The sequence below is a fragment of the Alteromonas sp. S015 genome (assembly GCF_036864485.1).
In the GTDB taxonomy this organism is placed as follows: Bacteria; Pseudomonadota; Gammaproteobacteria; order Enterobacterales; family Alteromonadaceae; genus Alteromonas.
This window is the reverse complement of sequence record NZ_JAZETO010000009.1, coordinates 1-114,769: the sequence shown is the minus strand read 5'-3', so window position 1 is coordinate 114,769 and position 114,769 is coordinate 1. Positions and strand designations below refer to the sequence as shown.

At 44.1% G+C, this 114,769-nt stretch carries 117 protein-coding genes, 3 tRNA genes and 1 pseudogene (1 of these 121 cut by a window edge); 77 read left to right on the top strand and 44 right to left on the bottom strand.

Annotated elements, in window-relative coordinates; genetic code table 11:
• The 3 genes from secB to V7R42_RS16845 all read right to left on the bottom strand — a co-directional run.
• A protein-coding gene (secB, locus tag V7R42_RS16855) for a protein-export chaperone SecB (RefSeq protein ID WP_334021461.1) crosses the window boundary here: on the bottom strand, positions 1-338 show its 5' portion. Its footprint begins 172 nt before the window's first position; only the first 338 of its 510 coding nucleotides appear in the window; its start codon is at positions 336-338; its stop codon lies beyond the left edge, outside the window.
• Positions 339-401: 63 nt separating this feature from the next.
• Positions 402-662: a glutaredoxin 3 gene (gene grxC / locus V7R42_RS16850; protein ID WP_334021458.1), complete on the bottom strand. Its 261-nt coding sequence runs from the start codon at positions 660-662 to the stop codon at positions 402-404.
• Positions 663-674: 12 nt separating this feature from the next.
• A complete protein-coding gene (locus tag V7R42_RS16845; RefSeq protein WP_334021455.1) occupies positions 675-1,100 on the bottom strand; it encodes a rhodanese-like domain-containing protein in 426 nt (141 codons plus the stop codon).
• 266 nt (positions 1,101-1,366) lie between these two features.
• Between V7R42_RS16845 and V7R42_RS16840 the strand changes: the two genes are divergently transcribed.
• Positions 1,367-2,530: a murein hydrolase activator EnvC family protein gene (locus tag V7R42_RS16840; protein ID WP_334021454.1), complete on the top strand. Its 1,164-nt coding sequence runs from the start codon at positions 1,367-1,369 to the stop codon at positions 2,528-2,530.
• Positions 2,531-2,552: 22 nt separating this feature from the next.
• On the opposite strand, the gene V7R42_RS16835 is transcribed toward V7R42_RS16840, so the two are convergent.
• Complete coding sequence (locus V7R42_RS16835; protein WP_334021452.1) at positions 2,553-2,891, bottom strand: hypothetical protein; 339 nt, start codon at positions 2,889-2,891, stop codon at positions 2,553-2,555.
• Between the two features lie 254 nt (positions 2,892-3,145).
• On the opposite strand from V7R42_RS16835, the gene V7R42_RS16830 reads away from it, so the two are divergent.
• The gene (locus tag V7R42_RS16830) at positions 3,146-4,054 is read left to right on the top strand and encodes a divergent polysaccharide deacetylase family protein (protein ID WP_334021450.1); all 909 of its coding nucleotides are present in this window, start codon (positions 3,146-3,148) and stop codon (positions 4,052-4,054) included.
• Between the two features lie 155 nt (positions 4,055-4,209).
• Positions 4,210-4,638, top strand: coding sequence for a MerC domain-containing protein (locus V7R42_RS16825; RefSeq protein WP_014948073.1), 429 nt, complete (start codon positions 4,210-4,212; stop codon positions 4,636-4,638).
• Positions 4,639-4,761: 123 nt separating this feature from the next.
• Here V7R42_RS16825 and V7R42_RS16820 read toward each other — a convergent pair whose 3' ends face one another.
• From V7R42_RS16820 to rsgA, 4 genes are all read right to left on the bottom strand, one after another.
• The gene (locus tag V7R42_RS16820; protein WP_334021446.1) at positions 4,762-5,454 is read right to left on the bottom strand and encodes a glycerophosphodiester phosphodiesterase; all 693 of its coding nucleotides are present in this window, start codon (positions 5,452-5,454) and stop codon (positions 4,762-4,764) included.
• Between the two features lie 32 nt (positions 5,455-5,486).
• Positions 5,487-6,362: a DMT family transporter gene (locus tag V7R42_RS16815; protein WP_334021444.1), complete on the bottom strand. Its 876-nt coding sequence runs from the start codon at positions 6,360-6,362 to the stop codon at positions 5,487-5,489.
• Positions 6,363-6,365: 3 nt separating this feature from the next.
• A complete protein-coding gene (gene asd / locus V7R42_RS16810; RefSeq protein ID WP_334021441.1) occupies positions 6,366-7,313 on the bottom strand; it encodes an archaetidylserine decarboxylase in 948 nt (315 codons plus the stop codon).
• A gap of 249 nt (positions 7,314-7,562) precedes the next feature.
• Complete coding sequence (rsgA, locus tag V7R42_RS16805) at positions 7,563-8,606, bottom strand: small ribosomal subunit biogenesis GTPase RsgA (RefSeq protein WP_014975509.1); 1,044 nt, start codon at positions 8,604-8,606, stop codon at positions 7,563-7,565.
• 86 nt (positions 8,607-8,692) lie between these two features.
• Between rsgA and orn the strand changes: the two genes are divergently transcribed.
• The 9 genes from orn (at position 8,693) to ilvN (ending at position 18,095) form a co-directional block, all read left to right on the top strand.
• Positions 8,693-9,238, top strand: a complete 546-nt coding sequence (orn, locus tag V7R42_RS16800; RefSeq protein ID WP_334021439.1) for an oligoribonuclease — start codon at positions 8,693-8,695, stop codon at positions 9,236-9,238.
• 101 nt (positions 9,239-9,339) lie between these two features.
• Positions 9,340-9,415 (top strand) — tRNA-Gly (locus V7R42_RS16795).
• 162 nt (positions 9,416-9,577) lie between these two features.
• Positions 9,578-9,653 (top strand) — tRNA-Gly (locus tag V7R42_RS16790).
• Positions 9,654-10,255: 602 nt separating this feature from the next.
• Positions 10,256-12,727 (top strand): TonB-dependent receptor, encoded by a 2,472-nt coding sequence (locus V7R42_RS16785; protein WP_334021437.1) that lies wholly within the window; start codon positions 10,256-10,258, stop codon positions 12,725-12,727.
• A gap of 93 nt (positions 12,728-12,820) precedes the next feature.
• Positions 12,821-14,389 (top strand): tetratricopeptide repeat-containing sulfotransferase family protein, encoded by a 1,569-nt coding sequence (locus V7R42_RS16780; protein ID WP_334021436.1) that lies wholly within the window; start codon positions 12,821-12,823, stop codon positions 14,387-14,389.
• A gap of 144 nt (positions 14,390-14,533) precedes the next feature.
• Positions 14,534-14,995: a hotdog fold domain-containing protein gene (locus tag V7R42_RS16775; RefSeq protein ID WP_334021434.1), complete on the top strand. Its 462-nt coding sequence runs from the start codon at positions 14,534-14,536 to the stop codon at positions 14,993-14,995.
• 233 nt (positions 14,996-15,228) lie between these two features.
• The gene (gene maoP, locus V7R42_RS16770; protein WP_334021432.1) at positions 15,229-15,606 is read left to right on the top strand and encodes a DUF413 domain-containing protein; all 378 of its coding nucleotides are present in this window, start codon (positions 15,229-15,231) and stop codon (positions 15,604-15,606) included.
• A gap of 273 nt (positions 15,607-15,879) precedes the next feature.
• On the top strand, positions 15,880-17,598 hold the full coding sequence (locus tag V7R42_RS16765) for an acetolactate synthase 3 large subunit (protein ID WP_334021430.1): 1,719 nt from the start codon (positions 15,880-15,882) through the stop codon (positions 17,596-17,598).
• Positions 17,598-18,095: an acetolactate synthase small subunit gene (gene ilvN, locus V7R42_RS16760; RefSeq protein WP_334021427.1), complete on the top strand. Its 498-nt coding sequence runs from the start codon at positions 17,598-17,600 to the stop codon at positions 18,093-18,095. Before V7R42_RS16765 ends, ilvN begins: the two co-directional genes overlap by 1 nt.
• A gap of 156 nt (positions 18,096-18,251) precedes the next feature.
• Here the strand turns inward: ilvN and V7R42_RS16755 are convergent, their stop codons facing one another.
• From V7R42_RS16755 to flgA, 11 genes are all read right to left on the bottom strand, one after another.
• Positions 18,252-18,671, bottom strand: coding sequence for a hypothetical protein (locus V7R42_RS16755; RefSeq protein ID WP_334021425.1), 420 nt, complete (start codon positions 18,669-18,671; stop codon positions 18,252-18,254).
• The gene (locus V7R42_RS16750; RefSeq protein ID WP_334021422.1) at positions 18,671-19,999 is read right to left on the bottom strand and encodes a FliI/YscN family ATPase; all 1,329 of its coding nucleotides are present in this window, start codon (positions 19,997-19,999) and stop codon (positions 18,671-18,673) included. The genes V7R42_RS16755 and V7R42_RS16750 overlap by 1 nt, the downstream gene beginning before the upstream one ends.
• Positions 19,989-20,627 (bottom strand): hypothetical protein, encoded by a 639-nt coding sequence (locus tag V7R42_RS16745; RefSeq protein WP_334021421.1) that lies wholly within the window; start codon positions 20,625-20,627, stop codon positions 19,989-19,991. Before V7R42_RS16745 ends, V7R42_RS16750 begins: the two co-directional genes overlap by 11 nt.
• Positions 20,627-21,640: a FliG C-terminal domain-containing protein gene (locus V7R42_RS16740; RefSeq protein WP_334021419.1), complete on the bottom strand. Its 1,014-nt coding sequence runs from the start codon at positions 21,638-21,640 to the stop codon at positions 20,627-20,629. Before V7R42_RS16740 ends, V7R42_RS16745 begins: the two co-directional genes overlap by 1 nt.
• Complete coding sequence (gene fliF, locus V7R42_RS16735) at positions 21,633-23,408, bottom strand: flagellar basal-body MS-ring/collar protein FliF (protein WP_334021418.1); 1,776 nt, start codon at positions 23,406-23,408, stop codon at positions 21,633-21,635. The genes V7R42_RS16740 and fliF overlap by 8 nt, the downstream gene beginning before the upstream one ends.
• Before the next feature lie 11 nt (positions 23,409-23,419).
• Positions 23,420-23,740: a flagellar hook-basal body complex protein FliE gene (gene fliE / locus V7R42_RS16730; RefSeq protein ID WP_334021416.1), complete on the bottom strand. Its 321-nt coding sequence runs from the start codon at positions 23,738-23,740 to the stop codon at positions 23,420-23,422.
• A 30-nt stretch (positions 23,741-23,770) separates the two neighbouring features.
• On the bottom strand, positions 23,771-25,087 hold the full coding sequence (locus V7R42_RS16725) for a sigma-54 interaction domain-containing protein (protein ID WP_334021414.1): 1,317 nt from the start codon (positions 25,085-25,087) through the stop codon (positions 23,771-23,773).
• 9 nt (positions 25,088-25,096) lie between these two features.
• Positions 25,097-25,945, bottom strand: coding sequence for a MotY family protein (locus tag V7R42_RS16720; RefSeq protein ID WP_334021412.1), 849 nt, complete (start codon positions 25,943-25,945; stop codon positions 25,097-25,099).
• 526 nt (positions 25,946-26,471) lie between these two features.
• Positions 26,472-26,909 carry a flagellar export chaperone FlgN gene (flgN, locus tag V7R42_RS16715; RefSeq protein ID WP_334021410.1) on the bottom strand — a complete coding sequence of 146 codons (438 nt, stop codon included), beginning with the start codon at positions 26,907-26,909 and terminating at the stop codon, positions 26,472-26,474.
• A complete protein-coding gene (gene flgM / locus V7R42_RS16710) occupies positions 26,906-27,208 on the bottom strand; it encodes a flagellar biosynthesis anti-sigma factor FlgM (protein WP_334021408.1) in 303 nt (100 codons plus the stop codon). The genes flgN and flgM overlap by 4 nt, the downstream gene beginning before the upstream one ends.
• 73 nt (positions 27,209-27,281) lie before the next feature.
• A complete protein-coding gene (gene flgA / locus V7R42_RS16705; RefSeq protein ID WP_334021405.1) occupies positions 27,282-28,013 on the bottom strand; it encodes a flagellar basal body P-ring formation chaperone FlgA in 732 nt (243 codons plus the stop codon).
• Positions 28,014-28,105: 92 nt separating this feature from the next.
• Between flgA and flgB the strand changes: the two genes are divergently transcribed.
• From flgB to V7R42_RS16645, 12 genes are read left to right on the top strand one after another with little or no spacing between them, the layout of a single operon-like run.
• Positions 28,106-28,477 (top strand): flagellar basal body rod protein FlgB, encoded by a 372-nt coding sequence (gene flgB / locus V7R42_RS16700; RefSeq protein ID WP_334021404.1) that lies wholly within the window; start codon positions 28,106-28,108, stop codon positions 28,475-28,477.
• A 2-nt stretch (positions 28,478-28,479) separates the two neighbouring features.
• Positions 28,480-28,893 carry a flagellar basal body rod protein FlgC gene (gene flgC / locus V7R42_RS16695; protein ID WP_334021403.1) on the top strand — a complete coding sequence of 138 codons (414 nt, stop codon included), beginning with the start codon at positions 28,480-28,482 and terminating at the stop codon, positions 28,891-28,893.
• Between the two features lie 5 nt (positions 28,894-28,898).
• Entirely contained in the window at positions 28,899-29,567 is a 669-nt protein-coding gene (locus tag V7R42_RS16690; RefSeq protein ID WP_334021402.1) for a flagellar hook assembly protein FlgD, read from the top strand.
• Between the two features lie 5 nt (positions 29,568-29,572).
• Entirely contained in the window at positions 29,573-30,784 is a 1,212-nt protein-coding gene (locus V7R42_RS16685; protein WP_334021400.1) for a flagellar hook protein FlgE, read from the top strand.
• A gap of 7 nt (positions 30,785-30,791) precedes the next feature.
• Entirely contained in the window at positions 30,792-31,526 is a 735-nt protein-coding gene (locus tag V7R42_RS16680) for a flagellar basal body rod protein FlgF (RefSeq protein WP_334021399.1), read from the top strand.
• A 14-nt stretch (positions 31,527-31,540) separates the two neighbouring features.
• The gene (gene flgG, locus V7R42_RS16675) at positions 31,541-32,326 is read left to right on the top strand and encodes a flagellar basal-body rod protein FlgG (protein WP_334021398.1); all 786 of its coding nucleotides are present in this window, start codon (positions 31,541-31,543) and stop codon (positions 32,324-32,326) included.
• Between the two features lie 3 nt (positions 32,327-32,329).
• On the top strand, positions 32,330-32,989 hold the full coding sequence (locus V7R42_RS16670; RefSeq protein WP_334021396.1) for a flagellar basal body L-ring protein FlgH: 660 nt from the start codon (positions 32,330-32,332) through the stop codon (positions 32,987-32,989).
• 8 nt (positions 32,990-32,997) lie between these two features.
• Positions 32,998-34,095, top strand: a complete 1,098-nt coding sequence (locus tag V7R42_RS16665; protein ID WP_334021394.1) for a flagellar basal body P-ring protein FlgI — start codon at positions 32,998-33,000, stop codon at positions 34,093-34,095.
• A 1-nt stretch (position 34,096) separates the two neighbouring features.
• Positions 34,097-34,528, top strand: a complete 432-nt coding sequence (locus tag V7R42_RS16660) for a rod-binding protein (protein ID WP_334021392.1) — start codon at positions 34,097-34,099, stop codon at positions 34,526-34,528.
• 18 nt (positions 34,529-34,546) lie between these two features.
• Positions 34,547-35,872 (top strand): flagellar hook-associated protein FlgK, encoded by a 1,326-nt coding sequence (gene flgK, locus V7R42_RS16655; protein ID WP_334021390.1) that lies wholly within the window; start codon positions 34,547-34,549, stop codon positions 35,870-35,872.
• A gap of 8 nt (positions 35,873-35,880) precedes the next feature.
• Entirely contained in the window at positions 35,881-36,780 is a 900-nt protein-coding gene (gene flgL, locus V7R42_RS16650; protein ID WP_334021388.1) for a flagellar hook-associated protein FlgL, read from the top strand.
• 16 nt (positions 36,781-36,796) lie between these two features.
• Positions 36,797-37,810, top strand: a complete 1,014-nt coding sequence (locus V7R42_RS16645; protein WP_334021386.1) for a hypothetical protein — start codon at positions 36,797-36,799, stop codon at positions 37,808-37,810.
• Positions 37,811-37,897: 87 nt separating this feature from the next.
• On the opposite strand, the gene fliB is transcribed toward V7R42_RS16645, so the two are convergent.
• The gene (fliB, locus tag V7R42_RS16640; RefSeq protein WP_334021384.1) at positions 37,898-39,103 is read right to left on the bottom strand and encodes a flagellin lysine-N-methylase; all 1,206 of its coding nucleotides are present in this window, start codon (positions 39,101-39,103) and stop codon (positions 37,898-37,900) included.
• Between the two features lie 423 nt (positions 39,104-39,526).
• Here fliB and V7R42_RS16635 point away from each other — a divergent pair, with 423 nt between their 5' ends.
• The 18 genes from V7R42_RS16635 (at position 39,527) to V7R42_RS16550 (ending at position 54,814) form a co-directional block, all read left to right on the top strand.
• Positions 39,527-40,360, top strand: coding sequence for a flagellin N-terminal helical domain-containing protein (locus tag V7R42_RS16635; RefSeq protein WP_334021383.1), 834 nt, complete (start codon positions 39,527-39,529; stop codon positions 40,358-40,360).
• A 161-nt stretch (positions 40,361-40,521) separates the two neighbouring features.
• Positions 40,522-41,376: a flagellin N-terminal helical domain-containing protein gene (locus tag V7R42_RS16630; RefSeq protein WP_334021382.1), complete on the top strand. Its 855-nt coding sequence runs from the start codon at positions 40,522-40,524 to the stop codon at positions 41,374-41,376.
• Positions 41,377-41,478: 102 nt separating this feature from the next.
• The gene (gene fliD, locus V7R42_RS16625; RefSeq protein WP_334021381.1) at positions 41,479-42,771 is read left to right on the top strand and encodes a flagellar filament capping protein FliD; all 1,293 of its coding nucleotides are present in this window, start codon (positions 41,479-41,481) and stop codon (positions 42,769-42,771) included.
• Positions 42,772-42,810: 39 nt separating this feature from the next.
• The gene (gene fliS, locus V7R42_RS16620) at positions 42,811-43,197 is read left to right on the top strand and encodes a flagellar export chaperone FliS (protein ID WP_334021380.1); all 387 of its coding nucleotides are present in this window, start codon (positions 42,811-42,813) and stop codon (positions 43,195-43,197) included.
• Positions 43,198-43,427: 230 nt separating this feature from the next.
• Positions 43,428-43,730, top strand: a complete 303-nt coding sequence (locus tag V7R42_RS16615; protein ID WP_334021379.1) for a hypothetical protein — start codon at positions 43,428-43,430, stop codon at positions 43,728-43,730.
• On the top strand, positions 43,727-45,094 hold the full coding sequence (locus V7R42_RS16610; RefSeq protein ID WP_334021377.1) for a flagellar hook-length control protein FliK: 1,368 nt from the start codon (positions 43,727-43,729) through the stop codon (positions 45,092-45,094). The genes V7R42_RS16615 and V7R42_RS16610 overlap by 4 nt, the downstream gene beginning before the upstream one ends.
• Positions 45,095-45,111: 17 nt before the next feature.
• Positions 45,112-45,552, top strand: coding sequence for a flagellar basal body-associated FliL family protein (locus V7R42_RS16605; RefSeq protein WP_334021374.1), 441 nt, complete (start codon positions 45,112-45,114; stop codon positions 45,550-45,552).
• Between the two features lie 11 nt (positions 45,553-45,563).
• Positions 45,564-46,265: a FliA/WhiG family RNA polymerase sigma factor gene (locus tag V7R42_RS16600; protein ID WP_334021372.1), complete on the top strand. Its 702-nt coding sequence runs from the start codon at positions 45,564-45,566 to the stop codon at positions 46,263-46,265.
• A 19-nt stretch (positions 46,266-46,284) separates the two neighbouring features.
• The gene (motA, locus tag V7R42_RS16595; RefSeq protein WP_334021370.1) at positions 46,285-47,145 is read left to right on the top strand and encodes a flagellar motor stator protein MotA; all 861 of its coding nucleotides are present in this window, start codon (positions 46,285-46,287) and stop codon (positions 47,143-47,145) included.
• On the top strand, positions 47,145-48,146 hold the full coding sequence (locus V7R42_RS16590; RefSeq protein WP_334021368.1) for a flagellar motor protein MotB: 1,002 nt from the start codon (positions 47,145-47,147) through the stop codon (positions 48,144-48,146). The genes motA and V7R42_RS16590 overlap by 1 nt, the downstream gene beginning before the upstream one ends.
• Positions 48,143-48,541, top strand: coding sequence for a PilZ domain-containing protein (locus V7R42_RS16585; RefSeq protein WP_334021365.1), 399 nt, complete (start codon positions 48,143-48,145; stop codon positions 48,539-48,541). The genes V7R42_RS16590 and V7R42_RS16585 overlap by 4 nt, the downstream gene beginning before the upstream one ends.
• 15 nt (positions 48,542-48,556) lie before the next feature.
• Positions 48,557-49,438 (top strand): FliM/FliN family flagellar motor switch protein, encoded by an 882-nt coding sequence (locus V7R42_RS16580; RefSeq protein ID WP_334021362.1) that lies wholly within the window; start codon positions 48,557-48,559, stop codon positions 49,436-49,438.
• A gap of 9 nt (positions 49,439-49,447) precedes the next feature.
• Positions 49,448-49,792: a FliM/FliN family flagellar motor switch protein gene (locus V7R42_RS16575; protein ID WP_334021360.1), complete on the top strand. Its 345-nt coding sequence runs from the start codon at positions 49,448-49,450 to the stop codon at positions 49,790-49,792.
• A complete protein-coding gene (fliP, locus tag V7R42_RS16570; protein WP_334021358.1) occupies positions 49,792-50,541 on the top strand; it encodes a flagellar type III secretion system pore protein FliP in 750 nt (249 codons plus the stop codon). Before V7R42_RS16575 ends, fliP begins: the two co-directional genes overlap by 1 nt.
• The gene (locus tag V7R42_RS16565) at positions 50,541-50,810 is read left to right on the top strand and encodes a flagellar biosynthetic protein FliQ (RefSeq protein ID WP_334021356.1); all 270 of its coding nucleotides are present in this window, start codon (positions 50,541-50,543) and stop codon (positions 50,808-50,810) included. Before fliP ends, V7R42_RS16565 begins: the two co-directional genes overlap by 1 nt.
• Positions 50,810-51,586 (top strand): flagellar biosynthetic protein FliR, encoded by a 777-nt coding sequence (gene fliR, locus V7R42_RS16560; RefSeq protein WP_334021354.1) that lies wholly within the window; start codon positions 50,810-50,812, stop codon positions 51,584-51,586. The genes V7R42_RS16565 and fliR overlap by 1 nt, the downstream gene beginning before the upstream one ends.
• Positions 51,587-52,738 (top strand): flagellar biosynthesis protein FlhB, encoded by a 1,152-nt coding sequence (flhB, locus tag V7R42_RS16555; protein WP_334021353.1) that lies wholly within the window; start codon positions 51,587-51,589, stop codon positions 52,736-52,738.
• Between the two features lie 3 nt (positions 52,739-52,741).
• Positions 52,742-54,814, top strand: coding sequence for a flagellar biosynthesis protein FlhA (locus tag V7R42_RS16550; RefSeq protein WP_334021351.1), 2,073 nt, complete (start codon positions 52,742-52,744; stop codon positions 54,812-54,814).
• 3 nt (positions 54,815-54,817) lie between these two features.
• Here the strand turns inward: V7R42_RS16550 and V7R42_RS16545 are convergent, their stop codons facing one another.
• Entirely contained in the window at positions 54,818-55,876 is a 1,059-nt protein-coding gene (locus tag V7R42_RS16545) for a hypothetical protein (RefSeq protein ID WP_334021349.1), read from the bottom strand.
• A 182-nt stretch (positions 55,877-56,058) separates the two neighbouring features.
• On the opposite strand from V7R42_RS16545, the gene tatA reads away from it, so the two are divergent.
• Genes tatA through hemB form a run of 7 tightly spaced genes read left to right on the top strand, consistent with a single transcriptional unit; the run spans position 56,059 to position 61,615 of the window.
• Entirely contained in the window at positions 56,059-56,298 is a 240-nt protein-coding gene (gene tatA / locus V7R42_RS16540) for a Sec-independent protein translocase subunit TatA (RefSeq protein ID WP_438823664.1), read from the top strand.
• Entirely contained in the window at positions 56,298-56,594 is a 297-nt protein-coding gene (tatB, locus tag V7R42_RS16535; protein ID WP_334021348.1) for a Sec-independent protein translocase protein TatB, read from the top strand. The genes tatA and tatB overlap by 1 nt, the downstream gene beginning before the upstream one ends.
• Before the next feature lie 3 nt (positions 56,595-56,597).
• Positions 56,598-57,353 (top strand): twin-arginine translocase subunit TatC, encoded by a 756-nt coding sequence (tatC, locus tag V7R42_RS16530; RefSeq protein ID WP_334021347.1) that lies wholly within the window; start codon positions 56,598-56,600, stop codon positions 57,351-57,353.
• A 24-nt stretch (positions 57,354-57,377) separates the two neighbouring features.
• Positions 57,378-57,920, top strand: a complete 543-nt coding sequence (locus tag V7R42_RS16525; protein ID WP_334021346.1) for a hypothetical protein — start codon at positions 57,378-57,380, stop codon at positions 57,918-57,920.
• A complete protein-coding gene (locus tag V7R42_RS16520) occupies positions 57,921-58,697 on the top strand; it encodes a TatD family hydrolase (RefSeq protein WP_334021344.1) in 777 nt (258 codons plus the stop codon).
• Positions 58,698-58,709: 12 nt separating this feature from the next.
• Positions 58,710-60,608 carry a sensor domain-containing diguanylate cyclase gene (locus V7R42_RS16515; RefSeq protein WP_334021342.1) on the top strand — a complete coding sequence of 633 codons (1,899 nt, stop codon included), beginning with the start codon at positions 58,710-58,712 and terminating at the stop codon, positions 60,606-60,608.
• Positions 60,605-61,615 (top strand): porphobilinogen synthase, encoded by a 1,011-nt coding sequence (hemB, locus tag V7R42_RS16510; RefSeq protein ID WP_334021340.1) that lies wholly within the window; start codon positions 60,605-60,607, stop codon positions 61,613-61,615. The genes V7R42_RS16515 and hemB overlap by 4 nt, the downstream gene beginning before the upstream one ends.
• 129 nt (positions 61,616-61,744) lie before the next feature.
• On the opposite strand, the gene V7R42_RS16505 is transcribed toward hemB, so the two are convergent.
• Positions 61,745-63,256: a Ppx/GppA phosphatase family protein gene (locus V7R42_RS16505; RefSeq protein ID WP_334021338.1), complete on the bottom strand. Its 1,512-nt coding sequence runs from the start codon at positions 63,254-63,256 to the stop codon at positions 61,745-61,747.
• Positions 63,257-63,289: 33 nt separating this feature from the next.
• The gene (gene rhlB, locus V7R42_RS16500) at positions 63,290-64,582 is read right to left on the bottom strand and encodes an ATP-dependent RNA helicase RhlB (protein ID WP_334021335.1); all 1,293 of its coding nucleotides are present in this window, start codon (positions 64,580-64,582) and stop codon (positions 63,290-63,292) included.
• Positions 64,583-64,682: 100 nt separating this feature from the next.
• Here rhlB and trxA (V7R42_RS16495) point away from each other — a divergent pair, with 100 nt between their 5' ends.
• The 4 genes from trxA (V7R42_RS16495) (at position 64,683) to V7R42_RS16480 (ending at position 70,911) form a co-directional block, all read left to right on the top strand.
• Positions 64,683-65,009, top strand: coding sequence for a thioredoxin TrxA (gene trxA / locus V7R42_RS16495; protein WP_012517074.1), 327 nt, complete (start codon positions 64,683-64,685; stop codon positions 65,007-65,009).
• Positions 65,010-65,280: 271 nt separating this feature from the next.
• The gene (rho, locus tag V7R42_RS16490) at positions 65,281-66,546 is read left to right on the top strand and encodes a transcription termination factor Rho (protein ID WP_014948094.1); all 1,266 of its coding nucleotides are present in this window, start codon (positions 65,281-65,283) and stop codon (positions 66,544-66,546) included.
• Between the two features lie 227 nt (positions 66,547-66,773).
• Positions 66,774-68,072: an amidohydrolase gene (locus tag V7R42_RS16485; RefSeq protein WP_334021332.1), complete on the top strand. Its 1,299-nt coding sequence runs from the start codon at positions 66,774-66,776 to the stop codon at positions 68,070-68,072.
• Positions 68,073-68,094: 22 nt separating this feature from the next.
• The gene (locus V7R42_RS16480; protein ID WP_334021331.1) at positions 68,095-70,911 is read left to right on the top strand and encodes an ATP-binding protein; all 2,817 of its coding nucleotides are present in this window, start codon (positions 68,095-68,097) and stop codon (positions 70,909-70,911) included.
• On the opposite strand, the gene nhaA is transcribed toward V7R42_RS16480, so the two are convergent.
• The gene (nhaA, locus tag V7R42_RS16475; protein ID WP_334021328.1) at positions 70,873-72,147 is read right to left on the bottom strand and encodes a Na+/H+ antiporter NhaA; all 1,275 of its coding nucleotides are present in this window, start codon (positions 72,145-72,147) and stop codon (positions 70,873-70,875) included. The two genes, V7R42_RS16480 and nhaA, sit on opposite strands and share 39 nt — an antisense overlap.
• 274 nt (positions 72,148-72,421) lie before the next feature.
• On the opposite strand from nhaA, the gene purE reads away from it, so the two are divergent.
• The 6 genes from purE to V7R42_RS16445 all read left to right on the top strand — a co-directional run bounded on the left by purE (position 72,422) and on the right by V7R42_RS16445 (position 76,824).
• Entirely contained in the window at positions 72,422-72,916 is a 495-nt protein-coding gene (gene purE / locus V7R42_RS16470; protein ID WP_334021327.1) for a 5-(carboxyamino)imidazole ribonucleotide mutase, read from the top strand.
• Positions 72,913-74,049: a 5-(carboxyamino)imidazole ribonucleotide synthase gene (locus V7R42_RS16465; RefSeq protein ID WP_334021325.1), complete on the top strand. Its 1,137-nt coding sequence runs from the start codon at positions 72,913-72,915 to the stop codon at positions 74,047-74,049. Before purE ends, V7R42_RS16465 begins: the two co-directional genes overlap by 4 nt.
• A gap of 61 nt (positions 74,050-74,110) precedes the next feature.
• Positions 74,111-74,186: transfer RNA gene (locus V7R42_RS16460), tRNA-Thr, on the top strand.
• A gap of 65 nt (positions 74,187-74,251) precedes the next feature.
• Complete coding sequence (locus V7R42_RS16455; protein WP_334021323.1) at positions 74,252-74,797, top strand: copper chaperone PCu(A)C; 546 nt, start codon at positions 74,252-74,254, stop codon at positions 74,795-74,797.
• A gap of 177 nt (positions 74,798-74,974) precedes the next feature.
• Complete coding sequence (locus V7R42_RS16450; protein ID WP_334021322.1) at positions 74,975-75,448, top strand: Dps family protein; 474 nt, start codon at positions 74,975-74,977, stop codon at positions 75,446-75,448.
• 194 nt (positions 75,449-75,642) lie between these two features.
• Complete coding sequence (locus V7R42_RS16445) at positions 75,643-76,824, top strand: PQQ-dependent sugar dehydrogenase (RefSeq protein ID WP_334021321.1); 1,182 nt, start codon at positions 75,643-75,645, stop codon at positions 76,822-76,824.
• A 105-nt stretch (positions 76,825-76,929) separates the two neighbouring features.
• Here the strand turns inward: V7R42_RS16445 and V7R42_RS16440 are convergent, their stop codons facing one another.
• A complete protein-coding gene (locus V7R42_RS16440; RefSeq protein ID WP_334021318.1) occupies positions 76,930-79,038 on the bottom strand; it encodes a S9 family peptidase in 2,109 nt (702 codons plus the stop codon).
• 274 nt (positions 79,039-79,312) lie between these two features.
• Positions 79,313-79,645, bottom strand: a complete 333-nt coding sequence (locus V7R42_RS16435) for a DUF962 domain-containing protein (protein WP_334021317.1) — start codon at positions 79,643-79,645, stop codon at positions 79,313-79,315.
• Between the two features lie 257 nt (positions 79,646-79,902).
• Between V7R42_RS16435 and trxA (V7R42_RS16430) the strand changes: the two genes are divergently transcribed.
• Complete coding sequence (trxA, locus tag V7R42_RS16430; protein ID WP_334021316.1) at positions 79,903-80,772, top strand: thioredoxin; 870 nt, start codon at positions 79,903-79,905, stop codon at positions 80,770-80,772.
• Between the two features lie 143 nt (positions 80,773-80,915).
• Here the strand turns inward: trxA (V7R42_RS16430) and V7R42_RS16425 are convergent, their stop codons facing one another.
• Positions 80,916-81,341, bottom strand: coding sequence for a hypothetical protein (locus V7R42_RS16425; RefSeq protein ID WP_334021314.1), 426 nt, complete (start codon positions 81,339-81,341; stop codon positions 80,916-80,918).
• Positions 81,342-81,605: 264 nt separating this feature from the next.
• On the opposite strand from V7R42_RS16425, the gene V7R42_RS16420 reads away from it, so the two are divergent.
• The 6 genes from V7R42_RS16420 (at position 81,606) to V7R42_RS16395 (ending at position 87,564) form a co-directional block, all read left to right on the top strand.
• Positions 81,606-82,790, top strand: coding sequence for an aminotransferase class V-fold PLP-dependent enzyme (locus V7R42_RS16420; RefSeq protein ID WP_334021313.1), 1,185 nt, complete (start codon positions 81,606-81,608; stop codon positions 82,788-82,790).
• A gap of 44 nt (positions 82,791-82,834) precedes the next feature.
• Positions 82,835-83,017 (top strand): DUF2065 domain-containing protein, encoded by a 183-nt coding sequence (locus V7R42_RS16415; protein WP_334021311.1) that lies wholly within the window; start codon positions 82,835-82,837, stop codon positions 83,015-83,017.
• A 514-nt stretch (positions 83,018-83,531) separates the two neighbouring features.
• Positions 83,532-84,830 carry an adenylosuccinate synthase gene (locus tag V7R42_RS16410; protein ID WP_334021309.1) on the top strand — a complete coding sequence of 433 codons (1,299 nt, stop codon included), beginning with the start codon at positions 83,532-83,534 and terminating at the stop codon, positions 84,828-84,830.
• Between the two features lie 312 nt (positions 84,831-85,142).
• Entirely contained in the window at positions 85,143-86,549 is a 1,407-nt protein-coding gene (locus V7R42_RS16405; RefSeq protein ID WP_334021307.1) for an aldehyde dehydrogenase family protein, read from the top strand.
• 11 nt (positions 86,550-86,560) lie between these two features.
• A complete protein-coding gene (locus V7R42_RS16400; RefSeq protein ID WP_334021305.1) occupies positions 86,561-86,977 on the top strand; it encodes a VOC family protein in 417 nt (138 codons plus the stop codon).
• A gap of 116 nt (positions 86,978-87,093) precedes the next feature.
• Positions 87,094-87,564, top strand: coding sequence for a LabA-like NYN domain-containing protein (locus V7R42_RS16395; RefSeq protein WP_334021304.1), 471 nt, complete (start codon positions 87,094-87,096; stop codon positions 87,562-87,564).
• 128 nt (positions 87,565-87,692) lie between these two features.
• Here the strand turns inward: V7R42_RS16395 and ggt are convergent, their stop codons facing one another.
• Both ggt and V7R42_RS16385 read right to left on the bottom strand, forming a co-directional pair.
• Positions 87,693-89,411: a gamma-glutamyltransferase gene (ggt, locus tag V7R42_RS16390; RefSeq protein ID WP_334021303.1), complete on the bottom strand. Its 1,719-nt coding sequence runs from the start codon at positions 89,409-89,411 to the stop codon at positions 87,693-87,695.
• A gap of 76 nt (positions 89,412-89,487) precedes the next feature.
• Positions 89,488-90,864 (bottom strand): Na+/H+ antiporter NhaC family protein, encoded by a 1,377-nt coding sequence (locus tag V7R42_RS16385; RefSeq protein WP_334021302.1) that lies wholly within the window; start codon positions 90,862-90,864, stop codon positions 89,488-89,490.
• 196 nt (positions 90,865-91,060) lie between these two features.
• Here V7R42_RS16385 and V7R42_RS16380 point away from each other — a divergent pair, with 196 nt between their 5' ends.
• The gene (locus tag V7R42_RS16380) at positions 91,061-93,034 is read left to right on the top strand and encodes a glycoside hydrolase family 3 N-terminal domain-containing protein (RefSeq protein WP_334021300.1); all 1,974 of its coding nucleotides are present in this window, start codon (positions 91,061-91,063) and stop codon (positions 93,032-93,034) included.
• A gap of 99 nt (positions 93,035-93,133) precedes the next feature.
• On the top strand, positions 93,134-94,204 hold the full coding sequence (locus V7R42_RS16375) for a mechanosensitive ion channel family protein (protein ID WP_334021299.1): 1,071 nt from the start codon (positions 93,134-93,136) through the stop codon (positions 94,202-94,204).
• Between the two features lie 157 nt (positions 94,205-94,361).
• Here the strand turns inward: V7R42_RS16375 and V7R42_RS16370 are convergent, their stop codons facing one another.
• Both V7R42_RS16370 and murQ read right to left on the bottom strand, forming a co-directional pair.
• Complete coding sequence (locus V7R42_RS16370) at positions 94,362-95,855, bottom strand: exo-beta-N-acetylmuramidase NamZ family protein (protein WP_334021297.1); 1,494 nt, start codon at positions 95,853-95,855, stop codon at positions 94,362-94,364.
• A gap of 18 nt (positions 95,856-95,873) precedes the next feature.
• A complete protein-coding gene (gene murQ / locus V7R42_RS16365) occupies positions 95,874-96,887 on the bottom strand; it encodes an N-acetylmuramic acid 6-phosphate etherase (protein ID WP_334021295.1) in 1,014 nt (337 codons plus the stop codon).
• Positions 96,888-97,076: 189 nt separating this feature from the next.
• Here murQ and alr point away from each other — a divergent pair, with 189 nt between their 5' ends.
• A complete protein-coding gene (alr, locus tag V7R42_RS16360; protein ID WP_334021293.1) occupies positions 97,077-98,153 on the top strand; it encodes an alanine racemase in 1,077 nt (358 codons plus the stop codon).
• A gap of 415 nt (positions 98,154-98,568) precedes the next feature.
• Here alr and V7R42_RS16355 read toward each other — a convergent pair whose 3' ends face one another.
• The 4 genes from V7R42_RS16355 to V7R42_RS16340 all read right to left on the bottom strand — a co-directional run bounded on the left by V7R42_RS16355 (position 98,569) and on the right by V7R42_RS16340 (position 100,606).
• Positions 98,569-99,294 carry a YitT family protein gene (locus tag V7R42_RS16355; RefSeq protein WP_334021291.1) on the bottom strand — a complete coding sequence of 242 codons (726 nt, stop codon included), beginning with the start codon at positions 99,292-99,294 and terminating at the stop codon, positions 98,569-98,571.
• 222 nt (positions 99,295-99,516) lie between these two features.
• Positions 99,517-99,828, bottom strand: a complete 312-nt coding sequence (locus V7R42_RS16350; RefSeq protein ID WP_334021290.1) for a hypothetical protein — start codon at positions 99,826-99,828, stop codon at positions 99,517-99,519.
• An 85-nt stretch (positions 99,829-99,913) separates the two neighbouring features.
• Positions 99,914-100,303, bottom strand: a complete 390-nt coding sequence (locus tag V7R42_RS16345; protein WP_334021289.1) for a VOC family protein — start codon at positions 100,301-100,303, stop codon at positions 99,914-99,916.
• Positions 100,304-100,351: 48 nt separating this feature from the next.
• Positions 100,352-100,606: a Rho-binding antiterminator gene (locus V7R42_RS16340; RefSeq protein WP_334021288.1), complete on the bottom strand. Its 255-nt coding sequence runs from the start codon at positions 100,604-100,606 to the stop codon at positions 100,352-100,354.
• A gap of 349 nt (positions 100,607-100,955) precedes the next feature.
• Between V7R42_RS16340 and V7R42_RS16335 the strand changes: the two genes are divergently transcribed.
• The 4 genes from V7R42_RS16335 to V7R42_RS16320 all read left to right on the top strand — a co-directional run bounded on the left by V7R42_RS16335 (position 100,956) and on the right by V7R42_RS16320 (position 104,955).
• Positions 100,956-102,074: a porin gene (locus V7R42_RS16335; protein WP_334021287.1), complete on the top strand. Its 1,119-nt coding sequence runs from the start codon at positions 100,956-100,958 to the stop codon at positions 102,072-102,074.
• A 19-nt stretch (positions 102,075-102,093) separates the two neighbouring features.
• Positions 102,094-102,891 carry a substrate-binding periplasmic protein gene (locus V7R42_RS16330; protein WP_334021285.1) on the top strand — a complete coding sequence of 266 codons (798 nt, stop codon included), beginning with the start codon at positions 102,094-102,096 and terminating at the stop codon, positions 102,889-102,891.
• Positions 102,892-103,065: 174 nt separating this feature from the next.
• Positions 103,066-104,337, top strand: coding sequence for an NRAMP family divalent metal transporter (locus V7R42_RS16325; RefSeq protein ID WP_334021283.1), 1,272 nt, complete (start codon positions 103,066-103,068; stop codon positions 104,335-104,337).
• A 147-nt stretch (positions 104,338-104,484) separates the two neighbouring features.
• Positions 104,485-104,955, top strand: a complete 471-nt coding sequence (locus V7R42_RS16320) for a hypothetical protein (protein WP_334021282.1) — start codon at positions 104,485-104,487, stop codon at positions 104,953-104,955.
• Between the two features lie 9 nt (positions 104,956-104,964).
• On the opposite strand, the gene glyA is transcribed toward V7R42_RS16320, so the two are convergent.
• Positions 104,965-106,221 carry a serine hydroxymethyltransferase gene (gene glyA, locus V7R42_RS16315; RefSeq protein ID WP_334021280.1) on the bottom strand — a complete coding sequence of 419 codons (1,257 nt, stop codon included), beginning with the start codon at positions 106,219-106,221 and terminating at the stop codon, positions 104,965-104,967.
• Positions 106,222-106,561: 340 nt separating this feature from the next.
• Here glyA and V7R42_RS16310 point away from each other — a divergent pair, with 340 nt between their 5' ends.
• Positions 106,562-107,419 carry a LysR family transcriptional regulator gene (locus V7R42_RS16310; RefSeq protein ID WP_334021279.1) on the top strand — a complete coding sequence of 286 codons (858 nt, stop codon included), beginning with the start codon at positions 106,562-106,564 and terminating at the stop codon, positions 107,417-107,419.
• Positions 107,420-107,512: 93 nt separating this feature from the next.
• On the opposite strand, the gene V7R42_RS16305 is transcribed toward V7R42_RS16310, so the two are convergent.
• The 5 genes from V7R42_RS16305 to V7R42_RS16285 all read right to left on the bottom strand — a co-directional run bounded on the left by V7R42_RS16305 (position 107,513) and on the right by V7R42_RS16285 (position 110,313).
• On the bottom strand, positions 107,513-107,842 hold the full coding sequence (locus V7R42_RS16305; protein ID WP_334021278.1) for a zinc ribbon domain-containing protein YjdM: 330 nt from the start codon (positions 107,840-107,842) through the stop codon (positions 107,513-107,515).
• A 24-nt stretch (positions 107,843-107,866) separates the two neighbouring features.
• Complete coding sequence (locus V7R42_RS16300) at positions 107,867-108,322, bottom strand: GNAT family N-acetyltransferase (RefSeq protein WP_334021277.1); 456 nt, start codon at positions 108,320-108,322, stop codon at positions 107,867-107,869.
• A 51-nt stretch (positions 108,323-108,373) separates the two neighbouring features.
• Positions 108,374-108,802, bottom strand: coding sequence for a GNAT family N-acetyltransferase (locus V7R42_RS16295; RefSeq protein ID WP_334021276.1), 429 nt, complete (start codon positions 108,800-108,802; stop codon positions 108,374-108,376).
• A 38-nt stretch (positions 108,803-108,840) separates the two neighbouring features.
• Positions 108,841-109,173, bottom strand: a complete 333-nt coding sequence (locus tag V7R42_RS16290) for a YnfA family protein (protein ID WP_334021592.1) — start codon at positions 109,171-109,173, stop codon at positions 108,841-108,843.
• A gap of 195 nt (positions 109,174-109,368) precedes the next feature.
• Positions 109,369-110,313, bottom strand: coding sequence for a glycerophosphodiester phosphodiesterase family protein (locus V7R42_RS16285; protein ID WP_334021274.1), 945 nt, complete (start codon positions 110,311-110,313; stop codon positions 109,369-109,371).
• 217 nt (positions 110,314-110,530) lie between these two features.
• Between V7R42_RS16285 and V7R42_RS16280 the strand changes: the two are divergent.
• The 3 genes and pseudogenes from V7R42_RS16280 (at position 110,531) to V7R42_RS16270 (ending at position 112,666) form a co-directional block, all read left to right on the top strand.
• Positions 110,531-111,576: pseudogene (locus V7R42_RS16280) on the top strand (IS110 family transposase).
• A gap of 548 nt (positions 111,577-112,124) precedes the next feature.
• Positions 112,125-112,367, top strand: coding sequence for a type II toxin-antitoxin system ParD family antitoxin (locus V7R42_RS16275; protein ID WP_014978218.1), 243 nt, complete (start codon positions 112,125-112,127; stop codon positions 112,365-112,367).
• Positions 112,364-112,666, top strand: a complete 303-nt coding sequence (locus tag V7R42_RS16270; protein WP_069943669.1) for a type II toxin-antitoxin system RelE/ParE family toxin — start codon at positions 112,364-112,366, stop codon at positions 112,664-112,666. Before V7R42_RS16275 ends, V7R42_RS16270 begins: the two co-directional genes overlap by 4 nt.
• Positions 112,667-112,791: 125 nt before the next feature.
• Here the strand turns inward: V7R42_RS16270 and V7R42_RS16265 are convergent, their stop codons facing one another.
• The 3 genes from V7R42_RS16265 to V7R42_RS16255 form a co-directional block, all read right to left on the bottom strand.
• On the bottom strand, positions 112,792-113,679 hold the full coding sequence (locus tag V7R42_RS16265; RefSeq protein WP_334021273.1) for a hypothetical protein: 888 nt from the start codon (positions 113,677-113,679) through the stop codon (positions 112,792-112,794).
• 271 nt (positions 113,680-113,950) lie between these two features.
• Positions 113,951-114,115, bottom strand: a complete 165-nt coding sequence (locus tag V7R42_RS16260; protein WP_334021272.1) for a hypothetical protein — start codon at positions 114,113-114,115, stop codon at positions 113,951-113,953.
• A 138-nt stretch (positions 114,116-114,253) separates the two neighbouring features.
• Positions 114,254-114,715, bottom strand: a complete 462-nt coding sequence (locus V7R42_RS16255) for a hypothetical protein (RefSeq protein WP_334021271.1) — start codon at positions 114,713-114,715, stop codon at positions 114,254-114,256.
• Positions 114,716-114,769 lie beyond the last annotated feature (54 nt).

Below are 114,769 nucleotides of genomic sequence, written 5' to 3'. Positions count from 1 at the left end.
AACGAGCCTAGCGTGTGCGCTTTGTTTTGGTCTGGCATGTCGCCAATAGCAAAAATACCTGCCTGTTGTACTTCGCAAAGGAACGCTGTTTCTTCACCTAACGTTGCGGTTACGGTAACTGAAAGTACTACTTCGAACACATTTTCTTCCAGCTTGTTAGTGCTAGTGTCAATGTCTAGTTTAATTTCCGGCTTCCATTCTTTAGTGAAGATAGCTGGTGCGTTTGGGGACTCAAAAGAAATGTCTTTTGTGTAGATACGCTGAATGTTGAACGGAGCACCCTGTTGCGCCTGTGTGCCTGCTGCTTCGCCGTTGTTTGTCTGATTTTCGTCAGCCATTGGTATTTCCTATTTAATTGTCATTTTAATTTAATATATTGCGTTGCTGTATGCGCTGACGCTTTATGCCAAACCCAACATCGGATTTAGCTCGCTTTTTGCTTCCAAAGCCATCATATCGTCACAGCCGCCAACGTGCTGCTCGTCAATGAATATTTGCGGTACAGTCCAGCCGCCGTTTGCACGCTCAATCATTTCGTCGCGTAACTCAGGCTTAACATCTATTGGGTATTCAATAAATTCTACACCTTTTTGCGTCAACAATGCTTTTGCACGGTGGCAGTAAGGGCAGTGGCCCTTGGTGTAAAGTTCTACTTTGCTCATAAAGGTTACCTGTTATTTAGAAACGGGAAGGCTGGCACTTTGCCACGCATTCATTCCGCCTTTTAATACACTCACATTCGCGAAGCCGTCTTTGAGCATCGCATTTGCTGTACCACGAGCCTGATTACCCATAGCGCATACTATGATAATGGGCTTATCTTTGCTGTTTTCAAGCTTCTTAAAGTTTTTCTCACGCAACTCTTCAGGCTTTAATTGTCTGGCACCCAAAATGTGCCCTGCTTTAAACTCTTTCGCAGGACGTGTATCTAGCACAATTGCATCGTTTTTGTTCATTAGAACAGTTGCTTCGTGCGTACTTAGTTCTTTCACTGACGATGTCCATGCACTGATATAGCTAAATATCAACATGGCAATCAGCGCAACCCATATACCAGCAAGAATTACGTTGTTGCTAGCAAATTCAATTAGTTGATCCATTACCTCTAACCCTGTCTACAGACCATGAAAAGAGTGCAAAGTATATAGAAAAATGGACGAGAAACCAGCTTACCTTTCAGTAAGATGAGTGTCAGTCTTGTTGAGTTTGCACTAAATACTTTAGATGATTGATATTACGAACAAATTGCACTGGGCATATGAAGAGCCGTCAGATACACTGAATATTGTTATTAATCTCAGTGGGGCCACATAGCTGGACGAACAGCAAGCCGCCATTGCAATATTAGAGGTCTTGAGCCCACGTTATGTTAGCACGTTCATTTCTTTCAATCATCGGGTGCATAGTAGCTTTGGCTGTCGTACCTATTGGAAGCAATGCTGTAGCGCAAGATAGCGGCGCTAATGCGCAAAAAGAAAAGTTAGCTGAGCTGCAGGCCGAATTACGCGCTCGGCAGCAAGTGCTTGAAAATAATAAAGCCAGTGCACAAGAATTGGAAAATGTGCTGAAGGCTTCTGAGCTTGAAATAGCAAAAGTTGCGAAAGCACTATCTATCACCCGACAGTCGCTTAACAACGTGGAAAAAGAGCAAGCTAGGCTCGAAGAGGAACAAGAAACGCTTAAAACGGCTATTCGAAAACAGCAGTCTTTATTATCGAGTCAGCTTAAAAGTGCATTCATGGCAGGGCATTACGACTACGCGAAAATGCTGTTTTACCAAGATGACGCGCGAACCTTCGAGCGTGTCATCACCTACTATCAGTATGTGGCGAAAGCGCGCCAAAAAGAGATTGAGAGCTTTAGGGGAAACGTCGCTAGGCTTGAAGAAGTCAACGTAGAGCTGAGTGAAAAAGCCCGGTCACTTGCTGCCCTTAAAAACGAGCAAGAAGGTCAGCGTGCGGTACTTATTACCCGTCAGGACGATCGCAAATCAACCCTGAAGAAGATAAATAAAACTATAGCGTCAGAAAATCAACGCATTGCGTCGTTGCGAGCAGATGAAAAAGCGCTAAAAGATGCCATTGAAGCCGCGCGTATTGCCGCAGAACGAGCCTCTCGTGAAGCCGAAGTAAAGATGGATGGACTCGCCAAACTAAAAGGTAAGTTGGCTGCGCCTGTTAAAGGGAGAATACGTAAATTATTTGGCAACCGTCGCCAAGGTCAGGTGTCTTGGAAGGGGATTGTAATAGATGGGGCTGAGGGCGATCCCGTAAACAGCATTGCCCCTGGAAAAGTACTATACGCCGATTGGCTGCGAGGGTTTGGTCTGGTCGCCATTGTCGATCATGGCGAAGGCTACATGAGCGTTTACGGCCACAATCAAGCCTTGCTCAAACAAGTCGGTGATGATGTAAGACAAGGTGAGCGCATTGCCCTTGTTGGACGCAGTGGCGGTCAAGAATACCCTAACCTCTACTTTGAAATTCGTCACAAAGGCAAAGCGTTAAATCCGAGCGCTTGGCTTGACTAATATGTCTACGTGAAAACAGTCTTTAAGCAATGACTTCAAATGTTGCTGTACTTGGAAGTGGGCGTTGAGGTCTGCCTTCACCTAAGCCAGCAAGCTCACCAATTTGCTTCGCGTCAAAGCCCGCGCTGCTCATTGCATCCTCCAACGCTTTGCCTGGTGCAATGCCTTCACTTTTCAGTTGCTCAACAATAGATGTGGCGTCTTCAGAGCTCAATGACTCTGGGTCGTATTGTTCTAAAATCGACTGGAGCGTGTGTGTTTGCTCGTTGGTTAACGCTGATTGCTGGCTCCTTGGTGGAGGAGGGGGAGTAGTTGGTCTTAGTTGCTGCGCTGTTGAAGAATCATTAATACTTGAAATCATGCCAAACCTTAATTAATAAATGGTGGTTGGATATAAAGTATCGCCCTATGGCAAATTTTTTTAGTGAATAGCATTGAATTTACGTAATATTTACTTGGCTTTACAGTGCTGATGTAGGGCTCGTGTGCAATAAAGCGGACCAAAAAAGCGTTAGTTTTGTTGAAAGTACTTTCGTTGTTGGTATGCTTAACATCAAAGTGAAGATATTCACACAGTGCGCTAAATAATAATGATGAAAAACGGATGTGACTTAGATGCTCTTGCGTCTGCTAATGCCTTGTATAATCTTTGTTTTATGCGGGCTATTTAGCCTTCAAGTAAAAGCAAAGTCAGACATAATTATAATCTTAGATGACCTTGGGTACAGGCCGTCAGACGTCGCTGCTTTTTCTCTCCCTAAAGAAATTGCTTTTTCTATACTCCCTCAAACGCCGCTGGCTTCTGAAATTGCGCATCGCGCTGAGCAAGAGGGCAGAGCGGTTATGCTCCATATGCCAATGCAAGCTCAAAATGGCAAAGAGATGGGACCGCTGGGATTAACGACGGACATGTTTGCAGGCGCCATTACTTACAATTTACGCAAAGCAATGAAGAGCGTGCCGAACGCAGTAGGTGTGAATAATCATATGGGAAGTGCGTTCACGGGGCAGCAAAAAGGAATGGAAGCGCTTCTAAGAGAGGTGAAACGCCAGGGTCTATTTTTTGTGGATAGCCGAACAACGGTACTTACAAAAGGTGAAGAGATTGCTGAGCGGTTAGGTGTGCCAAGCGCAAGTAGGCAGGTGTTTCTGGACCATAAGCTTGAGCCTGCATTCTTACTTAAGCAGTTTAATCACATGAAACGCATTGCGAAAAGGAATGGTCACGTTGTGGTGATTGGGCACCCCCACCCAGAAACCGTCGATTTCTTGAAAACGCATTTACCCTCACTTGAAAAAGAAGGTTTAACCCTTACCTCAGTAGCCGACTATTTTTCGCATGCGCCGAAAGTGGCAAAACAGTTTGGCAAAGAACGCGTTCAGACTGCTTCGCTTAATAACGCCGATGTAAAGGATAGCAGGGTAAGCATGACCGAAGAAAATGCCCTACAAAGCAGTGGGCTAATGCACAGCTCCGCAGAAAAAGGCACCGCTGAGCGTTTAGACACTGCGCCAAACGAGTAGCTTTTTTGCTCCACTTTATACGTAGTTAGTTCATTTTCATCTCGTTAAGATCAAAATTTAATGTGTGAACGTTTCTCATTTTTGTGAGTCTGTTATAATATAACGTCTCTGGCGAATAATTCGCGAAAACATACTTTACGGTGGTAATTAGGGTAATGACTCCAATTGACGAGAATCCAACAAAACTAGACAAACTTGGCATCTGGGTGTCGAGCTTGTGTGCGTTGCATTGCCTCGCGCTGCCTGTTTTGGTGCCTCTACTGCCGCTTATTGGTTCTAGCTTTTTTGCACAAGTGTGGTTTGAGAGAACTATCTTAACGTTTTCGTTAATTGTAGGTGCAGTCGCTTTGGTTAGCGGTGCAATTCGTTATCATGGCAAATACTACCCGCTTGCACTACTGTTTACGGGTGGCGCCATTTATTGGCACAAAGATATTTTTGGGCATCACTACGAACCCTTTACCATCGCGATAGGTGCAGCGCTAATTGTAGCCGGCCACTGGGTGAATATGAGATTGTGTAGACAATGTAAGTGCTGCAAGAATACGGTGTTTTCAGACCACCTTTCAACTGAATTTAAGTAGTCTACTAAGCTGCATTTCAAGAAAAGTATTCCAAAAAAACGAGCCAATGGCTCGTTTTTTTTTATAGCGTGAGTCTGTATCAGATACGCGTTCTACAGACTTTTCGCATTGAAAAAGTAGGGTTTAATGCGACAACACACTAAGCGCTACATCGGGCACGTTAGTGAATATGCCCGTCACTCCCCACTCGTTAAGCATAAGCATGTCTCTCGGCTCATCTACGGTATAGACGAATACGTCAAATCCGTCTTGCTGCGCCGTTTGCACAAACTGCTTATCGACGGCGTCTAAAGCAATGTTTACAGAATACGCGTTAAGCGCCCGGGCGCTTGCCGTACAGTCGAGTTCGTAGCTTGCAGATAGGGCGCCGATCTTTACTTCAGGCCACCTAAGCGCAATAGCTTGAAGCCAGTGATGGTTAAATGAAGAGATAAGTAACTTATCACTACTAATATCGCTTTGCTGTACCGCGTCTTTCACTTCTTTTACCCAGCTATCGACATTATGTAAGTGCTTTATTTCAATGTTGCACCACTTGGCTTTTGGAACACAATTCAGTGTTTCGGTCAGGGTCGGAATGTGCTCTCCATCCCCAATGTCCATTTCTGTAAGGGATTGCCACGGTACGTCAAGTAAATAGCCGGATTCCCGTGCTCTGCGCGTAAGTGTTCTATCGTGAAAAACAATAATGCCGCTTTCGTGCTGGTAGGTATCAAACTCAATGCCATCGGCACGTTGTTCGAAAGCCAGTTTAAACGCCTTAACTGTGTTTTCTGGGGCGGCTTTGCTGGCGCCTCGGTGAGCAAAAATGAGCATAAATATTTCTTCCTTAACGACAACAACACGCGTTAATCTTCATTTGCACTATGCAACTTATGCGTGTTGAGCGTTTCATAAACTGATGCTGAAGTTATAAGAATTCCACCCAGCAGTGCACTTAACCCAGGTTTTTCGTTTAGCAAAATAATAGCAAGGAAAACACCGTACAGTGGCTGCATACAGGCAATAAGCGAAAACGTTTTTGCCCTAAGATGCCGTAGGCTCGCAGCAATAAGTGCATGAGGAAGCGCAGTAAATACGGTGCCTAACAGCAATAGCATTAGCCAAGAATTAGAAGATGCAGACGCTATTTCTGCACTGCCTACAGGCAGCATTAAAATACTGATAACTAATGTTTGCCACGCCATGGCTTGCGCACCGCTGTAGTGCTTAAAGTGCTTACGATGAATAAGGTTTCTAAACGAATACAAGATGGCGGAGGCAATACCGATGAGAACGCCAAGGGTAATGTCATTTTCCAGTGATGTCTCTGGCACTATTAAATAAACGCCAACGACCACCGTAACGGTAGATACGATATCCTGCCAGACCAGCCTTACCCGCTCAAAAAAAGGCTCGATAAGTACCGTGATTACAGGAAAAGTAAAAAGGGCAATCATGCCAACAGACACCCCAGCATATTGCATGGCGGCAAAATAGGTGACCCAGTGCAGTGCCATAAGCACGCCTAAACCGAGGGCAACGCCGTAGTCTTTTTTTGAATTCAGCTTTATTTTGTTCTTCGCCAATTTCAAAAAGGCAAACAACGCTATGCAGGCAAATACTGAACGAACAAGAGTGATATCACTGGCGCTAAGTGGTACAAGCCGAGAGAAAAGGGCTGTACCACCAAGTAAAATTACCGTGAAATGAAGTGAGATCAGGCTTTTTTTAACAGCATCCATAAATTAGCTGTCAGCGCCCTCTGATTTTGTCTCGCCCTTATCACCGGCGGTTGTTTCATTCGCAACTGGTGTATCTTCAACGGAAGCTTGTGCAGTTGATATAAGCGCCATAGGTTCGCCAAGACGGGTGACCATGCCAGGGGCCAAGTCTTCAAAATCAATCATATCTTTTTCGAAACACACAACAATGGTAGAACCAAGCTTAAAGCGGCCTAGCTCGGCACCTTTTTCAAGGAAAACCGCGGCTTCGCTGTCTTTTTCGTATGACCAGTGCTGAACGTTTTTACCCGCAGGTGGTGTAACTGTACCTGCCCAAACGGTCTCAATGCTTGCCACAATGGTCGCGCCCACAAGAACCATTGCCATTTTGCCCACTGGCGTGTCGAACAGTGCCACGACGCGTTCATTACGTGCAAACAGACCTGGAATATTTTGTGCTGTAAGAGGATTTACCGAAAAAAGTTCGCCCGGCACATACAACATGTCTGTAAGCGTGCCCTCAATAGGCATATGAATTCTGTGATAATCGCGAGGGGCAAGGTAAATGGTAGCAAACTTACCATTTTTAAATGGCGCAGCTACATCAGGCTTACCGCCCAATAAAGTGGTAAGGCTAAAGTCATGGCCTTTCGCCTGAAAAATACTGTCGCTATGAATATCGCCAAACTGACTTACCGTACCGTCAACAGCATGGATAAGCACGTCATCGTTTTCGTCAATGGTACGGGCTTCAGGTTTAAGCGGGCGGGTGAAGAACTTATTGAAGCTTCTATAATGCTCTGGTTCCTCATGCAGCGCTTCTGACATATCAACGTTGTATTGCTTAATAAATGCCTTGATGAAAAATGTCGTAACACTACCCATTTCTGCTTCTGCAAGTTTGCCTACAAGGCGTGAAAGCAGGTGCTTTGGTGTAACGTATTGTAAATTAACTTTAAGCCAATCTAACACAAAATATCTCCGTTTCTTTTATGCAAGCAATAACGCATTGCATAGATAGCGTTATTGTATAGTAAGTCGTGGTATTAAGAGCAACTTTAGGGTTATGAGTGCTTACACAAAAGCATAAGCACGTGGTTCACACCAAAAGAATAAATTGCCGAGTTAGCGACGGCTATTACGCGTAAGTAGTGCGTGTACTTCTTCGGTCGCTCCAACGGGTTTAGCGCTCCAGTGAAGGTTGAAACCCAGTGGCAGTTGTTATGCCCCGGGAGGCTGGCTGTGACTAGGGCGCTGCTCTTCCATGGTGGTTAAAATTCTATGGTAGCTGTCGAAGCGTTCAGCGCTAATTTTTCCTTCCTCTACAGCTTCTCTTAGTAAGCAGCCGGGGTCATTTAAGTGCTTGCAGTCTCTGAATTTGCAGCCGCCCAAATAATCTCTGAACTCAATAAAGCCCCATGTAATTCGTTCGGTAGGAATATGCCACAAGCCAAATTCACGTACCCCTGGAGAATCAATTAAATCACCCCCAGCCGGCAAATGAAGCAATTTAGCCGCAGTAGTTGTGTGTTGACCTAGCCCCGAGTTATCTGAAATATCGCCAGTTAATTCATCGGCGTCTGGCAGAACTTGGTTAATAAGGCTAGATTTGCCTACACCCGATTGCCCTACGAAAACGCTGATATTATCGTTAAGGTATTCATTGAGCTTGCTAATGCCTTCACCGGTTTTGCAGCTGGTGAAGAGCACTTCGTAGCCTAAGTTTTCGTACGTCTTAAGCTGCTCTGTAACGGTTGTGCGTTCCTCTTCACTGAGTAATTCTACTTTATTAAGGACAATCAGCGGCGTGATGCCTATGTCTTCACAGGCAACGAGATAACGGTCGATAATATTCAGTGACAGGGTAGGTAATATAGCGCTAACCACAATAATGCGGTCAATATTCGCGGCGATGGGTTTAATACCGTCGTAATAATCTGGACGAGTCAGGACAGAGTGCCTGTCTTTTACAATTTCAATAACCCCACTTACACCTGACTCAGCGTCATCCCCTTTACTGAAAAACACCTTGTCACCACACACTACAGAGTCTACCGTGCGGCGAATGTGGCAGCGAGATACTGCGCCGTTTGCGTCTTCAACGTCGGCGTGTTTACCAAAGCGACCAATTACCGTACCGCTTTCTAGCGTGCTTTCATCAAGGTTCGCCGCGCCCTTTGACGCGTGCTTTTCACGCAAGCGCTTGCTTCTGTTTGCTGCAACTTGTCGTTTCTGTCGTTGTGTAAGTTTTGGTTTTTTCGCCACGATTCTTTTCTAGTTTCACGTATACTATGTCAATAATACCGTTTGTAGGGCATGGTTGCCATGTCTGTAGCGCAAAGAGGAAAGTAATGAGTAAACACGACAGTAACCTTGTTTGGATAGACATGGAAATGACAGGGTTAGATCCTGAAACCTGTGTAGTAATGGAAATCGCGACTATTGTTACCGACGCACAGCTGAATATTTTGGCGGAAGGCCCTGTAATAGCGGTACATCAAAGTGATGACGTGTTAAACAATATGGACGAGTGGTGTACACGAGTTCACGGTAAAAGTGGATTAACTGCACGTTGCCGAGAAAGTAAAATAAGTGTTGAAGAAGCATCAGCGCAAACTATTGCCTTTTTAGAGCAATGGGTAGACGCGGGTAAATCACCGTTATGTGGAAACACCATAGGGCAGGACAGACGCTTCATGGTTAAGTACATGCCCGAGCTTGAAGCTTACTTCCACTATAGAAATATTGATGTGAGTACAATAAAAGAGCTAACGCGCCGCTGGAAGCCTGAAATTTTAGATGGTTTCGAAAAGAAAGGCGTACACCTAGCGCTAGATGATATTCGCGAGTCTATTGAAGAAATGCGCTATTATCGTGAGAAAGTGTTTACGATTTAAGCATTCAAACATTGAGGTGCAAAAAAAGTAGAATTAAAGGTTGCGTTACCCCAAAATTTTTGTAAAATGCGCACCACTTCAAACGAAGTACCTCTTTTGTTGCGGGAATAGCTCAGTTGGTAGAGCACGACCTTGCCAAGGTCGGGGTCGCGAGTTCGAATCTCGTTTCCCGCTCCAAATTTTAAAACTGATAGTAATTTTTACTTTCAGTGGGCGTGAAAAGCGCGACCCCTAGTGGGCCCGCGACCGAGTGTCGGCCAGTTGGCGAATCTCGTTTCCCGCTCCAAATTTAAATCTGAATCTAATCAGATATCAAAAGATGCACAGCATCGACTCTATGCGGGAATAGCTCAGTTGGTAGAGCACGACCTTGCCAAGGTCGGGGTCGCGAGTTCGAATCTCGTTTCCCGCTCCAAATTTTTCAGACACCTCAAAAATAAAAACTTATCTAATTTTTAAGTGCGACCCCTTGAAGGGCCCGCGACCGAGTGTCGGCCATTGCTTCGCAAAGCGTTCAGTTCTATTTTTCGTTCCAGACTTTCTTGCCCCACATGTCGTTTTCCTGTCTTCCATAATCCCATGCACTGATTCTGGGTATAAATTCGCATTCCTGTGCACTAAACTCGTGCAGTTTTAATATGATTATAGGGGTAATTGCATAAGGCATTGATATCAATATTAAAAAAATCTTCTTCATGGGTTCTGATAACGTGCAAGTGCCCTATCATGCGACACTTTGTGGGATTATTTGCACTTTAAATGAATAAATATCTCGTTTTACTCTGGCTTTTGCCGTTTTTTATATTAGAATGCGCGCAAATTCCGGCACGTATTCTGCTGAGTCCTAGGCCCTAGGCCTTTTTAGTGGATAGCAACGAATAATAAGAATGCTACCAATAATGGCCGGTACACATTTTTACCAAACTCACGCTAGAAACATCTAATCAGAAGGATTCTGTTTTTTCCTATGGAACGGGCTAGTGATTTTTTAGCAACGCCCATTTTAAGAGAGAGAACATGCATAGTAAGAGTGCTCCTTTCCATGTTTCCGCTGTAGCAGGTGCAGTGCTAGCCGCTTGCGTAAGCCCAGGCGTTTATGCCCAAACGGTTGCAGTAGACGAAAAACAAATTGAAAAAGTAGAGGTAACTGCAACGCGCAGAAGCGGTACGCTACAAGAAGTACCTATTAATATCTCAGCGCTAACGTCAGACGTTTTAGACCAACAGAATATTGAAGATCTTGACGGCGTAGCGCGTTGGGTACCTGGTCTTACTGTGACTGATCAAGGCGGTCGAAATGACTCTCCAATTATCGTACGCGGTCTAAATACTAATTCATCAGGCCCTGGTTCAAATGGCGGCACGGTCGCCACCTACTTTGGTGATATTCCTCTTTTCCTTAATATGCGTCTTGTAGACGTAGATCGCGTTGAAGTTCTTATTGGTCCACAGGGTACGCTTTACGGCGCAGGAACCTTGGGCGGTGCTATTCGTTACCTACCAAAAAAAGTCGATTTAGAGTTTATGTCTGGGGAAGTGACCGGTGACGTGTTCAGCATTAGCGAGAGCGATGCTCTAGGCGGAGAAAGCAGTATTGTCTTCAACGCACCCATTATTGATGGTGAATTAGCGGTACGCGCGTCACTAAATTATTTCAATAACCCAGGCTTCCTTGACTACAACTATGTGGTAAAAGAGGGCGGTGTGTCACTGCCAGATCCCGATTGGTCTAACGAAGAAGAGGTGAATAGCAACCTACGTCGTGTTGAAGATGCTAATGGTGAAGATACGCTAACAGGACGTATTGCAGTGCGTTGGGCGCCGAACGATTGGTTCGACAGTACCTTGACTTACTTCTACCAAAAGCAAGATGTTGAAGGCCGTTCTATTACCCATTACAACGCACTTTCTAACGAAAACCCTTTAAGCGAAGTTATCGGCAAGTACGAGTCAGCGTATCGCTATGAAGAGCCTCGCGAGAAAGAAGATGAACTATTGAGCTTGGAAATGAGTGCCGATCTGGGTTTTGCTGAATTAGTCTCTGCAACGGGCTTATCTAACTTTAATGCAAACGGTCAACGTGACCAAACAGACTTACTGATTCGTTTAGACTATAGCTATGAAGAATTTCCAGCATTCTCTTCTTACACCGAAGAAGAATCTGAACGCGAAGTCTTTACACAAGAGCTTCGCCTAGTTTCGCAAACTGGCGGCCCTCTATCTTGGATTGTAGGTGGCTTTTATTACGACTTAGACAGTGATGGCAGTAGTAAAGAATTTACGCCTAACTTTGATGTTTATGCCATCGAGGTGTGGGGCGTAGATGGTAACTATCGCCCAGACTCCCTTGAATACTTTTCAGTAGACGAAAGCGAGGTTACTGAAAAAGCGTTATTCGGAGAACTTACTTACGAGTTAACAAGAGACTGGGACGTAACATTAGGTCTGCGCGCCTATCAATATGATGTCTATTCGCGTTCGGCAGTAGATTTACCGCTGTATAATTCTGTTTTTGAAAGTCGAGCGTCTGATTCTATTGTACTAGATTATGGTGAGACAGAAGCTGACGATAGCGGCACGTTATTTAAGTTCAACACTAGCTATCAATTTACCTCTAGTACTATGGGTTACTTGACCATCAGCGAAGGCTTCAGAATTGGTGGCGCGAATAGCGTTGGTGCTTGTCCTGATAATGTTGACGATCTGAATAACCAAATAGTTTGTGCTACTCCTGAAGAGCAACTCTATGAGGCTGACACTACAACTAACTACGAGCTAGGCGTTAAAACCAGTTTCTTTAGAAATAAGCTCCAATTAAATACAGCATTATTCTATGTTGACTGGCAGGACCCTCAGGTATCAGGTGCCACCATTAATGGCCAGCAGCCGATCATCGTTAACGCTGAAGGTGCAGAGTCGAAAGGCGCTGAATTCTCTGTTCGAGGCATAATTGGCGACAATATCACGACTTATGCAACATATGCCTACACACAAGCAGAGTTAACTGCAGACGCACCTTTCTTATTCGGCGTGTTCGATGACCAAGGCACAGAGCTTCAAGATTTTTACGATGGTAAAGATGGTGATCGTTTACCAGGAACTGCAGAACATCAGTTCTCGTTCGGTATTACGTATAGCCAAGAAGTATTCGACGATAAAATGTTAAACGTAAACTACGGTATCACTGCGCAAAGCGATGTGTATACCACCGTTGGTCTTCGTCAAGATGGTGAGGCGCTACCTGGTTATGCCGTAAGTAATTTAAACGCCACTATTTCAGATGAAGATTGGTCAATAACCCTATATATCGATAACTTATTCGATAAGTATGCGTTTACTTCAACTCGTCGTAACGTAGGCGATATTGGTTTAGGTCAGTTTAACGACACCCTTGAGCCAAATGGTACCGAGTTACAGCGAAACTATGGCCACTATGTGTTAACACCACGTACTGTGGGATTGATGTTTAAGTATCAATTTGGCATGTAGTATAGTTATCGCAATACGATACAATAAAAAGGCGCTTACGCTTAACGTGTAAGCGCCTTTTTCGTATTAAAACGGTTTTGAAAAAAGATAAAAATGAATACAAGTAATACTCGCTTAGACGACGCCGTAAGGTTTTTATCACAACGTGATTATCAGCAAGCGCACCGCTGCTGCGTGGAAGTGATCCAACAATTCGGGCCGCATGCTCACGCCTATTTTTTACTTGGCATAATTCATATTGAAATCGGACAGATAGAAAAGGCAATCGCCTTGTTAACGAAGTCTAACGAAATCGAAAACCGTCCTATCACCTTTGCCTATCTAGCCAAGTGTTTTGCGTTAAAAGGCGATATGCAGCAAGCGCTAGACTGTGTGGCTCGTTCGCCAGTAAAGAGCCTTACCCGTGCTCTCGACTTAGATACGGTTGGCGTTTCATTATCGAGAGTAGGCCTACATGAGGATGCTATCGCCTATTTTGAAAAGGCCCTTGCTTTGGCGCCATCAAATCCGCAATACCACTACAACTATGCTGTTAGCTGCAAGTTTGCAGGAAAATTTGAGCTAGCCAGAAAGCATTTTGAACAAGCCATCGATAGTGAGCCTAATTTCTTTCAAGCGCATTTTGCCCTGTCTGATCTCGGCGGCATTTCGCTTGAAAATAATCATTTAGCGCGACTTGAGCCCTTAGTGGAAAAAGTAAAGGCAAACCCCGATGCACGACTTCACATAGGGCATGCTCTCGCGAAAGAGTATGAAGCACTAGGTGATTACACTGGTGCTTTTGAATCCCTGCAACACGCGAAAGCGCCCCAGAAGGCACGTAGCGAAAATACGCTGAAAGATTATCAGGCAATCTTTGATACTCTTCATGCTAATTTGCAATCACAGGTTAGCTCGAACTCTTTTTCCACTAATGTTTCTCAAAGCGAGGTCCCAATATTTGTAGTAGGTATGCCGCGCAGCGGCACCACGCTGGTAGAACGTATTTTAAGTCATCATTCGTTAGTTGCCTCTGGAGGAGAGCTGCAAGATTTTGGCGTTGCCGTTAAGCAGGTAACCCAAACTAGCAGCCAACTGGTGCTTGATACGCCTACCATTGAAAGTGCGTATAAGAGTGACTTAGCCAAAATTGGAGAGCTTTATCTTCAGCGAACGGCTTTCTTGCGACAAGATGCAAAGCACTTAATCGACAAACTGCCCTTTAACTTTTTTTATATCGACCTAATTCGGCAGGCACTGCCTAACGCCAAAATAGTGTGCTTACTGAGAGATCCTATGGATACCTGCGTAGGCAACTTCAGACAGCTGTTTTCTATCCACAGCCCTTACTACGCTTACGCTTACGACATCGATGTGATAGGGCAGCTATATAAAAGTTTCGAAAAGTGGGTGAGAAAATTTGCTGACACATATCCACAAGCAATTCGGCTGCAATCATACGAGCAACTTGCTCAGCATCCAGAAACCGAAGTTAAAGAGCTATTGGCATTTTGTAACTTGCCTTGGGAAAAGCAGTGCCTACAGGTCGAAAACAATAAGCTTCCCGTATCAACAGCAAGTAAGGTTCAGGTAAGAGAGCCAATCAATACCCGTTCAATTGGGCGCTGGAAGCGCTACGCTTCGCAAACTGAGGCACTGCAAAAGTCATTAGGTATTCTTTAACAGAAAAAACACAGATTCATTTGCAACCTTTAAACGTAACGACTATGTTAACGCTACACTTACTGGTCTAACCAGATTGCGCAAGAGCCGGTGTATCCGCGCCGCTTTGCGTTCAAATTATTTAGAAAATCGGCGTGAACAATTATGTCAAAAAACTACGTACTCAATACTTATAACAAATTCCTCAAGCTGCCCTTTGGCAAAAAGCTATTTAGCTGGTATTCAGCGCGCAGGGCGCCTTATTTTTCAACGGTTTCACCTTTAATAACAGATATTAAACCTAACTATTGTGAAGTACTCATAAAAAAGCGCAAAGCGGTGCAAAACCACATTGGAACGGTTCACGTTATTGCTATTTGCAATGGTCTGGAAATGGCCATGGGGTTCATGTGTGAAGCATCCATACCTAAAAACCTTAGGTGGATCCCAAAAGGTATGGAAGTAAAGTATCCGGCGAAAGCAGACTCAGATATTCGTTGTGTAGCAGAAGTGCCAGCTGACGCATGGAAACCAGGTGATTTACCTATTTCTGTTAAGGCGTATAACGCTGAAGGCACCGTGGTCGTCGACGGAACCATTACGGTTTGGGTAAGCGAAAAACGCTGATATCCCACTTATATTAAAAGGCCGCGCTTGCGGCCTTTTTTATGCTCTTTTAAAACATTCAATATTAAGTTTTTACTACAGCTACTTTTCTGTTTGACAGAAAATAAAAATCCAACTAAGAATAACCTTGAAAGCGATTAAGGCGCTATATCAGTAGTCTATTTCATTCAACAGTTGGTGTTGCAATTTTGTCTGTGTTTACAACGCAGGTATTAGCGGTGGAAGAGGTTAAGATGTCTGTAATCACAAAAGAGCAAGTCGCAAGAAAACCCTTTATAGATAAGAAAAATTACCCGTACGGCTTTGCCCGTTCAGGAGATTTTTCAATTAATGAAAGTAAGCTTCTTCAGGCTCATGGTAGTTTGTTCGCTGCACTGGTGGACGGGAAAATTACGCCAGAGAATGATGAAGAACAAGCCTATTTGGAATCGGCTCTTGGTCATCGTGACCCTGCAACACCGCAAGAGAAAGCGTGGTTGAAATACCAAGCCAGAATAAACCGTCCAAAAACTGCGAGTATTTATGGCTCTAAGCGTGCTGCTGAACAAGATATTGACGATGACGACGATATGAGCGATAACAGTGACCTTGATATCGACCTCGATGATTAAGCTTATGCCTTTATGCATTTAAAACGTGTAAAGGCGCCTCTCTTAAAGCAACTATGTTTATTGTTTGTGCTGTTAAAATTGTGTAAATAAATATCCTATTTCCTGTCAAAATTACACTTAAGTCGAAATATTTATCCTAATTATTGCGAATATTGGGATATATATCTCACTTTTACGCAATTTGGTGTTTTATCTTCCTATTACCTTAGATATAGTCGGGGCAACGTCAACGTACGCTGACAAACCCCCCAACCCATTACAGGAGAAAGCACTGTGAAAATGATGTCGGGCGCAGCCATGGTGGTTGAAGCGCTAAAAGATGTAGGAGTGACACACGTGTTCGGTTACCCAGGTGGTGCCGTATTAGACATTTATGATGCGTTATTTGCGCAAGATGATGTCAAACACGTCCTCGTACGTCATGAACAGGCAGCCGCCCATATGGCGGATGGTTATGCACGTTCAACTGGCAAAACCGGCACAGTGCTCGTCACATCAGGCCCAGGCGCTACGAATACTATTACGGGTATTGCTACTGCGTACATGGACTCTATCCCGATGGTAATTTTATCAGGACAGGTACCCTCCAAGCACATTGGTGAAGACGCATTCCAAGAAACTGACATGGTAGGGTGTTCGCGTCCTATCGTTAAACACAGTTTTTTGGTAAAGCGCGCGGTAGATATTCCAGAAGCGATTGCTAAAGCCTACTATATTGCCAACACTGGTCGTCCTGGCCCGGTGGTTGTAGATTTACCAAAAGATATAGTGAACGTAGCAGAAGAGCACCCGTACGTGTTCCCAACTGACGTGACTATGCGTTCTTATAACCCAACTGAAAAAGGCCATCCTAAGCAGGTTAAAAAAGCAGTTGAGTCACTACTTAAAGCGGAGCGCCCGGTGCTTTATGTCGGTGGCGGCGCAGTAGCCTGCGATGCGTCAGCAAAGGTTATTGAGTTAGCTGAGAAGCTAAACGCCCCGGTAACCTGTACGCTAATGGGTCTTGGCGCTATGCCGGGTACACACAAGCAATTTATCGGCATGCTAGGTATGCACGGTACGCTTGAAGCGAACAAAACCATGCATAATGCCGACTGTATCATTGCACTAGGTGCACGTTTTGATGACCGTGTTACCAATAACGTTGATAAGTTCTGCCCACATGCGGATATTATTCACGTCGATATTGACCCAGCATCGATTTCAAAAACCGTAAATGCGCATATTCCTGTGGTAGGTTCGGTAGATAAAGTACTTGATCAAATTTTAAGTCAGGTAAATAAGAAAGACTTGTCAGGTCAAAGCGAAAAGCTGACCGACTGGTGGCAGCAGATAGAAACATGGCGTTCTCGTGAGTGCTTGAACTACGCACAAGGTGAAGAAGTCATTAAGCCACAGCGCGTTATCGAAGCCTTGTACAAGCACACCGATGGTAAAGCCTATGTAAGCTCTGACGTAGGTCAGCACCAAATGTTTGCTGCGCTTTATTACCCTTATGATAAACCGCGTCAGTGGATTAACTCAGGTGGTCTTGGCACTATGGGCTTTGGTTTACCGGCTGCAATGGGTGTGCAGTTTGCGCATCCAGGCTCAACGTCGGTCGTAGTAACAGGGGACGGCAGTATTCAAATGAATATTCAAGAGCTATCTACTTGTTTACAGTACAACCTGCCTATCAAGATTATTTCATTGAATAACCGTGCTCTTGGTATGGTTCGTCAGTGGCAGGATATGATTTATAAAGGACGTCACTCACATTCTTATATGGATTCAATGCCTGACTTTGTGAAGTTGGCAGAAGCTTACGGACATGTGGGTATTAAAGTAGACAAGCTCGACGAGCTAGACGCAGCAATGGAGAAATGTTTCAGCTACACAGATCGCTTAGTGTTTATGGACATAGCAGTAGACCAAAACGAACACGTATATCCAATGCAAATTAAGTTTGGCGCAATGGATGACATGCGCTTGAGCAAGACGGAGCGAACCTGATGAAACGTATTATCTCTGTATTAATGGAAAACGCCCCTGGCGCACTTTCTCGAATTGTTGGTGTATTTTCTCAGCGTGGTTATAACGTTGACTCACTATGTGTAGCTCCAACTGATGACGAAAGCCTTTCACGTCTAACGATTATCACGCACGGCGACGACAAAGTTATAGAGCAAATTACTAAGCAAGTTAACAAGCTTATTGATGTGCTAAAAGTGGTAGATCTTACTGAAGGTACGCACATTGAACGCGAGCTTATGCTAATTAAAGTCGCGACTCGCACAGAGTCAGTTCGAGCAGAAGTGAAGCGGAACTCTGATATTTTCCGTGCGCGTATTGTGGATGTGAACGTAAACAATTACACCATTGAAATTACAGGCACCACAGATAAGCTGGACGCATTTGCCACGACTATGGGGCAATGTGCTGAAATTATCGAATCATCGCGTACCGGCGTGTGTGGACTTGCGAGAGGTGATAGGGCGCTTCGCCCTTAAGCTTTGCCTGCCTCTCTAAAAGTAGAGCGTATTTCATATTTTCAAAACTGAAACCTTAGCGAGTAGCGAATTACCGCATACACTTTCTAAGGTTTCAGTTATTTCTTTCGTTATTGAAGATGCATTTGAACGGTAAAAACGACGAGTTTTTAACTTTTAAAGGGTATGCTTAAATCTGTTGTACATCTGTGTTGCGTTTTCGTCAGCAATTTTCGCTTCGCTGTGTAGAACCTTACGTTCAGCTTCTTTTTTCCTTCTATCGACCAGTTTTTCAACACCAAGGTTAAAACGTGCCTGTGTTAAGCAAGCGCTCTGATGCCGTGTGAGATCGGTTGTCGCTTGTTCGATTTTTTCATTTTGTTTCTGTTGCATTTCGTTTAGCACAAACAGCATATTGGCTTGATTGTTTAACGCCATGCTATTTGTCATAGGGCTAACTGTTTGTAATAGCTGTTTGTAATGAAGTAGTTGTTCTGCCCGAGAGCTTTCTAGCTCGAGCGTGCTTTCTAATTGTACTTTGTGCTGCAACATTCGCTGAAGTTGCGCTTCTTTAGTCGATAAAAATTTTTGTAGCATTAGGCTTCAACTAGCGCGCGCAGTTGCGTTGATGAATCATGAAAATCAACTTTTTCATTTAAGGATTGGGTGAGGAACTGGCAAATGTTAGGGTATAGGTTAACTGCTTTGTCCATTTCTAAGTCCTTACCTGATTGGTGAGCGCCAAGAGGAATCAATTCCTCGACTTGTTTGTATTTGGAGTACAGGCGTTTTAATAGGTAGCAAGCTTTCAGTTGGTCCTCTGCGACAATATTGGGCATCACTCGGCTAATCGAAGCACCTATATCGATGGCCGGATAATGCCCTTGTTCAGCGAGTACTCGAGATAATACGACATGTCCATCTAAAATAGCGCGAGCGCCATCAACAATCGGATCTTGTTGGTCATCACCCTCAGCCAATACAGTATAAATTGCAGTCATGCTTCCTTCGCTGTGTACACTGTTACCAGCCATTTCCACAAGCCTTGTAAGCTTTCCAAATACGCTTGGTGGATAACCTTTGGTCGCGGGCGGCTCTCCAGCGGAAAGTGCTATTTCACGTTGTGCTTGGGCATAGCGGGTAAGAGAGTCGACCAGTAAGAGAACATTTTTACCTTGATCCCTAAACCAATTTGCAATGACATGGGCGTTCTCTGCACATTTCATTCTCATTAAAGGGGACACATCAGCAGGCGCGGCAATAACAATTGATTTAGCAAGTCCTTCCTCACCTAAACTATCTTCAATGAATTCTCTCACTTCCCAGCCCCTCTCTCCGACAAGGCCAACAACAACAATATCTGCAGACGTGAAGCGTGTTATCATTCCCAATAATTTGCTCTTACCAACGCCAGACCCAGCAAAGAGCCCGAGCCGTTGGCCCATACCTACAGTAAAAAGGCCGTTCAGTGCTCGTATGCCGACGTCAAGCACCCCTCTCACTTTATCTTTTTCAAGTGGATTCAGTAGTGTATGTGAAGGGTCTATTGGATCGGAATGTGAAAATTCCCCTTTATTGTCTATTGGTTTACCTAAACCATCTATAACGCGACCGAGAAGCTCTTCTCCAATGTAAAGGCGCTGTTTGTGAGACGTTGCTTTAACACGGGCGTTTGTCGATATTCCGTCTACGTGCTCAAGCGGCATCAAATATGCCGTATCACCGTTAAACCCAATCACTTGAGCTTGAATCCATTTTCCTTGCGCATTTTCTACTTGATAGGATTTCCCAAGGGTGTATTCCCCACCGATGACAGACAGAACCATTCCATTGATTTGAGTGAGCCGCCCAAAGGTTTGGCTGCTGTCTGTTCGGGTTAATGTGTTACTTATAACACTTAAGCGAGCAGCAAGGTTATTCTTCATCGCGACTAAGGGCAGTAATAAGTTGGTTTATCAAGCCATCAAGCCGTTCTTGATAATTGATTTCATGAAATTGAGAATGACTTACTAGCCGAATTTGTAATGGCGCTAACGATGAGTTCAAGCAAATGGCTATATCTCTGACTTGTTTTATTTGGACGCTCGACCAAACAGCGAACACTGATTCTCCCATCTGAATTTCAGTGATGTCTTCGGTAATGGGAAGTGTTGAAAGTAAACGTTCAATGCTCGCTATGCTTTGCGAAGACTCTGTAGATAACGCCTGATCAAGTACTTCGCTACAAACCCTTGTAATTACCGAGATAACCGTATTGGTTAAATCTGTATCACGTTGTTTTTCGTTGTCTTTAATTTGGTCAACAAGGTGTTCAAATTCTCGTTGATATCGCTCGTGATACGTTTTATCTAGTTCAAGAGTCACTTCATCTTTAAGGCTAGACTGGGCTTCCAACAGTTGTTGTTCTAATTCATCCCTTAACGCAGTTTCTCGCTCTTTACTACCGGCGGCTTTTCCCTCTAAAAAGCCACGTTCATATGCGTCTTCACATAGCTGTTCAGTGGTCATTCTGCTTGGCTGACCATCCATACGAGGGAAGCTATAAACCGCCATTAGTCGTTTCCTACCGTTTCTTCGTTAAACAGTACGTAATCAATTTCGCCGTTATCTATCATTCGACGAACAATTCCCATAATTTCTTTCTGTGTCTGTTGTACTTTACTTATGGGTTGGTTCCGCGTAGAACTCAACTGTTGTTGATAGACCGAAGCAAGACGCTTGGGAAGCGAATCAAGGAGTTTATTAACCATATCTCTATCGCAGCCTTTAAGCGCAACAAGCCATAGTTCATCGGGGATTTCATTAAACAGGCTAGCAAGCGTTTCTTCGTTTTGAGAGGCCAACGTTGAAAAGCTAAACATGTGGCCTTGAATTGCTTCAGCGGTATCTTCACTATGCATTTTAAGCAGTGATAGCATTTCTTCTTTGTTGCCGTTATATCTATTTACTAACTCTGCAACTAGCTCAACGCCGTTCACTTTCGCGCCAACCTGGTCACCTACGAACTCAATACAAGATTGCAGTGTATACTTTAGGTCTTCTATTAAGTATTCGCTTACGTCCGTCAGTTGAGCAATACGAAAAAGAATGTCATCGTGTTTATCTTCCGGCATTAAAGACAGTACATTTGATGCGACTTCTGCTGGCAGAAAGGCAAGGACAAGGGCTTGCATCTGAATGTGTTCTTGTTGAATAAATCTAACAAGTAATTCAGGGGGGACCCATTCAAGGCGTTTTACATCGTCAGCTAATGCGCCGCCGTAGATATCATCTAACATATTTCGCGCAAGCTTGCGTCCAATTGCTTTATCCAGTGCTCTCTCTAAGTAAGCTCTGGATGCCCCACTAACGCCACTTTCTTCGCGGTATTTATTGAAAAAATCTTGCAAAATATAGGCAATATCTTCTTGAGAGACGTTTGATAATTTCGCCATCCTATCCGACAGCTTTTCCACTTCGTAACGTCCCAGCTTTTTAATAACGCCTGCGGCATTTTCTTCGCCCATTGAGAGCAAGAGAATACTTGCTTTGTCTAAGTCTGTAATTACACCTGTGCTATTATTCATTACCAGCTCTCTCAACGTTTACACCACGATCTACCCAGTGTTTTATAACTGCACTTACTCGTTCCGGCTCTTTAGCTGCGAGTAGTCGCATATGCTTAATTTGTTCGTCAAATGCGCTTCCTACGTCAGGTAGCATCATATGAATTCCGGAGCGTTCCTCTGAATCTGATGCCGAAGTTGATGTCGAATACCCATCTGCTTCATCGTCTGCAGGCGACACTACCGAAACGGAATCGCTTGAGGTGTCGTTTAATTCACTGGACGAAGGTGTCGATGAGGTTGACAAATCATCGTTGTCGCCGCTCATTTTATCTTTTCGGTTTGTGTTGCCTGCGCCTCTATCGTTTGAAACTAAGTTCTTAACGAGTGGGCGAACGCCAAAGATAAGAATGAGTATAGAAATGAGTAAACCAATTAAATAACGGGCGTAATCGTGAATGATAGGTAGCTGCCACCACGGTACTTCTTGCATTGGGTTGTTGATACTTTCAATTTCAGTAAATGGAAAGCTTGATATATTAAATTGATCGCCACGTGCGCTTTGAAAACCGGTTGCCGCTTTAACCATATTCCCTATTTGTTCCAACTGCGTGTCCTCCCAAAGCTTATTGGGCGCCACAGTGTCATTGAGCAATACAGAAACACTCATTGAAGTAAGACGGCCTACTTCGTACTTTGTGTGCTTCACAACACGCCCATGTTCGAATTCACGTGAGCTTTCCGTTCTCTCTGTGGTTCGTTGATTATCATCGTCGCCTTCAGTTTCATTGCCACCCACTGGCGGAGTATTAGCAAGAGTACCTGGAATACCGAGTGCAATCTGATCTAACGTGTTATCTGATTTCGTTCTTTCTGATGCAACAATCGCTTCGGGATCTATTTCTTCTTTCGTTTCTTCAACGACGTTAAAATCTACATCAGATGAAACTTGAATGCGGAAGTTGCCATCTCCTAAAATCGGAAGAAGCATAGCGCTTGCGCGTTGTGTGATGTTGTTTTCCAAAGACTCTTTGAATGCGAGTTTTTTATTTGATTGCTTCCCAATCGGTGACTCGTCATAAAGATGACCAGAGAGCAACTGACCACGTTGGTCGACGACTGATATATTTTTCGGTTCCAACCCAGGTACGCTGCCAGCTACAAGGCTGACAATTGATTCAACCTGTTCGTTTTGTAATTGATATCCAGGTGCTAAATCTACCATCACCGAGGCTGCTTTTTTTTCTTCAGAACGACCAACAAACAGCTGGCGTTTAGGAAGCGCCAAGTGCACACGGGCGTTGCGAACGCCGTCCATCGTTATGATTGTATGGGCAAGCTCTCCTTCAAGGGCGTGATGGTATTGCTTCGTCTCCATGAATTGACTGGTCGCCATAGAGACTTTGTCTTGAATGGTCGATAAACCTTCTGGCATCGCTGCTTTGATGCCTCTAGCTGAAAGCGTTATTCTCGCGTCGGCAAGTTTATTTTGTGGTACGAGAATGTTCCCTGAATCACTGTCAATTTTGAACTCGAATTCTTCGTTTTCAAGAACTTCAACAATCTGTGCCTTATCATAATGTTCCTGATTGCCGTACAATGGCACATAATTTTGTGCTGAGGTCCATAAGCCTACAACAATAACTGCAGCCACGAGGGAAGCGAGAAGTGCGATAGATGCTACGCTTTTATTTCCGCCCAAGACATTACCTGAGAGTATCTCTATACGCTCTTTGAAGTTAGGCGTTGCTACTTGCGGAAGGGATTGTGGCACGATATTTTGGCTCATTTACACATACCTTAAAGTGACATTCTCATCACGTCATCAAAACTGTTCATGACTTTGTTTCTGACTTCGACAAGCATAGAGAAACTCAGACTCGCTTTTTGACTCGCTACCATAGCGCCCACTACATCTTGCGACTGTCCGGTGTCTACTGCTTTCATCATTTCTGATGCGAGATTTTGGTCGTGATTAATATTCTGAATAACTTGAGCAAAGTCTTCTGCTACACCGTTGTTTTGAATTGCTTTTAGTGGAGCACTGTCAAGGTTATTCGCTTGATTTACTTGCTCCATCCAAGAGATCATTGAAGCTTGAGAATGAATAGGGGAAATCATAATTCTGTTCCTAGAAGTATTCGTTAATGATTAATAAGCCGGAATTTCTATACCGTGTTCTTTCATAGCAGCGATCTTGTAACGCAAAGCTCTTGTTGTCATGCCAAGTGCTTTAGCCGTATCTGTGCGCTTACCCTTAAATCTGACCAATAGCTCTCTTATATATTCGTACTCGGCTTCCTGTTTGCTTTCTTTTAGTTTGGCTGCACAAAATCCCGCTACTTTTTCTATCGTTGGTGTAATTTCCACGGGTAGGTTCAAATCGGAAGTCTGTATTTCACTTCCTCTCGCTAAAACAACGGCCCGTTGAATAACGTTTTCCAGCTCTCTAATATTGCCTGGCCAGTTGTATTGGGTGAGTACGGCAGCGGCGGCTTCACTAATAGTGAAATGCCCGTTACCATAGCGATTAATAAAGAAATCGATAAGTGGAAGTATGTCGTCTCTGCGTTCAGCAAGACTTGGCATGGTTAATGGAAGCACGTTAAGTCTGTAGTAAAGGTCTTCTCTAAATTCGCCGTTTTGAACAAGTTCTTTTAGGTCTCTGTTCGATGCGGCAATAATACGAACGTCCAGCTTAATTAAGCTATTACTTCCTAACCGTTCTACTTCACGTTCTTGTATCACACGAAGTAACTTGGCTTGGAGAGCTAAGGGCATCTCGGAAATCTCATCAAGTAGCAAAGTGCCACCATTTGCAGCCTCGAATTTACCTATTTGATTACTGATAGCGCCAGTGAACGCGCCTTTATTGTGACCAAACAAAATCCCTTCAAGCATTTGCTCCGGCAGCGCTGCGCAGTTTACGGCGACATAGTTTTCATTTTTTCTATCTGACGCGCTGTGAATGAATCGCGCTAGCTTTTCTTTTCCTGTACCTGACGCGCCTAATAACAATACTGTAGCGTCAGTGCATGCCACTCTGTTCGCCATTTGCAATAAACAACGGCTAGCGTGGGCGGTGGCTATCATATCCTTAGTCCCGTTTATTAGAGACGTAATATGACGTAGACATTTGCGAAATTGTTCAGACAAGAATGGCACGATCAAATAGTCAATAGCACCCGCTTCCAAACACAATGAAGATAATTTGCTCTGGCTGGCATCAACAAGACAAACAATTTGAAGTGTGCTGTTGCAACTAAGCAACATGGGAATAAGCTTCAATGGATCAATAGCTGAGTACGAGGCATCTACCACGACTATGGATGTTGAAGGTTCACGAGCTTTTGTTATGAGTTTTGCGAGGTCGTTGGTATGAACGAGTTCATAGCCTTCATCTTTCGCAACGCTGTAACAAGTGCGGCTGCAATCCTCTGAAGCGATATGTAATATAACGGGTTTCATATGTTCGACCTAATCAACTTTTTTAACTAAGCGAATAGTGACTCGCCTGTTGGAAGAGAGCTGGTTGTTTTCTTTACGTGGATAGCGGTTGCCATGGGCACGCACTTCAAGCAAGTTCCTATCTAATCCGCTTTCGATAAGATGTGCTGCGACTTCGTCAGCACGCTCTTGGGACAACATTCGATTGGCTAAGTTACTGCCGGCATCATCGCTATGGCCATCAACCATAATTTTTGTGACGGTGCTATCAAACGGAAGATAACGCATGAGTACACCTAAGCGTTGTTTTTGGGAAGGTGAAAGTTGTGTGTGGTTATTCTCGAACATAAGTTCGGTAAATCTTGCTGCACTCCAAGTAAGGGGCGACATATCGTCCATGCATTGATAAAAAAGCGCTACAGAATGGTGTCCAAACAAAGTAGTGAATACGGCAATTTCAGTTTCAGATCCAGAACGGCTTTTTACGAAAAGCCTATCACCGACATTTACCGCTTCAATAAACTCAGTTGTCGCGTTTTCAAATGTGAAGTTTCCGTGTTCATCGTATCTTCCTTCAACAAAGCCTTTTGAAAGAGGTTGCTCTGACAGTTTTAATTCTGATGCGACTCGTGCAACAAATAAGGACGTAACTTTCGTGTTTTTATCTGGTGAAAATACAAAAGCGAGAGACGATTGCGGCTCTTTAATAAAAGCTACCGTCCCAAATCCATATATGTCTTGGGAGAGCTTGCATTGAAAAGGCGATGTTTCCATTTTCCATTTTCCATTTTCCATTTGATTACTGATAAGTGTCGCAAATGAAGTACAAGAAAACGTAATCGCACCCAGCCAAGTAAATAAAAAAACAACCAATTTCATCACTTCAGTTTTCCCTATCAATCTAGCGCTAGCTAGACCTTTCCTTCTATTACTTTACGTTGATGGAGTCTCGAAGAAACAATGCTCTTAAGCCGCTAAAGACAGTGTCAATGATATGTCTCCATCTGGGTACAGCTGTGTTATTACTTAATTCATAGTAAATAACTACCCCTAATAAATAAATGCTAACAAGCGTCTGAATAGTGGATGATAGGTATGACTTTGCATACGCAAATATTTCAGTTATACCTTCAATTAACTAACAGAATCTTTTTCTGACAGATGGGGGGATTGTTTTGAAGTGCGCAGGAATTCAAGGCCTCGGCGATAGCTTCATCGTCGCTTTAAAATTTCACGAGCATGAGCTATCCCCTAAGATGCTAGCGTAGTGTATTTTTGGTGTATGATCTCTAATACATCTCGTTGTAGATTTACGTTAGGTAGCAGGTAAGGAAAAGATGACAGGTAAAAGAGAATGCAAAAAACCGTCATCTATTTTTACTATAACTAGATTGAGAGGTGCGGGTTAAAATTTAACCAGTTGGTCTGGATAGCTGTTGGTTGCATTGCCACCTATCACAGACTTTAATAATTCGTTCTGTGAAGAGAGTAGCAGGCCATTACGTTGATTTTTTGCTTTACACAATTTATTAAAAGCTCTTATCTCGTTTGTTAATGGCGAAGCAATTTGACGCAGCTCTTTTGGAAGCATATTTATAAATTCTGATACTACAGTATTAGAAGGTCCGTCGAACCATTCATTAAACAATCTGTCTCGAGCGGCTTGGCTTGTTTTAACGCTCTCAATAAGCGCCATGGCTTGTTCGTTTATTGTGCTTAACAAATCAGTGTCGCGGTTAATTAGCGCAACGTACTGATCATCTAAAAGGCGGTTTAGCGCTTTTAATTTGGTCGCATCTGACTTAAGCGACTTGATAACGGCAACCAATTCTTGTGTTTTCATGAGCGCGTAGCATTTAAAATTTCGTTTGCAAGTTCTGCTGTGTCTGTATTCAGTGTACCAGACGCTATTTGTGCGCGTATTGCATTAACACGAGCAAGATCGACCTCATCTTCGACCTTTAATGACGCCAACGTTTCCTGTGCAGATAGACTTAATTGGCTCACTTGATTACTTTCATTTTTAGCATTCTGCTTTATTTCAGATACTTGTGAAGGTTTCTGATCTGAATGTTCTTTCGCGTTCAGTGCTGATACAGCTGAGCTGGTTGCTGTACTCGTTATTCTGGTGTCAATTGTCATGTCTTTCATGCTCTTTAATACGATAAATCAATTACAATAATTAAAAGCGGAAGCGAAAAGAAAAAACTTAAATTTAATTTTCACTTTTTACTAAATTTTCTCCAATAACTTTGGCTTGTATAATTTTTTCAGAGGAAAGGTTTCGAACCTTGATACTTTCACCAAGTTTCCCATCCTCTAATGCTTCAACTTTTACTGACGCTACAAAGCCAGTTCCTTCTGCTTGCAGGGTTACAATTTCTCCACGTACGACGAGGTCTGGAGCCGATAAATACGAGAAAGTGATAGCCTGATGTTGCTTTATTTTACGTTTTACCCGGTAACCCTCTATTTGCGATGCGCGAGTCAAAAAACCACCTCGAAGGACGCTAATTTCAGTAGACGCTGAGGTAAGCATACTTGGGCTAATGTATTCACCGACATTGATTTGTCTTTTAGCGACTAAGGCGGGCGTCCAAACTTTAATGTTTGCATAGCCGCGATAGGAGGTTTCGCCTTCACACTCTATTTCATAGCGGACTTTCTTAATCGGTGCGGTATCTGCAGAACGCCGTCGTACTTGCATATCTGTACACGAAGACTGCTCTAATCTGTGAGGCAATTTTACATCAACATCAACCTTTTCTATCGCATGTCCTCTTTTTTGAAAGAAGGAATTGACGTCAGAAATAACAAGCTTTTCAAAAATATCGCTTTGTGAACTAGCCGCGCTAAAACATGAAATACTCCATAGCAATAACGTGCGGCTAATTTGTTTTCCCCTCGGAAGTCGCACTTCCGCAATACGGCTTAAAAAACGTTTCATAAGTACCTACATGTTTGTTTTTTATGGGTTATTTCTATTGGTATGGTTCTTGATTGAACCTTGGAAACCTCTGTTAGGCTAAAAGTGAAACTATGGAAATCTTTGACAAAGCACTTGGTGTTCATCCGTACTCATTGCAAGTGCGATTAGATAGAGCTGAGATTATCACAAGCAATTTGGCGAATGTCGATACTCCAGGATATTTAGCAAGAGACATTGATTATCAAAATGTCATGCAATCAGTAAGTGCCAAACTTGAATCAAGCTTTCACTCTGACGCCATGAGCGGTGGAAGGGATCAAGTAAAATATCGCGTTCCCTATCAATCATCGCCCGATGGGAACACAGTAGATCTTAATGTCGAACAGGCAAAATTTGCGTCTAACAGTATGGATTTTCAGACGGCCATAACATTTTTAAACATGAAGATTGAAGGCCTTCACAAAGCGATAAGAGGTGAATAACTATGTCATTTGATGCCATCTATTCAACAGGGGCTAGTGCAATGAGAGCGCAAGTTATGCGTTTAGACACAATTGCATCAAACTTGGCTAACGCAAACACCGTAGCGTCTTCGGAAAATGATGCATATCGCGCGGTGAAACCTGTTTTTGAAACGGTATACCAGCAAACAGAAACGTCTTTTTCCGCACAAGTGAACATGGCTGGAGTGGTACAAACAGATAGGCCAGTAGACCAGCGATATGAGCCAAACAATCCGCTCTCTGATGCAGATGGGTATGTCTATTATTCCAACGTAAATGAATTAGAAGAAATGGCCGACATGATGTCAGCCTCTCGTAGTTTTCAGACCGCTACATCTGTACTTAATCGCGTCTCTGGTATGCAACAGAGCATTCTCTCATTGGGACAAAGGTAACCATTATGGTCAATGTAACTAGCGCAAGTAATCAAACTCAAACAACGTTTAACAGCGGTAGTATCACATCTAATGCGGGTAGCGCAGAAGATTTATCCAACATGTTTTTGGAGCTTTTGGTTGCTCAGGTGAGCCATCAAAATCCATTAGATCCAATGGATGGAACTGAATATGTAAGTCAACTAGCAGAGTTTTCAAGTGTTGAGAGTTTGCAGAGTTTAAGGGCTGACTCCGAGCGAAGCCTCAATATGCAGCAAAGTCAACAAGTGCTTCAGGCATCAAGTCTCATTGGAAAACAGGTGTCAATAGAGTCAGACCAAATTGTGCTAACAGAAAATGCAAAGGTATCTGGTCATATTGAACTACAAGCACCCGCGTCTGAGGTTACAGTTCGACTGTACGATAGTGAAGGGAAAATAGTGGCTTCAAAACACGTCGAGCCAACAAATTCTGGTGTCGTGGCCTTCGACTTTGACTCACACGACGCAGGCAACTACCACATCGAAGTTCAAGCGCTCAATAACGGACGATTGCAGCCATCAAAAACGTTTGTAAATGGTGAAGTATTAAAAGTAAGCGTGGGAGACTCAGTGGACCAAATTTCGTTGATGGTTCAAGGGCTAGGTAGTCACTCACTATTGGACGTAGAACAGTTTTCAACTAACAGAGGATAATAATAATGTCCATGCTATCAATTGGTTTAAGTGGCCTTCAAAGTACTCAAAGCGCACTTGAAGTTACAAGTAATAACATCGCAAATGCTTCGACATCTGGGTTTAAAGAAGTTACCACTCAGTTTGCTTCTGTATACAGCGGGGGACAACGAGGTGGTGTTAGCGTCGCTGATTTGAACGAAAATTTCAATGTTGCTGGTGAACTCGTATCTACCGGTTCTGCACTTGATGTAGCAATCTCTGGAAACGGTTTTTACGTTGTGGATGAAGGGGCGGGTCAGTTAGCCTACACACAAGCAGGGCAGTTTGAACTTGACGCGAATCTAAATATAGTTAATGCCTTTGGCAATCAACTGCAAGGTTACTCAGTTGATGAGAACGGCAATGTAATAACAGGTGTGTTGGACGGTTTATCGCTTAATAGCTCTAACATACCCGCTGATCCAACCGACGAAGTCGCCTTTGCTTTAAACGTAGATTCTTCTAGCCCTGAGATCACCATCGCTTTTGATCCAACAGACGGGGGAAGCTACAACTATTCTCAGTCAACTCAAGTTTATGATTCACTGGGAAATAGTCATACCTTAACGCAATATTATGTGCATAGTGGAACAAACACATGGGATGTACATTATTACTTTAATGGTGGAGCGTTAGGTGCAACCGAAACCCTTAATTTTAATCCAGATGGAAGCCTGAATACAGCAGTGCCAGGCGTGGTTCCACCAATTAACATCACTATTCCAGCCGCAACGGTTGACACCGGTGCAAACGATATCAACCTCTCTATTGATATGACAGATACGACGCAGTTCGGTAGTGGATTTTCGTTGTATCGCAATGACGCAGACGGCTATACAGCGGGTGAATTTGCCGGCATTTCAATTGAAAAAGATGGCAGTGTTTTGGCCACATTTACCAATGGGGAAACGCTATTGCAAGGTCAAATAGTGTTAGCCACATTTGCCAATTTAAACGGTTTAGAAAACGCCAATAATACCTCTTGGTATGCAACCGCTGAATCGGGTGATGCTCTGTATGGGACTCCTGAAGAAGGTAACTTCGGCGAGTTGCTAGCGGGGGCTTATGTAGGTTCTAACGTTAATATAAGTGAACAGTTAGTTGATTTACTTGCTTTTCAACAAAGCTATCAAGCCAATGCAAGAACAGTAAGTAGCGCTGATGAAATGATGCAAGTTTTGTTTAACGCGGTGTAAATAAAGCATGGAAAAGCTCATATATACAGCGGTGTCGGGCGCTGACCTCAATCAAACAGCTCTGCGTATTTCAGCTAACAATTTAGCCAATGTAAATACAGCGGGGTTCAAATCGGATTTAGAGCAAGCGCGCAGCGTGCTGGTTTCAGGTCAAGGTTTTCATACCCGCTATCAAGCGCAAATGATGCCTGTTTCTACCGACATGTCGTCGGGTGCTCCGATGGAAACAGGCAGAGAGCTCGATGTATTACTTGGCGACAATGCAATGCTCTCGGTGAGCGATGAAGCTGGAAATGTCGCTTATACAAGAAAAGGCAACTTATCGGTAAGCGCAGACGGTGTATTGCTGGCTAATGGCAGACCTATATTAAATGGCAATGCGGAAATAGTACTTCCCGAATTTGCAGATATTGATATTGCTGAAGATGGCTCAGTGAATGTGTTGCCGGTGGGGGGAGGTGTCACTGAGCAAGTTGCACGTATCAATTTAGTGTCATTTGAAAACGCAGCGATGGTTAAAGGGACCGATGGTTTATTTCGAACTTCAGATGGAGATGTATTGCCAGCGCAAGATGATCTAAAGCTTAAAACGGGATTTCTTGAAAGTTCAAATGTCAACGCTGTTGAAGAGATGGTGAAGACGATGATGATAGGCAGAGAGTTTGAAATGAATATCAAAATGATTAGCACAGCGGAAGAACTTTCAGAATCAGGTGACAGACTCGTTCGCGGTAACGGTTAATAAGGAAGAAAACAATGAATGCAGCATTATGGGTAAGTAAGACAGGCCTTGCCGCACAAGATATGCGAATGGCTACAATTTCGAATAACCTTGCCAACGTTAACACCACAGGTTTTAAGAAAGACCGGGTAATGTTTGAAGATTTAATGTACCAAATACAGCGCCAGCCTGGGGCGCAGAATGACGCGCTTAACCAAACGCCTTCAGGAATTCAGGTTGGCACCGGTGTGCGTGTTGCTGGAACTGAAAAGATGTTTAGTTCTGGTGCTATGGAAACTACATCGAACCCGCTTGATGTCGCTATAGCCGGAGACGGTTTTTTTCAGATAGAAAACCCTGATGGCGAAATTCTGTTTACGAGAAACGGACAGTTTCAATTAAATTCAGATGGCACTATTGTCAATAGCAATGGGCTTCCTCTTTCACAATTTATTGCACTTCCAGAAAACACCACGAGTGTCACTATTGGTAGAGACGGCACGGTTTCGGCTGTCGTTGCCGGCCAGGCACAGTTAGAAGAGGTTGGCCAGATATTGACAGTGACATTTGTAAATCCAGCAGGTTTGGAGGCACTCGGGGGAAATCTATTTCGTGAAACAGCATCTTCTGGTGAGCCACTTGAAGGTATACCAGGAGAAGATGCGCGTGGAGAGTTGAGACAAAATACCCTGGAAGGTTCTAATGTAAGCGTTGTTGATGAAATGGTGAATATGATTGCGGTTCAACGCGCTTACGAGATGAATGCGCGAGTTGTCTCAGCGGCAGATGAAATGTTGCAGTTTATGAGCCAAAGCGTGTAAATCATGAGAACGCTAATTTTCGCTTGTATCCTTGTTTTTTTAGGTGGTTGCAGTAGCACTGTCGAGCCTACAGAAAAGCCTGCATCGAACGTGCGTCAAGCGTTGGAATATGACCAGCCTGCAATGGAAAGAAAAGGCAGTTTGTTTAAGAGCAATCAAATGTTAACACTGTTTGCTGATAGACGAGCCTATAGGGTTGGAGATATTTTGACCGTTGTGCTAAATGAGCGAACACAGTCGAGTAAACGCGCGGCTACCGCGTTAGAAAAAGATACGGAAATAGGCCTGGCAGTGCCCAATGCAGGTAATCTCAATACAAACGATTTGAATCTAGGAATCAACTCCAGCAGTGCATTTGACGGAAGTAGCCAAGCGAATCAAGAGAACTTTTTATCAGGTGCGATCTCCGTTCGTGTAACACGAATTTTACCGAATGGGGCAATGCTGATTAGCGGGGAAAAACACCTCACCCTTAACCGAGGCGATGAATATATTCGCTTGGAAGGCGTAGTAAGGCCTGAAGATATAGACGTTTCAAACCGCGTATCTTCACAGCGAATAGCCGATGCAAGTATTAGCTATTCTGGCGAGGGTGACCATAATAACGTTAATCGCCCCGGCTGGTTTACACGGCTATTTAATTACTTTCTAAATCCATTTTAAGGTCTGCCATGCCACGTTCTTTACTCTTTGTATTATCTCTTCTTTTTTTCGCTGCCCATATATCAGCAAAGCCGTTGTTAGATATGGTAGATATTGAAGGTGAGCGCGAAAACCAATTGGTAGGGTATGGTTTAGTCGTTGGACTTGCCGGTTCGGGTGACAAGAACCAGGTTCGCTTCGCTGCCCAATCGCTTAACAACATGCTACAGCAGTTTGGTGTCCAAATGGACGAAAACAACCTGCCTAGGGCGAGAAATGTGGCAGCGGTGGCGGTTACCGCTTCATTATCTACTACCACAGGCGTAGGACAGACATTAGACGTAACGATCACCTCACTAGGTGACGCTAAGAGTCTTCACGGCGGAACACTGATGCTAACCCCTCTTTACGGTGTAGATGGTGAAGTTTATGCCTTAGCACAAGGTAATATCATCGTTGGTGGCATCAATGCATCCGGTTCAAATGGGTCTTCGGTAACGGTTAACGTACCCACGGCTGGTCTTATACCAGGTGGCGCTATTGTCGAGAGAGAAATTCCTCAGGACGCTTTGCAACCCGAATTAGTTATGCATTTAAAACAACCTAATTATAAGACCGCCCGCAATACTGTTTTAGCGATTAATGACGTATTTGGGCCAGGTGTTGCCCAAGCGCATAGCCAAAGCCGAATTGTCGTAGGGGCACCGCTGGACCCAAATCAACGCATAACTTTTCTATCAATGTTGCAGGATGTAGATGTAGATACAGGAAGGTTAACGCCCAAAATTGTCTTTAATAGCCGCACAGGTACAGTGGTAATGAATGATGAGGTCAGGGTGAAAACAGCCGCGGTAAGTCATGGCAACATTACGATCACCATTGCTGAGCAACAAGGGATCAGCCAGCCTATTGCGCCGTTTACCAATGGTACAACAGAGAAATTTAATTCGAGCGCCATAGAAGTTAGTCAAGATAAAAGCAACATGATGTTGTGGCCAGAGGGAACGTCTCTGCAAGAAATAGTCAACGCTATAAATGCACTTGGCGCAACACCGAGTGAATTAATGTCAATCCTAATCGCATTGGACAATGCCGATGCAATTGATGGTGAGTTAGTGGTTATATAGTATGGAAATATCTAATGTTTCGGGTGGGTTGGCTATTGACCCAAGTTTTGCAAAACTAAAACACTACACCGAGAATAGTGATTCTCAAATAAAGGCTGCATCAGAACAGTTTGAAGCAATTTTTCTGCAAATGGTGCTGCAACAAATGCACGCAGGAACAGAAGCATTGGGTTCTGAAAATAGCCTATTTTCTTCAAGTTCTATGAAAACCTTTCGTGACATGTATGACAGCCAGTTGGCGCATCACCTCGCAGGACGCCAGCAACTAGGTTTTGCCGAAGCAATAACCGAACAAGTAGGCAAACAGTTAGATAGTTTTGAAAAAAAATTCAATATATCTGGCGAAGGTGACGCTTTAGATAATAAAGAACGTGAAAATGTGCAGATGCAGCAAGAATCCCAGGCCTTTCAACAGCCATTATGGATCTTGTAACTACACAAGGAATTTGCAATGAGTATGCTCCTTAATGGGATATCGGGTTTAAATGCCGCAAACGCGGGAATGGTAACGGTAAGTAATAACGTTGCAAATGCTTACGTAGACGGGTATAGCCGGCAAGCCATTCAGTTAGCAACTGCGCCCAGTGGAGTTAAACTGGTCAATATTGATCGCATCGTGAATAGCTTTTTAAATCAGGATATCTGGCGCGCACAGTCTGATTTAAGTGCTTTTATGAGTAAAGAAACGCACGTAGGGATGATGGAACAGGTCGTTGGTAACGAGTCATTAAACCTTGAAGCGGCGATTAATAGTATAGAAGATGCGTTCAATGCAGCAATGAGCTCTCCCGCCGATCCGGCTTATCGACAGCAAATCGTGAGCACAAGTGAGGGGCTTACTACACAAGTTAGTCAATTAAATGGTGCACTGGACGACTTACAATCGCGTATGGCCAATGAACTCTCATTCTCATCAAATGAGGCAAACAGTTATCTAACGCGTATTGGTGAAATAAACGAACAGGTGAAACGCTCTGAGGCGTTGGGGCAACCTACGGCAATGCTTCGCGATCAACGTGAGCAACTTATTAACGAACTGTCGTCTTATATAGCGGTTGACGCTTATGAACATGACGATGGCAGTGTGTCACTATCAACCAGTAATGGCGCGCCGCTGGTCACGGGTACCGATGTTGGCACAATCGAAGTAGTGGGCACTGACGTGTCGGTGAATTTACGTGGTCGAACCTTCGCCGTTTCCTCACATATAGGTGGCCGAATTGGCGGCATATTAGATGCTCTTCACGAAGTCATTCAACCGCAGATAGGTTCACTTAATTCAATGTTAGCTGATATGGCAGATAAGGTTAATCTTGCCTTGTCTGAAGGGGTTGATTTAAACGATGACCCAGGAGTTCCGCTTTTTGATTACGACCCTATTAACCCTATGGCTACATTGTCATTAGGGCCTGACATTACGCCAGACAAGTTAGCATTAGGCGGTCGTGTGCCAGACGGTATGGGGGGATGGATACCCGAAGGGGGAATTGGGAATAATAGTAATATTGCTAACGTTTCCGAAGTCTTAAGTAAAGCGACTGTCGATTACTCAAGTATTATTGGTGAGCTTGCAATTTTTTCTCAGCAAACAACAAGTGGACGTGAAACAGCACAGGATTTAAGCGACAACGCCATTGCTGCTCGCGATTCTATTAGCGGGGTGAATATGGATGAAGAAGCTGCCAACCTTGTTCAGTATCAGCGTCTATATGAAGCGAATGCTCGTGTGATTAGCGTTGCTGAAGAAACGTTCCGTACTTTATTAAATGCGTTTTAGGAGTGGTCATGAGGGTTAGTTCTGACTTTTTTCACCAAACGACAATAAGAAATATTCAACGAAGTTCAGTCGAATACAGTGATTTGTCTGTACAAATGGCGTCGGGCAAACGTATACAGCGCCCTTCCGATGATCCTCTGGGGAAAGTGTCTTTAATGACGCTTGAGTCGCAATTACGTGATTTAGAACAGTACGAGCGAAATATTGAAAGTGTAAATTTTGAGCTATCACAACAGGAATCTCAGCTTACAGGTATTATGGACCAACTTTTTTCTGTACAAGGGTTAGTCATTCAAGCTGCTGATGGTTCTTCAGGCCCTTCGGAAATTCAGGCATATGCTCAAGAATTATCCGCGCTTGAGAGTAATATTGTTAGTTTTTTAAATTCCCGTGACGGAAGCGGTCATGCTTATTTTGGCGGCAGTGAACTTGATACTGAACCGTTTCTTCTCGATACGGCAACCAATACGTATTTGTACCAAGGTGATAACCATGTTCGACAGGTTTCCGTGGCTAACAACGCGTTCGCGCCAAGTAATATTACCGGTCAGTCTTTAGATCCTGGTGCCACGTTTCTCAATGCTATGCGCCAGTATGTAACGGATATCAGTGACCCTGCGACAACCAATGTAGATGTGCTGTCACAAAATATGATTGCTGTCATAAGTGACTTTTCTGCGAAAGTGAACCAAGGGTTGACCGAGATTGGAAGTACGATGTCTTCTTTGGAAACATTAGACAAATCAAATCGGGATATCAGAGAGTTTACTCAAGGGCTGAGCGATGATATCAACGCGGTAGACTACCCAGAAGCATATATTAAGGTCAATGAAACACTTGCGTCTTATGAATCAACAATGCGTGTATATTCTTCGGTAACAGAGTTATCATTGTTCTCACTTATTTAAATAAAAGAATCAAACCATGCAAGTTACCAGTTCAGTTGACCGTATAGTTACTTCTGCTCAAGTTGTTGCAACTGAGTCGGCTGAGCGAGCGCTCTCTGTAGAAAATGATCTTACTGGCAATAATAGCCAATCTAGAGATCTTGAACGGAGTAATCAGTTTCAAATACTCAGTGATTGGGCGCTCAGTGCAGAGTTAAATCGCAGGGTTGCAATGACGGAGCATACTGAGCAAGCCATACGCCGTATTTATGCGCAAATAGAAAGTATTCGTAGGGAGCTATCACAAGCTACAAACTCAAATGTATCCAGTGAACAGACCTCATCAATCGCCAGAGAGGTATGGGAGATTGAAAGTACGCTTGCGTCATCGGGGCTTAGCAGCCAACTTAGCTTGGCGTCAAACAGTGTCCACACTGCAAAATTGAGTGAACAAATTGATCTATTATCACAGCGTAGTCAAGGTGAGAGATTACAAGTGCTGTTAGGTCGTTCAGGCCGAGCTGTGAACCTACTTATACCGCCTGGGCAGGATGCAGACACGACGTTTTCTGCATTAGAATCAGCTTTTCATCGTCATGGTGTCTCTCTCGGAAGAGAAACTAACGGGCAACTTACATTTAGTGTTCCTCAAGAGCATAGCCAGATACTTCGCGAACCTTGGTCGTTTTTAGGAAGTGGTATTCGCGTGGCAGCGGGTAATCCGGTAAGCATTGAGTTAGCGCCACAGCAAAGCGAAATGCGTCAACTATTGGAAAGCGTTGGTAACAATGTCGCCAGAGAGCATTATATTAATGAACTTGAGGCCCGCCAGCAAAGGTTACGGGCAACATTAGCTGAGCTGAGAAATGAGAGAACTGTTTTACTCGAACAGCTTAAAAAGTTAGAAATGGATACGGTGGATACAGGAACTGCCGTTGCGATAGCTCGAGTTTTAAGGGCGCAAATGTCTTCTGGAGCAGCTAGTCAAATGCCACTTATTATGGCTCAGTCAGGTATTCATGCCGGTCTCGTTCGCTATGGTTTAGGGTAACATTCAGTACAATAAAAAAAGCAGGCCACTGAAGCCTGCTTTTTTATTGCCCATGCTAAAGTGCGTACTCTAGTGGGTAACTATTGTTTAGAATTTTGACAAAAGTAGAGGTGCTACATCTACGGAGACTTCAAGACCATCAAATAACTCCAGCAGTACCTTTTGCAACGTCGTACTGTGAGTAGTGATACTGGTATAGGTGTACACAATATCTACGATATCTTGGTCGCATAAGGCCTCCTTCGCAAGCGCTACACTTGCCATTAACCCTCTGAAATACGTAAAGTCTGCCACTAACTGCAGGTAAGCTTGCTTGTGTGTGTAGTTATCTAGCCCTAATGGGAAATCACGCTCGTACAAAAGGTAGATCAAAAGGTTTACTAATATTTGAGGCTTTTGTTCTAGGTAAGGTACACATATTTCGGTCCATGCATTTCTTATATTTTCATGTAGCTCTTTAAGCGTACCGTCTTCATTGTTATCTATATTAGGTATGGACAGTTCGATTAGGTCTACAATTTTTTGCTTACCCCGACCATGAGGTTGATTTAATGATAGCTGCCTCAAACAACTCAGGTACATAGTTAGAAATTTACCGTGAAATTGTGGTGTAACATCAACGTTATTCAACTGTTCTCTGCACTGGCCATTAGCTGCCAGTGTCTTTATGCTTGTTGAGTAATCAAGAATATGGTTGATTTGATCTAGCGATTCAATGTTCTCTGATTGAGGAAGCTTTTCCACGATCAATCCTATGGCGAATAGCTTTTCGTCGATGGAGAGTTGGTCACTGGCCGCTATTTCAATCATGTCATAGTGGATACGGTTGAACCAAACAGGGCGCTTTAGCCCTTGAATATCAGTCGCAGGTTCCGAACGAAAGTTCATCGCTGAAGGGTTGAATAAGACCTGTCGTACCGCTTCTGGGCAGCTTAAGGTCAAGCTCATTTTTAACGAACTATCGGAAGTTTTGGATAGCCGTGGATAGGTTCTGCACACCTCCGACAGGTGTTTCTCGCCAAGTTCAATATGAATGTTACAGAGCTTTTCCTCGTTTAATGCTGGACATGCACCCTTGCTGTCTAGCTTTATTCGAGCCCAATCTTGCGTACTTGTTCGCTGTAAAGCTATATCTTTATCGGCAATTTTTTTTACTATCGTATTTTTAGATTTTTTATATGTTTTATACGTTTTTTTGTCGATGCTTACTTTCCAACCTGTGCAGCAACTGGCTTCGCACTGTGGACCAATACACTGAAATTTGGAAAAAAACTCGGGGATTAGCTTATTCATATCTACTCCTGAAACTTATGAATGTTTTTAGCATGACTCGTGCCACTTATTTTTTTCAATAAAATCAAATGCTTTGTTTGTTTGTCTGCGATTTTTAGATTGAGTGAGGAAAGAAGGCTTCCGCCTCTTAATGTTTCGAGTGTCGTACTTTATAGCTGTTACTTATATCAACAACGAGTGGTAAAGGTTAAAGACGTTCATTAATAAAAGTGCGCTTGGTGAAGGAATTCGTGTCGTAGATACTCTGTTCAAGGGAGGTGAGGAAGAGAAGATGTCTATAAAGACGATATGATTGAGGGCTTGATTTTTGGGGATCTTGATAGAAAAAGGTGAAAAAGACAAAAATATCTATAAAAAAATTAAAGAAAAAATATCTCAGTGGCGCTTTGTCTATTTGAATCACAAAAACAGGAAGACAATACAATGCCTTTATCAATTCAAACAAACTTAGCGTCAATCGGTATTCAAAACCAGCTTTCTAGCAGCAATAGTAGCCTAAACACAGCATTAGAGCGTCTTGGCTCGGGCTTACGCATTAACTCAGCGGCAGACGATGCAGCAGGTTTGCAAATTGCTAACCGTCTTACCGCCCAAGTACGTGGTCAAGAAGCGGCACGTTATAACATCGGTAACGCAACATCGATGCTACAAACTGCTGAGGGAGCAATGGACGAAATGACGAACATTGCGTACCGTATGCGTGAACTTGCTACTCAAGGTGCCAACGGAACGAACAGTGCATCTGAATATACAGCACTAAATGCTGAGTTTGGTGCGCTCGTTTCAGAGCTAGACAACATCATGAAAAATACGAGCTACGGTTCTGGTACCAAGCTTCTTGAAGGTGGTAAGTTTGCTGCAGCGGTTGATTTCCAAATTGGTACAAGTGCTGCTGAAAAACTTAGTGTAAACATTGGTACTGAAATCACTGCTGTTACAACAGCAATTGGTACGCCTGGAGATTTAGCGGACCAAGCTAACTCGGTAGCAGCCATGGCAACGGTAGATGGTTTGATCAATTCACTAGGTTCAGCGCGTGCTGCCATCGGTTCTTCTGTTAACCGTTTAGAGCATACTTACACTAACCTTGGCAACATGATTGAGAATACACAAGCTTCTGTATCTCAAATTATGGACGCTGATTTCGCGACAGAAACGTCAAACATGACGCGTCAACAGTTGCTATTGAACTCAGGTATCTCAGTACTACAGAGCTCAAATCAAACCACTCAAATGATTGGTCAGTTACTACGCTAATTGCTACTCGTTCACCAAGAGCCTGGCTCTTGGTGAACACCGTTTCTTATTCGTTCTATTTAGCTTTGCTCTCTTATCTTCATTTATTTTATAAATAATTAAAGTTTTTCGTTGATAACGACGCTTTGTCTAAATACAACGGAAAATCAGGATAACGAATTATGGCTTTATCAATTCAAACTAACCTAGCTTCTCTTGGTATTCAAAACCAATTATCTAGCAGTAACAATAGTCTTAATACTGCACTAGAGCGCCTTGGCTCTGGTCTTCGAATCAACTCAGCAGCAGATGATGCAGCAGGTCTACAAATCGCGAATCGCTTAACGGCTCAAGTACGTGGTCAAGAAGCTGCCCGTTATAACATTGGTAACGCGACCTCAATGTTACAAACGGCTGAAGGTGCGATGGAAGAAATGACAAACATCGCCTACCGCATGCGAGAGCTTGCAACTCAAGGTGCGAACGGCACGAACAGTGCGTCAGAATACACCGCACTTAATTCGGAGTTCCAAGCGTTGGGTGCTGAGTTAAGCAACATTATGACCAACACAAGCTACGGTTCTGGTACTACCTTATTGGAAGGCGGAACATTTGGAACGGGTAAAGTAACATTCCAAATCGGTACTGCGGCAGCCGAAAAGCTAGAGGTTGATGTTCAAGCGCAGGTGAAAACGATTAACGATAACGTTAAGTTGACAGCGGGTGTAACTGCTGCGGGCGACCTTTCAGATCAAACTAAATCGGTTGCAGCGATGGCGACCGTTGATACTGTTATTAATGCGCTTGGTGCTGCACGTGCCTCGTTCGGTTCAAGTATTAATCGTCTAGAGCATACGTATGCAAACCTTGGGAACATGATTGAGAATACGCAAAGCTCAGTATCTCAGATTATGGACGCAGATTTTGCCACCGAAACGTCAAATATGACGAGACAGCAACTGCTTCTCAACTCTGGAATTTCGGTGCTACAGAGTTCGAATCAGACTACTCAAATGATTGGCCAACTTTTACGCTAATAACTCGTTGCTTCGAGAAGTTTTTCTCGAGGCAGCATTTTTTTATGTTTGGTTTCTTCGAATATAAAAAAGTGCTTTTCGTCAACGAATGTGGAATACATCATGGCATATTATGAACAAATCAACCCAAGCCAACTTGCATCACAGTTCACGCAACTCGATCGTCAGAGTCGCGAGGCCACGTTAAACGCAAGGGAAACTCAAATACAAAGAGAGCTTTCTGCTATTAGCGGCCTTAAAACTGATATGCAAGACTTGCTTAGTATTCTAGAAGAGTTCTCAGGTATCGATGGCAACATTATTCGTCCTAAAGCAACATCGGCAAACGAGTCTGTGCTGTCTGTCTCGACAGATGCAAAGGCCCAACCTGCAAATTATACATTGCGTGTAAACCAACTGGCGGTGGCACATCAGGTGGCTATTCCAATGACAAATGTGACATTACCTACTGATGGCGAAATGGTTATCTCCACTCCTGATGGAAATATTGCTGTAGATCTTGCCAGTCTACCTGCCTCTGCCTCACTTCGAGATCTGGCTAGTGCAATAAATGACTCAGCCTCTAACACAAGTGTTAACGTTAGCGTAATCAATTCAGGCTCGTCGCAACATCTGGTAATAACAGGGAAAGAAACCGGTGCTGCTTCACAGTTTACAGTTGCTTTTAATCCCGCATCTGATCCCTCTGGCGCGACATTTGAAAATGATATTCTTGCAGCGAATGTAATGAGTGTGGGTCAAGATGCTATCGTTAGTATTGGTAACGACCCTGCAACTGCAATTCAAGTTACTTCTGCTTCCAATACCTTAGAAAACGTCATTGAAGGTGTATCACTGGAATTGCATGCTACATCTACCGACTCCATTAATTTGGCTGTTACCGATGATACTGAAAGCGTTCAAGCGTCTCTGCAAGACTTTGTAGACGGATATAACGAAATTGTAGATCGTATCTCGTCTGAAGATGGAGCGTTGTACCGAGATGGCGCGTCTAGACAGGTTGTCTCTCAGTTAAGAAGTTTAATTTCTAGTCAATATGAGGGGCAGTCGCTTTACAGTATTGGTATTGAGTTTGATCGCGATGGACACCTTACTATAGATGCTAACCGCTTAAACAAAGCGTTAGAAGACTCACCCACTCTGGTTAACGACGTGCTATCGGGAGAGAATGGTCTTTTCCAGGCAATGGATACTCGATTAACCGAATACACAAATAGCACTGGCCTTCTAGTTGACCGAACTAACTCGTTGCAAGATCGCTTAGAACTGGTAAACAATCAACAAGAACGGTTCAGTGCATTAATGGACCTTAGATATGAAAGGTACCTATCAGAATTCACAGCATTACAAAGAACAATGGCGCAAATGGAAACGTCAATGACGCAGTTTAGCTAAGCCCATGTTTTACAATGTTACACATTTAGGAAAATATATATGTTAGATACATCTGGTTATGATGCCTATCAGACAACTTCTGTAAATGCCAAAGCCGCAGGCGCTAATGTTCATCAACTCGTGCTGATGCTTTTTCAAGGGTTTCTTGAAGAGCTTCAGCGAGCCGAGGGTCATATTGAACAAAAACGGTTTGACAAAAAAGCGGCAAGCATAGAAAAGCTTCTTAAAATATTGGGAGGCTTAGAAGCTTCACTAGACCCAGAAAACAATGAAGACGTAGTAAAAAATATGCGAGGTCTATATCAGTTTAGCGGTCAAGCGCTGATGCGAGCTAATTTACATAATGATGCAAGTGAATTGATAGCAGTAAAAAAAGTAATGACCGATTTAAAAGAAGGGTGGGAAGGAATTCTTCAAAACCAGTGATTTAACGAAACGGCCAACATGCAGAGCCAGCTTAATTGCTGGCTTTTTTGTACCTTTCTCGTAGCGTGACTATTCGCACACCCAATACTGGTTTTTACGCTTCCTTCACGCGGAAGTTGGCCTTCCCACTTTAGGTGATGATTTTATATAAATACTTTTAAAACAATGGTTTATAAAATGGCTTAATGTTTGCATTTCATTGTCAACACGTATTGATTTCTTAAGACTGCATGAATAAGGCTATAAACGAAATTGGTGAATTGCTTACGCAAATTCAACATGCTGCTGAACAGGGAGATTGGCCTCAAGTAAGGAAGCTTGATAGGACAATCGTTGCACATTTCAATTCAATTAAAGAGCAGTGCACCGAGCAGCAAGCAGACACGTTAGCTAAGCATATTAAGAAAAACTATAACGTGGCACTCGCAACGTTGAATAGTCAATTGAAAAGTGTGCAATCTTCCTTAGCTAAGTTGGGGCAATCTAAAGAAGGGATGGTCGCATATTCTGGTACACAGGAACTCATGCCATGAATACAAATACCGCACTGCCAAACTTTACTGCGAATACACTTAGTCCATCAAAAGGTGAACAACAGTCTTCTGCCTTAGTTTCGGCCAACTTCTCTGAGCTTCCTCAAGAAGGAGACGCTTCACAGTGGGAAGAGGCGGTTTCTGGTGTTAACCTCATTGAGCAGCCAGAAGTCTTAGAAACGACAGACACATTTTTTCTTAAAGATGGAGTTGTTGGTGTCACGCCTATAGATGAGCCAATCATGTCAAATTTGTTACGTTCGCAAACGCAAATGACTCATGATCAGAGTGCAGCTATTACGCGTGATCTCATGGTGACTGATACAGAACATTCTGCTTCTTCAGCAGTGGTTGAAAAAGCAAGTTCTACACTTGTTTCTTTCCAAGAAGAAAGCTTAATTCCTTCTTCCGCTCCTTTGTACGATGAACAACCCGTTTCTTCTTTAATGGAGAGCAATTTGCTGTCTGGCAAAAATCAGGAAAAGGGAGCCAGACGAAACGATACGTCTTTAATGGCCTCTGCGTTACTTTCTACTGCAGAATCTCAGCAACTTCACGATACTGCTTCAAGCCGTGCCATTGCGTCTACAACAGGTGTATTGACAAGCGCCTCGCACGAGATGGGTTCGAATGCAGACCAGGCGTTGATTGGTCAACTTCATAGCTCAGTATTAGCCAAACATGTTCAAAATGCCGGTGTTGCTGCTAGTACCGTTAAACAAGAAAACCCAATCATGCAAGCGAAAGCCCTTGTAGAAAAGGGAAAACAACCGGAGTCTTTTGATTTTGCTACCCGTGCTCTAAACGTAAAGGCACAAACATTGGCAAGCTATCAAGAACCCCATTCACCATCCTCCGTCGCATCGCAGATAGATGAGTCAACATTGGGTTCACAATTCTCGCCGCAACACCTTTCGGGTAAATCAGCAAGCCATTGGTTTACAGCGAAACTCGATACGAGCTACCAGCAATGGGGGCAGGATTTAGTATTGTTGCTGCGTGACAAAGTAAATTTGCAGTTGGGTCAAAATGTAAATCGGGCGGAAATACGATTAGACCCTCCTCAACTAGGTGCAATTGATATGACAATTGAGGTTGATGGTGAATTCACTCGGGTGCAATTGTCTGCAGCCAATCCGCAAATTAGAGATGCAATGTTGCAAAACCTAGAACAGTTGCGACAACAGCTTTCGCAAAGCAATCAAGGCGGAGGTTTAGAGGTTGACGTTAGAGATAGTCATGATCAGCGAGAACAGCAAAACCAAAGAAGCAGAGAGCAATCAATAATTAACAATATTACTGAAGAAAAAGCGGACGAACGTGCCCCCCAATTTGTTGGTTCTTGGCTAAATCGAACACTATAAAAATAAACGAGTAAATAATGAAAAAAAGTACTTTATTAATCATCATTGGCATCGCTGTCGCTCTCTTGGCCGGTGGCGGTTTTTACTATTATTCAACGCCCAAGAATGTCATTACCCCTGTAAAAGAAGAGCCCAAAGTATTCCCTTCATTTTTGCCGCTTAAACGCTTTGTAATAAGTCTTCAAGGCAAGCACAGCTCTCGGTACTTGGTCATGGAAGTCTCGCTAATGACACATAACCAAGCAGGGTTAGAAAGGCTACAACAAGCGTCTCCGCTTATGCAGAATGTGTTAGTTAAGCATTTTTCTAATCTCACTGTCGAGCAAGCAAAACAGAAAGTTGCTGATTTAGAGCTATTACAACAACAGTTGATGGAGAACTTTAATGATGTGCTTACTCAACATAGCTTTGGTCAAAATGTACAGCAAGTCATCATTACCAACGTATTTGTTCAGTAGGATTTAACGAAATGTTAGCGAAAGAAGCATGGCCTACACATTGTGAAATGAAAGGACAAATGAATGAGTCGCAAGCATTGAATGATTATGCTTATTTAGTTAAGCGTGCCGCAGCTCATTTGCGCAGTATGCTGGGCATCATCGTTGATCAAGATGATATTCAACAGGTCGGCTTAATTGGATTGCTAAATGCTATTCGTCGATACGGAAAGGCCATTGATGAGTACTTCGAAGCTTATGCGTTCAAATGTATTCGAGGAGCAATGCTTGATGAGTTTCGACGCACTGACTGGCGCCCTAGACAGTTGCGAACAGACGCGCACAAACTTCGTGATGCTGAAAGAGCCTTAACAAAGCAGTTAGGAAAATTGCCCACTGAAGAGCAGCTATGTCAGCATCTAGAGATTGATAAGACCGAGCTTACTGAATTGCGATATGTCTTACAGGCTGAGTCTATAGAAAGTCTGTCTACGATTCTCGATGAACACGGAGATAGCATTTTCGCTGCGAATGAAAAAGACAACGAAATGGCGCTTTCAATTCAACAAGGTCTGGATAGCTTGCAAGAGCGCCAACGCTTGGTTTTACATTTGTACTACCAACACGATTTAAACATGAAAGAAATAGCTTTAGTTTTGGGGCTAACAGAATCGCGTGTATGTCAGCTACATAAAGTTGCCATTGATCGCCTTGTAATTAAACTCACCACTTAACGCATTTGAGGTCAAATTAATGCAAAAAATACTTGGAATAATTGTCGTCCTTGGCGCAGTAGTCGGTGGATTTATCATCGCTGGTGGTAATGTTGCTACCTTATGGCAACCTTCGGAGTTTATTGTTATTTTTGGCGCTGCGTTAGGCGCTGTCGTTATTGGCGCAAGTAAACAGACGCTGCTGGATATCAAACAGCAAATAGTACGTTTGTTTAAATCGTCGGAATCAGAAGAAACAGCGAATAAAGAGCTCCTTATACTTATGTATCAGCTTGTTGAGTTAGCTAAAGGGCGCGGTGTTAAAGCATTAGATGACCATATAGAAAATCCTGAAACCAGCTCTATTTTTCTTTCATTCCCTACCGTCGAATCGAATCCAAAACTCGTGTCATTTATTTGTGACAACATGCGATTACTTAGTATGGGTAAAGTGACAGCCCACGATTTTGATTATCTTCTTGATCAAGAGGTGAATGCACTGGCAACAGAGAAGCTAAAAGCCTCTGAAATTGTGGCTAATACCGCCGATGCGATGCCGGGCTTCGGTATTTTAGCAGCAGTGGGTGGCATCGTAATCACCATGCAGCATCTAGATGGGCCGATGAGTGAAATAGGTTATCACGTTGCTGCTGCACTTGTTGGTACGTTTATTGGTATTTTCGCATGCTATTGTCTTTTTGGACCACTTGCACAAGGCATGGAGACCCAGGTTAAAAAGGATATTGGTCAACTGGAGGTGTGCAAGGCCATTATGGTTGCTTACGCAAACGGACACGCCGCACTAGTCGCCACCGATTCGGGCAGACGTCTTCTCAAGGAAACTGCCAAACCTTCCTTTACTGAGATGGAACAGTGGATTAACTCCCAAGAGGCGGCTTAGTGAAAACGAACCAAGTAGTTGTAATTCGCCAGTCAAAATTCTCTAATTCGAAAAAGAAAAGTAGCGGGGCTTGGAAAATAGCTTTCGCGGACTTTACGCTGGCTATGATGGCATTTTTCATGGTTATGTGGATCTTGGAAGTGTCGAATGAGAAGGAACGTGAAGAGATTGCGACTTATATGAGAGAACGCAAAATTTTTGCTGAGCCCATCGCACCATTTGAACCTGAAAATAGCCCATTTCCCGTTGATCTCGGTGGTACGCCGAGTGCAGTACCTCTTGAGGCCAAGTTCGCCGAAATAAGTGCTACTGCAAACGAAATAGCGGGTATGTCTCAGCATTTGAATATTCCTTCAGGTGATGAGGCACCTCAAGCAGGCAAAGGAGAAGCGCTCAATTCCGTTATTGATGGCGATTTTGATACACCTTCGAACATGAGTTTACTAACGACCGTAGTCGAAAATATGGTGGCTGAAGAAGGTGCAGCGGCGCATATTGAAGTTGATTCACTGGAATCCGGGCTTCGAGTCGTTATTAAGGATACAATCCATAGTTCGGTTTTTGAAAGAGGGCAAACTAACCTTACCCCCTTTTTTGAAGATTTGATGATTGAACTAGGCGGCCTGCTGGCAAACATCAAAAACGGAATTGTTATATCGGGGCATACCGACGGTACCTATTTCAGAGCAGAGGACTACAGCAACTGGGAGTTGTCTGGTGATAGGGCTCAGATCGCCCGTAAGGCCTTGGAAATTGGCGGGATGCCTGGCCAGAATGTAGTACTAGTGAATGCCTATGGCTCAACCCGCCCAATTAACGTCGAAAACCGCAATGCGAGCGAGAACAGGCGTATTGAACTTCTAATTTTAACTGATGAAGCCAGCCAACAACTCTCTGATATGTTTTCCTACGCAAATCCTAATAGCGCGTTAAATAAAGCGGCCAATAAAGCGAGACAAAATGAGCCTAGCTTTATTAGTAACGTCGGAGAAACACAATGACATTCGAAGAAGAAGCTAAACGACAATTTGAACGTTTACACTTAGATGTCTCGGGTGAAGCTGAGGAAATTCAAAGCCAGGGCCTACCAATAAGCGTACATCGAGCTGGTTTATTTGGACGTCTGCTTTGCTGTGGTGTTTTAAAAGATATTAGTGAGGGTGGAGCGGGCATATTAATTCCTCGCGTTGATAAGCTCGACGGAAAGTTGGTTCTTAGGTTCGCAGGTAAGTTGAAGTTAGATGTGGCCGTTCGCTATCGTCGTCGAATTTCAGACCGATTAGAATTCGTGGGTGTACAGTGGGATGGCCTGAACGGACGCCAAATATCTAAGGTTATGAAAATAATTGAAAAAAATAGACATAACACGCTATTCGATGTAAATAGCACTGGTTAAATTAAGAAGTAATCTATGAAACGTAATCATTATAAGTCTATTATTCGAGATCCAGAGGTCCTCGCTTCAGCTACCGAAGCGCACCTTTCCCATCAGCAAAAAAGTAAAGTCAAAGCAGCGAAAATAGCGGACACGAAAATTGACAAAATAACGCGTGCATTTGAGTCTAGTTTAAGTCGTATTCTAAATGACAACGAGATTCTCGTTGACGTCAACCTGTGCTCAGGGACGGGAATAGAGGAATGGTACACAGACAAAACGAAACTAAGAGTCAAATGTGATATGGAGGGAAGCGTTGCTTCTAGTGGCTATATCGCGGTGGACTATGTGAGCGTTTTTCAACTAGCGACTATTTCGTTTGGAGGCAAGAATTCAAACAGTGATGGTGACGAGCATACATCGTTATCTGCTTCAGAAAAGCGCGTTGGTTTACGTTTCGCAATGGCTCAACTATCTGCAGTTCAAAAATTACTTAGCCCGTCATCTTCCTGTATGCCGGTTGAAGAAGTGAATACTGTCGAAGATCAAAACAACTTTGAGCATCTTGTTTTTAAAGTTCGTGCTTCTTTAGGCAGTACGGCGATTAATTGGTACACATGGCTTCCAGTTAACCTATTTGTCGAAGAACCAGAGCAACAAGCTAGTTCTAAAGCTACCTTGCTAATGGGGGAAAACGACTGGAAAAAACTCCCTGTCAAATGTGATATTGAGCTGGCAAAGCGTAAGTCGAGCGTCAGCGAACTAAAGCGTTTTCTATCTGGCAAGCTTATACCAATAGAGTTGAAGGAAACGGTATCTTTATCGTTAGGTAAGCAAGTATTTTTCGAAGGAAAAGTACTAGAAAACGATGACAGTTTACATTTTAAAATCGAAAAAAATCGTATGAATAACAAGTAAGAGAACGCCATGAAAGAACAGCAAATTGATGATGTGTTAAATGAACTGGATATGATGGATGAGGCCGTATCGCCAGAAGAATCTAAGCAGGTAGACTCACTGGGGTTGGATATGTTCAACAATGTACCTATGACGGTAACGTTGGAGGTGGCGAGTGCTGAAGTGCTTCTTGGAGAGCTAAGCAGTGCAGTTGCAGGTGACGTTATTCCGTTAGAAAAAGAAGCCAATGAACCGCTTGATGTAAAAGTGAACGGTGTTCCTTTCGCAAAGGCTGAAGTCGTAATGATTGAAGGAAAGTATGCCCTTAAATTCGTCTCTGGTGGATCACTTTCTCAAGTCGTTCCGCAAGCATAATGAAACGAGTATACTTCTTTAGCATTGCTGCCCTGATCGTTACATTGTTTTCGTCAACTGGCGTTAGTGCACAAGAACTCACCATCTTTAGTGTTAAAGATGTTCAAGGAGGCGAAGATTACAACGTAAAGTTGCAGATACTGTTTTTTATGACGGTGTTGAGTCTTCTCCCTGCGCTGTTAATTGTAATGAGCTCGTTTACTCGCATTATCGTGGTACTGGCAATATTGCGACAAGCATTAGGGCTTCAGCAAACGCCTCCCAATCGTATTTTAATTGGTATTGCTCTGACCCTCACATTGTTGATCATGAGACCAGTGTGGCAGGATATATATTACAACGCGTTCAAACCATACAGTAACGACGAGGTTACGTTTAATGAGGCTCTATCACGAGCAGAGGTACCTGTTAGAACATTCATGTTGGCTCAGATTAGAGAAACTGAGCTTGAACAAGTACTCAGAATTGCGGACCAACCACTGACTATGGAGCCAGAGGAGGTGCCTTTTGATGTATTGGTGCCCGCCTTTGTGTTGTCTGAGCTGACAACGGCATTTCAAATTGGGTTTATGTTATTTATCCCATTTCTCATTATAGATTTGGTTGTTGCAAGCGTGTTGATGTCGATGGGGATGATGATGTTATCGCCACTTATAGTAAGTCTACCCTTTAAACTTATGATTTTTGTATTAGCTGACGGTTGGTCAATGATTGCGGGTACCTTAAGCGCGACATTTGGTGGACTGTGATGGAACCGGAATTAGCTACAGACATCTTGGGCAGAGCAGTCGTTACTATTATCGAAATGTGTTTGGTACTGATCGTTCCCGGTCTGATTTTAGGTTTGATTATCGCAATCGTGCAGGGAGCAACATCAATCCAAGAGCAAACTCTGACATTTTTACCAAGAATGGTGCTAACGCTTGTTATGGTTGCCGTGATGGGAAGCTGGATGATTACCGAATTACTGGCATGGTTCTCTAACCTTCAAGACATTATCATCCAAGGTTTCAATTAATGCCTCTTTTTGCGGTTGAGGGGTCAGAGCTGATGTTGCTCATTGGAAAGTTTTGGTGGCCCTTCGTTAGGTTCTCTGCGCTGTTGTGGAGTATGCCTATGTTTGACGGACCGTATGTCACACCCAGAGCCAGAATCCTGTTAGCAGCATCACTTGCGCTATTAATTGCGACCACAACCATCACCGTGCCCGCTGTCGATCCGTTAAGCATTGAAAGTATGGTAATTACATTAGAGCAAATTGTGCTCGGCGTTCTGCTCGGTTTAGCCATTCGTATTTTATTCGGGGTTGCTACCCTCACAGGTACAATAGTGTCGATGCAAATGGGCTTGGCAATGGCAGTTATGATGGACCCCGGTAATGATCAGGCGCCACTTGTCAGCCAGCTTTTTTGGTTAGTCGCTTCTTTGTGCTTTTTAGGCTTAGATGGCCATTTAATTGTACTTGCTGTTGCTACGGATAGTTTTCAGCTGTGGCCGATAGGCACCAGTTTGTATCATCTACAACTTGGCGCACTCATTGAGTTATTTGGTTGGATGTTTACGACGGCATTACTCGTGTCGTTACCTGCGATAATAACAATGTTATTAGTAAATATGACATTCGGAGTGGCAAGTCGCGCTGCACCCTCTTTAAATATTTTCGTATTGGGCTTTCCCGTTACTTTATTACTTGGACTCATTCCTATATTGCTCATGGTTTACCAATTAGGTGAGCATTTCTTTAATTTTACTGAGTATGTTCTTTTCGCCATGCGTAGGGTGTTGGAGGGGTAAGTGTCCGAACAAAATAGTGCTCAGGAGCGCAGTGAAGCGCCTACCGAAAAGCGGTTACGAAAGTCTCGTGAAGAAGGTCAGATAGCTCGTTCAAAAGACCTAAATACAGCAGTACTGCTTCTGTTTGGCGTGAGCGGATTAGTATGGTTTGGGCAGCTTTTTTTTGATTTATTTCGAGAAGTTATGGAGCTTGCATTTCATTTCGATAAAGACTTTTTAGCTGATAGTCAGAATATGCCAAAAGCGCTAAAAGAGGTCATGTTTAATGCTATCACTGCAACGCTTCCCTATTTTCTTATTCTTTTTGGCGTAATGATTGTGGCAGGAAGTATGCCCGGAGGGTTTAATTTTTCTTCTAACCTTTTACTGCCCAAAATGAGCAAGCTTAATCCTCTTTCTGGCATTAAAAGGATGGTGGGAAGCCAAGCGTGGGTTGAGTTACTTAAAGCGATGCTAAAAGTTGCTTTATTGGGCGGTAGCCTAGCATTGTTCATAACAGAATTATCCTCTCGACTGCTTGTGTTGTCGAATAAGCCTGTGGAAGCCGCATTTTTTGAAGGGCTAACGTTGTTATCTCTGTGTCTTTTTCTTACTGTTGCGTTGCTAATTATTGTTGCTGCGGTTGATGTGCCATTTCAAAAGCAATCGATTAGCAAGAAAATAAAAATGACGAAGCAAGAAGTAAAGGAAGAACGTAAATCTACAGACGGCAGTCCCGAAATCAAAGGTCGCATTAAACGGCTTCAATATGAGATGGCGAATAGAAAGCTAAATGAGCGTATACCGCAGGCTGACGTGATTGTAACGAATCCAACGCATTATGCTGTGGCCTTGAAATATGCAAAGGATAAAGCCGGTGCTCCGTATGTAATTGCTAAAGGGGTCGATGAAATGGCCTTGAGAATACGAGCCCTGGCAAAAGAGCATGAACGCGAGATTGTTGAGCTCCCTCCATTAGCAAGGGCGGTTTATTATTCCACACGAGTTGATCAAGAAATACCCGCGGGGCTTTACACCGCCATCGCATACGTACTGACTTACGTGACTCAGCTAAAAGCGTATCGTGTTGGGAGAGGGCACAAACCTGCGCCAATCCCGGCGTTAAATATTCCTAAATCTCTGCTTGATAAAGCAAACAATAGAGGTAGTTAATCTGTGAATTGGCGAGCTATTTATCAACCATTTACTGCTATTCCAATCTTGTTATTGATGATATTGGCAATGGTGATCCTTCCATTGCCCGGTTGGATGTTAGATATTCTTTTCACACTTAACATCGTACTTTCAATCATTGTTTTGTTGGTAACTGTATCTACCAAAAAGCCGCTCGATTTCTCGGTTTTCCCTACAGTTTTACTTTTAGCAACACTTATGAGATTAACGCTTAATATAGCCTCCACCCGGATTGTGCTCCTTGAAGGGCATACAGGATCGGACGTTGCTGGTCGCGTAATTCAAGCCTTTGGTGAAGTGGTAATTGGCGGAAACTACGTCGTAGGTATGGTGGTGTTCGTCATTTTAATGGTTATCAATTTCGTAGTAATTACGAAAGGGGGGGAGCGTATTTCAGAGGTGGCTGCTCGCTTTACCCTAGATGCTTTGCCTGGTAAGCAAATGGCAATCGATGCTGATTTAAATGCAGGGTTAATTGGTCCAGACCAGGCAAAATTGAGGCGTGAGTCGGTTGCCAGAGAAGCTGACTTCTATGGTTCGATGGACGGTGCATCAAAATTTGTACGTGGTGATGCCGTAGCAGGGCTCGTCATCCTCGTCATCAATCTTCTTGGTGGTGTTTCTATTGGCGTGTTTCAGCACGATTTATCAATAAGCGAAGCGTTCCAGCAGTTTGCATTGTTGACAATAGGTGATGGCCTAGTTGCACAAATACCTTCTCTTTTACTAGCTGTATCGGCTGCAATCATCGTAACACGGATGAACGATGAGGGAGATGTATCCGTTGAAATTGGTAAACAACTGCTCGCTTCCCCTAAAGTGTTGTGGACGGTTGGCGGCATTATGCTATTTCTGGGCCTTATTCCAGGTATGCCAACCGTTGCGTTTATTGGTTTTGGGGCGCCCATTCTTTACGTCGCTTGGCGAATGCAAAGAAACTTGCCCGACGAAAACTTACAGAAAGTAGAAGAAGTTACTGAGAAGATCGCCAGTACTGAAGAGAAGTTGTCGTGGGAGGGGCTTCCCTATCCCGATAATCTCACCGTAGAGTTAGGGTTCAGGTTGGTTCAATTTGCCGATAAAGCCAAGGGAGAAGAATTGATTGTCACTTTACGCGGAGTAAGGAAGAGCCTGTCTGAGCAATGCGGCTTCTTGTTGCCTGAGGTGAATGTGAGAGACAATTTGCAGCTAAGCCCTCAAAGTTACGTGATAAAGTTAAACGGTGTCCCGTTAGGCAAGGGCTCGGTTAATCCTACGCAGCTGTTAGCGCTAAACGGTGGTGAAGCTTATGGCACGATTGATGGAGAGCAAACAAGAGATCCCGCGTATGGGCTCGAAGCTGTTTGGATAGAGCATGAAGTTAAACCCAAAGCACTAAATCTAGGTTATTCAGTCGTCGACCCTGCTACCGTCATTTCAACCCACGTTGGAAAGGTCATTAAGCATGAGCTTCCTGAGTTGATGGTGTATGATGACGTAAAGGCAATCCATAAACGGCTAGAAAAAATTGCCCCGAACCTTGCCGAAGCGCTCGACAAGGCACTTCCAATACCAACCCAACTAAAAGTCTTTCGTTCATTGCTGGCAGAGCAAGTCAGTATTTTGGATATTGTGACGATTGCGACCACGTTAGTAGATAGCAGTGAAGTAACGAAAGACCCAATATTGCTAACGGCGGACGTTCGCTGTGCATTGCAACGAACACTGATGATGCAAGTGTTCTCAGACAAGACAGAAGCGTCTGTTTTTACATTGTCAGCTACCTTAGAGCAGACGCTTCAAAATAGCCTTTCTCAAGCAATGCAGGCGGGGAAAGTTGCATTAGACAGTTTCCCCATCGATCCAAACATGCTCTCTCAGTTTCAAATTAATATGCCACTTATTGTTGAGCAAATGAATCAGTTGGGTATGCGTCCAGTGTTATTGGTAGTACCGCAGCTTCGGCCCCTACTATCTAGATATGCAAAAAGCTTTACCAAACGCCAACTCATAGTTTTGTCTTACAATGAAATTCCGGACTATATATCTATAAGTGTAAAAGGTAGTTTGGGCTAATTCTTACGTTTTTCCGTAGTAGGCTTCTACTCGCAGTGCTAGGCCGTATGAGGTTTTAAAATCTTCTTCACGTAGCCACAAAACGAAGGGCTCTACTTCAAAGAAAAGCCAATCGCGCAGCATGTTATTACGCCATCTAAATCCTCCGTAGATCTCTTCTACGCGAAAATTCGGTTGGCTAAGTCCTTCTACCATAAAATGAGGGATAACAGCGTTATGTTGATCTACAGAGAATAGATGATGAACTTCGTGACGCCACAACCAGTCGTTTGTGTCGTCGCGATAATAATAGCGGTTATTTTGTCGGACTAGATGTTTTTTATTGATTTCGTATTGGAAAGCTACGCCCAGTTCCATGCCTAAGCGGTCACGGGTATAGTAGTAAAGTTCAGCGTCGTAAAGCATGGCCAATTGCTTAGAAAAGGCGAAAGCATCTCTGTAGCGGGTCATCGCATATAATTGGTCGCGGCGGCCGGCTCCTATTCTAAAGGAGTAATGCGAGTCTTGTTCAGGGCGAAAACGAAGCGCAATTGTTGTTCTGTCACGGTTGTTGTTGCCAGTTTCCCTTGCCGCGCGAATGGTATTGTTCTGTGTTTCGTCTTCGTTATCACTCAACAGTAAATCAACGCGCTCCTTTAATGCAGGTAGGCGAACCCTTACTCTAAAACGCAAATCAGTGTCAGAGAGCATGCTGCTTCTTGGTTCCCAAGCTAGCTGAATACGGCCCTCTGCCCTGGCTTCTTTCTGTCCTATAGCCCCTATTTCTTCCGAATTTTCAAACAAACCATCAAGCTGTTTTACAGTGAAGTCCATGGTGTCTGTGAAGCTACGCTGCCAAACATCAAACCATTGCTCATCGGGTGTTGGAGGAAATGGGGAGTGCGTACTTGCTTCCGCCGAATTAAGGCGCGTTGAAAGCGTGCTTTCTGGCCGAGCAATATCGCGATAGGTTATGCCTACGCTTGTCGCATTTTCGGTGGAATTCAACGAATCAGCAGCTGAGACAGTTGTGCCAGGTAATGCGAGCAATAAATGGCAATAGACAACGGTAATGCATAACACTGCTCACTAACTCCTTGTAACAAATAGCATAGTTGAATGCTTTATCATTTAGACTTGGGATATACAGAGCATGGATTGTCACAATCAAAACGTCAATCTTTATTCATTCAAGTAAATATTCAGGTGAAAGCATCAGCAGGCAATGGCATACTGTGCCAATCGATGTAAGGGAGATTATTTTTATGGGTGGTATTAGTATTTGGCAGTTGCTAATCGTATTGGTTATCGTGGTGCTTTTATTTGGTACAAAGCGCCTTAAAGGTATAGGTACTGATTTAGGCGGCGCAATTAAAGGCTTCAAAAAAGCCGTTAGCGAAGAAGAGAAAGACGCGGACTTTGAACAAAAGAAGCAAGTTGAAGAGAAATCAGCTGCTGAGTCTGTTTCAACTAAGACGCAGAGCGACGTTAAAGAAAAATCCTAATGTTCGATATCGGCTTTTGGGAGCTATTGGTTATCGGTGTACTGGCGCTGCTTATTTTAGGGCCAGAAAGACTGCCGGGTGCCATGCGCTCAACTATAAATACAATTCGTAGCGTGCGTAATGTAGCAACAGGCTTTAAGCAGGAGGTTGAGCATCAACTGCGCGTTCATGAATTGCATGAAAATTTAAAAAAAGCAGAGCAGCAAGGGCTTAAAGATCTTTCACCTGAACTTGAACAAAGCGTCGATGAGCTAAAAAAAGCTGCAGAGTCGGTTCAAGAACCTTATAAAAAGTAATAGATGTCTGACGCTAATAACCTTATTTCTCATTTAATTGAATTGCGTAGTCGTATTCTCAAAGCCCTTTTGAGTGTACTTATCGTTTTCATCGGTCTCGCGGCATTTGCGCAAGACCTTTATAAGCTGTTGGCCATGCCTCTGCTAGAAACACTTCCTGAAAACGCAAGTATGATTGCAACTGACGTTGCTTCACCATTTTTTGCACCATTTAAACTTACGCTGGTGTTGTCTTTTTTTATAGCTATTCCCTATGTACTTTACCAAGTTTGGGGCTTTGTAGCGCCAGGTTTGTATAGAAATGAAAAGCGCCTAGTTGCTCCTTTACTACTTTCTAGCACACTGCTGTTTTACGCGGGTATGGCGTTTGCGTATTTTGTTGTATTTCCAATAGCTTTCGCGTTTTTCACGAGCGTAGCACCTGAAGGTGTGACCGTAAGTACAGATATATCTAGTTATTTAAACTTTGTCCTGAAACTGTTTTTTGCATTTGGAGTCTCATTCGAGATACCGATTGCCATTATCCTAATGTGCTGGACTGGGGTGACGGATGCCAAGTCGTTGCGGGCCAAACGTCCGTATGTAGTCGTTGGTGCATTTGTCGTTGGCATGTTGCTAACACCACCAGATGTTATATCTCAGACACTATTAGCTATTCCAATGTGGTTGCTATTTGAAGTAGGGGTTATTGTTGGAGGTTTTTATGCGGGTAAAACACCAAAAGACGATGCATCTACTGAAACAACAGACAACACATAGAAGTTAAAAAAGAAAGGAATAAAAATGAAAACCCGATTGCTATCTATTGCCACTATATTGTGTGCGTTTGGGGCGTTAAATGTGCATGCTGAGACGGTTGCTGATGCCTTGGAAAAATGCCGGAACACGGAAAATAGTTTGAAGCGACTAATGTGCTATGACAATGTCGCTAAATCACTCAACAAGTACGAAGGTTCAGACGCTCAAATTGGCCTACTACAGACCTACAAAGCAACCAAAGGTAATCAGGTAAATCCTCAACCGGACCTTATCAGTGAAGGGCACGTTCAAACATCAGAGCCGAAAAATGACTTTGGCCTTGAGTATAAGCGGGACCTGTCTAAAGAAGCTTCTGAGATTGCGGTAACCATTGTTTCTATCGAGAAGAACTTACGCGATAACCATATTATAACTTTTAGCGATGGTTCTGTATGGCGACAAACTGACGGTACTTATATGAAGCTCGAGGAAGGACAACCGGTAGCCATAGAGAGAGGTATATTGGGTGCATTTTTCTTGAGCGTGGAAGGGCTTAACAAGCGCATGAAAGTAAAACGCGTAAAATAAATGCCTTGGTTTGATGCTGGCGTCAATTTGCTTGATAAGCGATTTGACGCAGACGAGGTTATACAACGTGCAACAGATGCAGGGGTAGAAAAGCTCTGTATTATTACCACGCACCCTAGTGAATGGGACGCCGCAGTAGCGCTTTACAATCAGTATCCAAGCCAATGCTGCTACACCATTGGCGTACATCCTCATAACGCAAAGGATGTCACACAAAGCGACTACAAGCGGTTAAGAGAGCTAGGGCAACAAGAAGGGTGTGTTGCCATAGGCGAGTGTGGATTGGACTTTAATCGCAATTTTTCACCACAAGCTACTCAATTAGCCGTATTCGAAACCCAGTTAGAAATAGCCGCCACATTAAACTTACCCGTGTATTTACATGAAAGGGATGCGTTTGACGAACAAGTCGTGCTACTGACCGAGTATATGCCGCGAATAAAACGCGGTATTGCCCATTGCTTTACTGGCAATACAGAACAAGTTCAACAGTACCTTGCACTGGGCCTCTACATCGGCATTACTGGCTGGGTGTGCGATGAAAAACGAGGAGAATCTTTGCGCGAGGCAATAAGGTCTATACCTCTAGAACGAATTATTTTGGAAACTGATGCGCCTTATTTATTTCCAAAAACTCTCAGACCAAGAAAGCGCAATAACGAACCTGCTTTTCTACCCCACATTGCTAGTCAATTAGGCGAATATCTGAAAGTAGAGACTGATAAATTGCGTATTAGCAGTTATGCTAACTGTTGCGAGTTGTTTTCTCTCCGCTAAACATAGGTTTATATGCAGACAAATCTGACAGCGATGCGCAAGTATGATATGGGTTTTATTCTTATCAGCCTAGTGGCTGTTGTTGGATTTGTATCTGTATTACTTAACCTGTCTCCGAACAACAACGTAAATCCGCGATTCTCGCAACTTACATATCTTAATGCAGATAATGGGAATACGCTTGATTTTTCAAGCATTACTCAAACGTCGCTTACAGGTTGGATACCGATATCCTCACCCGTCAATTTGGGTATGAACACAAACGTACATTGGTTTTCAATGATTATTGAGCCAACGCAAAGCAATGAAAGTCGGTTCTTATTGCATATCGATTATCCACTTTTAGATAATTTGGATGTTGCGGTTTACAGTCAAATAGGCAGTACGCCCATTGTTACTTATTCAGGTGGAGATGGCCTGCACTTTGACACACGGCCTATCTCTCATGTAAAACCACTATTTCCCTTACCAGCAAGCGCGCAGTCGCAACGCGTCATCATCCGAGTGCAAACCTCCGGTACCGTTCGCCTTCCTATTCGCATATGGGAGGAAACGGAATTTATTGCCTATTCATCAAGCCGTAACCTGGCTTTAGGTATCTTTTTTGGCGTCTTAGTAGCAATGGGAGTGAGTAATGCATTCCTAACGATCACTACAAGTAACGTGTCGTTTCTTTATTACTCTGGCTACGTGATAAGTCTGGCGCTGATATTGGCAACGCTGCACGGGTATGGCTTCGCCTACCTGTGGCCGGGAGGAACATGGTTTCAAAGCAAAGCAATTCTAGTGTTTGCGAATTCCACCATTATGTTTGCAGCTATGTTTACGCGAAATCTATTGCCCATCAAAGGCCACAGCGTAAAGTTAGATAAAGTCACGCAAGCAATCAGTTGGGTATGCGGGTTAAACATAATTTTTGGTCTTATCTTGCCTTATTCATTCATGATAAAGGCGTTTTTATTGTTACTAAGCCTTATCGTGATTTTCACCCTATCGTTAGGTATTTGGTTAACGCTCAAAGGCGTAGTGGTGGCGCGTTACTTTACTATCGCTTGGGTTTTTCTCCTAATTAGTGGATTAAGTGCTTGCCTCGATAACGTTAATATTATTCAACTGCCTATTTCGTCGAATAACTTGCTGATCATTGGGGGCGTCGTAGAAACGCTTATTTTAGCACTTATCTTGGCAATTAATCATAGCCACAGTCGTGATGATCTTATTGAGGCACAGCAGTTTGCTTTAGAGCAGGAAAAGCAGGCAAATACCGCCAAAGAGAACTTACTTGAAGTGCAAAAGCGTTACCAAGATGATTTGGAGTATAAGGTACAAGAACGCACGCTAGAACTAGAAATTACTTTGCGCGAATTGTCCGAAGTAAACCAAGAATTAGAAAGGTTGAATGCTATAGATCCGCTGACGGGAGCACACAATCGTCGTCATTTCGACAAGCGCCTGCGATCTGAAGGGCGACGCAGTAGACGAGAGCGAACGCCATTATCTCTCATCATTATTGACGTAGATCATTTTAAGCAAATTAACGATCAATATGGGCATGATGGTGGCGATGCGTGCTTAATTCACGTCACCAATGTCTTTCAAAAGCACATCCATCGCCCTACGGATGACTTGTGTCGCATAGGAGGTGAAGAGTTTGCCATTATATTGCCTAATACCAATCTTGAAGGCGCTTTTCATGTTGCCGAAAATATGCGAGATAGCCTTGAGTCGACCCCACTTGATTACGAAGGGAAAACCATTAAGCTCACCGCAAGTGCGGGTGTTTCTACAACCATTATTATTGATGAAGAGCACGCGCTAAGCCTTTTTAAGTTCGCCGACGAGTGCCTTTACGAAGCTAAGGCTGCGGGCCGCAATACAGTAATACACAAATACTTACAGGAAAAACTATGACATCTTCACCTTTCCCTCAAAGAAGAATGCGTAGACTACGCGCCAAAGGTGCTTTAAGAGGGCTTGTGGCAGAGCACCGTTTAACCACTGACGATCTCATTTACCCTGTTTTTGTACTACCTGGTGAGAATGCACGCGAAGCCGTACCTTCCATGCCTGGTGTGGAGAGGCTTTCTATTGACCTGCTCGTGCAAGAAACCGAGCGATGGGTAGCGTTGGGCATTAGAACGATTGCGCTTTTCCCTGTTACACCCATGTCGCTTAAAACAGAATGTGCAAGCGAAGCATTCAACCCAGAAGGGCTTGCTCAGCAGGCTATGAGGGCGCTCAAAAAGGCGTTTCCTGAAGTAATGCTGATGTCAGACATTGCTTTAGATCCATTTACGTCTCATGGTCAAGATGGTCTCTTAGACGACACTGGCTATGTGATGAATGATGAAACGGTCGAGGTACTCATTAAGCAAGCACTGTCACACGCCGAAGCCGGTGCAGACATTGTGGCGCCTTCTGACATGATGGATGGACGCATTGGCAGCATCCGAAAAGCGCTCGAAGAAGCAGGTCACATCAATACGTGTATTATGGCTTACTCTGCTAAATACGCGTCTGCTTATTATGGTCCATTTCGTGATGCCGTCGGCTCCGCTGCAAATATAAAGGGCGGCAATAAGAAGACCTATCAAATGGATCCGGCTAATACCGATGAAGCCCTACACGAAATTGCGCTTGATATTGAAGAGGGGGCTGACATGGTAATGGTAAAGCCCGGAATGCCCTATTTAGATGTGGTGCGACGCTGCAAAGATGAATTTAAAGTACCGACATTCGCGTATCAGGTAAGTGGCGAATATGCCATGCATCAAGCTGCCTTTGCTAATGGCTGGCTAAATGAAGACGCAGTAATTTTGGAGTCGTTGTTAGCGTTTAAGCGCGCCGGCGCTGACGGGATTTTAACTTACTTTGCACCGCAAGCCGCTACACTTCTAGCGAAACAATACGACAAGTAACACTTGCGGTTGAGCGCAAAGCTAAAAACTCAACGCCCAAAAAGCCGTGCAACGCACGGCTCTCTTTTCCATGACTCTTTTCAGTTTCTGGGGATGCACTTATAACGCTTCGTAGTTGTTTGTGAGTAGTTACTTACAAACCAGTTCCCAGCCTGCTTTATGCTGAAGCCAGCACTCGTTTGCTAACTCCGCATTAATTAAAGGGTGCGACTTTAACCAGCCCTTGGGGAAAGTAAGTGTCCACTTACTTTCTTCGCAATGCAGAGTAACCTCTGGTATATGCTTATTCTGTCGACGCAGACATAACACCACTGCTAAACGTAGAATTCGCAATAAGCCCTTTAACATTGGACGGTAGTCCTCATGGTACTTTTCAAATACGTTAGGTTTAATGTTTAACCTATGCTGCGCGACTAAATCGCGTATAGCTGCGCGCTGAAGGCGCGTGAAGCCAGGCAAATCGATATGACTTAAAATGTACTCGCCATGCTCATGATGGCGCTTATATTCAATGTGAAGACCTATTTCATGAAGCTGTGCGGCCGCCCCTAAAATGGTTTCGGTATCCAAGTGGCAAATGTTCTGTTGTGCACAAAGTTGATAGCATAAGGTAAGCGCTACATGGCTTACTGAGTTTGCGTGACGAGCATCTATATGATAGCGGTGTTTCGCTTGATTAAGGGTTTGCTGACGTCGGTCATTTTCAGTAACGTTATCCAACATTCCGTAGATAAGCCCTTCGCGTAACGCCCCTCCAGAAATATTCATGTGCTTAATATTTAACGCTTCAAATAAGCTGATGAGGATCGCCAAACCAGAAGGGAAGATAGCTTTTCTATTATCTTCTAACCCCTCGATATCGAGGGTTTTAATGCTGCCGCATTCAACACACTGCTTTTCCAAATGATACAAGTAGTCTAGGCGGATAGCGTCGCTAATGCCTTGTGCCACGAGAATTTCCGTAATAGCTTGCGGCGTGCCCGACGCGCCTAAACAATTCTCCCAATCAAAACACAAAAATGCGTTAGACACATTTGCAATGAGCGCGTGTGCTGCTTGCTTGGCATTTTCGAAATTATCTGACGTTATTAAACCGCCTGTGAAGTAGCGCTCCATAAAGGTTACACAGCCCATATCCAAACTTTTCAGGTGGATTGGCTGCATATCATTACCAATGATAATTTCTGTGCTGGCGCCGCCTATATCTATGACTAAACTATTGCCTTGATTGGCTGATGTATAGGCTACGCCAAGATAAATTTGTCGCGCTTCTTCTTCTCCGCTAATTACTTCAAGCTTATGATTGAGAATTTCTTCTGCCTTGCGAACGAATACATGCGCATTGGTTGCCAGACGTAATGTAGCGGTCGCAACAATTTTAATATTAGAAGAGGGGATATCCTGAAGGCGTTCCGAGAATACCTGCAGACATTGCCAGCCGCGTTCCATGCTTACGTCATCAAGTGCTAAATTATCATCTAAACCTGCTGCCAGGCGCACTTTCTGTTTAATTTTCCCTATTATTTGCACACTGCCATTAACAACGTGAACAATCACCATGTGAAAGCTGTTAGAGCCTAAGTCTACGGCGGCGTAATACTCGCCGTAGGTTTGTGCGTCGTGCTGGAGTTCTGCCTGCATAAAATCTCGATTCTTATTGAGTACCTTTACGCCCTATTGTTGCGCTCTGTTGTTGCGTTGTTGAGGCTTTCCGCGACCTCTGCCGTTACCACGGCGAGAAGAATTACGGTTGTTAGGCGTACGTCTTCTACGTGGTTTTGGCGGCGTTACATCGTCGAGCAGAGCGCTGCGGTCATAATCGGTAACCGGTATTGCCTTTTGAATGTACTGCTCTATTGCTGGTAAGTTAAGGGCGTATTTCTCGCATGCGAAGCTAATTGCAACACCACTTTGTCCTGCACGGCCAGTACGACCAATACGGTGTACATAGTCTTCGGCGTCGTCAGGTAAGTCGTAGTTAAATACGTGCGTTACCGCGTCAATGTGAAGACCGCGCGCTGCAACGTCGGTTGCCACCAGAATGTCTAGGTTACCTTTGGTGAAATCTTCCAAAATCCCCAGACGTTTCTTCTGCGGCACATCACCGCTCAGCAAACCCACACGATGGCCGTCTGCGGTAAGCCAGTCGGTGACTTTTTCACAGCTATTTTTCGTATTAGCAAAGACAATCGCCTTTTCCGGCCACTCTTCTTCAAGCAGTGTAAGAAGAAGAAGCATTTTATCATCATCAGATGGATAAAAAAGTTCTTGAGAAACGCGGGTGGCGGTTGTTTGCTCTGGGGCAACTTGTACGTGAGTCGGGTTATTCATGTGCTCGTAGGCGAGCTCTTGAACGCGATAGCTAAGTGTTGCTGAAAACAGCATGCTCAGGCGCTCGCTTGCAGGAGGCATGCGACGGAAAAGAAAGCGGATATCTTTAATAAAGCCTAAATCGAACATGCGGTCGGCTTCATCAAGTACGGCAACCTGAATATTCTTCAGCGTGAACACATTCTGCTTGTAGTAATCAAGAATGCGTCCTGTCGTACCAATTATAATATCTACCCCTTCTTCCAAAGTTTCACGTTGACTTTGGTAACCTTCGCCCCCATAAATCAAACCAAGCGACAATCCAGTATGCTCACTAAGCAGTTTGGCGTCGTTATAAATTTGAACGGCGAGCTCTCTGGTCGGCGCCATAATAATTGCGCGGGGGCCATCTGATTTGCTGTTATCTGTATTATCTGCTTTGCTTAGCAAATAGTGAAATGTAGCTACCAAAAAAGCAATGGTTTTACCGGTTCCGGTTTGAGCCTGACCTGCAATATCGTGACCTTCCAATAAAGGAGGCAGTGCAAGTGCTTGAATTGGTGTACAATGTGAAAAATTAGCTGCCGCCAAGGCGTCAACAACCTTGCCGTTAATCGGCAGGTCAGAAAAATGAGTATCAGTTAAGTGAGTAGGCATAGCTTATAGCTTATCGGTGCTTGCATTAAAAAACAGTTTCTATATAACACTTATGGTCGGGCTGAGACAAATCAGCGACAGACCAATAATGGAGAAAAGAATGAGCGACAAAATTATCCAGTTATCTGACGATAAATTCGAAGCAGATGTTATCAATGCTGAAGGTCCTGTACTGGTTGACTTCTGGGCCGAATGGTGTGGCCCGTGTAAAATGATCGCCCCAATCTTGGAAGAAGTTGCGACCGAGTTTGATGGCAAGTTAACAGTTGGCAAGTTGAATGTCGATGAAAATAACGAAACTCCACCTAAATATGGTATTCGTGGTATTCCTACATTGCTACTTTTCAAGAATGGTAACGTTGCTGCAACTAAAGTTGGCGCGCTATCAAAAGCTCAGTTAACAGAGTTTCTTAACGAAAACCTTTAATTGATAGCAAATTGAAAACCGGTACTAACAAAGTACCGGTTTTTATTTACGCCACAGGCATTAAAGATTCACTCTATAAGACTAAGCAATAAATTATTTAACATTTCGACAGTAAAATGCTGGACGTTGATTAAATATAGTGCTAAATTTTGTTCAGCGCTCATCCGAGCAGCGTTCTGCTTACGCCCACATCAGGGTGATATCAAATCTAAACTAGAACAGAGTGACTTTAAGTCCTGTAAGCGAAGTTCAAGCACAAAGACCCACCAGTATGAATTTAACTGAATTAAAGAACAAACCAATAAGCGAGTTGGTTAACCTGGCCGAGGAGATGGGCCTGGAAAATATGGCTCGCGCCAGAAAACAAGACATCATTTTCTCAATCCTAAAGACACACGCAAAAAGCGGTGAAGATATCTTTGGTGATGGAGTATTAGAAATTTTACAGGACGGTTTCGGCTTCTTACGCTCAGCTGACTCTTCGTATCTTGCAGGACCAGACGATATTTATGTATCGCCAAGCCAAATTCGACGCTTTAACTTGCGTACAGGCGATACAATTGCTGGAAAGATTCGTCCACCGAAAGACAGTGAACGATATTTCGCCCTTTTAAAAATCCGCGAAGTTAACTTCGACAAGCCTGAAAATTCTCGTAACAAAATCCTTTTTGAAAACCTCACACCGCTTCACGCAGCAGATCGTTTGCGTATGGAACGTGGTAATGGGTCGACAGAAGATATCACGGCTCGTGTACTTGATTTGGCGTCGCCTATCGGTAAAGGCCAGCGTGGTCTTATCGTTGCGCCACCTAAAGCCGGTAAAACTCTCCTTCTTCAGAACATTGCTCAGTCAATTGCTGCTAACCACCCAGATTGTGAGTTAATGGTATTGCTTATTGATGAGCGTCCGGAAGAAGTAACCGAGATGCATCGTCTTGTTCAAGGTGAAGTAGTGGCGTCAACGTTTGACGAACCAGCAAGTCGTCATGTTCAAGTTGCTGAAATGGTTATTGAGAAAGCAAAGCGTCTAGTTGAACACAAAAAAGACGTGGTTATCCTGCTTGACTCGATTACTCGTCTGGCTCGCGCTTACAACACGGTTATCCCTTCATCAGGTAAAGTACTTACCGGTGGTGTTGATGCTAATGCGCTTCACAAGCCTAAGCGTTTCTTCGGTGCTGCCCGTAATGTTGAAGAAGGCGGAAGCTTAACCATTATTGCAACTGCACTTATCGATACCGGCTCTAAAATGGATGAGGTTATCTACGAAGAGTTTAAAGGTACAGGTAATATGGAATTACACCTTAACCGCAAAATCGCGGAAAAACGCGTATTTCCGGCTATCGACTTCAACCGCTCTGGTACCCGTCGTGAAGAACTACTTACCGCGCAAGACGAACTACAGAAGATGTGGATCCTTCGCAAAATTGTTCACGAAATGTCAGAAATCGACGCAATGGACTTCCTTATCAGCAAGCTCTCGATGACTAAGACAAATGATGAGTTCTTTGACGCGATGCGCAGACAAAAGAGTTAATAAAAACTCAGTAATAATTTGATATTTAAAGAAAAGGCGCCATTCGGCGCCTTTTTTACTTTCTGCGCCGATTAACGGCTTTTCTTATACTTCCGTCTAATACCCTCTGGCTTGTGATTGGGGTATTTTCGTTTGCTTATGATTTTTAACAGCAATCGTTAGTTCAGTGGTGTGTTCTCTCCTGAGATGATTTACTCTGTTTAAAAACACCAAAGGAAATAAATGTTATGTACCAAAAATTGCTGTCACTTGCATTTGCAGGGCTGGCCTCTGTGTCCGCTGCTTATGCTACTCAAATCAATGTTGATGAATTAGCCAATAAAGTAGAACCTGACGTAATCAAATGGCGTCACCACTTTCATGAATTTCCTGAACTATCGAATCGCGAGTTTAAAACCGCTAAATATGTTGCCGACTACCTCAAGAGCCTTGGTCTAGAAGTGCAAACCGGTGTGGCAAAAACAGGTGTCGTAGCTATTTTAGATTCTGGCAAGCCAGGTCCTGTTGTGGCATTACGTGCGGATATGGATGGACTTCCCGTAAAAGAGCAAAACGATTTGACCTACCGCTCAAAGCAAATGGGCGAGTACAACGGAAAAGAAGTGCCGGTTATGCACGCATGTGGTCACGATACTCACATGGCAATGCTTATGGGCGCAGCAAAAATTCTTAACGAAATCAAAGGCGATTTAAAAGGCAAAGTGAAGTTTATCTTTCAGCCAGCGGAAGAAGGGGCGCCAGCCGGAGAAAAAGGTGGTGCAGAAGTCATGGTGGCTGAGGGCGTACTCAAGAACCCTGATGTAGACGCTATTTTCGGCCTACATATCAATGCTAATACTGATGTAGGTAAAGTACGTTATAACGCGGGTGGCACCATGGCTGCGGTAGATCCATTTAAAATTATCATTCACGGTAAGCAAGCCCATGGCGCATATCCTTGGAAAAGCGTAGACCCTGTGGTTACAGCTGCGCAAATGATCATGTCTATTCAAACCATCGTCAGTCGTGAGTTGAAATTAATTGACGATGCAGCAGTCGTGTCTATTGGCTCGATTCATGGCGGTAACCGTTCCAACATCATTCCAAATGAAGTAGAAATGGTTGGTACAATCCGTACACTCAATGAAGCCGCTCGTGATCACATTTACGAGTCGCTTCCGCGCAAAGTAAAAGCGATTGCAGAGAGTATGGGGGCAGAAGCAGAACTTACGCTACCACTGGACTACTATTACCCCATTACGTACAACGACCCAGAGCTTACAAAAGCCATGCTGCCTACTATGCAGCGTACCGCGGGCGTTGAAAATACTCTGCTTTCTAAACCGGTCACGGGTGCGGAAGACTTTTCATTTTTCCAAGAACAAATTCCAGGTTTATATGTTTGGGTAGGCGGTAAGCCATTGGATGTTTCTGAAGAAGATAGCCCAGCTCATCACACACCGGAATTTTATGTTGATGATGAAGGCATGAAATTAGGTGTGAAGCTTCTAACGAACTTTACCCTAGATTACATGGCTCAACACTAAATCTATCCGCCGGAGACATGCGTTGAAAATAGGCAGTATTTCATTTTCTTTTTCATGGTCTCTGGCCCTACAAGCGCTACTTGTATGTGTGTTGGGTGCGGGTCTTAATGCTCTCAATCCACCCTTTGATAGCGCTGGGATAGCTACATTTGGTATAGGTGCGGCAGTCTACGCTTCACTTCGGTTTTCTCCTTTTATTTCCATTCCTATTGCACTTGTTGTCAGCCTTCCCTTGTGGCTTAACGACGGGAGCATTGTTGGAAAGGAAAGCCTTACTCTACTGCCTATCGTGCTTAGCTTTTTTGGCTATAACAAGTCACTTAGACAGGTGATAAAAGTAGGCGCAGGTTTTTGGTCTGTTGTCTTTTTGCCCATTCTCGTTTTAGAGCATGCTATTTATGATGGCGATAACGCAAATATGCTGTTTTCGGGCGTACTGGTTACTTGGGTAAGCGGTGTATTTGGTCTGGTAACCGGACATTTTTCTTATTTGGCAGTCCACGGGCTTAAGCGACAAACATCAAGCAAGTCCGAGCGGGTTACGCTGCACTTTCTTTTTGGATACTTCTTTTCCGGTTGTTTTTTCGTTGCTTCCATGGCGGTAATTTATTTGTCGGTAAGTCTGTTTCAACAACAGCAAGAAAGACAAATTTACAGTTACATGGCGCAGCGGGTGAATGTACTGGAGTTCCAACTTTCGAATTTTATTCAGCAACATCAAAGTGCCATTATTAGCGCATCGCAAGTGTTATCTAGCGAAGTATCAAACAGCGATTTCGATGATGCAGCGGTGACAAATTTGCGGGTGTTGGCATCGCACAATCCAGAATTTTTGACCTTCCTCATTGCAGATGACAATGGCGATATTACCCACGCTTACCCGCCTAACTTGCTGGATAAAGCAAGACAAAGCGGCTTGTCAAATGTGGCTTACAGGCCGTATTTTTTTGAAGTAATGCAGACAGGTAAACCTTTCCTTTCGAATGTATTTCAAGGCCGCGGTTTTGGTGATGATCCCATTGTAGCCTTATCAGCCCCCATAACGGATAAAGCAGGCATACCAAAAGGGATAGTAGAAGGTTCTTTATCGTTAAAGAGCTTCTCCGCTATTGATAAACTTAATTTGGGGGGCTTTTTGATGCTCATTGAGGATCAGAAAGGCGACGTTATCTATGCCTCAAAAGGCTTGGAGATGAAGCCACTCACTAAAGCACCTTTTTATATTTGCGAGCCAGACTGTGCGGTTGAGGTGGAAAACGGACCTCAAGGTAAAACGTGGTTGAGGTTCGCAAAGAATATGCCTTTTACTAGCTGGAAAGTCAGTTACTACTTCGACAAGAGATTTTTAATGGCATTAATGAGTAACTATTTACTCAAAGATTTACTGTTATTGTTGGTATTGTCTGCATTTGGAACATTCACAGGGTACCTCGTTGCAAAAATGGTGGGAGCGCCGATTCGCCGTCTTGTCCGCTATATTGCGGAATTCGACCCCACTCAAAAAGAAGGAATCAAGGCACCACAAAGAGCTCTGCACATTCAAGAGCTCTCTTCGCTAAGCGATGAATTCATGAGTTTAGAAGCCCGGCTGCTCGATGCATTTGAAGAACTAAAAGTAGCAAGAGAAGTGGAGCAAAGCCTGAATGTCGAACTAGGAGAATTCAATCAGTCGTTGGAAAAGCGCATAGAAGAAAAAACCGAACATCTCGCGTTAGCGCTTAAAGAAGCGGAAGCTGCTAATGTGGCAAAAACGCAGTTTCTTGCCAACATGAGTCACGAGATAAGAACGCCAATGAATGGTATTATCGGCTCATGTGAATTGATGCTCGAGAATGAACTGCCTGAACATGTTTCATCTAGGGCGAAAACAATTTCACGCTCTGCTGGCAATTTACTTGTTATCTTAGACAGTATTTTAGACTGGTCGAAGATTGAATCGGGTAAAATGCTTACTGATATTCAAAGCTGTGCCATTCGAGAGCTACTCGAAGCCTCTTGTGACCTCTATCGACACACTGCGCAAGTAAAAGGGTACAACATTGAATTATATATCAATCAAGGTGTACCTAAATCCCTGAACATTGACGCAGGGAAGGTGAGTCAAATAATTAACAACTTACTTAGTAACGCGATTAAATTCACCAGCGATGGAGCGGTTTCGGTCAATGTTAGCTACGCCCATCAAGCGCTTAAAGTTTCCGTTACAGACACGGGAATAGGTATTGCTCCCAACAAAGTAAATCTTATTTTTGATAAGTTTGAGCAAGCGGATCCGTCCACCACACGAAATTTTGGTGGTACAGGTTTAGGCTTGGCTATTTCTAAAGGACTGGTTGAGCTTCTTGGTGGAGCGCTTTATGTTGAAAGTCAATTGGGCAAAGGAACAAGCTTCACCTTTCACATTCCAGCCACAGTAACTGAAAGCAAAGAACTTGCAGAAGATGGAGTGATGCCTTCATTACCCATAGGGCTGCGGGTTTTACTCGCTGAAGACAATGACATTAATGCTGAAATCGTCATGGGTATGCTTAAGTCTTCTAACATCAAATGTATTCGAGTGAAAAATGGTCAGGATGCCGTTGAGGCCGAGAAAAAGCACGATTTCGACATAATTCTGATGGATTGCCAAATGCCGGTCATGGATGGTCATGCTGCATCTATACTGATTCGTAGTGAAGGCAGGAATAGGGACACCATCAAAATAATAGCCTTAACCGCCAATGCGTTTATCGAAGACAAAAATGCCTGCTTAGCAGCAGGCATGAATGCACATTTAAGTAAACCTATTCGCAAACAAGTGCTATTTGACTGTATTGCCCGTGAACTTGCTCGCGTTTGAGGCTACATCAGTGTTATCACTCGGTGTTTCACCAACCAATCGCAGTACCATATAGCCCAAGCATGCTGACACGAGAGAACCCGCTAAAATGCCTACTCGTTCGTCAAAAATCTGATTGATGCCTGTTTGTTCAAAAGCTAGACCACCAATGAATAAGCTCATTGTGAAGCCTACGCCGCAAAGAAGCGCACAGCCATAAATATGTTTGAAATTAAGGTCGTCTGGAAGTTTCGCGAGTTTTAGTTTCACCATTAGGTAGCAAAATCCGAAGACACCCACTTGTTTACCTACAACTAGCCCAAGAAAAATACCAAAGGTAACAGGATGAAAAATACCCTCAGGGCTGATGTTACCAAAACTTATGCCGGCGTTCGCGAAGGCGAATAAAGGCAGGATCGCGAAACTCACCGAGCCATTCAAACCGTGCTCTAGTCGCGTTACAGGTGAATAGGATTCATCTTTCTCATCCCGCATAGGAATAAAACCAGCAAGAACGACACCGGCCAATGTGGCATGAACGCCAGATTTCAACATGGCCACCCACAAAATAATACCTACAAAAACATAAGGCGGAATATCTACCACATTGCGTTTGTTCATTTGCCACAACAGCAATAAGCAGCCTGCTGCGATATATAATGCACCTGCGGTTATGTTCTCGGTGTAAAATAGGGCAATGATTACAATAGCACCGATGTCGTCGATAATCGCCAACGTAACTAAGAAAACTTTTAGGCTAGTCGGTACTCGGCTGCCCAACAGGGCAAGAATGCCTAACGCAAACGCAATGTCCGTAGCGGCAGGAATCGCCCAGCCAGCAATTGCTACCGGGTTATCCCAGTTAATACCAACATAAATCAAAGCTGGTAGTGCCATACCACCCACCGCACCTGCCGCAGGTAAAACGATATCCTTAGGGTTCGCTAGTTCGCCTTCGCAGACCTCCCGCTTCAGCTCTAGTCCTACGTGAAAGAAAAACACCGCCATCAACCCGTCGTTAATCCATAACAACAAGGGTTTGTCGATGGCCCACGTTCCTGCAGATATCTGTACCGGCATACTGATTAAATGGTCGTAAAGAGTATCTAAGGGGGAATTAGCAATAATGAGCGCGAGTATCGTTGCACCCATTAATAATATACCGGGAGCTGCTTCACGATTTAAGAAGTCAGAGACCACGTCGTGTACTTCTTCTATCACCTCATCAAGTACGTCGGGTTCATGCTTTTCTGTCATCAATAACCTCATATGCCAGTAAACCGTTAACGTCGCAAAGATAAATAATCTCGGTCGTCAACCCTTGTCGTGGGCAGTTTTTTATACAAATTAAGTAAAGTTAATACGGCATACGGTGAAGAGATAGATCACCCTCAAGCAAAAGCATCTTAATCCAGCGCTGAACTCGTTGGCGCTATATGCGACGCCATTTACGGTGGGATTTTGAACGGTTTTACGCTACAATCGCGGCCTTTCCAAGGTTATCCATTTTACCTACCCCGAGGATCTCTAGATGGCAAAAGTCGCGATTGTAATGGGTTCAACTTCAGACTGGCCTACCATGCAGCAGGCCGCAAAAATGCTGAAGTCGTTTGGTGTTGAATTTGAAGCAAAAGTGGTGTCGGCGCATCGTACACCTAACTTGCTTGTAGCATTTGCTGAAAGCGCTGCCGATGAAGGTTTTAGCGCAATTATTGCTGGTGCAGGTGGTGCAGCCCACTTGCCGGGTATGATTGCAGCACACACACATTTACCAGTGTTTGGCTGCCCGGTTAAATCAAAAGCGCTCAACGGGTTAGACTCTTTGCTTTCTATCGTTCAAATGCCGAAAGGCGTGGCGGTAGGTACACTCGCAATTGGTGAGGCGGGTGCAGCAAATGCAGGTCTTCTAGCGGCACAAGTTGTCGCACTGCAAGATGAAAGCGTACGCGATGCCGTTATCGCGTTTAGAAAGTCTCAAACCGATACAGTCCTCGCTTCAAGCAATACGTTGGAGCTAGACGAATGAGGGTTATCGTTTACGGCGCAGGCCAACTTGCTCAAATGATGTACCTGGCGGGAAGCCCGTTAGGTATTGACGTTCAAGCTGTGGACGTAAACAACGAGACCGTTGTACATCCAGTTAGCAAAACGCCACTTGAAATCTCACTTGCACAAGCATTAGAGAGCGCTGATGCGCTTACTGTAGAATTTGAACATGTACCTGAAAGTCTTCTTGAAGACGCGGCGAAAACTAATAAGTTGATGCCAAATATTGACAGCATTCTTGTTGGCGCCGATCGCGTACGTGAAAAAAAGCTGCTTGAAAGCATGCAAGTGGCAAACTGCGAACACCAAATAGTTACCGACCTAGCCCAGTTAGACGATTGCGTAAAGCAGCTTGGTAGCAAACTTATCATTAAAGCCAGCCGCGATGGCTATGACGGATATGGTCAATGGCGTTTAACTGATGAAGCCGATTTACCTGAATTAAAAAATGCACTTCAGGGATTAGATTTGCAAACCGTGCCTTTAGTGGTTGAAAAAATGGTCGCTTTCGACAGAGAGTTGTCATTGATTGGTGTGCGTAATGCTAATGGCGATGTACGCACCTATCCACTTGCTGAAAATTTGCATCACCAAGGTCAGCTTCACGTGTCGGTTGCGCCAGCGACTAACGTTGATGAAGCACTTCAGGACCAAGCCCACGATATTTTTGTGAAACTAGCTGAGGGTATGAACTACGTCGGTGTACTGGCTGTAGAGCTATTCCAAGTAGGTGACAAGCTGCTCGTCAACGAAATTGCCCCCCGTGTGCACAATTCTGGGCACTGGAGCCAATCAGGCGCTGTAACGAGCCAATTTGAAAATCACTTACGTGCAGTATGTGGATTGCCTCTTGGCGATACCACTGCCATTGGTCCAAGTGCGATGGTCAATATTATTGGGTGCAGCAGTTTTTCGCGTGATTTACTAAGTATTGATGGCAGTCATCTTCACTGGTATGGAAAGTCTGTTCGTGAAAAACGTAAGATGGGGCATATTAATGTCACCACTAATAGCTATGAAAGCTTAGGTGAAAAGCTCATGGCGTTGAGCAAATATTTACCACTTGAGTACTTTCCGAAATTAGTTGGTGAGGCAACGCGATTAAAAGGTTGACACCCACACATTTATCGCTAGAATACGCATCCGCTGTCTAAGGCAGCGGTTTTTAAAGTGTGCCGACTTAGCTCAGTTGGTAGAGCAACTGACTTGTAATCAGTAGGTCGCCAGTTCGATTCCGGCAGTCGGCACCATTTTTCTTTTTTCCTATGCCAATATTACGTACACTGCTTAAGAATATTTATTCGGAGCAGACTGTATGTCACTTTTTACCCAATCGTTAAAGCCGTTAGTTATCGCCACTGGCTTATTTTCTTTAGGCTTGTCTGGTTTGTTTGCTGTACATGCTACTGAACATGACAATCATCATCAGCATGAAAGACACCAAGAGCGCGTCAATAAGCAAGCAGATATTATGGTAATGAATGGTTATGCTAGAGCGACCTTTGCTTTGGCAAAAACCGGCGCAGTGTACTTTACTTTGCATAATCATAGTGACAGCGATAAGACACTGACGTCTGTTTCAGTATCAAGCGATGTAGCAAGTGAAGCGCAAATCCACACAACGGTGATGGAAGAAGACGTGATGAAAATGCGTGAGCTAACTGACGGCGTTAAAATAAAAGCGGGCGAAATGGTCTCATTTGAATCTGGCGGCCATCACATCATGTTGATGGGGCTAACCAAGGGATTAGAAGAGGGCAGCGAAGTAGCATTAATCCTCACATTTAGCGATGCGAGTGAACTACAGGTTTCCCTACCTGTTAAAAAAGAAGCGGGCGAAGCTCACCATTACCACCACTAGTGATGCAGAATGTATAAAGTCATCGATTAATGCGATGAATGCAATCAACTAAACCGTTAATCTAAATCAAAATTTCTGTAGTACTATTAACTTATATTATTTAGACCAAGATTTTTCAGCGCCGACGAATGGACTGAAGGTAAATCTAAAAAAGGTTTTAACGTTAAGGAGTGTGACATGAGCAAGATTGATATTGGTATTTCTGAAAGCGATCGTAACGCAGTAGCAGAAGGCCTTAAGAAGCTATTGGCCGACTCTTACACTTTGTACCTTCAAACGCATAATTTTCACTGGAACGTTGAAGGCCCGCAGTTCCGTGAATTGCACCTGATGTTTGAAGAGCACTACACTGAACTTGCCGAAGCGGTAGACGAAATTGCAGAGCGTATTCGTACGCTAGGTGTTGCTGCACCGGGCACATATAAGTCGTTCTCTGAGCTTAGTTCAATTGAAGAAGTAGAAGGTGTACCTGAAGCGACGGAAATGGTGAGATTGTTAACTCACGGTCATGAGCAAGTTGTGAAAACCTGCCGTGAATCGTTAAAGCTAGCGCAAGACGCAGACGATGAGTCATCTGCAGCGTTAATTGGCGATCGCATGCGTGTTCACGAAAAAACTGCGTGGATGCTTCGCGCAACATTACCGAAATAAATCGCTATATAAGTGCTGTGACGGTGGTTTAACATACGCTTAATCGGCGCGTCAGCTTTATCGCATAAGCAAGTAAAATTATCATAAAGGGTACAGCCGCGCTGTGCCCTTTTTTGTATACTGCTCTTCACTAAAAATAATACAAGAAGCTTGTGTAAAAGAGCACACAGCTTCCTTAAATGAGGTTCCTAGCGATGAAACCATCAACAACTTCTGCCGTAACATTCAAACCAGTGAGTGCGTTAGCGCAGTCGATTGCTTGCGTATTGGCGCTTACGGCAAGCCAATTCGCTTTGGCTCACGGAGGTCACAAACACAGCGAAGCGCACGAAATCACCGACAGTGATATTACCGTAACCACGCTCGCTGAAGGGCTCGTTCATCCTTGGGGGATGGCATTTTTGCCAAATGGCGATCTGCTAGTTACGGAACGTGAAGGTAGCATTCAGCGCTTGTCAAAAGACGGTAAGTTATCAGGACGCCTAAGTAATGTGCCGGAGGTGGTTGCGCAAAACCAAGGTGGTATGTTGGACATTGCTATCGACCCTGATTTTGCCAGCAATAACACTATCTATTTCTGTTATAGCAAAGCGAGTGAGGTTGAGGGCAAGCCGGGCAGCAGTAGCAGTGTTGCAAAGGCAAAGCTTACCGACTCAGGCCTTGAAAATGTTGACGTTATCTTTAGTGCCGACTCTATTGTCGATAACGGCTTTCACTTTGGTTGTCGTTTAGCGTTCGATGCTAAAAAGCATTTGTACATCACCATGGGCGACCGTTATAAGTATATGAAAGAGGCGCAGAACACCGATAACCACTTCGGTAAAATTGTGCGCATAAACCGTGACGGCAGCGCAGTAGAAGATAACCCTTTCACAGATGGCAAAGCCCCTGAAATATTCAGCTATGGTCACCGCAACGTGCAAGGCGTTACTATTCACCCTGAAACCGGCGCAGTATGGGCGATGGAACACGGCCCAAAAGGCGGAGATGAAATCAATATCCTTGAGCGTGGAGCTAACTACGGCTGGCCAGTGATTACCTATGGCGTTGACTACAGCGGCGACATTATCAGTGACAAAACCCATATGGATGGCATGAAGCAGCCATGGGTGTATTGGGACCCCTCTATTGCGCCAAGCGGCCTTACTTTCTACCAAGGTGAAATGTTCAAAGAATGGAACGGTGATGTATTGGTGGGTTCATTGAAGTTTACTCATCTTCGTCGCATTAAAGTAGAAGACGGAAAGCCTGGAGAGCAGTTTGAATATGTTCGTGACAATCACGCCCGTATTCGCGACGTTGAAGTTGGCCCAGAAGGTGCCATTTACTTACTGACCGATGCACCGAACGGTAAAGTGTTGAAGCTGACTAAATAGCATAATACCTAGAATGAGAAAAGGCGCCACTTCATTGGTTCATTGGTATTATAAAATGAAGTAAGCGCCTTTTTTATTTATAAAGACATCGGGTCTCGTATTGATTTACTCGCTGTCGTTATCTTTCTTGTAGCGTTCAAACCACGCCACAATATTTCCAACCTTCTGTATTAAGCGAGAAGGGCGGCTTGCAATGCCGTGTGAAGCCCCAGGAATTCGCACCATTGCAGCATCTACACCCTGTAACTTCAACGCTTGATAATACTGCTCTGTCTCGCTAATTGGCGTACGGTGATCGGCTTCACCGGTTAGCAGCATAGTGGGTGTTACCACGTTGCCCACTAAGCTCAAAGGGCTACGCTGCCAGAGTTTATCTGCAATAGTCCATGGCATATCTGCCATCCAGTAGTTGCTAAAGTACGGGTATGCGTCGGCAGTCAACGAAAAGCTCAACCAGTTAATAACCGGCTTCGCCACAACAGCTGCGCTAAAGCGGTCAGTTTTACCAATAGACCACGCGGTAAGAGTACCGCCACCTGACCCCCCAGTAATAAACAGGTTCTCTGTATCTACATAGCCTTGCTTAACAACCGCATCTACCACGTCCATAAGATCGTTATAATCTTCTGACGGATAGTTATGATGAATCAAGTTGCCAAAGTCTTCTCCGTAAGAACTGCTTCCCCTTGGGTTGGACCATACAACCACATAACCTTGCGCTGCCATCAGCTGAATTTCCATGGCAAAATGAGGACCGTAGGCAGCATGCGGGCCGCCATGAATTTCTAATATCAGCGGGTATTTTTTGCTGCTATCGAACCCAGGGGGCAATGCTACCCATGCGTTTATAGGTAGCTCGTCAACACTCGATACGACTGAAAGATCTTGTACTTCTGCCAGTGTTTTATGGCTTAGTGCGTCGCTGTTTAAATCGGTAAGTTGTGTATCGTCTTTGCCTTTTCTATAAAGCGCCAGGTCGCCAGGCACTGTGCGGCTTGCCGTGGTATAAACAATGTCGCCTTTATCACTAATTGCGAAGTCGCCCGACGTGTAAGGGCGGCCAAAAGCTTGTCCACCTATGCTAACGTCGATAGGTTTCACATCGCCTTTCAGGTTCACCGCGGCAAGCTTAGTTTCGCCATGATCAAGGTAAGAAAAGATTAATCCTCGGCTGTCTTTGCGCCACACAAACTTGCCTAAGCTTCTATCTAACGATGTGGTCAAACGGGTGATGGCATCACTTTCAAGCTCAAGTACAACAATGTCACTGTTTTGATAGGAAAGCTTTCTGTCATCAAGTTGAGTAAATGCCAGGTATTTTCCGTCGGGGCTTAAGGTTGGTCTACCTTCAGGGCCTTCAATATCGGTAACTTGTTCAACTACCGCCGTGTTCACATTCACTTTGTAGATATCGCTAAATAAAGGATGTAGCGCGTAGTTTTCTCGTTGTGGTGTGGCGAAATAAATCCAATCGTTGTCTTTAGAGAAAGAAAGAGTGCCGCCGCTAGGGAATTTTCCAGTGGTTAACTGACGAGGCGTACCGCCTTCTACAGGCAGAACAAAAATCTGGTCAAAGCCTTCGCGCAAGTAGCCTCTTCCGTCACCTCTATACTGCACCGCATCAATATAGGTGCCTTGCTCAGCCCACTTTGCTCCTTTAGGCTTGCTCGGCATACCGGTAAATAGCAGCTTTTGTTTTTCTTCGGTGAACTGCGTAAAGGCTATGGTTTTGCTGTCATGAGACCAGGTTAACTGACGAGGTGCTTCGCTGGTGTTGGTCAAGCGCACAGACTGCATGGTATCTAAATAATAAAGATGGATTTGTGCGCGGCCGTTGACCGATTTTGTGTATGCTACCATTTTACCGTTGGGCGATAAGGTAGCTTGTGACAAGTTTTCATCTACACCAATAAACGGGCGATGCTCACCCGATTTAATGTTTACCTGCCATAGTCGACTTTGCCTACCGTCAGTCATAACATCCATGCTCTGACGGGAATAAATGACCGTGTCCTTATTAAGAAACTGTGGGTTGGCTACAAACTCCAAGTTAAAGGTGTCATCGTACGTTAGCGCATTTACGCGAGTTGAACCAGAGCCAGATTCCTGCATTGCATTGGCCTGGCTTAGAGACAATACCAATAGCGATAATGCTGTCGAGGTAACACATAAGCCTTTTCTTTTGGAGCGAAAGGCGAAACGAGACGCAAACATATTTGTTCCTTTTGTTATTGCTTTTGCGCTGAGCGCGATAGGTAGAATGTTCGCTGTCGTGCGTTTAAAGTAAAACCTAACGAAATAGCATGCTGCGAACGTTGTATCTAACCATATCGCTTTCGTTTCTTATATGTAAAGCGTGTGCGGTGAAGAGGCTGGATTGTTCGTTAAACGTGCAAACCTCAACACATCACACAGCGTGAAATGACGTAGAGTGCTAGTAGAGGATTATCGCCAATATAGGACTAACCCGCATTTAATCTATACTAACTTATTCACCTTTGAGGCTAATTTTGCCAATGAGAATGTCTTTAAACATGACCCAATCGCCCATCAAGCTGTAAAGCGGGTGTTTAAACGTAGCAGGGCGATTTTTCTCAAAAAAGAAATGACCAACCCAAGCGAAACCGTAGCCTACTAGCGGAATAAACCACAGTAGCGACCAGTTGGCCTTATACACTGCTAGCGCAATAACACCAAGTACCAGCCAAGAGCCGATAAAGTGAAGTGTGCGGCACGTACTATCTTTATGTTCATTTAAATAAAACGGATAAAATGCTTTGAACGATTCGAAATGAGTGTCGCCGTTTGTTTGCGTAGACATAAAACCCTCTCGGCCAAAAACGCGTATTTTGTAGAAGTAGTATACAGTAACAATAGTTTACACCATGTTAACATTTAGAGTGAAAATAGATTGTCGTAAACGCGACAAATGCAACGTATATTTTTAATATAAGGACGCTTTCTGAGAAGTTCCTCCTCGCGCATGGATTGGTCGCCAAAGATAACCCGCCCTAGCCTTGTAATTTCAGGCCATCTGCCCCATATTCCTTTCAATACAAGAAACTAAAGGCCCGCGTTATGGAAAATCTCGTTGCAAATAGCCAAGCAACCATCGTAGATATTACGGTAGAAAACTTTCAGCAAATCATTGTAGAAGCGTCGCAAGAAAAACTGGTGCTTGTCGATTTTTGGGCTGATTGGTGCGAACCCTGCAAAGATCTGATGCCCATTTTAGAAAAGCTGGCAAGTGAATATAGCCAACATTTAATTTTGGCCAAAGTAGACTGTGAAGCTCAGCAAGAAGTGGCTGCACAGTTCGGGATTAGAAGCCTGCCAACAGTGATGGTAGTACAAAACGGTCAGCCTGTTGATGGCTTTGCTGGTGTGCAACCAGAGCAGCAGATTCGCGAAATGCTCGCTAAATATTTACCTAACCCAGAGGACGATCTACTTGCCACAGCGGGGAAAGCGATTCAGCAAGGTGAGTATGCAGAGGCACTGCCTGCGGCAAAAGAAGCGCTGGCGCTTAACCCTGATAACGTAAACGCAAAATATATGCTTATTGATTGCTATATCGAGACCGGCTCTATCGATACAGCCAAAGCGTTATTGGAAGAAATTAAGTTGGTTGATCAAGACTCACGCTACAAGAGTTTAGCGGGTAAAATTGAACTGGCAGAACAAGCCGCCGATACCCCTGAGATTCGTCAGCTTCAAGCGGCGGTTGAAGCGAACCCAGACGACTTGCAGCTTAAAGTAGACTTAGCCGTTCAGTTGCAGCAAGCGAACAAAGCGCAAGATGCATTAGCGCTTCTTTATAGTGTGTTAAAGCGAGAGCTAGGGTTTGGCGACGCCAGAAAACTAATGATGGATATGATGAATGCGCTCGCTGACGGTGACCCGCTAAAGTCTGAATATCGTCGCAAAGTTTACAGTCTAATGTACTAGACACAAAGTTGGTTTAGCAGCTTCCGTAGTGCTAAATTGACTATGTCAGGGTGAAGTTCATTGTGTGTAAGACATTCGTGCTGGTATTTGTAGGTGGAAAAACGTTTTTATCCGCTGTGCCAGCGCGTTAACCGTTGCACCCATTAAGGCAGCTGAATAGGTGAGAACCCTTCATTGTACAGCCAATTAAGCGCTTGAAAGTACTTTTGAAAATATTCTCGGTTATAGTTAGCCGTTTCAACGTTGCGCTGCTTAGACGGGTGAGTCCTCTCTAGCTGAGCTTTTCTTACCATTCCTGTGTCTAACACATAAGCGGAGCGTGTCAGTCCTCGTGAAATATTCACTTTAATTGCTTGTGCTAATCGGGTTTGGCATTCAGGCGTAGTTAACACCCAACGTCGCCCGTCGATTAAAGCAGCCCAAGGCTTATTGTCGAACTTAGCGATAAGTTCATGCATTTCTTCTATAAAAAACTCTGTCGTTTTCAGGTTCCACGCCCCGGTTGCAAACACCTCAAGTACGTTCCCTGAGACATCCAATGAATAATTTCCGTATTTAGGAAAACGCATAAAATACCTTTAATGTTTGTCTGCGTGGAACAGATGGAGCTTGCTCACTCGGCTAATAAAAATATCTAGCCATTATAGGGTATAGCAGAGTTCTTAAATTTTGCTGTGGCTGTGTTTATATAAGAAATACCACTAAGCACGATGATTTGGGCAAAACAATTTACACTTAATTTGTAAATAAATGTTATGTGTCAGGCGCAGATTCATGCGAAAAAGGTAGAATTTTGATAGGGTTTATTCGGTTTTTAAAGTGAGCAATAAAGCATGGCATATCAGCAGTTTTATACGGGTTTTCTTAACGCGAACAAAGACAAACAGCATTACGCGTGTCACAGCCACTACTTTTGGCCCGACTGCACACGTGATGCAATGCTTAACTACTGGGATGACAGCGCTAAGTATGTTGACGAAAAATGGGGATATTTCTTCCAAACTTTGGTACCAGAGCTACAGCAGCGCATTAGCAACATACTGAATACTGGTGCGCCACATCAAATCGTTTTTGCGCCCAATACCCATGAGCTGCTTTATCGCGTAATAAGCTGCATCGATAGTACTGCGCCCTATAAAGTCGTGTCGACAGACAGCGAGTTTCACAGTTTTCAGCGCCAAGCGAGTAGGCTGCAAGAGCAGGGAGCAATAGAACTTATTACTGTACCCACCAAACCCTACAATACGTTTGCGTCGCGCTTTAAGGCCGCCATTGCCGAACTCGATCCCGAGCTGGTTTTTTTTAGTCAGGTGTTTTTTAATTCCGGATACGTGGTGAACGATGCTGCAGATATCGTAAATAGCGTAACTAACGACAATACCCTTATTGTGGTTGATGGCTACCACGGGTTTATGGCGAAGCCTACCGACTTAAGGCAGGTTGCACATCGTATTTTCTACCTTTCAGGCAGTTATAAATATGCCCAGGCAGGAGAGGGCGCATGTTTTGCGCACGTACCCGTGGGCTGTGAGCTAAGACCTGTGTATACAGGTTGGTTTGCAGAGTTTGGCGAGCTAGATAAGCCTCGTAAGGTTGGCGGTAAAGACAGCGTACAATATAGTGTAGATGGAATGCGCTTTGCTGGTGCGACCATGGATTTTACCGCGCTCTACAGATTAAGAGCCGTGCTTCGTATGTTTGACGACAATGACATTGATGTAGCCACAGTTAACGAATACGTAATGGGCATGCAGCGTACATTTCTAGAGAAACTCGCTACCTGCAACCATCCCTTGCTAAACGAAAAACATTTAGCAGTAAGAGATGAAGCAAACCGGGGGCATTTCCTTACCTTTGAATTAAATAATGTCGATGAGACAAAAGCCCTTGCTTCAACGCTTAAAGAGCATCATATCCTTACCGATTTTAGAGGAAACCGCTTACGGTTTGGTTTTGGTCTGTACCACACCCCTGAGTATATTGATTTAACAGCACTGAAGCAGAAAGCGTTGCTTTAAGCATACGCAAACATTAACGTCACATTTATTTTAAGGATAGTTTTATGGAGTGGCTATTACCCGCTTTAGCGTTGGTATTTATTATAGAAGGAATAGGGCCGCTTCTTTTTCCGAATAAATGGCGTAATTATTTGCTTCAGATAAGCCAGCAGCCCAGCAATCAACTGCGCCAAATTGGCGGTACCCTTGTGATAGTAGGCGCACTGCTCCTGTTTTATTTCAGTTGAGTTAGCGCCCAGAACTAGGCGTCAAGAGACGTGAATAAGCCTGAAACGGTATGAAAGCGGATCTCAGTAAACACTTCCACACGCTTTACAACAATACTCAGTATAAAAAAGTGCACGACTTTACCGTTGACTGAAAAGTGTACTTTTAAACCTGTATTCAACAATCGGCGGTATATTTACGCTCCTTTGAATACCTCATTCGTTTTTAAGCATCCCTGCTCCCGCGAATGAGAGCAAAACGATATATAAAAAGGCGTAGTGCAGACTGCGGTAGACCGATTGTTCAGCTTTTATGTCAAGTAAGGTTTAGAATGCTTTAAAAATTAGCACCTTAGAATCTTTGTGCAGAAAAATAAGAAGCCAAGCCTTATTTCAAAAAGGCTCGAGCGGCAGTGAGACATCTTTGTGATTTCAATATTAAAAATAAAATAGTCGTATTTTTGTTCGAAAAAGGGATGATCCTTGCCCTAGAATTTTGTAGAATCCCCGCCTAATTTTCTTACACATATGATTCATGGCAAAGAACGTTGTGGTACTCGGCACTCAATGGGGTGACGAGGGTAAAGGCAAGGTCGTAGACCTACTCACTGATCGCGCAAAATATGTTGTTCGTTACCAAGGCGGACACAATGCAGGTCACACTCTAGTAATTGACGGTGAAAAAACCGTACTTCACTTAATCCCATCAGGCATCCTACGCGATAATGTTACCTGTATTATTGGTAACGGTGTCGTGCTTAGCCCTGACGCACTAATGAAAGAAATGACTATGCTTGAAGAGCGTGGCGTTCCAGTGCGCGAGCGATTAAAGATTAGTGAAGCTTGTCCGCTTATTCTTCCTTATCACATTGCACTAGATGTAGCGCGCGAAAAAGCCCGTGGCGCAAAAGCAATTGGTACAACCGGTCGTGGTATCGGTCCTGCTTACGAAGATAAAGTAGCCCGCCGTGGATTACGCGTTGGCGACTTATTTAACGCCGAAGATTTCGCCGTAAAGCTGAAAGAAGTGCTAGATGTGCATAACTTCACGCTTACGCAGTACTATGGCGAAGAAGCAGTAGACTTTGATGAAACCTTAAAAGGTGCAATGGAAGTTGCTGACATTCTTAAAGCGATGGTTGTTGATGTAACTGACGAGCTAGACAAGGCGCACAATGCCGGTCTACCTATCATGTTTGAAGGTGCACAAGGCACACTTCTAGATATCGACCACGGTACTTACCCTTATGTTACGTCGTCAAACACTACCGTTGGTGGTGTAGCAACAGGTGCTGGCTTTGGCCCACTTAAGCTAGATTACGTACTGGGTATCGTTAAAGCGTACACCACGCGTGTAGGCTCAGGCCCTTTCCCTACTGAACTAGAATGTGAAGTAGGCCAACACTTAGGTGTTAAAGGTCACGAGTTTGGCGCGACTACAGGCCGTAAGCGCCGCACGGGGTGGTTCGATGCGGTTGCGATGAAACGCGCAGTACAAATTAACTCTATTACTGGGTTCTGCTTAACCAAGCTAGATGTACTAGATGGTCTTGAAAGCCTTCAAATTTGTGTAGGCTACAAAGATGCAGACGGTAACGTGAAAGACGTTCCTCCTATGGCGGCTGACGGTTACGAAAAAGTGACGCCAGTTTATGAGGAAATGCCGGGTTGGACAGACAGCACCTTTGGTGTAACTGAGTTTGAAGCGCTTCCACAAGCAGCGAAAAACTACATCAAGCGCCTTGAAGAGCTAACGGGTGTACCGGTTGATATCGTTTCAACAGGCCCTGACAGAAACGAAACTATCGTTTTACGCAGCCCTTACGACGCGTAATAGCAAAGCGTTATACTTTCAAAAGCCCAGTGTTTACTGGGCTTTTTTATTGCTTGCGAATTTTATCTCTTTCTCATTTGCCTTTATCACGTTTCATTTTTCGGCACCTGTATTTCACGCATATAAAATTCACGTTCAAGGTCTAAAACGCGATCGCATTAAACATTAATTAACAATTTAGTTGCGTTGTCTTCGAACATCCCTATTAATATAAGATAGTATCAGTTAATTTTTGCGCTGCTTTGCCCGACAACAATCCTAAGATGAACCATAGAATTGTTGTAGCGGGTGCTATGCTATCGGAGCCTTCTTATGCCAAATAGACCTTCTCTTCACGCAGTGGAAACAGGCGTGTGTTTCGTTGACGTTGTTCACAAGCTTAACGACAGTTTCGATACAGGAAAAACCCAGTCCTTGGAGTGGCGCAAAAGCCAATTAAAGGCGTTAGAAACCCTGCTTAAAGACAACCAGCACGACATATTGCAGGCCCTTAAAAATGACTTAGGCAAATGTAAGACCGAAGCCATGGTAGCTGAGCAAGGCTTTCTGCTTTCTGATATCAAACACACGCTTAAGCATCTGGACAAATGGGCAAAACTACGCAAAGTATCTACACCCATGGTGGCGTGGCCAGGTAAGAGCTTTCGCAAGCCTGAGCCACTTGGCACTGTGCTTATTATCGGAGCGTGGAATTATCCGCTTCAGTTATTGCTTGCCCCTTATATCGCCGCTATTGCAGCGGGCAACTGTGCGGTATTGAAACCCTCTGAACTAGCTGAAGAAACCTCGTCGCTGGTAGCTAAGCTTATCCCTCAGTATATGGATAATTCATGCGTTGCCGTAATAGAAGGCGGTAAAGATGAAGCGACGGCGCTACTTGCCTGCAAATGGGACCATATTTTTTACACTGGTGGTGAAGTGGTGGGTAAAATTGTCATGAGCGCCGCGGCCAAACATTTAACGCCAGTAACCCTTGAGCTTGGCGGTAAAAGTCCCTGCTTTGTTGATAAAAACACAAATCTTGCTGTAACCGCGCGCCGTTTAGTGTGGGGTAAATGGATGAATGCGGGCCAAACTTGTATTGCGCCTGACTATGTCATTGTTGAAAAGGGCTTTGAGCAAAAGCTTATCGATGCGGTTAAAAAAGAGCTGAAAAAACAGTACGGCAAAGTACCCCTGTCTTCACCGGATTATGGCAATATAGTTAATCATCGCCACCTAAAACGCCTTGAGAGCTACCTTGAAAACGTTAATGTGGTATATGGCGGAGAGACAGATGCATCCCGCCCTGCGATGGCTCCCACGCTCGTGTTAGCGCCATCGTTAGATTGCCTGTTAATGAAAGAAGAGATTTTCGGCCCCATTCTACCTATTATCACTGCTGATAATATGGACGCGGGCATTAAGCTTGTGAACAGCAGGCCTAAGCCACTCGCCCTTTATGCATTTAGCGACAAGGATGAGGTGCTCGATAATATTATCAGTAAAACCAGCTCGGGCAGCGTGTGTACTAACGACACTATGCTGTTTATGACAAACCCCGAATTGCCGTTTGGCGGCGTAGGAAATAGCGGCATGGGTAGCTATCATGGCCAAGCAGGTTTTGATACATTCAGCCATATTAAAACGGTAATGAAGCGCTCATTCGCCCTCGACGTGTTCTTTCGTTATGCGCCGTTTTCTAAATTCAAATTATCGCTACTTAAGAAGTTTTTATAACAGGAGCTTTCATGGTTCAACCTTTTCACCTTGCCATTCCGGTCACTAATTTAACCGATGCAGAAGCGTTCTACGGTGAGTTGTTGGGTTGTGAAAAGGGCCGCAGTGACACCCAGTGGATAGACTGGAATTTCTTTGGCCATCAATTAGTGACGCACTGTGTAGAGGCCATGCCGTCGCCGCCATCGTATAATGGTGTAGACGATCATGCCGTGCCAGTGCCGCATTTTGGCGTTGTGCTAACCATGAGCGATTGGCAAGCACTAGCAAGCAAACTAAAGGCTGCTGATACCGAGTTTGTTATCGCACCTTACATTCGCTTTAAAGGAAAGCCGGGCGAACAAGCTACCATGTTTTTCAAAGACCCTTTCGGCAACGCATTAGAGTTCAAAGCGTTCGCCCATATTTCTCAGCTTTTCGCTTCGTAATAATTGGTGTCAGCTGCCCTTTGCGCATAAATTTCATCATCGGTTTTTTGGTTTTATTATCAAAAGGCTATAACATCAGAAAACAATAACCGAATAAATCGATAAAGAGAGTGGTTTTGAAAAAAGCTTTATTGCTTGTAGACGTACAAAACGTATATTACACCTGTCGTCAGGCGTACAAACGCAACTTTAATTACAACCGGTTTTGGCGTGAACTTACCTACAACTTGGATATAGCCCATGCTTTCGCATACGCCATAGACAGGGGTGACAGCAAGCAACGTGAATTTCAAAACATTCTTCGTGCTATTGGATTTGAAGTAAAGTTAAAGCCTTTCATTCAACGTGCTGACGGCTCGGCGAAAGGTGACTGGGATGTAGGTATAACCGTAGATGCACTTGAACACGCCGACGATGTTGATGAGATCATTTTGGTGTCGGGCGACGGCGATTTCGATATTCTTGTAAACGCCCTTAAAGCAAAAGGGAAAACCGTAACGGTGTACGGTGTTCCTGCATTAACGGCTGAAAGTATTCAAAAAGTGGCGTCTAAGTACGTGCCTATCGACACCACGCTGTTGCTATAGTTTTCAGCTTGTACCTTGTTCAAGGCTGGACTAATAACGCTGAGCCCCTATAGATCCACTAATCGTGCTCAGCTAATGCTGCTCTACTTTTGAGGCTCAGCTAACAGCCCTGTGCTAATACGGTTGTACTAATATGGCTGAATTAGGCTTTTACCCCGGCCGCTTTTTTCAGATGCGGCTTCTACACCCTCTTTAGTGCGCTTAATTAAATGCACATCACCAAAGCGACGGTTATCTATGGTATAGCCCATTGCTTTAAGCTCATTCACCGTTGTCTCTGTAAACCCGTCGTGCATACGAATGGTGTCTTTGGGCAATAGCTGGTGATGAAAACGTGGTGAGTTCGCGGCTTCTTCAGCGCTCATATCGTAAAGCAGGGCATTCAATAGCGACTGAGTTACTGACGAAATAATGGTAGTGCCGCCAGGAGAGCCTGTTACCAGTACCACTTGGTCGTCTTTAGTGACCAGCGTTGGCGTCATAGAAGACAGCATGCGCTTGTAAGGTTCAATAGCATTCGCCTCACCACCCACTGCGCCAAAGAAGTTAGGCACGCCAGGCTTAGCACTAAAATCGTCCATTTCATCATTTAACAAAAAGCCAGCACCAGTCACAACAACGCCGCTTCCAAAAGTAAGGTTGATGGTCGTTGTATTCGCAACGGCATTACCCCATCTGTCCATAATGGAGAAGTGTGTTGTATCTTCGCTTTCTTTCAAGCCAGGCTTAACGCTCGGGGTATCCGAAATACTGGTAGGCTGAATATCTGCTGCGCGCTCAGTAATATAGTTAGCGTCTGTGAGCGCTTTTACCGGAACACTAACAAAATCAGGATCGCCCATGTACTCAGCGCGATCGGCAAACACCCGCTTACCAATTTCTGACATCACGTGAATGTATTCAGTGCTGTTTTGCGCTGGCAAATCGTGCGTTGCGTCATAGGCTTCTAGCATGCCAATCCACTGGGCAACGGCAACACCACCAGAACTTGGAGGTGGTGCGGTCACCAGCTCATAGCCTTGCCAGTTTAAGTGAAGAGGTTTGCGCCATACTGCTTTGTAAGCCAGTAAGTCTTCATAGGTAATAAGGCCGCCGTTTTGCTGCATAAAATCAACAATATGCTTTGCTACATCGCCTTTATAAAAGCCATCCTTTCCCTGTTGCTGAATAGCTTTAAGCGTTTTCGCTAGCTCTGGCTGTTTGAAGGTAGTGCCTGCTTTAGCGTGTGCAAAATACTCGCTAAAGTTGTTATTGATAGCTGCTTCTTTGGTACGCTCAATATAGTGATCAATGTTATTGGCCAGCTTCTCGTGAACCACAAAACCTTGCTCTGCCAAATCAACGGCTGGTGCGAGTAGACGCTCCCAATCCAATGTGCCGTATTTTTTATGCGCGGCCCACATGCCTGCAACGGTCCCGGGAATACCAGACGCTTTAGCCCCAAACAACGATTCATAAGGCTTTACATTGCCTTGCTGGTCAAGATACATATCGCGATGCGCATTTTCAGGTGCCATTTCGCGGTAATCTAGAAAGTCGGTGTTATCTTCAAACTTTATTGTCATAAAGCCACCACCACCTACATTACCTGCTTCAGGTAGTGTTACAGCCAGAACAAACTGTGCCGTAATAGCAGCATCAATTGCGTTACCACCTTCTTGGAGTACCTGCATTGCAGCATCGGCACTGTAGCTGTCAGGCATGGCAACAGCCTGTTGGCTAAGCCCTACTGTATTGCTGCTAGCGTTATCAACAGGGGGATTTGGCGCATGGGAACACGCTGCTACCACTGAAATAAATGCCACTATTACCGAGATAAACCCGACGTAAGCTATCCGCTTTTTCATTAAAAACTCCTTGTTACAGACATTGCTAAATCTTTGCGATTAGCAACTGGCTACCGACAAACTTTAATCAACGGCGTTAACCAAGCATGATCAAGCTTGCTACAAAGTAGGCAATAAGCGTGAGTGCGCCTGCAAATAAGGCATAAGGAAACTGTGTCTTAACGTGTGTTAGTACGTCAGTACCCGCTGCCAATGAAGACACGGCGGTGGTGTCGGATATAGGCGAGCAGTGATCGCCAAATATACCGCCCCCCAAAATAGCGCCAATAACCAGTGAAGGGGGTAACCCTAAACTTTGAATCAGCGGCACACCAATAGGAATTAGGATGGCGAATGTGCCCCATGACGTGCCTGTGGTAAACGACATGATCGCTCCGGCAATAAATAGCATGGGAACAATAAGCACTAAAGGAAGATACTCTCCCACTATGCCCGCAACAAACACACCTGTTCCAAGCACCTTAAGGCTATTGCCTAAGGTTAACGACAGTAACACTATGGTCACTAGAGGAAGTAGTTCACCCATCCCTTTAAAACCAATTTCTACCGCTTCCTTGTGGGTAAAACGTTTGTGGATTAAGAGCAGACCATAGGCAATAGCAGTGGCTAGCGCCGTAGCGTAAAGTACAGATTTGCTGCCGCTGCCTTCAGACAATACGCCATTACCCGTCCAGAACATGAAGCCAACCATGCTTAATACCATTACTATCAGCGGTACCAACATGAAACGAGCCTTGGTGGCAGGTTCCGTAGTTTGGTTAACCTTTACATGCGTGAGTGCTTTTTCTTCTTCAGCCATTGGGCCATGCACTTTGTCAGCGGAAATTGTGTAGGCCACAATAAGTAAGGTGAAGATGGCGTAAAAGTTAAAAAATACGCTGCCCCATAAAATGGAAGCTGACGAAGCAGGTAGCTCGTAGGCATCAAGCAGGCTGAGTATAAACGCCCCCCAGCCGTTTAATAAAATCAAAATACAAACGGGCGCGCTGGTGGAGTCAATTATGTAAGCTAAGCGCGCGCGACTCATGCCGAAGCGGTCAAACAGCCCTCGAGCGAATATGCCGGCAGTGAGCACACTCAAGTTTGATTCTATGAATACCGCAATACCAGTGAACATGGTCAAGCCGCCCACTTGTTTGCGACTTTTCGCTACCCCTTTGTTTACAAGAAAGTTGACCGTGGCCGTTACGCCGCCCGAGTCACGTATAAATGCGAGCAACGCGCCTACTAGTACAGAGAAAATAAGCACCCGCGTATTGCCTGGGCTCGCGGCGGTATCAACTACGCGCTCTATGGCATTAATGGGCGCCATGTAGCTGCTAGCGATATCAGCATTGACCAAAATTAACGCTTCCGCGCACAGAACAGCCAGCGCTAATGCGAGTATGACTTCTTTTTTCCAAAAAACGACGGCAATAGCCACAAGAGGGGGGATGACTGACATCCAATCCATACTTCTTTCCAAACTTAAATTTATGTGTGCCTAGGACTTGTTGAGCTTTGATAAGTTACTACGCTCTACTTGCCCTAAAGGTATGTCTATTTGCGCAAGAGAATGTGTGATTACAGTTCAAAGTTGGCGAACATGCTTCTCTCATTTATGCTAGCGTACCGTATTGTGCTTCGTGTTACCAAGGATTAGATAAACATTGTTATTCCAGCAAGTTATTTGTAAAAAACGTGCTTCATTGATGGGCCTTAGCGCTATCTTGTCAGCCGTACTCATTTTATTAAGTGCTACCCTGTTTACTGCTAGCGCAACCGCTCAATCTGAAAGTGCTAACGCTTCGAATAATCCTAAGCCCAGCGCTGATGCCGAAACCATTCGCGCTGTAAAAAACATGCTCGGGCAAAAAATCATTTTGGATTTTCGCTATTTCTGTGAAGACAATACGCCGTCTTTGCGCTGCCGTACGCCTATGACCGTAATTCCACCGTCACTTTTAAATGTGCTCAGCACGCACAACATCGGCGGTGTTATTTTGTTTTCAGAGAACATTCAAAATACCGAGCAGTTAATTACGCTCAATTACACCATGCAGCAGCATATGGTAAAAGCAGGGCGTCAGCCGTTGTTTATTGCTGTCGACCAAGAAGGGGGCAGAGTAGCAAGGTTGCCTTCAGATATGCTCTCGCCGTTTGCGGGTAACATGGCCATTGGCGCCACTTTTCATCAACGAGGCAATGCGTTTGCGCAAAGTGTGGCATCGCACATTGGCCAAACGCTTTTACCGCTGGGAATTAACACCAATTTTGCGCCGTCGGTTGATGTGAATAGCGAGCCGAAGAACCCCGTTATTAACGTACGCAGTTTTTCAGAAAACCCAGAGCAGGTGGCCGCACTTGGACAGACATTTGTCAGTGCTATGCAAAGTACAGGTGTAATAAGTGCTATCAAACATTTTCCGGGCCATGGTGATACCCATGTAGATAGCCACAGTGGCCTGCCGCAAGTAACGCACAGCAAAGCGCAAGCTATGGCGGGCGACATCCTTCCTTTTGCGAATATTATTAATAGTGGAACGCCTCCAGCAATGGTAATGAGTGCACACATTCAGTACCCGTCTTTAGACGATACCACAATTATCGATAAGCATGGTAAGTCGCAAATAGTTCCTGCTACTTTGTCGAAGAAGATCTTAAGCAATTTGCTTCGCGACCAATTAGGGTATCAAGGTCTTATCGTTACTGACGCGTTAGACATGGCTGGCATTACTCAGTTTTTCTCCCATGAAAAAGCATTAGTTAGTGCATTCAGCGCAGGCGCTGATATAGCGCTTATGCCGTTCACCATACGAAATCAAGACGACATAAAGAAGTTCGCGTTACTTTTGGACAACGCAGCAAATCGAATGCAGGGAAGCGCTTTCTTGAAGGCATCTCATAGTCGTATCTTAAAGGAAAAACAGCGCTTTGCTTTGCAAAGTTTTATTTCCAAGCCCATGTCATGGTGGCTCAATGAAGCGAAAGAAAATGCTTCAATGAATAATCCTAACAGTTTGAAAAACAGAGGAATTCAAATTGAGAAAGCCCTTTCTAAGTCGTCGGTATCTGTACTCTTCGGGAAGGATGAGTTGCCAATAACTTCAAATCGCTGGTTGGCGCTTATGCCAGACGCAGCAAGATGTTTAGCATTTGAAGCTGCACTTACAAGCGCTCGTTCCAACGTCAACAATAAGCCATTAGAGTTTGCGTGTTTGCCGTTGACTGCGTTACCTAAAACCCAATTAGCAATGAATCTATTAAAACAAGTTGATGTGCTCGTGGTTGGCAATATTAGTCCTCTTCATGCGAATTACGAACTGGGTGGGTTTGATTTACCCGAGCATGTAAAGCAACGCGCAAGTGAAACGGAAGTGATGACATTTAGTAAAAAGATCATGGCTGCTGCGAAAGCACAGAATAAAACCGTGGTCTTTGCCCCACTGCGTATGCCATACATAGCCCAGGACGTGAAAGAGTTAGCCGATATTGCTATTGCTACATTTAGTTATGCAGTGAATACTACATCGAAAGGTGACAAAGAAAATCAGCATGTTACGAGCTATAGTCTTAATGCACTGGTTGATGTGTTATTTGGTAGCGCGCTTGCTGAGGGGCGTTCACCTGTTTCGTTGCAATAATTGTCATTATTAAAGTGAAAGCAAAGCTGACATCCATTTAAAAGCTAGCCAAGAGCGAATCTATAAGCCAACCTAAAAGCCAAACTATAAGGACGTTTCGTGGATACAAAAAAAACACTAGGTGCTACGCAGACCTCATTAGTCGATACGGTATTAAGTGCCTTGTTACCATTTGTGCCACTTCTTGTCGCTATGGTATCGGTAGTAGGCGTGCTCATCGCGCTGCACTATCTTCTGCTAGCCAAGCAGAGCCATCTTACCAATGAGCAGAAGTTACCTCGCCAAGTGGGAATGTTGGTACTTACTATCATTGGGGCGGTAGTAATAGCGATGGCTCTACCGGTGAGTGAAAGCACTCGAAACCAAGTTATCGCGCTTATTGGCGTACTTATATCAGGTGTGATTGCCTTTTCTTCTGCCACCATGGTTGGGAATTTGATGGCGGGGATTGTACTTCGAGTGAACCGCCCGTTTAAAGTGGGTGACTTTATCAAGGTAGAAGGCTACAGCGGTCGTGTTACCGAAATGGGCTTACTCGATGTCGAAATTCAAACTGAGAGCAGAGAGCTTATTGCCTTTGCCAATACGCTGATGGTGAATTCTCCCGTTTCTGTGACCAGAGCGTCTGGCGCAATTGTTAGTGTGGATATCAGCTTAGGCTACGATATTCATCACAGCATTATTGAAAAGCACTTACTTGTCGCAGCTGAAAGTGCCCAGCTGTCAGAGCCATTTGTCCAAGTAGTTGGGTTAGGCGACTTTTCAGTAAGTTATCGCATTTCAGGTCTACTAACCGAAGTAAAGAGTTTGCTGAGCGCGCGTTCTCGGCTTCACAAAGCCGTACTCGACGCTTTGCATAATGCCGATATTGAAATTGTTTCTCCTAGCTTTATGAATCAACGCCCTCAGCCTGACGGTTTGAAGATGATTGCTAAATTTCCTAGTCACACTAAACAGGAAGAAGCCTCTCCTGAAGACGTTATTTTTGACAAGGCCGAAGAGGCCGAGCAAAAAGAAAAAAGTAAAGAAACGCTGATGCAGACAATTGCCGATATTGAAGCAAAAATCGCTGAGAGTGACGGTGAAAAAAGAGATGAGCTCAAACATCAAAAAGCCACCGCTGAAGCTCAGCTCGCAACTTTGGTAAAAACAAAAAATGAAGAAGGTTAGTTTTCACTAACTTTTTCAAGTTCAATTATATTGAGTTGATTTGGGTGTAAGTGTTTACTTACATGCTGTGGAGTTGTTCAGTATTGCTAATACTTCCTCCACATTTACCTTGATAAGAGACCTCAAATCCTCAAGGAAAAAGGCGTTTATCGGTACATTAATCCGTGTCCTGGTAAAGCAGATACGCTTTTCGTTTTTCTCTAAATTTGTCTAATTCTTTCTGCCAACTCTGTCGAATTTCTGCAGGCGTTTTACCAGTTTGAATTTGAAATCGTAGCGCATCAGTACCCGCTAATTTGTCGAAGAAATCTGGGCGAGTAAAGAAGGTTTCTTCAGTGCCACCACTGGCGCTGAGCATCTTGTTATATGCAGAAAAACGAGAATAGGCATCTATCAACTTAGCGATATCTAAACCATCAATAGGAGAGTATTCTTGAATGGCAGGCTTAAGGCCTAAGCTTTCTGAGTTGATAGGAGTAGCATGAGTAAATACGTGTGCATTAAGCAGGGTATTCTCATGTTTAGGGTGGGGCGCTGCACTATTTGCATTTACCGGTATCTTGGTTTTACCAAACTCAACAAAAGGGTGGCCAATAAGTTGGAATGGAAAATCAGTGCCGCGACCTATACTCACGTCGGTGCCTTCAAAAAAACACAGCGTTGGGTAAAGGCGTATCGATAAATCGTTTGGCAGGTTAGGGCTAGGCGCTACGGGCAACGAATAATGTTCAGTGCGTTGATAGTCCTGCACTGGGACAACGGTAAGCTTAGCGTTGTCATAACTGCTCACGTCAATATCTAACCACTGTTCCCCCACCACCATTTGAGCAAGCTCGCCTAAGGTCATCCCGTGCAAGACGGGAATAGGATGCATGCCAATGAACGACGAAAATTCAGATTGCAGCACTGGACCGTCAACATAACGGCCGTTAGGATTCGGCCTATCTAACACGATAACGTCGATATTACGCGCAAAGGCCGCCTCCAACACATAGTGCAAGGTGCTTAAATAGGTGTAAAAGCGTACGCCGACATCCTGAATATCGAAAACAATCACATCGATACCTTCCAACATGTCGGGGGTAGGCTTTTTGGTTGCACCGTAAAGGGAGTGAATAGGCAAACCGGTTTTAGCATCAATATTGCTATCTACCTTTTCGCCCGCGCCTTTGTCTCCTCTAAATCCGTGCTCCGGTGACATAATACTTACAACGTTAACACTGCGTTGAAGTAGGGCATCAAGCAGATGCTGATTGCGCTGGCTTGTCTTTATCTTATTTTTTTGTGTAGCCAAGCTGTTGCTCGATTCGCGCTCTTCAGGCTCAACCGTGCTAGAAGGCAATGCGCTGTGGCTCGAGACCAACGCGCTTTGGTTTACCACTAAACTAACTCGTTTGCCTGCTAGTAAGGGTAGGTATTTTGAATAACGTTCAGCGCCTACAGCAAACTGCTTAGTGCTTGATACGGGCTGCTTAGTCCCTAGCGCAGGCTGCTTTTCTATTAATGTAGACTGGTTCGCAGGGCTATCAGTATTACTTGTATATACATGTGTAGATAAGCTAACTAGCGCTAGAGAAAATACTGCAATGAACGCGTTCGAGGTAAGGCGTCTAAAAACCTTGTTCACTTCGAGCGAAGTTAAAATCTTCATAGCATTAATTGACTGTGGTTATTCGCTTTTATTTACGGCGTTACGTAGGTATCCGCCGCTAGCATCTAATTGAGCGGCGGCCTGCTCGGCAGACTGCCCCGTTAATACCATCAAAATAGCAACTTTAGCTTTGTTATGGCACGCACCAAGTGCTGCCAAAGCAGCATGTTCACTGCAGTCCGTAGCTTGCATAACAATGCGAAGCGCCCGGGCTTTTAGTTTCTCGTTGGTGGCATTCACATCTACCATTAAGTTTTGATAGGTCTTCCCCAGCTTAATCATGGTGCTGGTGCTAATCATATTAAGTATGAGCTTTTGCGCCGTACCCGACTTCATGCGCGTACTGCCAGTAAGCGCCTCAGGCCCAACAATTGGGCATATAGCTACATCAGCATTCGTAAAAATAGCGGCGTTAGGGCTACATGCAATAGCGCCGGTAAAGCAGCCAAGCGAACGGGCATATTTGAGTGCACCACTTACATAGGGTGTACGACCGCTTGCTGAAATACCAATAACCGTATCGTTGTGGTTTAGGGACAGTGCTTCAAGATCAGCACGCCCCGCGTCGACGTCATCTTCTGCCCCTTCTACGGCGTGCTGAATGGCTTTTTCACCGCCAGCTATCACGCCAACAACCAGTTCATCGGGTACGCTAAACGTGGGGCGGCACTCTACCGCATCAAGTATGCCCAGCCTGCCGCTGGTTCCCGCGCCTATATAAATAAGTCTACCACCGCTTTTAATGCTTACAGTTGCGGCATCCACCGCTTTACCAATTTGCGGAATTTGTGAGGCAACAGCGTTTGCCACTTTTGCATCTTCGTTATTAATGCGGGTAAGAATGCCTTCAGTGCTTAGCGTGTCTATATCGAGGGTGTCTGGGTTTCTGCCTTCTGACACAATTTTATTCAGTGACTGGGCTAGTTCGTTAACGGTGGGTTTATTCCCTGCCGCTTTGTCGTCAGTACTGACTATATTTTTAATACTGGCGTTGGCGGACGATTCTGAAGTAGAAGGATTGTGCGAAGACATTGAAAACCTTGGGGCAACGAAATTGTGATAATGAACTAGCGCAAAGCATAACGGTATTTTACGCCTTAAGAAACCTTGCGTTAGATGGTACGTTTTTCATATTAATCCTGCGCAGCTGATACGCTTCTCGTGGTACACTTTGGCATTCTATACTCTTTCCCATTAAACATTTAAGGAACGTGTTTTTCTGTGAGCCGACAAACGCAAGCTATCATTCATGCTGACGCCCTTTTACACAACTTCAAAGTCCTTGCTGCTTTAGCGCCCTCAAGCCAGTCTATGGCGGTGGTAAAAGCCGATGCCTATGGTCATGGAGCAGTAAATGTAGCGCGCATTCTTCAGCATGTTTCTTCGCGTTTTGCCGTAGCAATAATTGAAGAAGCCATTGCGCTTCGCGACGCGGGAATTACTGCGCCTATTGTGGTGTTAGAAGGGGCACATCAGGCAAAAGAGTGCCAAATGGCGTTTCAGCATAACTGTATATTAGTTATGCACTGCGAAGAACAGCTTATCTGGTTAGAAAGCTGCCCCGAACAGCAGCGTCCGCATATTTGGCTTAAAGTGGATAGCGGCATGCACCGGTTGGGTTTTGCCCTTTCCGATATCGAAGGGATTGCTGCTAAGTACAATCATTTACTTAGCGAGCAAACGGTTATTGCTACGCACTTTGCGTGCGCTGACGATGTAGATAATAACTTTACCAACACGCAAATCGATGCGTTCAATCAAGTAGCAAGTAAATTGGGCTTGCCAACCAGCGTGGCTAATTCTCCCGCCACGGTAAACTGGCCTGCAAGTCGCAATGCCTGGAACCGACTAGGCGTAGGGGTTTATGGCGGCGCCGTATCTACCTCGCGAAATCTCGACGTTGAAATTTACCCTGCCATGACACTTCGCTCCAGTGTACTAGCAGTACGAACCATACCGGCAGGTGAGGGTATTGGTTATGGTCAAACCTGGGTAGCAAGTAAGTCCAGCAAAATTGCAACCGTAGGCATTGGTTACGCCGATGGCTATCCAAGGCACTGCAAAAACGGTACGCCGGTAATGATTAGAGGTAAACGCGCCTATTTAGCTGGCCGCGTTTCTATGGATATGATCACTATCGACGTAACCCATATCGACAACGTTGCAGTGGGCGATGAAGTTGAACTCTGGGGGCAGAATGTGCCAATTCAAGAAGTTGCGGCTAATGCTGACACTATCGACTACGAATTAATGACCCGCGTTTCTCAACGTGTGCCACGTATTGTAAAATACCTTTAACTATCAAAGCAGTGCCAATCTCTATATAAGTTTTAATAAAGCACTATTCATTAAAAGAATGAGACTTTTACCCCTATTTTGAGTCTATACTGTGTTGGCTTGGTTACGGGATTGCGGTGAATGTTTCGCCTCCAACTGTGCTGAGCAACAACTCATAAGTGAGGTTTGTATGCGTACTTCGTTTTCTCGTCCAAGAGTGAACCGTGGAGTAGTAAGTCGGCCGTCAAGACCTGTTCAGAAGAAGCAATAGGTTGTCGTAGGCGTCTAGGGATACAAATAAAAGATACAAGAAAGCCCGGTTAGGTTGTGCCCAACCGGGCTTTTTATTAGTCGCCCTAACCACCACTGCTGTTTCTTTTTAGAAGGAGTAACAGCTAAAACTTATGACCGAATGGCAATGACTGGCTGAGTAAATTCAGCCGTTTTGAGCGCGAAGTTCGCTGTCTAAGCACTGGTCTAGACTGTTTTCAGCACGATTTTCTATCTGATTAGTATCGGCGTTGTTAAACTCAGCTTCTGCCTTTTTTGATTCAGGTTCGCCTTGCACAGGGAAGTAACGTTCAGGCCTATGGTTAAGCGAAATAACCATGTTCAAACAAAACGCCGCTAAAATTGAAATGAGCACTAAAGGCCAGGCTATGAAAAACAGCGCGCTGAGCAATATACAACTATCTACGGTTAACTGGAACGTACCAGCTCTGATATTGAAACGCTGTTGTAAATAGAACGCCATAATGCCAACGCCACCAAGGCTTGAGCTATGACGAAACATCATCAGCATACCTACACCAATTAAAATACCGCCGAATACCGCTGCAAAAAATGGGTTTACGTGGCTAATATCCACAAACGCCGGAATTTGCTCAGTAAGCACAGAAACCGTAGTAACCGATATGAAGGTGTTAATGGTGAAACGCTTGCTAATTTGCGTCCAAGCTAGCGTATAAAACGGTAAGTTAATCAAAAAGAATAACAAGCCGAAATCCATGTCAAAAGCATACGTACCTAACAGCGCTAAACCTGCCGCTCCGCCAACCATTAAGTCTTGAGACTGAAATAAATATACGCCAAAAGCAACAAACAAGCCGGCGCTTATCAGGGCGAAAACATCCTCGATGACACTGTGTTTTGTTTTTTGCATAAGAAAGAATTTGCGTTAAGAAGACACAGCGTAATTATACGTTTACAGCCTAAGAGGTAACAGCGGGGTGAGAAGTTAACTCCATGCGATAAATGAAAGAAGGTAAGTTTGCCTTTACGACTTTTAGCGCACCGGTGAACAAGGTGTTGCGTCGATGTAAACGTTGCACCAAGCTGGTTCAGATAAATCGCAAAAAGTGAAATAAGCGATTAGAGAGGCTCATTACTCCACAATAGAGAACACAACGATATCTTGCTTGTTAAATTCTACACTGCATTTCATAATGCCCAGGTGCAGAGGGCTATATGCTTCGATTTTGCTGCCATTTGCAACAAACTCTGAATCCCACAACAATAAGTTTGCAGTATCCAGCTGGCGTTCGACACTTTTTTTCGATACGCCAGGCGTAAAGTTGTCGCAGAGAATGATCACTTCGCGCCTTGCTTCAATCCAATAAAACGTCGTAGTAATCAATAGTGCTATCGCCGCTATTGCAACTACATCAGCAATAATGGAACGCTTCATGGCCTGCACGTGTTATTTCTCCTCTACGTCTTTACTGTGTGATTAACCTTGCGGTACGGAACGCGCTATTGGCAAGTTACACTTGTATAAAGTGCTATTCAGTGGTTTGGATCAAGTCCCACTTATTGCCAAACTTATCTTTAAAGATGGCTACCGTACCATACACTTCTTCCCGAGGGGTTTCTAAAAATGCCACCCCTTTGCTTTGCATGGCATTGAAGTCGCGCCAGAAGTCGTCAGTATTCAAAATTAAAAATACTTTATCGGCGGCTTGGTTGCCAATAAGTGTTGATTCGACATGGTTTTTAGCTTGCGCTAACAACAAACTCGTAGCGCTGTGTGGTGGGGTGACCAAAACAAAACGCGAGTTTTCGCCGGTTACTTTGTCTTCGGTTAAGGTAAAGTTTAAAACCGTGGTGAAGTATTCAACGGCACTGTCGTAGTCGTCTACAAAAAAAGTAATGGCCGAGAGGTTTTGCGTCATAAATCAGGATCACTTTGAAAGTTAAGCTAAGTTAGTTGCGCATACTACCTAAAAGCTGACTGAGCTGAAATGCGGGTTGTCAGTTATTGCATGAAGTTGAGCGATTTCATTAAGCGCAATATTTTGCGTGGTTTTGTCGATGGACATTTGAATACACTCTGTGGGCACGTCGTTGCGTTTATCGATAACTGTGGTCAGTGCTGTACCCTTTACCGTATTCCCGTCTTTTAATACTACGCTCACCTCAAGCCCATACATGCAGGCAATTTCGATGTAGTCATAAAGCTGGCACGCTATATTCACATATTCCCCTATTTGATGTTCAAGTGGCGATCAATTAGTAGATAAGACCCGACGTTCCCAGCAAAACTTTCCGCATCTACCGCGCATACATAGCACTTCACTTTCCACAGTAAACGATCTATGCGGATTGGTATATCTGCCGCCTTGTGGGGGGCGATGATTTTCCATGAGTCAATTCACAGAAGTCTGACCTTAACAAATGATCTTTTTTTAAGGTTTGCTCAGTATTGTTAGTACTGAAGGATTTATTTTGGTGCTCGATACACCTAAGCGCTTGAACGCCCCTCATGTTTCTTAGAGGCATTTTCTAGCAAAGGGTTCCCACCAAAAATTCAATACAGGAACAGTAATGAACAAGCTACTATCCGCATTTTCTTTAGTTTCAATGGCCTCGTGCACCTCAAGCTTCGCAAATGCCGACGAACTTCCCTTTAATTTGAGCGGTCATGTTAGAGTTAACTACGGGCATCAAGACTGGCAACTCCCCGAGTTTAGAGATGGTTTCGAATTTGAATCATTCAAACTTGGCGTGTCGGGCGAGTCTGATCAATTTAGCTATAAAGCCGAATATCGATGGTACGAAAACACCGATTTCGACACAGTAAGGTTCGCCGAGCTGACTTATCATTTCGATGAGCAAACCGAGATTACCGCAGGCATCACCCAAACCCCATTTGGTCTTCAACCGTTTGCCAGTAACAACTTTTGGTTCTCGGTAAATTATTATCTTGGCTTCGAAGATGATTACGATGCTGGGGTGAAAATAAATCATGATTGGGGCAACTGGGATTTTCAAGCCGCCTATTTTATGAACGACGAGTACAACGATGCCGCTGAGTTTGGGCGCTATTCGTTCGACGTGGCGGACGACGGTGAGTATCGAAATAAAGAAGACGGCCAATATAATTTACGCGCGAACTACACGGCAAACTTTATTCGCGGAGGCACTACCGATATTGGTGTGTCGTATCAATACGGGAGCATCTTGAATCTAGATACACTAGATGATGGTGATATGAATGCCCATGCCATTCATATGCGCCATACTCAAGGTGACCTAAAAGTCGAGTTGCAGTATATCGACTATGAATATGACCTAGCTGCACCAGAGGAGCAGGCCGACGATCGCATCGCGCTATCTTCTTTCACCTTCCCATTCTTAGCCGCGGCAGACGGTAAAACCTATTCAGCAAACCTTGTGTACTCTGTGCCTTATAAGTTCACGCACATAGAGTCACTTACTTGTTACTCGGAGTACAGCGTGGCAAAAGGTGAAGGAAGCGAAGGGAAAAACTCGTCGCAGTGGATAAACGGCTGTAGCTTTGGCTGGGATAAACTGTTTGTATATGTAGACAGTATCCAAGGCAAAAACATGTGGTTTTCAGGCGGTCCTGGCGTGGGACTCGATTTAGGTGGTAGACAAGAAACTACCCACCGCCTGAACATAAACCTTGGTATTTACTTCTAATCACTAACAGGACTTTGACATGCGATTACTATTAATAGCGACATTTATACTAGCGCTAGTTCCAATGCAAAGTTTTGCCCATGCGTGGATGAAACTGCGAATAGCGACCACGGAGTATGCACCTTATACGTCAACTGACATGCAGCACGACGGTTATATCAATCACATTATCGCCGATGCGTTTTTAGAAACGGGCGTTGTGGTTGAATTTGTATCTTTACCTTGGGAAGAAGCGCTTGAAGCAACACTGAAAGGCGAATACGACGCCATCTCATACGGCAATTTTGTGCGCGCCCGAGAAAGTGAGTTTTTCCACAGTAATCCTATTAGTGCGGAAAGCCTGGTGTTTTACGTAAATGCCGAGAAGGGCCCCGATACTTGGGCTGAATTAAGCGACATAGAAGACTTAAAAATGGGCGTGACAGAAGGGTATTTATACAATGACGAACTTGCCGCTTATATTGAAAGCAGCAGTAATGTTGTGGAAAGTGCCACAGATAAAGACAATTTACAGGCGCTGATTGACGGTAAAATTGGCGTTTTCCCCATTGATGAGCTTACCGGATGGTATTTGCTTCAGCGTGACTTTAATAGCAGCGACCGCAGAGATGTGAAGCCGATTAAGCCGTTTATCTCAACCGTAACCACGCATCTGTTAGTGCCTAAAGGGCAAGATGATAGTCAGCTTATTTTGTCGCTGTTTAATAAAGGGCTAGAAGAGCTGACGCTGGACGGAAAGTTGACTCGCTTTAAGCGTTTGCTTAAAGAAGGGTATTACCAGCACCCTCAGAAAAAAGTGAACTTCGACCGACGTTAGTGTAAAGCTCAGCTTTAAATAAAAGCCAATTAACGATCTTTAAAACCGAGAACTAGGTAGCGAACCAATAGCGGTGCGCTACCCAAATCTTTCCTACCTTCCTATTCTCTTTTCTGCTGTTTATTTACCTGATATGGTTAACGGCTATTTTCTAGTACCCGTTTAGAGGTTGCCTTGTCGTACAAAGCTGAAACATCGTTCTTTGCCCGCTCTATAGCCCTGTTAAAACTGCTTGGCCCGGGCGTGCTTATGGCAACAGCGGCGGTAGGCGGCAGTCACTTAGTGGCATCAACGCAAGCTGGGGCAAAGTTTGGCTGGCAGTTAGCGTTGCTCATACTGTTGGTGAACCTACTTAAATACCCGTTTTTTAGGGCAGGCGTTAGCTACACTATCAGCACTAAACAAACGCTGCAGCAAGGCTATTTAGGAATGGGGAGGCGATACTTAGCCATTGCTTTAGGTCTTAATAGCATTGCATCAGTGGTAAATGCTGCGGCTCTACTGCTCTTTGCTGCTAGCTTATTGTCATATTTTATTCCATTCGATATCGCCATATCACTGTCTGCGTCAGTAGTTTTAGCGCTGATACTAGCTATATTGTTTGCTGGGCACTTTGAAGGCTTAGACAATATCGCCAAAGGCATTATGGGCGTTCTTGTTGTAGCAACAGTTGCTGTATTTATTGTTGCTCTTAGTAATTATACCGTACCCACTGTGTCAACAGAGGCTCAACCTTCCCCGTGGACGCTCGCTACATTAGGCTTTTTAGTAGTCACAATGGGGTGGATGCCCGCGCCTATTGAAATATCGTCCATTACTTCACTTTGGCTAAAGCGCCAATGCAAAGGGCAAGCCGTAACGCCAAAGTCTGCCCTTTTCGATTTTAACTTAGGTTATGCAGTGACGGTACTACTCGCATTGTTGTTCTTGGGCTTAGGTGCATTAATCTTGTATGGCAGCGGCACAGAGCTAAGTACCAGTGGAATCGGCTTTTCCCATCAGTTAATAAGTATGTACTCATCAACCATTGGACAGTGGGCGCATTGGCTTATCGCACTGGTTGCCTTTTTGTGTATTTTTGGTTCGGCGCTAACCGTGTATGACGGTTATGCGCGGGTGGTTGCTGAAGCAATAGCGCTGCTTTTTAACAAAGACAGAAACGCAAGAAATACGCTAGTTACGCCAGTGCTACTGTTTATGGCAGTGGCGAGTTTTATCATCGTGCTATTCTTCAAGTCTGCGCTATTGGCAATGCTAGGCTTTGCCATGACGCTGGCCTTTGTGACTACTCCAATGTTTGCTTGGCTCAATCACAAGCTTGTCGCACAAACCAAGCTTCATCAAGACGCGACACCCAATGTGGGAGTGAAGTTACTTAGCTATTTAGGCCTGATCTATCTATTTGGGTTTTTAATCATGTTTATATGGTGGAAGTGGTTTAGCTAGCCACTTCCTATCGTAACGAGAGCCCAGAGCACTTAAGGTGCTGCGCAAGTCTTGCCTTAATAAATTAGCTTAATTACGCGCACTTATCCGAGCCCCTGCGCAATACTCATCTATACTGTAAATGACATCGTTTGAGGAGTTCGCAGCTTGGCGCGTGGCAAAAAACTATTCCTTTCAGCCATTTTATTATGGGGTAAGCGTATCATGCTGCTCACGCTTATGAGTGCGGCAATATGGGGCTGTTCAAAAGAACCACCGCAAACTATCCACTGGCACAATGCTTACGATATTGAGCGAGAACTTCATATTCTGGGTCAGCAAGAAGACCCTCGCGAAATCTATAAAAGGCTACAAGGTATAAAACAGCAAGCATCACTACAGCTTTCTCAAATGCGTGAAGCAGGTATTCAGGATTCACTATTTCGGGAATGGCTAGAGTCGCTACGAATTAGTTTATCGTTAGCACCTTTATATGGCGACACCATTGAAACGTGCGACGTGTGGCAGCACGCGATGGAAGAAGCATGGGAAGTGGGAATAGTACAGCTTAATGAACGAGCCAAACTCGTGTGGCGGGTAATGGTGGCTACCTGCAACGCACGAGTTCGCTCTGTATAGTGCCCCGTACTATTTTGTATAAACGGGATGTGCCGTGGCTAGTGTTGCCACATTGTCTTTAACCTGCTGTATCACTGCATTGTCTTCGGGAGCCGTTAACACATCGCAAATCCAGTGGGCTAGTTTAGCGCAATCGTCTTCACTAAAATTGCGTGAAGTTACTGCTGGCGTACCAATACGAATACCGCTTGTTACGAATGGCGACTGCGGGTCGTTAGGTACCGTATTCTTATTTACCGTTATATTTACGCGATTTAATACCGCATCGGCTTCTTTCCCCGTCATTCCTTTGCTCACAAGACTAAGCAGAAACATGTGGTTGTCTGTACCGTTAGATACTACGTCAAAGCCGCGCTTCATAAACACATCAGCCATAGCCCGTGCGTTAGTGACCACTTGCTTTTGATAACTTCTGAATTCCGCTGTCATGGCTTCTCTAAACGCCACAGCTTTAGCTGCAATAACGTGCATAAGTGGTCCGCCCTGAATGCCCGGAAAAATGAGCGAGTTAAACTTCTTTTCAAGCTCAGGATTAGACTTACACATAATAAGGCCGCCACGAGGGCCGCGTAGTGTTTTGTGAGTAGTAGTAGTAACTACGTGTGCCGCGCTAATTGGCGAGGGATAAACTCCTGCTGCCACTAGGCCAGCAACATGCGCCATGTCCACAAGCAGATACGCACCTACACTGTCGGCGATATCTCTAAACTTCTGCCAGTCGACCACGCGAGAATAAACTGAAAAGCCGGCTACAATCATTTTAGGGCTGTGCTCTTTAGCCAATGCTTCTACTTGGGCATAGTCAATGTCGCCGGTTTCAGTATTCAATCCATACTGAATAGCGTTATATAGCTTGCCCGAAAAATTAGGCTTCGCACCGTGAGTGAGATGCCCCCCGTGGTCAAGACTTAATCCAAGAATAGTATCGCCCGGATTCAATAATGCCATATAAACGGCAGTATTCGCTTGAGAGCCAGAGTGAGGCTGCACATTCACATAGTCAGCCTCAAACAATGTTTTAGCCCTTTCGATTGCAAGCTGTTCTATTTTATCCACCGCCTCGCAGCCACCGTAATAGCGCTTACCCGGATAGCCTTCTGCATATTTATTAGTTAGCTGACTGCCTTGTGCTTGCATTACCGCTTTACTGGTGTAGTTCTCCGATGCGATCAGCTCAATATGATTTTCTTGGCGTTGATCTTCTTGCGCAATTAACTGCGCGATATCTGGGTCTTGTTGTTGAAGGTGCTGGTTAAGTGGATTCATGCTAACTCCAAAATGTCATTATTTTGTATTTGATACTAGGAGTGTAAAATTAATAAATAAAATTAATAAAAAATATGGCATTATAATTTTATTAAATGGGGTGGTGAGTAACTCTGGCATTGGCGAGGTAAAACAAAACGTAATGTTAGCGGCAAAACCATTAAATTTATGCCATTGATATTATTTAATTTGTTATGCAAGGCGCTGAGAATGACTGCTTGATTCGCTTAGTTATGCCTTACCCCATACGGTAAGTGTTTTGTGATATCAAACGTCACCGCAATGTGAATGAAAACTGTCAAAATAACACAAAGCTGATAGATAGGTGTTAAGCAAAGTAATGAAAAACTTGTCCATAGATTTTCTACGTTCGTTTGTGCTTATCGCACAGACAGGTAGCTATACGCAGTGTGCCGAGCAACTTCAACGTACGCAACCAGCCATTAGCTTACAGATAAAAAAACTAGAAGAAATGATTGGGGAAAAACTATTCTCTCGGGACAAAAATCGCTTAGCGTTGACTGGCGCTGGCAGTCGCTTACTGTCGTACGGTGAAAAGATAGTGGCACTTAATGATCAGGCTATGGCCGAATTCGGTAAGCCGCAAGTCACGGGAAATATTCGATTAGGTATTCCCAGTGAATTTAGCACAACGCTTATGCCTAAAATTATCCGAAGATTCACGCAAACCTACCCGGAAATATCACTAGAGGTTCATTGTGCGCTAAGTAAAGACTTACTAAGTGAACCATTAAAAAGTCAGTTCGATTTAATTCTTTCTTTGCAAGAAAAGCCCGATCCGCAGCAAGATGGTTATATCATTTCAGATCAGCTGGTATGGGTGGGGAGTCAGCGCTTCGTGAATAGCGTCCCTGCTAAACTTCCTATTATTGCCGCCCCCTCGCCTTGTATTTATCGCAAGCGAGCAACCAGTCTCTTATCGGCAATTAAAAAGCCGTGGCAGGTGGTGTATACCATTGCTGACCTTAACGGCATACAAACGGCCATTAATGAAGGACTGGGCATTACCGTGTTAGCAAAAAGCTCGGTGCCGCCAGGGTTACACGTTTTATCTAATTCAGAAAGTTTACCCGAACTTGGGCACGTGGGGGTTTGTTTGGTTAATCCTCAGAAAGTGTCTTCGCAAGCAATTAGCCTACTTACTGAAACGATTACCAATGAAGTAGCAAATTTTTAAATGGAAGTTGCATGGCCTAGGGAGCGCGCCCGGTAAAAAACAAAAAGATAAGCGCGCCCAAAGGAGGAAAGGTTACGTTCAATAAAGCGCCGTCTAAGCCTTTTTAACAAACTGTGCAGTTAGCATCATTTCACCAGCGCCATCTACTTTGCAGTCAAGCTGGTGGTCTTTCGCATCTTTCACGTGACGGATAACGGCTTTGGTTCCAATTTTAAGTACCAGCGAACTGCCTTTCACTTTCAAATCTTTTGCCAGCGTAATCTTGTCACCGGCTACTAACGGCGTACCGTTATAGTCTTTCGCTGAAACTTCGTCTTCTACCTCGTTCGGGTTCCACTCGTGGCCACATTCAGGGCAAACAAGTAGAGGCTGATCTTCATATACATATTCTGATTGGCAGTGCGGGCATGGAGGTAATGACATGTGGAATTCTCTTAAAATACTAAATTAAATCGCTCGGGTCATAAAGTGGCTGTTGGGATCAAGGGAGTATCTGCCAAATGGACCGCAATCAATAAAACCAAACTTTTTGTATAGCGTTCTTGCCGCCAAAAAGTAATCCTGCGTACCCGTTTCTAAACTTACCGAACTGAACCCTCTCATTTTCGCATGTTCTAGGGCAAAAAGTAACAACTGCGATGCCACACCGCACCCTCTGAACGATTTAGCGGTGCGCATAGATTTCAGCTCAGCGCTATGGGTATCAAGGGCTTTAATCGCGACACAGCCCGCTAGCTGTTGCTGCTTCCAACCACTAAAAAAAGTAATGTCTGGGGCTTTTAGTGCATCAACATCTAATGCATGTACGCTCTCGGGGGGCGATGTAGCATACATGTCTGACAAATGTTCTTCTAAGAGTGCTAGCACTTCTCCCCCGGTGAGGTCGTCAATAATAATGTTCATGTACTTTTGCCTTCAGGTATTTTCTCAATAGTTGGCTTTAAAGCCTATTTGTTAAATGTTTAAGGGTTTTGCCATGTTAAAAAAGCGATCATCTTCACTTTTAATGACAAATCCTACTTTTTTATAAAGCGAAACTGCAGGGCTTATTTTGAAAACTCGTAACGTAAGTAAATGTGCCTTAGCTGCTAGTGCAAGTTCTTCCGCCTTCTTAATAGCAGCTTCACCTATGCCTTTATTCTGTTCGCTGGGTAAGACTTGAAGATCACGCAATATACATGTGTCATCTTCGAACTGAAGGCGAATAACTCCCACTGTTTCGCTGTCTACTTGAATGTCGTAGTTAATGAGTTCTGCGGTAACCCCAAGCACTTTTTCGGCGTCCCAATCAGGTGCAAACCGAGCGTAATAATCGCGCATGTTATTAAAGGTAAACTCGGCAGCTTTATGCAGATTCGTACTTGGAATAAAGGTGATCTTCATTGTATTTTCTTCGTTAATTGTATTAAGAAAACATCTAATTAGTGATTTTTTGGAGCGAACATAATTATTGCCATCCCAATTAAAGCGACTAAGGTGCCCGCTAAATCCCAAAAGGTTGGCTTCACACCATCAACCAGCCAAAGCCACATAATAGCCATAAAAATATAAACACCGCCGTAGGCGGCGTAAACACGTCCAGCCGCTGTAGGGTGAAGTGACAATAACCAAGCAAAAAGCGCGAACGATATAGCCGCCGGTATTAACAGCCATATGGATTTATCTTCTTTCAACCACAAATAGGGCAGGTAGCACCCAACAATTTCAGCAAGCGCTGTTATAGTAAATAAACCAATGGTTTTTAAATCCAACAGAAAGCCCTTTTTGAAATACTGCTAGCACACAAATCAATGCCCCACGAAACGAGCACTAGAATACTACTCACAACAAACACTGGTCTTACCCAGTGAAGTGGACATCCGAGCGTAAGCGACAGAGCCCACGCATACGGGAACTATGTATAAATATCAAACACCCGCGTGATAGCCGAGAGCTAGCGAGCGAGCGTCCTAATTAACGCGTTTGTTAGCTTGTGTTGCGCGAATAAAATCAAGGTCACTAGTGATAACTCCAATACCCGATGCTACAACGTCATAGTAGGGTTCTGTAACCGGTTCATGCCGAGACCAAAGATACACATCCGTACCATAGCTTTGCAATCTTGACGCTAGGCGTTCAGGGTAGCCCCAAAAGTACTTTGTCATCGAGGGAGGTATAAAAAGAATGGTGTTCCTGCAGGACTCAGGAACTAACCCTGCCCATCCAACTAAAAGATAGTCTATTCCGCAACTCTTAACACTACCAACGCTTGCTAAGCGTAGAGACGAATCCTTGTTACGAAACCACTCCATGCCTTTTGAAGAGGTAATTACAATATGGCTAGATTTTTTTTCTGATAGATACTCATATAGCGTTTCGAATGAACGTATGTCGTTATTCTTTAGGTTCAACCAAAACTCATGCTTTGGATATCGTTTGTAAAACGCCTCTAATTTAGAAATCCCAAAACCTTTCCCTCTAAATGGGAAAGTCGTGCCATCATCAAACGTATATCCATATCCAGCATCAATACTTTTCAACTGCTCAAATGATGTTTTATTTACCGGCCCAGACCCATTTGTAGCACAATCTAACGTCCAGTCATGAAAAACAACCAGTTGATCATCACTAGTTCTGTGAACATTTAGATGAATTATGTTAGCTCCGGCTGCAACGGAAGAAGCTACAGCTTCTAGTGTGTTCTCGACTGAATTGACCCCTGATGCTTTTATTGAAAGAGAAGTACAGCCAGTTTTATTCAATTTTTCATAGTTAACTGCGCTGCCGCCTCCTCGATAGGCCACGATCTCGCCATGCCGCTGTAGGTCAGGAACGAACACATAAGCATTAAAAACTCCTAAAGTAATTATGCAAAACAGAGTAATGAAAACCGTTTTAACTATTTTTATAAACATTTATTATTGGAATCCTTGATCGTGATCGATGGAAGCTAACGTTAACTTAAGTGGCATTAATGCGCGGGCTAAAATGCGAAGCAGCCCACGTGTATGCGTCCCAGTGAGCGAAAGCGAACGCCAACAGCGCTTTGATACTTATTGAGCCTTCTCCCCAGCTTAACTAATTTTATTGACTAAGCTGGAAGGCGACCAAACCCAAAATGGAGAAGACTCAATGAAATTCTATACTAACTTACATCCTTTTTACTGCGGAATCGATCTTCATGCACGAATGCTTTATGTATGTATCCTTGATGAACGTGGCGAGATACTGGTTCACAAGAAGATAAAAGATTCTCCCGAGCAGCTTTAAACCTTCTTGCACCCTACATTGGAAATATAGTGGTGGGTGCAGAATGTATGCATTGTTGGTACTGGCTCAGTGATTTTTGTGAACATCATAATATTGATTTTATTCTCGGCCATGCCCTGTACATGAAGGCTATTCATGGCGGTAAAACGAAAAACGATAAAATTGATGCGTACAAGATTGCCAAGTTAATGCGAGGTGGTAACTTTCCTTTGGCTTACGTTTATCCAAAGGAAAAGCGTGCTATTCGAGATTTGTTACGCAGACGAACGCACGCTATGCGCCATAGTGCAGAGTTAAAAGCATTTATAAAGAATGCGTTGTCACAGTACAACCTGCCAGTACCTGAAAAGTCAGACCTAAGCTATACCACAGGTCGCGATGCAATGCGTGGATATTTCCCGAATCCACAGGTTCAACGCAGTATTGATATGAATCTGCGATTGTTCGAAGTTTACGATCATGAAGTCAGCAGCATTGAATGTCATGTAGAAAAGCTCACTAAGCATGATAATGGCAGAGACTACTATCTACTGCGTTCATTGCCTGGCGTCGGGCGAGTGCTGGCCCTTACCATTCTTTATGAAATTGGGACCATTAATCGCTTGGACAGTGTTCAGAAGTTTGCGTCGTATTCACGGCTGGTAAAATGCAAAGCGGAATCAGCCGGTAAAGCATACGGTACACAGGGTAATAAAATTAGTAATGCGCACCTTAAATGGGCATTCTCTGAAGCCGCAGTGCTGTTCTTGAAGGGAAATCCTCCGGCACAAGCGTATCTCGCAAAGTTGCAGAAGCGCATGAGCAAAGCAAAAGCACTCTCTGCATTGGCACATAAACTGGGAAGTTGTATGTACTTTATGTTAAAGAATCAAACGGTGTTTGACAGTGAGCGCTTTTTAGCAGGGTAAGTCGCACAGACGGATGAGCTGAACGCCTAACTGGTCGAATGGCGAGTATTGTGTTCATGATGATTTAGGAAAAAGAGTCTGTTCAACATGAACTATACCAGTGTCCACAGCCACCACGTTTTGATTAGACATCCGTCTGTTGCGCATCAATACTCTGTGCTAAATCGCTTGCACCTGAACTGAGCCTGCCCCTAACTGGCGATAGAAATCAGCCACTATGTTTGAATAGTGCCAGCATCAGGTTAACCGATGAATGTCTAGTGCCCCTGTACTCGTAATGGATTACATAGAAACAGGCAGCGATGAGATCGCACTAAGAGAGCCGGTGACCGGCGCGGCTCTATATGTGTTTGCCGCAGGCGATGCCTGACGATAACCATGACAGATGAAGCTAGGGGATTTAGCTCAGGGATTTGGACTGGCTGCTAACTCAGCCAGAGAAATACTATTATCTATTGACGGGAGTTGGGCTCATATGTGTTATGCGCTATTGACTTACAAAGCGCAAGTACCATAATTAGGTATATATTGGTACTTGGAGAAACCAGATGGCTAAAAACACCAGCATTACCCTTGGAGACCATTTTGATGGCTTTATTGCTAGCCAAATTCAAACTGGTCGGTATGGTTCAGCAAGCGAGGTGATTCGTTCAGCTCTTCGCTTGCTAGAAACACAGGAAACCAAATTAAACACTCTGCGTCAATTACTTGTAGCAGGTGAAGAAAGCGGCGAAGCTGAATACGACCTTGAGCATCTGATATCAGAACTAGACGGTGAATTAAAAGAGTGAAACCGTTTAAGTTAACCGTACTAGCAAAATCAGATCTAAAAGATATCGCATTGTTTACTCAACGGAAATGGGGCCGAGAACAGCGTAATGTATATCTTAAACAATTCGACGATTCGTTTTGGATGTTGTCTGAAAATCCTGATATTGGTAAAAGCTGCGACGAAATAAGAGATGGATACAGAAAATTTCCTCAAGGTAGCCATGTTATTTTCTACAAACAAACGGGCAGTCAGGAAATTCTGATCATAAGAATCCTTCATAAAAGTATGGATGTAAATCCTGTACGCTTTGGCGCATAACACCCGCATAACGGGCAAAAACACGTGGGCTACAATTTCAAGCGAAGCGCCAGGAGCCCACGTGTTTTTGTCCCCAGCGAGCGCAGCGAGTGTTCATGCGCTTGTTATGTATGTGCCGAAAGTAATCACGACCCAATCTCAGGAAAGGAAACCTTTTCTAAGCCAGGAAGTTCTAGTTGAGTACTAAATGTTTGAGCTATGTCCTCGTAAACTGAAACGGAGATAATTAATGGCGAGGCACGTCGAGTAACTTTTAACCACCGTCGAATTGTTTCATCGACATTTCGAGAATAATCTAAGTCCCTTCCAGAAAGAATCCTTTCTACAAAATGAGAACCAAAACATTCACCCACATTAGATAGAGCAGAGTTGACGTCCCGGTATTGCTTGAGAAAGTTAGCATCAACTGTAATAGCGTTCGCTTCCGGACCAGTATAAATACCCCACGTTTCGGTTCTTTCTCTATCTTCAGGTGCCCCGGGCCAACGGGTACTATTGTACTGTCTACTCTGTTTGTTATAGAACAGGTAGGTTAACTTTGGCGTATTTGAAACTAAGCGCCGAAGTTGTTGTACGCAAAAAGCAGGAAATGACCATCTCTCATAATGATCCGAGCCTGACGCCTTTGCTTCATAGAATGCAACACCAGAAACTGGCTTAACCTTGTCTGGAAACAGACGCGTTATAATAACTGCAATGTCTCCATGTGTTTGCTCTGCTTTTCCAGTTAATTTGTAAGCTTCAAAGTCAAACTTTGCACCATCGAAGGGACTTTCAACATTAGGTAATTTATACTCTGCCAGAACATTTCGCAGTGCTTCAATTACCTTGAACGTAAGTAAGTCTTCTTGCCAATCACAATCGGGGCACTGAGACAAAATTTGATCTACCACTTTTTGTATGTTCGACGATAGTTCTGAAGGGGTTTGAATGGGATCAAACTTCTTCCTAAAATCAGGCACTTCACATTCTTCTCGTTCAAAACCAAACTTAGCATAGTCAAACTTCGTCACTTTAACTAAAACTCCATAAGTACATAACACCCGCATAAAGGGCGATAACACATGGGCTAAAATTAGGAACGAAGTGACACAGCCCATGTGTTAGCGTCCCAGCGAGCCTGCGAGCGATTTAATGCGATTGTTAGCTGCCATCTTCCACGATTGCCGAATACGGGCCCACAATAAGTTTGGTCTAAATGTATATACAAAGCTTCGTTTTGAGTGGTAGCCAATTGTTTCCGTGAGTTTTACACCTTTCCATTCGTAAAAGTGAAAAATGCCCCTATTGCATACTTGCCATTTCAAATAAGAAAAAAGTAAAGCCAACGAAAACAGTTAAGCCAAAAATCACCATTATTGTCAGAGCCTTTGAACTACGCATTGACTCAATTAGTTCTTTTACTGGGCCAAGAATAATACCTAATCCAAGCAATTCGATTAAATCCAATTTACACCTCTATATTGCGATGGCTGCTAACTTCCAAATATGGGGCGCGGACACGTGTGCAATAATGGCGAAGCCGCGCACGTGTATGCGTCCCAGCGAGCGGCAGCGAGTGCCATAATTTGTTTGTTATGTGCGTCTCTAAACATCCTGCAAAGTACATTCAAGTACTTCATTATTTTCATATTTTACCCTTTGCGTTGCACCATCCTGATAAATGATTTCACCAGAAATAGAGGTTCCGACCTCTGGAAGCAAAGCTTGTGCACGACCTTCAGACAACAGATTTAACTCGTCAGTAACTATCTCTAAATCTGCTGATAGGAGAGTCATTTTGATTTTCTTACCTGAGTCTTCTCGACTGAAAGTTAACTCGCTTTTCATTTCAGACTTTTTGTTTAGCGCTGTATTTTGAATTGTCACGATACCTGATGACTTTGCTGTTTTTGGAGTTGAGTAAACAACAATACTCTTTTGTGAAGCAATTAACTCTGGGCTAATCTGGTTTTCCTGTAAGCAATGCCAAGTTTCTTCGTTTGGTGCTCCTTCGCATCCGATGAGAAAAAACAATGTCGAAACGCTTAGTAGGATTATTTTTCTCATTTCGATATTTCCATACTTGAGAAGTGCGTAGATCTTAAATTTCCTTCACGCACA

Bases quoted from the DNA above. Each gene is read 5' to 3' on its own strand.
- V7R42_RS16580 (WP_334021362.1), top strand. From the start codon at position 48,557: ATGAAACGTAATCATTATAAGTCTATTATTCGAGATCCAGAGGTCCTC.
- V7R42_RS16835 (WP_334021452.1), bottom strand. From the start codon at position 2,891: ATGATTTCAAGTATTAATGATTCTTCAACAGCGCAGCAACTAAGACCA.
- flgK (WP_334021390.1), top strand. From the start codon at position 34,547: ATGAGTATGCTCCTTAATGGGATATCGGGTTTAAATGCCGCAAACGCG.
- V7R42_RS16465 (WP_334021325.1), top strand. From the start codon at position 72,913: ATGAGGGTTATCGTTTACGGCGCAGGCCAACTTGCTCAAATGATGTAC.
- V7R42_RS16485 (WP_334021332.1), top strand. From the start codon at position 66,774: ATGTACCAAAAATTGCTGTCACTTGCATTTGCAGGGCTGGCCTCTGTG.
- tatA (WP_438823664.1), top strand. From the start codon at position 56,059: ATGGGTGGTATTAGTATTTGGCAGTTGCTAATCGTATTGGTTATCGTG.
- V7R42_RS16335 (WP_334021287.1), top strand. From the start codon at position 100,956: ATGAACAAGCTACTATCCGCATTTTCTTTAGTTTCAATGGCCTCGTGC.
- V7R42_RS16720 (WP_334021412.1), bottom strand. From the start codon at position 25,945: ATGAAATTGGTTGTTTTTTTATTTACTTGGCTGGGTGCGATTACGTTT.
- flgA (WP_334021405.1), bottom strand. From the start codon at position 28,013: ATGAAACGTTTTTTAAGCCGTATTGCGGAAGTGCGACTTCCGAGGGGA.
- V7R42_RS16455 (WP_334021323.1), top strand. From the start codon at position 74,252: ATGTCACTTTTTACCCAATCGTTAAAGCCGTTAGTTATCGCCACTGGC.
- V7R42_RS16615 (WP_334021379.1), top strand. From the start codon at position 43,428: ATGAATAAGGCTATAAACGAAATTGGTGAATTGCTTACGCAAATTCAA.
- V7R42_RS16330 (WP_334021285.1), top strand. From the start codon at position 102,094: ATGCGATTACTATTAATAGCGACATTTATACTAGCGCTAGTTCCAATG.
- V7R42_RS16275 (WP_014978218.1), top strand. From the start codon at position 112,125: ATGGCTAAAAACACCAGCATTACCCTTGGAGACCATTTTGATGGCTTT.
- nhaA (WP_334021328.1), bottom strand. From the start codon at position 72,147: ATGACAGAAAAGCATGAACCCGACGTACTTGATGAGGTGATAGAAGAA.
- V7R42_RS16670 (WP_334021396.1), top strand. From the start codon at position 32,330: ATGAGAACGCTAATTTTCGCTTGTATCCTTGTTTTTTTAGGTGGTTGC.
- V7R42_RS16780 (WP_334021436.1), top strand. From the start codon at position 12,821: ATGAATACAAGTAATACTCGCTTAGACGACGCCGTAAGGTTTTTATCA.
- V7R42_RS16305 (WP_334021278.1), bottom strand. From the start codon at position 107,842: ATGTCATTACCTCCATGCCCGCACTGCCAATCAGAATATGTATATGAA.
- fliB (WP_334021384.1), bottom strand. From the start codon at position 39,103: ATGAATAAGCTAATCCCCGAGTTTTTTTCCAAATTTCAGTGTATTGGT.
- flgM (WP_334021408.1), bottom strand. From the start codon at position 27,208: ATGACAATTGACACCAGAATAACGAGTACAGCAACCAGCTCAGCTGTA.
- V7R42_RS16740 (WP_334021419.1), bottom strand. From the start codon at position 21,640: ATGAATAATAGCACAGGTGTAATTACAGACTTAGACAAAGCAAGTATT.
- glyA (WP_334021280.1), bottom strand. From the start codon at position 106,221: ATGAATCCACTTAACCAGCACCTTCAACAACAAGACCCAGATATCGCG.
- V7R42_RS16725 (WP_334021414.1), bottom strand. From the start codon at position 25,087: ATGAAACCCGTTATATTACATATCGCTTCAGAGGATTGCAGCCGCACT.
- V7R42_RS16450 (WP_334021322.1), top strand. From the start codon at position 74,975: ATGAGCAAGATTGATATTGGTATTTCTGAAAGCGATCGTAACGCAGTA.
- V7R42_RS16825 (WP_014948073.1), top strand. From the start codon at position 4,210: ATGACTCCAATTGACGAGAATCCAACAAAACTAGACAAACTTGGCATC.
- V7R42_RS16525 (WP_334021346.1), top strand. From the start codon at position 57,378: ATGAAAACCCGATTGCTATCTATTGCCACTATATTGTGTGCGTTTGGG.
- V7R42_RS16515 (WP_334021342.1), top strand. From the start codon at position 58,710: ATGCAGACAAATCTGACAGCGATGCGCAAGTATGATATGGGTTTTATT.
- V7R42_RS16685 (WP_334021400.1), top strand. From the start codon at position 29,573: ATGTCCATGCTATCAATTGGTTTAAGTGGCCTTCAAAGTACTCAAAGC.
- V7R42_RS16630 (WP_334021382.1), top strand. From the start codon at position 40,522: ATGGCTTTATCAATTCAAACTAACCTAGCTTCTCTTGGTATTCAAAAC.
- fliF (WP_334021418.1), bottom strand. From the start codon at position 23,408: ATGAGCCAAAATATCGTGCCACAATCCCTTCCGCAAGTAGCAACGCCT.
- V7R42_RS16410 (WP_334021309.1), top strand. From the start codon at position 83,532: ATGGCAAAGAACGTTGTGGTACTCGGCACTCAATGGGGTGACGAGGGT.
- V7R42_RS16830 (WP_334021450.1), top strand. From the start codon at position 3,146: ATGCTCTTGCGTCTGCTAATGCCTTGTATAATCTTTGTTTTATGCGGG.
- V7R42_RS16355 (WP_334021291.1), bottom strand. From the start codon at position 99,294: ATGCAAAAAACAAAACACAGTGTCATCGAGGATGTTTTCGCCCTGATA.
- V7R42_RS16435 (WP_334021317.1), bottom strand. From the start codon at position 79,645: ATGTCTACGCAAACAAACGGCGACACTCATTTCGAATCGTTCAAAGCA.
- V7R42_RS16300 (WP_334021277.1), bottom strand. From the start codon at position 108,322: ATGAACATTATTATTGACGACCTCACCGGGGGAGAAGTGCTAGCACTC.
- murQ (WP_334021295.1), bottom strand. From the start codon at position 96,887: ATGTCTTCGCACAATCCTTCTACTTCAGAATCGTCCGCCAACGCCAGT.
- flgL (WP_334021388.1), top strand. From the start codon at position 35,881: ATGAGGGTTAGTTCTGACTTTTTTCACCAAACGACAATAAGAAATATT.
- V7R42_RS16745 (WP_334021421.1), bottom strand. From the start codon at position 20,627: ATGGCGGTTTATAGCTTCCCTCGTATGGATGGTCAGCCAAGCAGAATG.
- V7R42_RS16690 (WP_334021402.1), top strand. From the start codon at position 28,899: ATGGTCAATGTAACTAGCGCAAGTAATCAAACTCAAACAACGTTTAAC.
- V7R42_RS16750 (WP_334021422.1), bottom strand. From the start codon at position 19,999: ATGAAGAATAACCTTGCTGCTCGCTTAAGTGTTATAAGTAACACATTA.
- V7R42_RS16345 (WP_334021289.1), bottom strand. From the start codon at position 100,303: ATGACGCAAAACCTCTCGGCCATTACTTTTTTTGTAGACGACTACGAC.
- trxA (WP_012517074.1), top strand. From the start codon at position 64,683: ATGAGCGACAAAATTATCCAGTTATCTGACGATAAATTCGAAGCAGAT.
- fliS (WP_334021380.1), top strand. From the start codon at position 42,811: ATGTTAGATACATCTGGTTATGATGCCTATCAGACAACTTCTGTAAAT.
- V7R42_RS16575 (WP_334021360.1), top strand. From the start codon at position 49,448: ATGAAAGAACAGCAAATTGATGATGTGTTAAATGAACTGGATATGATG.
- V7R42_RS16635 (WP_334021383.1), top strand. From the start codon at position 39,527: ATGCCTTTATCAATTCAAACAAACTTAGCGTCAATCGGTATTCAAAAC.
- motA (WP_334021370.1), top strand. From the start codon at position 46,285: ATGCAAAAAATACTTGGAATAATTGTCGTCCTTGGCGCAGTAGTCGGT.
- V7R42_RS16815 (WP_334021444.1), bottom strand. From the start codon at position 6,362: ATGGATGCTGTTAAAAAAAGCCTGATCTCACTTCATTTCACGGTAATT.
- V7R42_RS16585 (WP_334021365.1), top strand. From the start codon at position 48,143: ATGACATTCGAAGAAGAAGCTAAACGACAATTTGAACGTTTACACTTA.
- V7R42_RS16255 (WP_334021271.1), bottom strand. From the start codon at position 114,715: ATGAGAAAAATAATCCTACTAAGCGTTTCGACATTGTTTTTTCTCATC.
- fliR (WP_334021354.1), top strand. From the start codon at position 50,810: ATGCCTCTTTTTGCGGTTGAGGGGTCAGAGCTGATGTTGCTCATTGGA.
- ggt (WP_334021303.1), bottom strand. From the start codon at position 89,411: ATGAAAAAGCGGATAGCTTACGTCGGGTTTATCTCGGTAATAGTGGCA.
- V7R42_RS16845 (WP_334021455.1), bottom strand. From the start codon at position 1,100: ATGGATCAACTAATTGAATTTGCTAGCAACAACGTAATTCTTGCTGGT.
- V7R42_RS16285 (WP_334021274.1), bottom strand. From the start codon at position 110,313: ATGTTTATAAAAATAGTTAAAACGGTTTTCATTACTCTGTTTTGCATA.
- V7R42_RS16680 (WP_334021399.1), top strand. From the start codon at position 30,792: ATGGAAAAGCTCATATATACAGCGGTGTCGGGCGCTGACCTCAATCAA.
- orn (WP_334021439.1), top strand. From the start codon at position 8,693: ATGAGTAAACACGACAGTAACCTTGTTTGGATAGACATGGAAATGACA.
- trxA (WP_334021316.1), top strand. From the start codon at position 79,903: ATGGAAAATCTCGTTGCAAATAGCCAAGCAACCATCGTAGATATTACG.
- flgC (WP_334021403.1), top strand. From the start codon at position 28,480: ATGTCATTTGATGCCATCTATTCAACAGGGGCTAGTGCAATGAGAGCG.
- V7R42_RS16610 (WP_334021377.1), top strand. From the start codon at position 43,727: ATGAATACAAATACCGCACTGCCAAACTTTACTGCGAATACACTTAGT.
- V7R42_RS16665 (WP_334021394.1), top strand. From the start codon at position 32,998: ATGCCACGTTCTTTACTCTTTGTATTATCTCTTCTTTTTTTCGCTGCC.
- V7R42_RS16660 (WP_334021392.1), top strand. From the start codon at position 34,097: ATGGAAATATCTAATGTTTCGGGTGGGTTGGCTATTGACCCAAGTTTT.
- flgG (WP_334021398.1), top strand. From the start codon at position 31,541: ATGAATGCAGCATTATGGGTAAGTAAGACAGGCCTTGCCGCACAAGAT.
- V7R42_RS16520 (WP_334021344.1), top strand. From the start codon at position 57,921: ATGCCTTGGTTTGATGCTGGCGTCAATTTGCTTGATAAGCGATTTGAC.
- hemB (WP_334021340.1), top strand. From the start codon at position 60,605: ATGACATCTTCACCTTTCCCTCAAAGAAGAATGCGTAGACTACGCGCC.
- V7R42_RS16295 (WP_334021276.1), bottom strand. From the start codon at position 108,802: ATGAAGATCACCTTTATTCCAAGTACGAATCTGCATAAAGCTGCCGAG.
- V7R42_RS16440 (WP_334021318.1), bottom strand. From the start codon at position 79,038: ATGTTTGCGTCTCGTTTCGCCTTTCGCTCCAAAAGAAAAGGCTTATGT.
- V7R42_RS16310 (WP_334021279.1), top strand. From the start codon at position 106,562: ATGAAAAACTTGTCCATAGATTTTCTACGTTCGTTTGTGCTTATCGCA.
- tatB (WP_334021348.1), top strand. From the start codon at position 56,298: ATGTTCGATATCGGCTTTTGGGAGCTATTGGTTATCGGTGTACTGGCG.
- purE (WP_334021327.1), top strand. From the start codon at position 72,422: ATGGCAAAAGTCGCGATTGTAATGGGTTCAACTTCAGACTGGCCTACC.
- V7R42_RS16605 (WP_334021374.1), top strand. From the start codon at position 45,112: ATGAAAAAAAGTACTTTATTAATCATCATTGGCATCGCTGTCGCTCTC.
- flgB (WP_334021404.1), top strand. From the start codon at position 28,106: ATGGAAATCTTTGACAAAGCACTTGGTGTTCATCCGTACTCATTGCAA.
- V7R42_RS16405 (WP_334021307.1), top strand. From the start codon at position 85,143: ATGCCAAATAGACCTTCTCTTCACGCAGTGGAAACAGGCGTGTGTTTC.
- V7R42_RS16840 (WP_334021454.1), top strand. From the start codon at position 1,367: ATGTTAGCACGTTCATTTCTTTCAATCATCGGGTGCATAGTAGCTTTG.
- ilvN (WP_334021427.1), top strand. From the start codon at position 17,598: ATGAAACGTATTATCTCTGTATTAATGGAAAACGCCCCTGGCGCACTT.
- tatC (WP_334021347.1), top strand. From the start codon at position 56,598: ATGTCTGACGCTAATAACCTTATTTCTCATTTAATTGAATTGCGTAGT.
- fliD (WP_334021381.1), top strand. From the start codon at position 41,479: ATGGCATATTATGAACAAATCAACCCAAGCCAACTTGCATCACAGTTC.
- V7R42_RS16600 (WP_334021372.1), top strand. From the start codon at position 45,564: ATGTTAGCGAAAGAAGCATGGCCTACACATTGTGAAATGAAAGGACAA.
- V7R42_RS16775 (WP_334021434.1), top strand. From the start codon at position 14,534: ATGTCAAAAAACTACGTACTCAATACTTATAACAAATTCCTCAAGCTG.
- V7R42_RS16415 (WP_334021311.1), top strand. From the start codon at position 82,835: ATGGAGTGGCTATTACCCGCTTTAGCGTTGGTATTTATTATAGAAGGA.
- rhlB (WP_334021335.1), bottom strand. From the start codon at position 64,582: ATGCCTACTCACTTAACTGATACTCATTTTTCTGACCTGCCGATTAAC.
- flgN (WP_334021410.1), bottom strand. From the start codon at position 26,909: ATGAAAACACAAGAATTGGTTGCCGTTATCAAGTCGCTTAAGTCAGAT.
- V7R42_RS16385 (WP_334021302.1), bottom strand. From the start codon at position 90,864: ATGGATTGGATGTCAGTCATCCCCCCTCTTGTGGCTATTGCCGTCGTT.
- V7R42_RS16370 (WP_334021297.1), bottom strand. From the start codon at position 95,855: ATGAAGATTTTAACTTCGCTCGAAGTGAACAAGGTTTTTAGACGCCTT.
- maoP (WP_334021432.1), top strand. From the start codon at position 15,229: ATGTCTGTAATCACAAAAGAGCAAGTCGCAAGAAAACCCTTTATAGAT.
- V7R42_RS16400 (WP_334021305.1), top strand. From the start codon at position 86,561: ATGGTTCAACCTTTTCACCTTGCCATTCCGGTCACTAATTTAACCGAT.
- V7R42_RS16420 (WP_334021313.1), top strand. From the start codon at position 81,606: ATGGCATATCAGCAGTTTTATACGGGTTTTCTTAACGCGAACAAAGAC.
- V7R42_RS16425 (WP_334021314.1), bottom strand. From the start codon at position 81,341: ATGCGTTTTCCTAAATACGGAAATTATTCATTGGATGTCTCAGGGAAC.
- V7R42_RS16755 (WP_334021425.1), bottom strand. From the start codon at position 18,671: ATGCTACAAAAATTTTTATCGACTAAAGAAGCGCAACTTCAGCGAATG.
- grxC (WP_334021458.1), bottom strand. From the start codon at position 662: ATGAGCAAAGTAGAACTTTACACCAAGGGCCACTGCCCTTACTGCCAC.
- V7R42_RS16505 (WP_334021338.1), bottom strand. From the start codon at position 63,256: ATGCAGGCAGAACTCCAGCACGACGCACAAACCTACGGCGAGTATTAC.
- V7R42_RS16645 (WP_334021386.1), top strand. From the start codon at position 36,797: ATGCAAGTTACCAGTTCAGTTGACCGTATAGTTACTTCTGCTCAAGTT.
- V7R42_RS16785 (WP_334021437.1), top strand. From the start codon at position 10,256: ATGCATAGTAAGAGTGCTCCTTTCCATGTTTCCGCTGTAGCAGGTGCA.
- fliE (WP_334021416.1), bottom strand. From the start codon at position 23,740: ATGATTTCCCCTATTCATTCTCAAGCTTCAATGATCTCTTGGATGGAG.
- V7R42_RS16445 (WP_334021321.1), top strand. From the start codon at position 75,643: ATGAAACCATCAACAACTTCTGCCGTAACATTCAAACCAGTGAGTGCG.
- V7R42_RS16565 (WP_334021356.1), top strand. From the start codon at position 50,541: ATGGAACCGGAATTAGCTACAGACATCTTGGGCAGAGCAGTCGTTACT.
- V7R42_RS16820 (WP_334021446.1), bottom strand. From the start codon at position 5,454: ATGCTCATTTTTGCTCACCGAGGCGCCAGCAAAGCCGCCCCAGAAAAC.
- rho (WP_014948094.1), top strand. From the start codon at position 65,281: ATGAATTTAACTGAATTAAAGAACAAACCAATAAGCGAGTTGGTTAAC.
- fliP (WP_334021358.1), top strand. From the start codon at position 49,792: ATGAAACGAGTATACTTCTTTAGCATTGCTGCCCTGATCGTTACATTG.